Origin of the sequence: Streptomyces parvus (assembly GCF_032121415.1) — a bacterium.
Lineage (GTDB): Bacteria > Actinomycetota > Actinomycetes > Streptomycetales > Streptomycetaceae > Streptomyces > Streptomyces globisporus_A.
In genome coordinates, this window is the sequence record NZ_CP135079.1 from 2,784,672 (window position 1) to 2,899,267 (window position 114,596).

The window sequence follows — 114,596 nt, forward strand, 5'->3', positions numbered from 1 at the left end:
GACCGTGGGGGTCGGTTCCGGCTCCGCGTGGTGCGCTTCGGAGTCGTCGTCCGGCTCGGCGGAATCGGAGGCCGCGGGCTGGTTCCGGCGCGGGCGGTTCTCCCGCAGCCGCTGCGCCGCGTCCTCGGCCCGGCGGCGGTCCATCGTGAAGGCGAACCGTCGGCGTTCCTGGGCCCGCAGATGCACGATGTACGTGCTCAGCAGCACGGCCGGCACCGCGGGCGCCCAGAGGAAGCCGAGGCCGCCGACCGCCGCGACGATCGCGCCGAGGGTGAAGGCCAGGAAGAGGACGACGGTGGTCCGCCTGCGCCGCGCCAGGACCTGGGAGCGCTGGGCGCGCCGGGCCCGCTCGGCGTCGGCCGCACCGGAGCGCGGGCGCCGGGCGGGGGGCACGTGCTCCCCGGGCCGGCGTTCGTGCGCCGGGCGGGCCGGGTGCTGACGGTCCGGGGGCTGGTGCCCCGCAAGCCGGTCGTGCGCCGGGCGGTCGGATGCCTGGTGGCCCGGGGCGCGCTCGGGCGCGTGGGCCGGGTCGCTCAGCCGGGCTTCCGTGTGCGCCGGAGGCGCGGCAAAGGCCCGGACGTCCACGGACTCCATACGGTCCGTTTCCCGGTCCGGGTCGACCTCGGGCCCCGCCTCCTCGGCAGTGCGCTCCCGCAGCTCCTTGGCGTAACGGCGCTCCATCGCCGCCCGGCCGGACAGCAGCCGGATGGCGGTGCTGAAGCGTTCCGTCGGACGCGCTTCGTTCAGCTCGTCCTGCCTGCGGAGCCACATCGGCACCAAGTAGGCGGCCCAGGCCCCGACGATGACTGCGTAGATGAGGCCGCTGCTGCTCACGCTCACACCGTAGAGGGGTTTGCGCGGAAGGATCCGCCAATTGGCCCGGTGTGTCGCACGATCCGGCTGATATCAGGGACTTTTTTTGTGATGGTTCGGATCAACGGACGCCGATAGCCCTATCCAATGTGGTCACCCGGCGATCAAATTCGAACACATATTTTATTTCTTCGGTCGCCCCGGGCGATCCGGCGCCCCCGGCCGCGACCGGCGCCACCGGCGGAGCATCCCCTCGGGCACTTCCTCGGCGGTGAGCGCGAAGATCAGGTGGTCGCGCCAGGCGCCGTCGATGTGGAGATAGCGCGGGCGCACGCCCTCCGAACGGAATCCGAGTTTCTCCACCACCCTGCGGCTGGGCGCGTTCTCCGGGCGAATGCAGACCTCGATCCGGTGCAGGCCCACCGTGCGGAAGCAGTGGTCCACCGCGAGCGCCACCGCCGTCGGCATGACTCCGCGTCCGGCGACGCCGCGGTCGACCCAGTAGCCGATATGGCCGGAGCACATCGAGCCCCAGGTGATCCCCGCGACCGTGAGCTGGCCGACCAGCCGGCCCTCGTACTCGATGGCGAACGGCAGCATCCGCCCCGCGTTCGCCTCGGCGCGCAGGTGGCGCACCATCTGCCGGTACGTGGGACGCTGCGCCGTCGGGCCGCCGGGGGCGGGCGGCGGGACGGTGGCCTCCCAGGGGCGCAGCCAGTCGCGGTTGCGCCGGTTGACCTCACGCCAGACCCGCTGGTCACGCATCCTTATCGGACGCAGGACGATCTCGCCGTCGGTCAGCGTCACCGGCCAGGTCGCGATGTTCAGCTCGGGCTCCCCGGTCGGGGGTGGTCGCCGCCGCGGAGCTGGTCGACGGCGTGCACCAGGATCCGGCCGAGGACGGCGAGCCCGTCCTTCACCCCGCCGGTGGAGCCGGGGAGGTTGACGATCAGCGTGCGGGAGGCGACGCCCGCGAGGCCCCGGGAGAGGGCGGCGGTCGGGACCTTGGCGAGGCCCTCGGCCCGGATCGCCTCCGGGATGCCGGGGATCTCGTGGTCGAGGACGCGGCGGGTGGCCTCGGGGGTGGCGTCGGTGGGCGAGACGCCCGTACCTCCGGTGGTGACGATCACGTCGTACCCGGCGGCGACGCCCGCGCGCAGGGCCGCCTCGACCGGATCGCCGTCGGGGACGACCTGCGGCCCTTCGACCGTGAAGCCGAGGCCGGTCAGCGCCTGGACGATCAACGGGCCGCCCTTGTCCGCGTACACGCCGGCGGAGGCCCGGTTGGAGGCGGTGACGACGAGGGCGCGGTACGGGGCCCCGCCGTCCGGCACGGCTCCGGTGGGCCCGGGCTCCCGCGCCGGCTGCACGTGGCCGGCGGCTCCGATGGGCTCGGGCGGCGTCACGCGTCCGGTCCCGCCGGTCCCGCCGGCGTGGTGCGCCGGTAGTCGCCGGACTTGCCGCCCGACTTCGCCTCGACCCGTACGTCGGTGATGACCGCGCTCTTGTCGACCGCCTTGATCATGTCGACGACGGTCAGGGCGGCCACCGACACCGCTGTCAGGGCCTCCATCTCGACGCCCGTGCGGTCCGTCGTCTTCACGGTGGCCGTGATCTCCACCGCGTGGTCGGCCACGCTCAGGTCGACCTTCACACCGGAGACGGCCAGCGGGTGGCAGAGCGGGATCAGGTCCGGGGTGCGCTTGGCCCCCATGATCCCGGCGATCCGGGCGGTGGCGAGGGCGTCGCCCTTGGGGACTCCTTCGCCGCGCAGCAGCTCGATCACGCGCGGCGCGACGAGCACCCGGCCGGATGCGCGGGCGACGCGGGTGGTGACGTCCTTCGCCGACACGTCGACCATGCGGGCCGCACCCGCCTCGTCGATGTGCGTCAGCCTGTTCTGCGTACTCAACTCACTCCGCCTAGCGGTAGGGGCACCGATGGGCCTCGGACCCGGAGGGGGTCCCCCGGAAGGCACGGCGGCAGATACCGTACCGCCACCGGGCGGCGGTCAGCGGAGCAGGACCACGTCCGTCTCCGTGCCGGGCTCGACCGATGTGACGTCGTCGGGGATCACGATCAGCGCGTCGGCCTGGGCCAGCGCGGCGATCAGATGCGAACCGGAACCGCCGACCGGGGTGACCGTGCCCGCCTCCGCGTCGTAACGGCCGCGCAGGAACTGACGGCGGCCGGACGGTGAGGTGAGCGCCTTTTCGGCGCGCAGCTCGGCGCGGGCCGTGGGGCGGTGCACGTCGGACAGGCCCATCAGGGCCCGGATGGCGGGGCGGACGAACAGCTCGAAGGAGACGTAGGCGGAGACCGGATTGCCCGGCAGGGCCAGCAGCGGGGTGTGGTCCGGGCCGATCGAGCCGAAGCCCTGGGGCTTGCCCGGCTGCATGGCGAGCTTGCGGAACTCGACGCCGCCGCCCGGCTCGTCCGCGTCGCCGACGGAGGACAGCGCCTCCTTGACGACGTCGTACGCGCCGACGCTGACGCCGCCCGTGGTGACGACGATGTCCGCACGGATCAGCTGGTCCTCGATGGTGGCGCGCAGCGTCTCGGCGTCGTCGGCCACCGCGCCGACCCGGTAGGCGATGGCTCCGGCGTCCCGGGCGGCGGCGGTCAGCGCGAAGCTGTTGGAGTCGTAGATCTGGCCGCCCGTCAGCCCCTCGCCGGGCTGGACCAGTTCGCTGCCGGTGGACAGGACGACCACGCGGGGGCGGGGCCGTACGACCACGGTGGAGCAGCCGATCGCCGCGAGCAGCCCGATCTGCGGCGGGCCGACGACCGATCCGGCGGCCAGGGCCAGCTCGCCCGGCTCGACATCGCTGCCGCGCTCGCGCACATGGGCGCCCGCCGTGACCGGACGGTGGACGCGGACCTCGCCGGTGGCGCCCTCCGGCGCGTCGGCGTGGGCGCGCATCCCCTCGGCCGGGCCCTCGCCCGTGCCGCCGTCCGTCCACTCGACCGGGACCACGGCCTCCGCACCGGCGGGCAGCGGGGCGCCCGTCATGATGCGGGCCGCCTGTCCCGGTCCCACGACCTGGTCGTCGGCGAGCCCCGCGCTGCCCGCGGCGACGTCCCCGATGACGGTGAGGACCGCGGGGAACTCCTCGCTCGCGCCCTCGACATCGGCGATGCGGACCGCGTAACCGTCCATGGAGCTGTTGTCGAAGGGCGGCAGGGCCACCTCCACGACGACGTCCTTGACGAGGACGCAGCCCTGGGCGTCGGGCAGCTGCAGCTCGATGGGCTCCAACGGCCTCACCGAGGCGAGGATGTCGTCCAGATGCTCGTCGACCGACCAGATCGTGCTGCTCACGGGGTTACATCTCCTCAGCGACGTACTTGCGCAGCCAGGTCCGGAAGTCCGGCCCCAGGTCTTCACGTTCGCACGCCAGTCTGACAATGGCGCGCAGATAGTCGCTGCGGTCGCCGGTGTCATAGCGGCGGCCCTTGAAGACGACGCCGTGCACGGGGCCGCCGATCTTCTCGTCCGCGGCGAGCAGCTGGAGCGCGTCGGTGAGCTGGATCTCGCCGCCGCGGCCCGGCTCGGTGTGTCGCAGTATGTCGAAGACCGCGGGGTCCAGGACGTACCGGCCGATGATGGCGAGGTTGCTGGGGGCGTCGGCCGCGTCGGGCTTCTCGACCAGGTCGGTGACGCGGACGACGTCGCTGTCGACGGTGGCGTCCGCGGCGGCGCAGCCGTACAGGTGGATCTGCGAGGGGTCGACCTCCATCAGCGCGATGACGCTGCCGCCCTCACGCTCCTGGACCTCGACCATCCGGGCCAGCAGCGTGTCGCGCGGGTCGATCAGGTCGTCGCCGAGCAGCACCGCGAAGGGCTGGTCGCCCACGTGCGGGGCGGCGCACAGCACGGCGTGTCCGAGGCCGCGGGGGTCCCCCTGGCGCACGTAGTGCATGGTGGCCAGGTCGCTGGACTCCTGGACCTTGGCCAGGCGTTCGGCGTCGCCCTTGCGGGTGAGCGCGGACTCCAGCTCGTAGTTGCGGTCGAAGTGGTCCTCCAGGGGGCGCTTGTTGCGACCCGTGATCATCAGTACGTCGGAGAGGCCCGCCGCCACGGCTTCTTCGACGACATACTGGATGGCCGGCTTGTCGACGACAGGCAGCATCTCTTTCGGAGTGGCCTTCGTGGCGGGCAGGAACCGGGTACCGAGACCTGCTGCCGGGATGACGGCCTTGCTGATCCTGGAGGGCGACTGAGTCATGTGCCGACCTTAACGGGTGCACACGGCCGGAAGCTGATATTCCGGTTAACTTCATCCGTAAATATGCCCATACGAGAACCGTGCGAGTCACCCATGAACACCGACAAGTCCGGAAAGGCGTCCGCGAAAGGCTCTCTGCGGCGCGAACTGCTCGCCGCACGGGCCCTCCTGACGAAGGAGGACGCGCTCCGGGCCGCCGCGGTTCTCGCCGAGACGGCGCTGCACCTCCCCGAACTGGCCGACGCCCGTACGGTCGCCGCGTATGTCTCGGTGGGCCGGGAACCGGGCACCCGCGCCCTGCTGGAGGCGCTGCGCGGCCGCGGCGTACGGCTGCTGCTGCCGGTCCTCCTGGCCGACAACGACCTGGACTGGGCGGCCTACGAGGGTCCGGCGCACCTGCTCCCGGCCGGGCGGGGCCTCCTGGAGCCGGACGGACCGCGCCTGGGCCCCGACGCCGTCCTCACCGCCGACGCGGTGCTGCTGCCCGGCCTGGCGGTGGACGGTGCCGGGATGCGGCTGGGGCGGGGCGGCGGCAGCTACGACCGGGTGCTGGCCCGGCTGTCCGCCGCCGGGGCGCACCCGTCACTCGTCGTGCTCCTGTACGAGGACGAGGTGGTCGCGCGGGTTCCGTCGGAACCGCACGACCACCCCGTGGACGCCGTGGTCACACCGGCCGGAGCGCGGCGCTTCGCCTCATGATCCGCTGGCGCGGAGGCTCTACGGTTCCAGCGTCAGCGTGTCGACGGTGGACGCGTCGACCGCTTCGGTCCCGAAGGACCAGTCGAGCAGTTCGCCGTCGACCCACTTGTCGGTCTGGTCGGTGTAGTGCGCGTTGAACGCGTGCCCGGAGGCCCCGCTGAGGTTGATCCAGCGGGACTTGTCCCAGTCGCCCACGTTGACGACCATGCGCATCGACGGCACCCAGACGACCTCGTAGCCGCTCGCCGCGTTCCACCCGGTGGCGTTGACCGCCGCCTCGCCGCCGCCGAGGTTCCAGGGGCCGCGGTTGAGCGCCCGCTGGAGCAGGCCGGGGCCCTCGGTGCCGAGCGTCTGGTTCTTCAGCGTGAGCCGGTGCAGCCGGCCCCAGCTCCAGGTGGAGATGTTCTTGCCGAGCTTGGAGGTCAGCTCCCAGCGGGCGTCCTCCATCGCCCGGGCGAACAGGTCGTCCCGGTTCTCCAGGGCGTCCTCACGGCCCCGGGCGGGCGCCTTCCACCACGCGTTGTCCTGGTCGTCGACGATGTCGCCGACCACCTGGAACCAGCGGTCGCCGCCGTCCGGCTGCGCGGTGTCGCCGTCGCGCTGGCCGCACTCGCGGACGAGCTTCCTCTGCTCATCGGCCGGGCCGCTGTTCTTGGCCGGCGGCACATTGATGCAGTCGCCCTTGACCCGCATCTCCTTGGGCAGCTTGTTGCCGAACGCGAGCTTCAGGATGTTGCGCCAGACGCCGTTGAAGTACGCGGCGGCGGCCGAGTCGGGCTCCTGGGTGTAGTCCCAGCCCTCCAGCAGCTTCTGGGCCTCGCGCACGCTCGGGTCGGAGATGTTGATCTTCTTCAGCTCGGGCACCAGCAACGCGGCGATCTCGCTGAAGTTGTCCATCTGCATCTTCTGCATGTCATCGGTCGAGACCTTCTCGCCGCCCTTGATCTTCTGGGCGAGGAGGTCGTTGATCCGCTGGCTGCGGGCGCCGTAGCCCCAGTCCTTGGTCAGGAGGTGGGGGTACTTCTTCTCGTCGATGACGGCCTGGTTGGCGGTGACGATGTAGCCGCGGTCCGGGTTGTACTCGTAGGGCAGCTCGTCGAAGGGGATGTAGCTCTTCCACGCGTACTTCGGGTCCCAGCCCGGCGCCGGGACCGTACCGTCGAAGCCCGCCGAGCGGACCGGGATCCTGCCCGGGGCCTGGTAGCCGATGTTGCCCTCGGTGTCGGCGTAGATGAGGTTCTGCGAGGGGACCTCGAAGTTCTCGGCGGCCGCCCGGAAGGTCGTGAAGTCCTTGGCCCGGTTGAGCGCGAAGACGGCGTCCATGGACTTGCCCGGCTGGAGCGCGGTCCACTTCAGCGCCACCGCGTACCCGTCGGCCCGGTCGGGGGCCGCGTTGCTGACGGGGGCCTTCTGGCCGACCTTGTCCAGTTCCCTGCTGCGGTCGGAGACCAGGGGGCCGTTGTTCGTCTCGCGGACGGTGATCGTCCGGTCCCGGCCGCCCGCGACCTTGATGGTCTCCTCGCGGGTCTTGAAGGGCTTGGTCTCGCCGTCGTACAGGTAGCCGTCGTCGGAGACCTTCTCCAGGAAGAGGTCGGTGACGTCGGCGCCGAGGTTGGTCAGGCCCCAGGCGATGTCCTGGTTGTGACCGATGATCACACCGGGCATGCCGGAGAAGGTGTAGCCGGCCGTGTCGTACTGGCAGGCCGCCGAGAGCTTCCGGCAGTGCAGACCCATCTGGTACCAGAGGGAGGGCAGCATCGGCGCGAGGTGCGGGTCGTTCGCGAGCAGCGCCTTGCCGGACGTGGTGTGCGCGCCGCCGACGACCCAGGAGTTGGAGCCGATGCCGTTGCCGTTCGGGCCGAGCAGCGCCGGGATCTCGTCGAGGGTGTCGGAGAGCGCGGAGAGCTGGGTGTTCAGACCTTCGCCGGCACCCTGAGGCGTCGCCGAGCCGACGGAGCCCGACGGGGCCGCCTCGGGGTCGAACTTCCCGGTGACCGGCGAGATCGCGCCCTGCTCGACGATCGGCTTGTGCTGCTTGTACGGGTAGCCGGGGTACAGGTCCTCGATCTGGTCCTGGTCGAGGCGGCTGGTCAGCAGCGAACGGTCGATCTCGTCCTGCATGTTGCCGCGCAGGTCCCAGGCCATCGCCTTGAGCCAGGCCACCGAGTCGACCGGGGTCCACTCACCCGGCTTGTAGTCGTTGGTCAGGCCCAGCGCCGCGTACTCGACCGAGATGTCCCGGCCTTCCTTGCCCTTCAGATAGGCGTTGACGCCCTCCGCGTACGCCTGGAGGTTCTTCTTGGTGCTCTCGTCGAGCACCTCGTCGTACTCCCTCTGCGCCACCTGCCGCCAGCCGAGCGTGCGGAGGAAGGAGTCGGTCTCCACCTGCCCGGAACCGAACATCTCCGAGAGCCGGCCGGACGTCATGTGCCGCCGGACGTCCATTTCCCAGAAGCGGTCCTGGGCCTGGACGAAGCCCTGGGCGCGGAAGAGGTCGGCGTCGGAGTCCGCGTAGATCTGCGGAATCCCGTAGGAGTCGCGTTTGACCTCGACGTCGCCGGAAAGGCCGTCGAGCGTCATCGATCCGGTGGTCTGCGGGTACGAGGCCCGCACGGTGGACACGGACCAGTACGCCCCGTACCCGACACCCGCGACGAGCGCCAGCACCAGGACGAGCACGAGCAGGCGGGCGCGTCGCCCCTTCTTCCTGCCGGGCTTCTTCGCGTCGGAAGGGCCGGAAGAGGCGGTTGTGTTGGCGGGCATCGCTGTCCTTCGAGGGGGCAGGGTGGTCCTGGGAGTGCAGGAGCAACCATAGGCGCAGCGGAGAAGCCACTCGGACGCGGTATAGGGATGCATCCATTTGCGTCTTCCTCGTACGAACCTCGAAGCCGTCAAGAAATCGTTAACGATTAGGTAAGGTAACGAAGTACCTGGCTGCCGGGGGCCGATCCGGCAGGCGCACGCAGGGAAGGAACGGACCCTGACTGTCCACGCGCTCAACGAACTCCTGCTCGTCTGCTCGCTCGTCCTGCTCGTCGCCGTGGCGGCGGTACGGATCTCCTCGCGCAGCGGGCTCCCCAGCCTGCTCCTGTATCTCGGCATCGGAATCGCCCTGGGACAGGACGGCATCTTCGACGTCAAGTTCGACAACGCCGAGCTGACGCAGGTGATCGGTTACGCCGCCCTGGTCGTCATCCTGGCCGAGGGCGGACTCGGGGCGAAGTGGAAAGAGGTCAGACCCGTCCTGCCCGCCGCCGCGGTGGTCTCCACCATCGGCGTCGCGATCAGCGTGGGAATCACCGCCTCCGCCGCGCACTATCTCGTCGGTCTGGACTGGCGCCAGGCGCTCATCATCGGCGCGGTCGTCTCCTCGACCGACGCCGCGGCCGTCTTCTCCGTGCTGCGCAGGGTGCCGCTGCCGCCCCGGATCACCGGTGTCCTGGAGGCCGAGTCCGGTTTCAACGACGCTCCCGTCGTCATTTTGGTCGTCGCGTTCTCCGCCGTCGGCCCGGTCGAGCACTGGTACGTCCTGGTCGCGGAGATCGCCCTGGAGCTGGCCATCGGCGCCGCGATCGGCATCGCGGTGGGCTGGCTGGGGTCCCTGGGGCTGCGGCACGTCGCGCTGCCCGCCTCCGGCCTCTACCCGATCGCCGTGATGGCCATCGCCGTCTCGGCGTACGCGGCGGGAGCCTTGGCCCACGGCAGCGGATTCCTCGCCGTCTACCTGGCCGCGATGATCCTCGGCAACTCCAAGCTGCCCCACTGGCCCGCCACGCGCGGTTTCGCCGACGGGCTCGGCTGGCTGGCCCAGATCGGCATGTTCGTGCTGCTCGGCCTGCTGGTCACCCCGCACGACCTGGTCGACGACTTCTGGCCGGCCGTTGTCGTGGGCCTGGTGCTGACCGCGGTGGCGCGGCCGCTGTCGGTCTTCCTCAGCCTCGCGCCGTTCCGGATTCCGGCCCGCGAGAAAATGCTCATGTCCTGGGCCGGGCTGCGCGGCGCGGTGCCCATCGTCCTGGCGACCATCCCGATGGTGTCCGGGGTGGAGGGCAGTACGCGCATCTTCAACATCGTCTTCGTCCTGGTCATCGTCTACACCCTGCTCCAGGGCCCGACGCTGCCCTGGGTCGCGAACAAGCTGAACATCGCCGAGGACCCGGCCGAGGCGGACGACCTGGGCATCGAGTCGGCCCCGCTGGAGCGGCTGCGCGGTCATCTGCTGTCTGTCGCCGTCCCCGCGAAGTCGAAGATGCACGGTGTCGAGGTCGGCGAGCTGCGGCTCCCGGCCGGCGCCGCCGTCACCCTGGTGGTCCGGGAGAACCAGAGCTTCGTGCCCTCCCCGGCGACGGTGCTCCGGCGCGGGGACGAGCTGCTGGTGGTGGCCACCGACCCGGTGCGCGACCGGGCGGAGGAACGCCTGCGCGCGGTCGCCGAGGGCGGCAAGCTGGCCGGCTGGCTGGGCACAGGCGGCTCCCCCGCTTCCGGAACCCCCGGCGCCACGGGCCCCCAGGGCGGGTCGGCCATCCCTCAGGCGATGAAACTGGCCAAGAAGCTCGGCGGCGCCGGTGCCGACACCCGTACCGGCGTCAACGGGAGCGGCAGCGGTACGAAGACCCGTCTCTGAGCCCTTCAGCCCCGTTCCTGAGCCGCTTCAGGGGGTGACACCGAAGGCGACCTGCGACGAACGCGTCGTAGATCACAGGCTGATACGGAAGCCCCGTGCGCATTCACAGGCGCACAGGGTTTCCTGCCTGTACCATGAAGGCAAACCTGATCGACCAACTCTGTCTGATGCAGAGCTGGCGCGACCGTATGGCGGTCGTGGTGTCTCTTCGCCCGGCGTTTCTTCGCCGATGGCAGCGAGCCGCCCGGCATCTACCGCAGTTCCGCGCGAAGAGGACAGCTCTCGGCCGCTTCCGTCCGGCCCGCCCCACAAGGGCGCCGGGAAGCAGGGCCACCAGGCGGCAGAAAGGCAAGGACCGTGGCGACCACGGTCTCCGACCGCCCCGGATACGGGCAACTGCTGCGCACCCCCGGTGCGTGGACCTTCCTCCTCCCCGGCTTCGCCGCACGGCAGCCCTTCGCGATGCTCACCATCGGCATCGTCCTCCTCGTGCAGCACACGACCGGCTCATACGGCAGCGCGGGTGCCGTGGCGGCGGTCTCCGGCGTCTCCATGGCGCTGTTCGCCCCGCAGAGCGGCAAACTCGCCGACCGGTTCGGCCAGCGTGCCGTCCTGGTGCCCGGGGTCCTGCTCCACGCCGTCTCCGTGAGCGCCCTGACCGTACTGGCGCTGGCGGACGCGCCCCTGTGGGCGCTGTACGCCGCCGCCGTGCCGACCGGCGCGTCGATCCCGCAGATCGGCCCCATGGTGCGGGCCCGCTGGGCGGCGATGCTGGGGGCGACCGCCGACCGGCCCGCCTCTCCGCTGATGTCCACCGCGGCGGCGTTCGAGTCGGTGACGGACGAGTTCACGTTCGTCCTGGGCCCGGTGATCGCCACCGCGCTGTGCACCGGTGTGCACCCGGCGGCCGGACTGATCACGGAAGCCGCCCTGACCCTGGTCGGCGGCCTCCTCTTCGCGGCGCAGCGTGCCACCCAGCCCGCCCCGCGTGCCAAGGCCACCGCGGCCGAGCCGCAGGCCTCGGCGCTCTCCATTCCTGGCGTGCGCGTCCTGGCCGTCACCTTCCTGGGTATCGGCGCGGTCTTCGGCGGGATGCAGGTCTCGCTGACCGCGTTCTCCGAGGAGATCGGCCACCCCGGGGTCAACGGGGTCCTCTACGGGATCTTCGCGGCGGGCAACATGCTGGCCGGCATCGCCTGCGGCGCCATCGCCTGGAAGAGCAGCCCGCGCCGCCGGCTGATCGTCGGGTACGTGGCGCTGACCCTGACCGCGTCCGGCCTGTGGGCCGTGCACTCGGTGCCCCTGCTGGCCGGTCTCGGCCTGCTGGTCGGCCTCTGCATCGCCCCCGCCCTGATCAGCGGCTACACCCTGGTCGAGGCGCTGGTACCCGCCACCGCCCGTACCGAGGCCTTCACCTGGCTGACGGGCGCGGTGGCGCTCGGACAGGCGGCGGCCGTGACCGTGGCGGGGCGACTCGCCGACGCCCACGGCGCGAGCACCGGATTCCTGGTCCCCCTGGCCGGAACCGCCCTGGCCCTGATGACCCTGCTCGCCCTGCGCTCCCGGCTGACTCCGAAGTCCCAGGGACGCACGGTGGCACGTGGGATCGGTCACCGCGAGCCGGTCACGGTGGACTGATCCGACGGAATACGTCAGTATGGAGCGTCGTTAGCACTCATTGAGTGAGAGTGCCAGGAGGAGCAAGTGCCGACCTATCAGTACCAGTGCACCGAGTGCGGCGAGGGCCTCGAGGCGGTGCAGAAGTTCACCGATGATGCCCTGACCGTGTGCCCGAGCTGCGACGGACGCCTCAAGAAGGTGTTCTCCGCGGTCGGCATCGTCTTCAAGGGTTCCGGTTTCTACCGGAACGACAGCCGCGGCTCCTCGTCGAGCAGCACGCCGGCGTCGACGGCCTCGAAGTCGTCCGACTCGGGTTCGTCCTCGTCGTCGACGGGCTCGGACACGAAGTCGAGCGCCTCGTCGTCCGCCTCCTCCTCGTCGTCGACCCCCGCGTCGGCCTCGTCGAGCGGTACGTCGGCCGCCTGAGCCCACGTACGCACGCACCACCCCGCCTTTCACCGGACCCCGCCGAGACCTCTCGGCGGGGTCCGTGCGTTTCCGCCGGGGCGGCACCCCGGCGGATACGGTGACCGCATGGTGAACGCACATACGGAAACGAACTCCGGTACGGGTACGGCGGGGGCCGAGGGGCCCGCGGAGATCGGTGTCATCGGCGGCTCGGGCTTCTACTCCTTCCTGGAGGACGTCACCGAGGTCGCCGTGGACACCCCCTACGGCAAGCCGAGCGACTCGGTCTTCCTCGGCGAGCTCGGCGGCCGCCGGGTTGCCTTCCTGCCCCGCCACGGACGCGGCCACCACCTGCCGCCGCACCGCATCAACTACCGGGCCAACCTGTGGGCGCTGCGCTCCGTCGGGGTCCGGCAGGTGCTCGGGCCGTGCGCGGTGGGCGGGCTGCGGCCGGAGTTCGGGCCGGGCACCCTGCTCGTACCCGACCAGCTGGTGGACCGCACGAAGGCCCGGGTGCAGACCTACTACGACGGTGAGACCCGGGCCGACGGGACCGTGCCCAACGTCGTCCACCTCGGCTTCGCCGACCCGTACTGCCCCGAGGGCCGCAAGGCCGCGCTCGCGGCTGCCCGCAGACGGGACTGGGAGCCTGTGGACGGCGGCACCCTGGTGGTGGTCGAGGGCCCCCGCTTCTCGACCCGCGCGGAGTCGCGCTGGCACGCGGCGATGGGCTGGTCCGTCGTGGGCATGACCGGGCACCCCGAGGCGGTCCTCGCCCGGGAGCTGGGGCTCTGCTACACCACGATGACCCTGGTGACCGACTTGGACGCGGGGGCCGAGGCGGGCGAGGGAGTCTCGCACGAGGAGGTGCTCCAGGTGTTCGCGGCCAATGTGGACCGGCTGCGCTCGGTGCTGTTCGACGCGGTGGCGGGGCTGCCGGAGAACGAGAGCCGCAACTGCACGTGCGCTCACGCCCTGGACGGGATCGACACGGGGATCACCCTGCCGTAGCGGGGGCGGACTGCCGCTCGGGCGGGGCGGAACTCACCGATCGGGTGACGGAGTTGTCCACAGTGCGAGGACTGTCCACAGGCCGCAGCGGGATCGGCTCGGACGGGGGAAAGTGAGGGGAGTTCGGCCGGGTCACACCGGACCGGGCTCCCCTTTCCCCTGCTCTTTCCTTCGCGGTCGTCCGCTCCCCATGCGCTCGTCCGCACTGATTCCAGGTGGTGCCATGTCCACTTCTTCCCCTCCCTCCTCCTGCCCCGCTCCGGTGCCCCTGCCGTGCGGCGTGGGCCCGTTCGGACCCCTGCGGGTGCGGGGCGGTGGCGCGGACCGGCTGCGGCGGATGGTGCGCCGCCAACGGCGTGCGGTGGCCGCGGGGCTCGCCCTGGCGGGCGCTGCGCTGGCCACCACGGGCCTGAGCAGCGCCGACGGAGGGGCCGGCCCGCCAAACGATCCGCCGGGGGCGGGCCTGCCACCGGTGCGGCTGGTCTCCGCGCCGGTCCGGATCGCGGATCCGGAGACCGTACGGCTGCTGCGGCCGGGAGACCGGGTCGATGTGATCGCGGTGGGCGATGCGGGCGGCGGCGACGCGCGCGTGGTGGCCCGGGGGGCGCGGGTGGCGGAGGTGCCGCCCGCCTCCACGGGGACCGGTGCGCTGGTGGTGTTGTCCGTGGAGCGGCCGACGGCCACGGCGCTGCTCGGTGCGGGCGCTTCGGGGCGGCTGGCCGTGGCGGTGGCCGATGCGCACTGACGTCCTGTCATCGCACGCGTCGGACGGGGCGGATTGGACAGTATCGCCTTCTCCCGCCTTGGGTGGTGGAGCAGTGTGCTCCCCTCACCGTCCATGCGAAAGAAGGCTCACCCGTGAGCGAGAAGAAGGTCAGTCTGCTGGAAGGATTCAAGGCCTTCCTGATGCGCGGCAATGTGATCGACCTCGCGGTGGCTGTCGTCATCGGTGCCGCTTTCACCAACATCGTGAACGCGGTCGTCAAGGGCGTCATCAACCCGCTGGTCGGCGCGTTCGGCACGCAGGACCTGGACCACTACAGCTCCTGCCTCCAGGGCCCGTGCATCACGGACCCCAAGACCGGGGAGATGGACGGGATCGAGATCCTGTGGGGCTCGGTGCTCAGCGCCACCTTCAGCTTCCTGATCACGGCCGCCGTCGTGTACTTCCTGATGGTGCTGCCGATGGCCAAGTACCTGGCCAGGCGGGCAGCGATGCAGGCCGCCAAGGAAAGTGTGCGGGAGACGATCGAGGTGAGCGAGCTGGAGGTACTGAAGGAGATCCGCGACGAACTGGTCTCCCAGCGCACCGGTGGCGCGCCCGGGCCGGGCTCGGGCGACGGCCTGGGCGGACCCGGCGGCGCCACTGCCGGCCCGCGCGAGGGCCGGTAGCCCTCCGGGCGACCGGTCAGATGTGGTGGGGCGGCTTCTCGTCCAGGAAGCGCGCGAGGTCCGCGGCGCTGCCGCCGGCCGGAGGCCGCTCGCCCCACCCCTGGTCCGTATCGTCCGCGGACTGCCGGTCCAGCGGATCGTCGAAGACCAGAACCGGTTTGGGCTTCGGTTCCCGGGGCGGCTGCTCCTGTGGCTGCTGCTTCTTCGCATCACGCGGGCTGGGGGCGGGGGCGGCGCTCATGTCTCCAGGGTACGGCGGCTCACCGCGGGGGGTGAGCCGCCGCGGGGCCGGGGGCGGGCGTCAGCGGTCCTTCGGGTCCACGAGCCACAGGCCGAGCACGACGAGGAACGACAGGCAGAGGAAACCGGCCCCCCACCAGGCCGTGCCGGTGCTGCCCTCCATCCACTCGTCGATCAGGACCGTCAGCCCCCAGAGCTGGCCGATGACGACGGACATGGCCAGGGCGAGGCGGGCGGTCAGCTTCGAGGAGCGCTCAGGATCCTGGTCGGTGCCCGCTCCGGGCCCTGGACCGGTGTGCCGGACGCGGGGGTCCCCGTATCCGCTGGTGGGGCGGATCTGCGGATACCGCTCGTGGACGGGCCGGTTCAGCTCGGGGTCGGCGCTGCCGGGGTGGTAGGTCGGGTAGTGGGTGCCCGGGGGCGGCAGCGGCTGCTCGGGGTGCGGGGCGTCGTTCATGCCCGCCCGCCCGGGCTCTCGGCGGTGACGGACGCCGCGCCGGCTCCGCGCCCGGGGCCGGTGACGCGGCTGCCACCCTCCCTTGCGCTGTCGGCCCGGGGGGCGGGCCGTTCACCGGCGGCCCGGTTCCGGGCGCGTGGCCCGGCGGCCCGGGGCGGGGACTCGGCTCCGCCGTCGATGCCCGGGCAGCCGATACGGGCGGCGAGGTCGGGGCGCTCGCCGCCGAGCCGGCGGCAGAGGCCCTCCTCGATGCTCTCGCCGGACCGGGTCGTCCCCACGGCCCAGACGCTTCCGTCGTCCTGCTCGATGACCACGACCTTGGGCAGCCCGCGCGGCGGCGGGCCCGCGGTGACCTCGCCGGACCTGGCGTCGAAGACTCCCTCGTGGCACGGGCAGTACAGCTCGCCCTCGGTGCCCCGGTCCTTGCGCCAGAGCACGGCGCAGGCGAGGTGGGTGCAGACCGCGGAGTAGCCGACCAGGGTGCCGTCGTCGAGGCGGACGGCGACGGCCCGGTCCTCCTCGCCCGGATAGCGGAAGGCGATCGATTCGCCGGGCGGGAGCGCGCCGGCGATGCGCTTCGGCTCGGGGGCCTTGCCCTCCTCGCCGTCGCCGTGGCGGTGGAGGATGCCCGCGGCCACCCCGATACCGCCGACGGCGAGTCCGCCGGAGACGGTGGTGACGATCCGGAGGTAGTCCCGCCGGGTGGTGAGTGAGTCGGCGGCGATCCGGTCCTGGAGCGCCTCGCGCGGGTCTCCCCCGGCGGGGTGCTCGCCGGCCGGCTGCCGGTCGGTGACGCTCATCGGCGGACGTCCTTCCCGTTGATCTCGACGACGGGAAGACCGCCGGGCACCGGCCACTGGACCCGTTCGGCCGGGACCACCACGGCCACGCCGGTGCGGACCTCGGTCTCGCCGAAGACGAAGCTGTCGGCGACCTGGACGCCGGGGCGCTCGGCCTGGAGCTCCTCGACGGTTCCGTAGAAGAGCGCTCCGGTCGGGCAGACGGTGGCGCACATGGGGGCGAGGCCGTAGGCGGTGCGGTCGTAGCAGAGGTTGCACTTCATCTGCAGCTTCGCCTCGAGGTCGATCTTCGGTACGCCGAAGGGACAGGCGTTGACGCAGTTGGAGCAACCGATGCAGCGGGTGGTGTCGGCCTGCTGCACCACACCGTCCGCGGTCACCAGGATCGCGTCGGCGGGACAGACCTCGGCGCACGGGGCGACCGGGTCCTCGCAGTGCATGCAGACAGTCGGGAGAGAGGCGACGGAGTGGCCCTCGTCGGTGTAGTCGAGGTGGATCATCGATGTGCCGCGGTGCGAGTCGCATTCGCGGCAGGCGGAGACACAGGCCTGGCAGCCGATGCAGCGCCCCGGGTCGATGAAGATCGTTCTGCCCATCATGGGCCTCAGCTCCTCTCCGAGGTGCCACGGCCCTGCGGGGCCGTGGGGGGCAGCGGCTCGGTACGGGAGACCTGGGTCTCCGGGTAGGCGACATGGCCGGGGGCGACCGGCGGGGCGGGGACCTCGTCGACCCGCTCGGCGTGCTCGATGCGGCAGGCGCACACCTTGTACTCGGGGATCTTGGAGCGGGGGTCGAGGGCGTCGATGGTGAGGGCGTTGGCCGCGGCGGGGACCGGCCAGTGGTACGGGACGAACACGGTGTCGGGGCGGATCGCCTCGGTGACCAGGGCGGGGAAGACCTCGCTGCCGCGCCGGGTGACGACGCGGACGGGTTCACCGTTGCGGAAGCCATGGGAGGGGTGGATCTCGGCCCAGGGGCGCGGAGTCTGTTCGACGAGGGCGCCGAGCCTGCGGGTCTGGTTGCCGGAGAGGAAGTGGGCGACGGTGCGGCCGGTGGTGAGGGACATGGGGTGCTCGTCGTCGTACGGGTCCATCGGCGGGTGCCATTCGACGGCCTGGAGGTGGATCCTGCCGTCGGGGTGGTAGGTCTTCCCGTCCTCGAAGAGCCGGGGGGTGCCGGGGTGGTCGGTGGTGGGGCAGGGCCAGGCGATGCCGCCGGTCTCCTCCAGCCGTTCGTAGGTGATGCCGTAGTAGTCGTTGACGGTTCCGGCGGAGGCGACGCGCAGCTCGTCGAAGACCGACCGGGAGTCGGGGAAGTCGAATTTGTCGCCCGCACCGAGGCGGCGGGCGAGTTCGCAGATCACCCAGGTGTCGGTCCGGACGCCTGGAGGCGGGTCCTGGGCCTTGTTGTGCTTGACCACGCGGGCTTCCGCGTTGGCCATCACGCCTTCGTCCTCGGCCCAGGTGGTGACGGGGAAGACGACATGGGCGTTGGCTGCGGTCTCGGAGAGGAAGAAGTCGAATTGCGCGTGGAACTCGGTGGTGTCGTACCCCTCCTTGACCACCCGGTAGTTGGGCAGGGAGACGAAGGGGTTGTTGCAGATGCCGATCAGGCCGCGGATCTCGCGGCGCTGCATCTGCCAGACCATTTCCATCATGGAGGTGCCGGCGGGCGGGAGTTCGGACTCCTCGATGCCCCAGATCTCGCAGATCTGGCGGCGGTGCTCCTCGTTCGAGATGGAGCGTCCGCCGGGGAGGAGGTCGGACTTCTGGCCGTGCTCGCGGCCACCCTGCCCGTTCCCCTGGCCGGTGATGGTGCCGTAGCCGGCGCCGGGTCTGCCGATGTGGCCGGTGGCGGTGCAGAGGTTGATCACGGAGAGGCAGTTCTCGACGCCCTGCGAGTGGTGTTCGATGCCTCGGGCGTGCCAGGCCATGGCCTTGGGGGCGCGGGCGAAGGCCCGGGCGACCTCGACGATCTGCTCGGCGGGAATGCCGCAGATCGCGGCGGCGCGGGAGGGCGGATATTCGGCGGCCTTGGCCCTGACCTCCTCCCAGCCGGTGGCGTGGCCGGCGAGGAAGTTCTCGTCGGTGAGCCCTTCCTCGATGACGACGTTCAGGACGGAGGTGAAGAAGGCGGAGTCGGTGCCGGGTTTGAGGGCGACGTGGATGTCGGCGGTCCGGGCGATGGCGGTCTCGCGCGGGTCGACCACGATGAGGGTCGCGCCGCGGTCCCGGGCTCCCCAGACGTACTGGGTCATCACGGGGAAGCACTCGCCGACGTTGGAGCCCGCGATGAGCAGGCAGTCGGTGAGCAGGATGTCGGAGAAGGGGTTGCCGGCCCGGTCGATGCCGAAGGCCAGCTTGTTGGCGCCCGCGGCGCTGACCATGCAGAGGCGGCCGTTGTAGTCGACGTGCCGGGACTTGAGCGCGACCCGGGCGAACTTGCCCACCAGATAGGTCTTCTCGGAGAACAGGCTGGCCCCGCCGAGGAGCCCGAAGGCGTCGTTGCCGTACGTCTGCTGGATGCGCTTGACCTCGGAGACGGTGAAGTCGAGGGCCTCCTCCCAGGAGACCTCACGGAACTCCTCGTCGCGGGAGCGGCGCATCAGCGGGGCGGTGAGCCGGTCGGGGTGGTTGACCTGCTGGTAGGCGTTGATGCCCTTGGGGCAGAGCCGCATCCGGTTGATGTCGTGGTTGCGGGGTTCGACGCCGAAGACCTTGCCGCCGTGGTCCACCCGCAGATACATCCCGCACTGGACACCGCAGAAGCAGCAGTGGGTGGGTACCAGCGTCTCGCCGTTCTGGTCGGCGTGCCACCGGTCGGCCGGGATGCCGCCCGCGTCCCGGAAGGCGCGGGTGCCGGGCGGGGCGAGGGAGGGGTCCAGGGGGACGATGGTGCGGCGGTCGGCGGCAGCTCGCGGATCCGCGGTCACTTGAAGCCCTTCTTCACATGGGAGAGGTAGGCGCTGCCGCGCAGCACCCGCTTGCAGCGCGGGCAGTATTCGGCCCAGGCGTCGAAGTCGAGGCTGAGGTCGCGCATGGTGCCGCGCAGGTTCTCGACGTAGGGCCCGGTGTCGATGGGTTCCTCGCAGCGGCGGCAGGCGAAGACCTCGTCGTCCTTGCGACCGGTGTACTTGAACAGCTGCATGCCGACCGCGGCCGGGCGCTGGACGATGTGGAAGAACTTGCCGAACGGGATGTAGATCAGGGTGAAGACGACGGACACCATGTGCAGGATCGCCAGGAACTGGTAGCCGCCGCCGTGCAGGAAGACCGAGGAGAAGGTGAGCAGCAGGCCGGTCACGGAGATGACGATGAGCGCGATCAGCGGCACCAGGTCGTAGGCGAAGCGCTGGCCGGTGACGGCGCCGCGGTCCTTCATCCGGCGCCACAGGAAGTAGGAGGCGCCGGGGATGACGAGGACGGCGGCGATGTCCAAGCCGTGGAACATCAGCCAGCCGAGAAGGTTCAGGGAGTCGAAGCCGAGGATCTTGAATCCCCAGATCCGCATCTCGTAACCGGGCCCTGAGCCGGTGCCGGAGGTGAAGGTGAACCAGCCCCAGGTGAGCGGGAAGGTGATCAGGGCGGCAAGGACGCAGCCCCAGAAGATGAGCTGGTGAGCGGCCCAGCGGGCGTGGGAGCGGGCACCGAGGAACTTCTGGAAGCCGAGGTAGGTGGCGATCATCCTGGGGAGGGCGGTGGGGGCGCTGCGGAAGTTCTCCATCGAGAAGAGGCTGCGCCGGCCCTGTCGGAAGAGGCGTCGGGCACCGGGGGCGGAGATCCAGACGGTGTAGCGGTAGGCGACGCCGAAGGCGAGGAAGACCGTGGCGACGGCGTACGGGAGGAGGGCCGAGTCGAAGGTGCGGAGCATGCGGCTGCCGAGCACGATCGCAAGGATCAGGAGGGCGGAGACAGCCACTCCGGCGAGCGTGGCCCGGGTGGTGACGGACCGGGGGCCGGCCGGCGCGGGAGGGGTGACCGCGGGGTCGCCGGGGGCGGGGGGCTCGGCTGCTGCGGTGGCTTCTGAGGGCTCGGTCACCCGGCCACCGTAGGGCTGTGTGGGTCGATTGAACCCGTTTTAGGGGGTGGGAGGGTGAGCGGGTCGCCCGGACAGTCGCAAAAGCCCTTGCCCGGGGGTCTTGTGCGGGCGGGGCCTTGAGCGCCGACCGTACGGAATCTCGCGCACCGCTTTCGGCCCGCCGGTACGTTCGAGGCGTAGCGGCCCGTGCTCTTCGGCGGGCCCCGATCCCGCCCGGAGGAGCCGCACGATGACGCGCGAGGACCAAGCCCCCGAACTGCCGCCCCTGCTGGACGCGCTGACCGATGTGGCCGGCATCCGCGTCGGCCACGCCGAGGTCGCCGGTGCGGGCGCGCTGAGCGGAACAACCGTCGTCCTGGCGCCCGAGGGCGGGGCCGTGGCAGCCGTGGATGTGCGGGGCGGCGGGCCGGGTACGCGGGAGACGGACGCCCTGGATCCGCGCAACCTGGTGCAGCGGGTCGACGCCGTCGTCCTCACGGGCGGGAGCGCCTTCGGGCTCGACGCGGCGTCCGGCGTGATGGCGTGGCTGGAGGAGCAGGGCCGGGGCGTCCGGGTCGGGCCCGGGCCCACCCAGGTGGTACCGGTCGTTCCGGCCGCCGCCCTCTTCGATCTCGGGCGGGGCGGCGACTGGCGGGCCCGCCCCGACGCGTCGACCGGCCGCGCCGCGGTGGAGGCCGCGGCCGCCACGGGCCCCGGGGAGCCCGTCGCCGAGGGCTCGGTGGGCGCGGGCACCGGTGCGGTGGCCGGGCAGCTCAAGGGCGGCATCGGCACGGCGAGCGTCCGCCTCGCCTCCGGGGTCACGGTGGCCGCCGTCGTCGCGGTGAACGCGGCGGGCTCGGTGGTGGATCCCCGGACCGGGGTGCTGTTCGGGGAGTACGGGGCCGGGGAGCCGCCGGCCCGCCCTCCGGCCGAGGTCCACGCGGCGGCAAAGCTGCGCCTCGCGCAGCAGCGGGAGGCGACGGAGACGGCCGGGAGCGCGGCCCCGCCGTTCAACACGACGATCGCGGTCGTCGCCACGGACGCGGACCTGACCCGGGCGCAGGCCCAGAAGCTGGCGGGCACCGCACACGACGGCCTGGCCCGCGCGGTGCGCCCGGTCCACCTGCTGACCGACGGGGACACCGTGTTCACCCTGGCCACCGGGCAGGTGCCGGTGGAGCCGGGGAGCCCGGTCGCCGTCAACGAGATCCTGGCGGCGGGTGCCGACGTCCTGGCGCGGGCCGTCGTGAAGGCGGTGCGCGCGGCCCGGAGCGCCGAGGGGCCGGGCGGCAGGCTCCTCTCGTACACGGAGCTGTACGGAGGCGGGATGCGCTGAGGCCGCGACGGAGGGGGCGCGCGGCGTGAGCCGGGGGCGCGTACGGGCGGCCGACTCACCGTCCACGCAAGGGAGTTCCTCCCAAGCGCCCGAAATGCACCGGGAACCGGCGGGGAACTTTCTGCGTGCGCCTTACGTTTTCAACCAACCCCGGTCACGATGTCAGACCCAGGGACTACGTTAAGCACGCATCGAGTAACACGCGGCGACGGCCTGGAGACACCACCTTGAGCGATCCGTGCGAGACAACCGAGCATCACCTCGACCGACTCCTGCGACGCGCCCTGAACTCCTTCGACCTTCCCGACAGCACGGTCGACCGCCTCGGCACGGCGCTCGCCCACAGCAGTTCGCTGCACTCGTCGCACCACAGCTCCGTGCTGCACCGCGAGACCTACCGTCACACGTATCTCCTCGCCGACGGCTCCGCCCTCACCCTGTGGGAGCTGGTGCACAGCGGCGGCCGTGACGTGCGGAGCCCGCGTCGGCACGAGCTGTACGACGACGAGGGCGACGCCCGGATCGCCGCGTCCCGGCTGGCCGGGAGCTTCTCCGACTCCCCGGCCTTCGGCTACGAGGGGACGCAGGAGGCGCCGGGGGACCTGGAGATGCTGACGGTCCTGATGTCCGCCCCGCCGGCCCCGCTCCCCCGGACGTACGCCCCCGACAATTCCGCGGACCACGCCCGCCGCGTGCTGCGCCGCGCGGAGAACGCCGACCGGCCGGGCGAGGAGAAGGCGCGGCTGCTCCGGGCCGCCTTCGCCCACCACATCACCCAGATCTTCGGGCGGCAGTGCGATGTCGACGGCCGGCCCGCCGGTTTCACGCTCTACGAGCACGCGTTCCTGCTGCTGGACGGCAGCGAGACGAGCCTGTGGGAGGTCGAACACACGGCGACGCCCGACGGCCGCCACATGTGCGAGGTGTACGAGGACGAGCACACCGCCCGCGCGGCGATGGAGAGCCGCACCCGGATCTGCTGACCCGGGCCACCAGCGCCCGGCGCCCCGGAACCGCCGCGAGGCCGGCGCGCCAGGGCCCGGGTCTGCTGACCCGGGCCCGATTTCCCTGCCTTACCGGTCAGTTCGGGCCGGACTCCCCGTGGTTGCGCGGCCGGGCGGGCAGCGCGAACATCACCAGGAAGATCACCGAGAGCACCCCGGCCACCCACCACAGCGACTGCTGGAACGCGTCGACGAACGCCGGGCCGACCGCTTCGGGAGCCAGCCGGTCGCCGATCGCGCCGAAGAAGACGACGGACACCAGACCGAGGCCGAGCGCCGTCCCCATCTGCTGCACGGTGTTGATCAAACCGGACGCCGAACCGGCGTGCTCCTGCGGCACTTGGGAGAGCACCGTGTCGGTCAGCGGAGCCACGATCAGCCCCATCCCCGCACCCATGACCACGAGCGGGACGGCCATCTGCCAAGAGCTGATGCCCATGCCGTACTGCTCGCTCTCCCAGAGGTAGATCAGCAGTCCGGCGATCATGAGGAGCGCGCCGGCCTGGAGGACCTTGCGGCCGAAGCGGGGCACGAGCTTCTGCACGGAGATACCGGCGGCCACCGAGACGGCGACGGAGAAGGGGATGCCCGTCACGCCGGCGCGCAGCACGCTCCAGCCGAGGCCCATCTGCATGTAGAGGGTCCAGACCAGGAAGAAGATGCCGAGGCCGACGCCGAAGGTCAGCTGCACGGCGATACCGGCGGCGAAGCTCTTCACCCGGAACAGGGACAGCTCGATCAGCGGCGACCCGTCGGTCAGGGCCCTGTGCCGCTGGTGGATCACCAGCGCCGCGAAGACGAACAGGCTGCCCACCATCGAGAGATGGCCCCAGAGCGGCCAGCCCAGCTCGTGTCCCCGGGTGAGCGGATAGATGAGCATCAGCATCGCCAGGGTGATCAGGGCGACGCCGGGCAGGTCGAGACGGACCGCCTTGGGGGCCTTGGACTCGCTGATGAACTTCGCGCCGAGGATCAGTCCGGCGATGCCGACGGGCAGGTTGATCAGGAAGATCGGCCGCCAGCCGAGCCCGAAGAGGTCCCACTCGGTGAGCAGGGCGCCCAGCAGCGGACCGGAAACCGCGCCGAGTCCGACGACCGCGCCGAAGAGACCGAAGACCTTGCCGCGCTCGTGGGCCGGGAAGGTGGCGTGCACGATCGAGAGGACCTGGGGCACCATCAGGGCCGCCGTCGCGCCCTGGAGGATGCGGGCGGCGACCAGTATCTCGGGGTTGGGCGCCACGCCGCACAGGGCCGAGGCGAGCGTGAAGCCGCCGATGCCGATGAGGAAGAGCCGCTTGCGCCCGTAGATGTCCCCGAGCCGGCCGCCCGTGATCAGCCCGGCCGCGAACGCGAGGGCGTAGCCGGCGGTGATCCACTGGATCGCGGAGACGGAGGCTCCGGTCTCCCGCGTGATGCTGGGGATCGCGATGTTGACGATCGTGACGTCGACCAGGTCCATGAAGGCCGCGGTCATCACGATGGCGAGCGCGAACCAGCGACGCCGGTCCGCCGGAGCGGCCACGGGTGCGGGGGCACCCGGCGTCTTGACCGGCGCGACCGGCGTCCTCACCGATGCGGACGACGTGGGCGGTACGAGGTGCGATGCCGCGGGCGGCGGCGGTGCGGAAGAAGGCATGGGTGAAACCTAGGGTCCCATTAGGCCAGATGATGACCTGATGGTCCGCCATGCTGAAGCCATGTCCGATACCCCGGCACGTCTGCTGAAGCTGCTCTCCCTCCTTCAGACCCCGCGCGAGTGGCCCGGCGGCGAACTGGCCGAACGGCTCGACGTCAGCCCGCGCACGATCCGCCGCGATATCGACCGGCTCCGCGACCTGGGCTACCCGGTCGAGGCCTCGCGCGGCTCGGTCGGCGGCTATCGCCTGGTCGCGGGCGCCGCCATGCCGCCCCTCCTGCTGGACGACGAGGAGGCGGTGGCCATCGCGGTGGGGCTGCGGGCCGGGGCGGGGCACGCGATCGAGGGCGTCGACGAGGCCTCCGTACGGGCGCTGGCGAAGCTGGAGCAGGTGCTGCCCTCCCGTCTGCGGCACCGGGTCTCCGCGCTCCAGAACGCCACGGTGCCGCTGACCCGGGGCGACGGCTCCACCATCGACCCGCGGACCCTGACGACGCTGGCATCGGCGGCCACCGGGCGGGAGCGGCTGAGGTTCGCGTACCGCAGCGGCGACGGCACCCGGACGAAGCGGCAGGTCGAGCCGTACCGGCTGGTGAGCACCGGGCAGCGCTGGTACCTGGTGGCGTACGACCTCGGCCGGGAAGACTGGCGGACGTTCCGGGTGGACCGGGTCGGCGAGCCGTACGCGACCGGGGCCCGGTTCGCTCCGAGGCCCCTGCCCGTCGAGGACTCGGCGAGCGATACGGGCGGCGGTACGGGGAGTGGCGCGGGGAGCGGGGACGCGGCGACGTTCCTGGCCCGGTCGATGCGGCGGATGCAGCCGGAGCTGCGGCTCGACGTGCGGTTCGACGCCCCGGCGGAGTTCGTGACGGCGCGGCTGCCCGCGCACCTGGGGACGCCGGAACCGGACGGGGAGGGCGGCTGCCGGCTGCGGGCCTCGTGCACCGACTCGCTGGAGTGGGCGACGCTGCGGCTGGCGCTGGTGGACTGCGAGTTCTCCGTGGAGGGGCCGCCGCAGCTGGTGGCGTACCTGGAGGGGCTGGGCGCCCGGCTGACCCGGGCTGCCGGCGGGGCCGCCGTCGAACCGCGTCAGGCAGCGGGCCCGGAACAGGGATGAGCCCCGACGCCGGGGGGGGTGGGCGCCGGGGCTCAGCTCGTGGACCGGTGGAAAACCGGTCGGGTGACCGGAATGACCCGGTCGGTCGGCCGGTGCGAACCGGCTTGATGGGGAGATTACGGGTTATTGGCTCACGCCGCAGCGTCAAAGCCCGTGTCGTGAGCCATTCGCTTCAATTCGAGCAGTGCGTGCTTCTCTATCTGCCGGATCCGCTCCCGCGTGAGGCCGTGCTGCTTGCCCACTTCGGTCAGGGTCCGCTCCCGCCCGTCCTCGATGCCGTACCGCATCTTGATGATCGAGGCGGTCCGGTTGTCGAGCTTGCCGATGAGGTCTTCCAGCTCCTCGCTGCGGAGCAGGGTCATCACCGACTGCTCGGGCGAGACGGCGGAGGTGTCCTCCAGCAGGTCGCCGAACTGGGTGTCGCCGTCGTCGTCCACGGACATGTTGAGGCTGACCGGGTCGCGGGCCCAGTCCAGGACGTTGCCGACGCGCTCGGCGTTGGAGTCGAGCTCGGCGGCGATCTCCGCGTGCTCCGGGTCGCGGCCGTGCTCGCGGTTGAACTCGCGCTGGACCCGGCGGATCCGGCCGAGCTCCTCCACCAGGTGGACGGGGAGCCGGATCGTGCGGGACTGGTCGGCGATGGACCGGGTGATGGCCTGGCGGATCCACCAGGTCGCATACGTGGAGAACTTGAAGCCCTTGGCGTAGTCGAACTTCTCGACGGCGCGCACCAGGCCGGCGTTGCCCTCCTGGATCAGGTCGAGCAGAGGGAGCCCCGCGCGCGGGTAGCGGCGGGCCACGGCGACGACGAGCCGGAGGTTGGAACGGATGAATATGTCCTTGGCGCGCTCGCCATCGGCGACCAGCGCCTCCAGCTCCTCACGCTTCGCGTCACCGGCATCGCTCTCGACCTCGCCGTCGAGGATCTGCTGGGCGTAGACGCCCGCCTCGATGGTCTGGGAGAGGTCGACTTCCTTGGCGGCGTCGAGCAGCGGTGTGCGGGCGATCTCGTCCAGGTACATGCCGACCAGGTCGCGATCGGCGATCTCCCCGCCCACGGCGCGAACACTGCGTGCCCGGTCGGTCTCACCGGAGGCGGCGGACGTACGACGGGCGACGGCACGGGTTGCCATGCGTGCTCCCTTGCTGAGTAGGTCGCGACACCCTTCCGGGTGCCCTGCATCCGATGGAAACAACGACTGGAATCCGGACAGAATTCCCATGCGACACATTCATTTTCGTGATCATGCAGTACCCTGTTCCGCTTCGACCGCCGGACACCGCTTCCGGATCCCATCGGACGCGCAGGTCAGAGCCGGTGCGGAGGGGTTCCGGCCCCGTGTCGGCCCCCTTGCCGACTCTCCGGCCGGGTACCCGGAATCGGCGCGTCCACCCGAAGCGCCCTGCTCCCGCCCGGAACTCCCTGCCCCTCCCCGAGAGACGGCTGCGGTGGCGTTCGGGTTGCTCAGGCGCGCCCGCGACGGGAATGGCCGGACAGGCCCCGGGCCCGTCGGCCGATCCGGCCGGTGACCGCCGCCCGGCGCGCGATTCGGGCCGACCCGCCGGTGTTCCAGGACGGTGGAGCCTTCGCCCCTCAGCCGAACTGCACCGAGCGCTTCGCCAGTCCCATCCAGAACCCGTCGATGACGCTCCGCCCCCGGTCCAGCTCGTCCTCGGCCGCGCCCAGCGTCACGAACAGCGGCGCGAAGTGCTCGGTGCGCGGGTGGGCGAGCCTTCCGGCCGGGGACGTGTGCTCGAAGTCGATCAACGCGTCGATGTCCTGGGCCCGCAGCGCCCGGTCGCCCCAGTCGTCGAACTCCGCCGACCAGCCGGGGACGCCGCCGCCCTGGTGGCGCAGGGCGGCCAGGTTGTGGGTGAAGAAGCCGCTGCCGACGATCAGCACGCCCTCGTCGCGCAGCGGGGCGAGCTTGCGCCCGACGTCCATGAGCTTCTGCGGGTCGAGGGTGGGCAGGGAGATCTGGAGTACGGGGATGTCGGCGTGCGGGAACATCTCCACCAGCGGGACGTACGCCCCGTGGTCGAGGCCCCGGTCCGGGATGTCCTGGACCGGCGTACCCGCCCCGCGCAGCAGCTTGCGGACGCTGTCGGCGAGCCGGGGAGCGCCGGGGGCCTCGTACCGCACCCCGTAGTAGTGCTCGGGGAAGCCCCAGAAGTCGTACACGAGCGGCACGGTCTCGGTCGCCCCCAGGGCGAGCGGGGCCTCCTCCCAGTGCGCGGAGACCATCAGGATCGCGCGGGGGCGGGGCAGGCCCGCGGACCAGGCGGCGAGTTCGCCGGGCCAGACGGGATCGTCGGCCAGGGGCGGCGCGCCGTGCGAGAGGTAGAGGGCGGGCATGCGCTCCGCGGTGGCTGTCATGGCACTCCCCATCCACTGGGCGCCGGATCCCGAGCGGCCGGGCGCCGCACTGGGCGTCCGGGCCACCGGATCCGGTCACGAGTTCGTCAGAGCAGTAGTTCCCCGAGGTCATCCGGGGGATCGTTGTGCAGGGGTCCTGCGGAATTCCGCCGGAGGTCCCCCGGAACCCCGCGAGTGGCCTCCCGGGGAAGTTCCTTGAAAGTTCAAGGTCCTACCTGTGGAGACCTTAGCTCTATCTAGTTCAACTTTCAAGAAAAGGTCGTACAGTGGAGTCCATGACCACGGCATCCACCAGCGCACCGCGTTGGCTCACCGACGAGGAGCAGCGCGTCTGGCGCGCCTATCTGCACGCCACCACGCTGCTGGAGGATCACTTCGACCGCCAGTTGCAGCGCGATGCCGGTATGCCGCACACCTACTACGGGCTGCTCGTCCAGCTCTCGCAGGCCCCCCGCCGCCGGATGCGGATGACGGAGCTGGCCCGGAACGCGAAGATCACCCGCTCCCGGCTCTCGCACGCCATCGCCCGGCTGGAGAAGAACGGCTGGGTCCGCCGTGAGGACTGCCCATCCGACAAGCGCGGCCAGAACGCGGTGCTCACCGACGACGGCCTCGACATGCTGCGCCGCTCGGCGCCGGGCCATGTCGAGGCCGTACGGCAGGCGATGTTCGACCGGCTCACGGACGAGCAGGTGAAGAGCCTCGGGGAGATCATGCGGGTGCTCGCCTCCGGTCTGGAACCGGAGGGCACGGACGCGGATCTGCCCTGGCTCCGCTGAGCGGGGCGATCACCGGTCGGAACCGGGCAGATCGATCGCGGAGCGGAGCCAGGGCAGATCAGGGGCGGGCCGTCGTCGAAGGAGGGCCGACGGCGGTCGTCGTCAGTGGGCGACCACCGGAATCCTGAACTCCTCCTCGGCGCCCGCCTCGGACGCGCTCTCCGTGCCGCCCGACCCGGTTCCGGGGCGGCCGGTGTTGATGAGGGCGATCGCGATGGCGGCCGCGGCGACGAGGATGCCGACCGCCCACCAGATCGCGGAGGCGAAACCGCTGACCATGGCCTGGAGCTCCAGGAGCTTCGGGTCCGTGGCGCTGGCCGCGTGATCGGCGACGTACGCGGTGGTGGCGCTCGCGGCGATGGTGTTCAGCAGGGCGGTGCCGATGGCGCCGCCGACCTGCTGCGAGGTGTTGACCATCGCGGACGCCACACCCGCGTCACGCGGCTCGATGCCGTGCGTGGCCAGGGACATCGCCGGCATGAACGCCGTACCCATACCGAGGCCGAGCAGCAGCATGCCGGGCAGGATGACGGCCGCGTAGCTGGTGTTCAGGTCCAGCTGGGTCAGGAGCAGCATGCCGACCGCGGCGACCAGGAATCCGGGGCCCATCAGCAGACGCGGCGGGACCCGGGTCATCAGCCGGGTGCCGATCTGGGTGGAGCCGGTGATCATGCCGACGATCATGGGCATGAACGCGAAGCCGGTCTTGACCGGGGAGTAGCCCTTGACGACCTGCAGGTAGTAGGTCAGGAAGAGGAACAGCCCGAACATCGCGATGATGGCGAGACCCAGCGAGAGGTAGACCCCGCCGCGGTTGCGCTCGGTGAGGACGCGCAGCGGCAGCAGCGGCGACTTCACGCGCGACTCGGTCACGACGAAGGACAGCAGCAGTACGGCGGCGGCGACGAACATCGAGACGGTCAGGGCGTCCGACCAGCCGGCCGACTCGGCGCGCGTGAAGCCGTAGACCAGGGTGACCAGGCCGAGGGTGGAGAGCACGACGCCGGGGATGTCCAGCGGTGCGCGGTTGCGGGTGCCGGAGGGCTCACGGATCACGAAGTACGCGCCCACGGCGGCGACCACGGCGAACGGGATGTTGACGAAGAACGTCCAGCGCCAGTTCAGGTACTCGGTGAGGAAGCCGCCGAGGATCAGCCCGACCGCGCCACCGCCACCGGCGATGGCCCCGTAGATGCCGAACGCCTTGGCGCGCTCCTTGGCGTCGGTGAACATCACGGCGAGCAGGGACAGCGCGGCCGGGGCGAGCAGGGCGCCGAAGACACCCTGGAGGGCCCGGGAGCCGAACATCATCGCCTCGTTCTGGGCGGCCCCGCCGAGCGCGGAGGCCAGCGCGAAGCCGGTCAGGCCGACGACGAAGGTGCGCTTACGGCCCCAGAGGTCGGCGATCCGGCCGCCGAAGAGGAGGAGACCGCCGAAGGCGAGGGCGTAGGCGGTGATGACCCACTGCTTGTTGCCGTCGGAGATGCCGAGGTCGGTCTGGGCGGAGGGCAGCGCGATGTTCACGATGGTCGCGTCGAGGACGACCATCAGCTGGGCGAGCGCGATGAAGGCGAGGGCTTTCCAGCGGCTCGGATCGGGAAGGGCGGTGTCGGCTGTTCGGGACAGGCCGGCCATTTTTGACATGGGTGTAGCCACCTAAGGACATGCGAGGGCGCCGAGGCGTCGCGAAGTGGGCGTCGGCGGTACGTGCTGTGGCGTACGCGCGACGGTTGCGTGGGCCGCCCGCGCGTGACAGGGACGTACGGGCCGGTGTTCGGGTGAGGCGGGACGGTGCGGCCGACGGAGTCGGCGGGTCCGGGAAGGTTCAGGTCGGTGCGGCCGTCAGGAGCGCCGCAGATCCTCCAAGGTCGCCGCCGATCCGGGCAGTTCGGAGCGGGCCGGGGTCTCCAGGCCGTCCAGGAACAACTGCAGATGACGGTGGGTGAACCGGTCGATGCCCTGGCAGGCGATGCCGGGGAGCGGCCGGGTGAGCTGGGAGAGGGCGACGAGTACGTCACCGACGGCGATGTCGGTGCGCAGCCGCCCCGCGGACTGGGCGCGCGAGACGAGCCCTGCGACGGCCTCTTCGAGGCGGTCGCGCTCGGCGAGCAGATCGGGATGGTCCTTGTCGAAGACGCCGGAGATCATCGGGCACAGGGCGCCGATCCGTTCGTCGGCGGCCGCGTGCACGAAGCGGCTGAGCGCGGCGAACGGGTCGGACTCCGCCGCGACGGCCTCCTCGACCCTCAGGGTGGTCCGGGAGGTGACCGCGAGGACGACCTCGTGGGTGAGGGCGGCGCGGTCGGGGAAGTTCCGGTAGAGCGTGGCGTTGCCGACGCCCGCGCGGCGGGCGACGTCGTCCAGCGGCACCTCGGGCCCGAACTCGACGAAGAGCTCGCGCGCGGCCGAGACGATCCGCTCACGGTTGCGCAGCGCGTCGGCCCGGGGGCGGGCGGCGCGGCACGACGCTGTCGGTGCGGTGCCCTTCCCGGCGACGGTCTCCGCGACGCGTCCGGTGCCGGTCCGCGTGGCGCTTGTGGCGCCGGGCCGCGCGGTGTTGCCGGTGACGGCGGCCTGCGCTGCACCCTTGGCGGCGGTCTTCACTGCGCCCCTCACCTGCCCTTCCCCCTGCGTAGCCGGTAGGCCCCCTTCCGTAACCGGGGACCGCTTCCCCGTTTATCGGGGACACGTATGCAAACGGGGAGAGCCTCCCCGGTTATTTCCCACCCACCGTGTGACCCGAGTCACATCTCTCCGGGACGGAAACCCACCGATCGGCGCACCCAGCGAGCGCCCCCGGACCACCCGGCAGAGGCTGATCGCCAGAGCGCAGCCAGGGGTCGGCCGGCTGCCGCGGACCCCGAAGGCGCCTCTATGCAGCAGCCCCGCCACCGGATACGCAGACACCGCCGCCCGATCGCCCTGGCCGGAGCGACCGCGCTGGTCATAGCGGCCATGGCCTCGGCCAGCACCACCCTCCCCTCCGTCGGCCGTGCCTCGGCGGGCCCGGCGGCCACCGTCCAGGACTCCGCGCTCGCCCCGTGCCGGATCTCCGCGGCCATGGGCGTACAGATGTCCGAGGGCCTGCCGACCCCGCCCGGCTACGCCCGTTCGACCGGCGAGGTCAGGGCGCTCAACCTGATGATCGACTTCCCGGACGCGGAGGGGACGGAACCCGCGACGGACCGGTTCGCGGAGTTCTTCCCGCAGACCTCCGAGTGGTTCCGGACCAGCTCCTACGGCCGGCTCGTCTACCGGCCCGAGGCCCCCCTCAAGGACTGGCTGCGGATGCCGATGGCGTTCACGGAGTACGGGATAGAGCGCGGCTCACCGTTCGAGCCGGGCTACCGCCAGCTGGTGAAGGACATCGTCGCGGCCGCCGACCCCCGGGTCGACTTCTCGGAGTACGACCTGGTCAACATCCTGGTCAGCCCGAACGCCGGCCCCTCCGCGCTGGACACCGTGCTCTCGGTGACCTTCTCCGGCAACGACGAGGCCCCGGAGGCGGACGGCGTGCCGCTCGCCAACACCTCGTTCGTCTACAGCCGCCAGGACGACGGGTCGGGGTCGTACGCCGAGACCGGCTACCGGGTCCTGCCGCACGAGAACGGCCATGTCTTCGGGCTGCCCGACCTCTACACGATGGAGGGCGGCGGCTCGGTCGGGCACTGGGACATCATGTCCGAGGACTGGGGCGCCAACAACGACCTTTTGGCCTGGCACAAGTGGAAGCTCGGCTGGCTCGACAACGAGCAGATCAGCTGCGCCTCGCAGCCCGGCGTCAGCGAGCACACGCTCGGCCCGCTGGCCGCCGAGGGCGGCACCAAGCTCGCCTTCGTCCCGCTGAGCGCCCAGTCCGGCTACGCCGTGGAGGTGCGCACGACGGCGGGCAACGACGAGGCGGTCTGCCGGCCCGGGGTGCTGATCTACAAGGTCAGCTCCGACGTGGACACCGGCCAGGGACCGGTCTCCGTCGCCGACGCCACCGAGGACAGCGGCGGCTGCACCCGGCGCCCCAACGTGCACGCGGAGCTGTCCGACGCCCCGTTCCGGCCCGGCCAGACCTTCACCGACCGGGCCAACGGCGTACGGATATCCGTGCTGGACGAGGACGACGACGGCAACTACCGGGTACGGGTCACGCGCCCGTGAGCCTGCCGACGATCGAGACCCACCCGTCGCGGCGTACGGCACGGTCCCCCGTACGGAACCAGCCGCCGTCACCGAAGGCGGCTCCGGTCGCCGCCGCGTCGCGCCAGTAGCCGCGGAACAGCGACTGGCCGCGCAGCCACAGCTCCCCCGGCTCCCCATCGGGCCGTCCCTCGCCCGACGGCCCGGTGATCAGCACCTCCGTGACCGGGGCGGGCCGGCCCGCGCAGCCGGGCTCGGCACGGCAGTCGTCGCCGAACGGCGCGAGAACGACGCCGCACGTCTCGGCGAGGCCGTAGCCGGAGGCGAGGCCGTAGCCGGAGGCGAGGCCGTAGCCGGAGGCGAGGCCGTGGCCCGGAAGCGGCGCGGGACCCTCCGGCCCGCCCCCGGCGGGATCGTCCATCAGGGCGAGGGCGCCGCCGGCCGCCATCGCACCGTAGAAGCCGGTGAACGCGGCGGCGTCGGAGAACGGGAACGTCATCGGCCGGACCGGGGCGGGCTCCAGCCCCGGGATGGCGCCGCCCGCCCGTGCGGAGGCCGCCGCGTGGTAGCGGGCACTGAGCGCGGCACCGGCCTGGGCGAGATGCGTGGCCACCGCGCCCCGGGGGCGGCCGGTGGCGCCGCGGGTGTAGAGGATCGTGGCGTCGTCCTCCGGCCGGGGGGCCACGTCGGGCGGCGCGGCCAGCGGGTCGGGGGCGGGGAAATCCTCGTACCGCTCGACAGGCAGACCGTCCGTCGCCTGCCCCCCGCCGGGGAACGCGGCACGCCGGCGGTCCGCCGCCCGCTCACCACCGGGGAAGAGGACGACGCGCGTCCCGGTCCGCCGGGCCCAGCCGGCGACCTGCCCCAGCCGCTCCCCGTCCACCAGCAGCACCCCGGGCTCGCAGTCCTCCAGCGCGTACGTGAACGCTTCCTCGGGCCACCCGGCGTCCAGGGGTACGGCGACGAGACCGGCCAACTGGGCGGCCCAGAAGGCGATCTGCCACTCGGGACGGTTCCCCGACGCGATCACGGCACGGTCGCCGGGGCGCAGCCCGTACCGCTCGCGCAGACGTACCGCGAGAGCCGAGGCGGCGGCGAAGAACTCCCCGTAGGAGCAGGTCCGTTCCCCCGCGATCAGGAACGGCGCGTCCCCGTAGGCCCAGGTGGTCTCCACGAACTCCCGGAGCGTACGGGGGCCGTCGGCGTACTCCCGCGTCCCCCGCTCGCCGAGCACCACGGCGAAGGGTGCGCCGGGCGCGGTGAGGGAGGCCTCGACGCGCGCGGCGCGCCGGGCGGGCTCAGCCGATGCGGCTGCTCCGGGGTCCGGGGACGGGACGGTGTGCGGCACGGACGGCCTCTCTCGCGCTGACTCTGACGCTGACTGACACACGAGACGCTATGCGGGCGGTGGCCCGCCGCCAAGGCCGTCGTCGGCGCCACAGGCAAGCTGACCCGGGCCTACCGGCCCCAGACCAACGGCAAGGTCGAACGCTGCAACCGCACCCTGCTCGACGAATGGACCTACGGCCCTACACGGCCAACAACCGTGTCAACAACCCTGCGGGTCAATACACCTAGGTGTATTGACCCGCAGGGTTGTTGACACGGGTGATGGGTGGGTGGCCGCCGAGTGCGGTGTGGCTGCGGTGGTGGTTGTAGGTGTGGAGGAAGTCTGCCAGGGCTTCGGCCCGCTCGGTGTTGGCGGTGTAGGGCCGGATGTAGGCCCATTCGTCGAGCAGGGTGCGGTTGAAGCGTTCGACCTTGCCGTTGGTCTGGGGCCGGTAGGCCCGGGTCAGCTTGCCTGTGGCGCCGAGGTCCGCGAGGGCGTTCCTCCAGGCCAGGCCCTTGCGGTAGGCCCAGGCGTTGTCCGTCAGGACCCGCTCGATGCGGGGGATGCCCTGGCGGTGGAAGAAGGCGGCTGCGCGGGTGAGGAAGCCCGCGCAGGTCGCGACCTTCTCGTCGGGGTGGATCTCGCTGTAGGCCAGGCGGGAATGGTCGTCGACGGCAGAGTGGATGTAGTCGAAGCCCATGTTGCTGCGGGTGGCGCGGCCGGCCTGGCGGCCCAGGGTCCTGTGACCGCCGCCGTCGGGGATCCGGCCGAGCTTCTTCACGTCGATGTGGATCAGCTCGCCGGGCCGGTCGCGTTCGTAGCGGCGGATCAGGGTGCCGGTCGGACGGTCGATCCAGGACAGCCGGTTCAGACTGTGGCGGGTCAGGATCCGGTGCACGGTCGAGGCGGGCAGGCCCAGGACCGGGCCGATGCGGGCGGGGCCGAGCTTGCGGGTCCTGCGGAGGTCGCAGACGCGAGCCTCGACGGCCCGTGGGGTGCGGTGCGGTGTGCGATGGGGCCTGCTGGAGCGGTCGGCCAGGCCCGAGTCACCCTCCGCGCGCCAACGGCGGATCCACTTGTGGGCGGTAGGCCTGGATATGCCCATTTCGGCCGCCACATGGGCAACTGGCCGCCCACCGAGGACGCGATCGACCAGGATTCGCCTGCCGTGAACGGTCAGCCGGGCATTACGGTGGGACACGAAGACCTCCGTGTGTGGTGTGGAGCCTAGACACCTCCACCACACCGGAGGTCTTCGCCATGATCAAGCCCGGTCGGCGTTAACAACGCTCGTGATCAATACACCTAGGGCGTGGCGCGGGCGGCGGCCAGCGTCTCGGCCAGCAGCCGCCAGATGTCGGCGGCGAGATCGATGCTGGAGGCCGCCTGGGCCTCCTCCGCCAGGGTCCGCATCCGCTCCAGCCCCTCCTGATCCCGGCCCTCGATGATCAGCAGCCGGCTGTCAAGGATCTCCAGGCGCACCCGGGTGCGGTACGTCATGCGCGGATCGGCCGCACGCACCCGGTCCAGCAGGACGCGCGCATCGGCGAACTGCCCCCGCTGGAAGGAGATCTCGGCCTTGATGAAGGTCACCTCTTGCTCCAGCGCGGGAATCCCGACGAAGACCATGCCCGTCTCGGCCTGCTCGATGTACCGCTCCGAAGCGCCCAGCTCCGGCGGGGACTTCTGCAGGTGCAGCCGTGCCGCCGCCACCCGCAGCCGGGTCCAGAGCGGCAGGTTCTCCGCCCCGGCGAAGCCGTCGAGCGCCTCCTCCAGCAGCTTCTGCGCGGCGTCGAGATCCCCCTGCCGTACCCGCACGGCGGCCGCCGTCCACAGGGCCTCCGCCCCCAGCGGTTCCGACCTCGGCACGTTCAGCGCCGTCAGTTCGTCGGCGTGGACCCGGGCCTCGGTCAGCCGCCCCGCCTCGGACTCGGCCGACACCAGGGCCAGCAGGCTGGCCGCCATGTCCGGCACCGGGAGATCGTAGTCCCGGGCCAGGCCGTGGGCCGTCGTGGCCGCCTCGACGGCGGGGACGATCTCCCCGCAGGCGCGCAGGCAGCGCGCCAGCTGGGTGAAGCCGCGGGCCCGCAGGGTCGGCAGACCGAGTTCGTCACCCAGCGCGACGAGCTCCTCCAGAACGACCCGCTCCCTGGCATGGTCACTGTGCTGCCGCCGCCCCTGCGCGACGAGCCAGAGGCCCTGCCAGCGCAGCAGGGGGTCCTGCCCATCACCCGGGTACAGCGCGCGTTCCAGCGCTTCGAGGGCCGCGTCGGACGTGGCCGAAGCGGCGATGGCCAGGGCCTGCGCCAGCGAGTCGGCGGGGCGGCCCTCCTCCTCGAAGGCCGCGACGCCGATGCCCAGCCGGGAGGCCAGGTGCTGCACGGCGCGTGCGGTCGGCTGCCGCGATCCGGACTCCAGCCGGGAGACATAGCCGGTGGACATGCCGTCGCCGGCGAGCGCGGCTTGGGACAGGCCCCGCTCGCTCCGCAGCTGCTTGAGTCGCCGCCCGAAGTAAGGCTGTTCCAACACGTGATCAACCCCATTGGTCGCACTGGGAGGTGGGGAGCGGGAGGAGGGCGCCCGCATGCGCGCCTTGGTTCGCCGATCGGGGACGAGGCTAGCCAGAGTCGGGGCGGCTGGACAAATTCTTGCCCGACTCGTAGCCAGATTTGGCGAGGAATGTGCACCCCTCCGCCCGAGGAACCTTGCCCAAACTTTGGCAATAACTTGCCAAGTCCTGAACTGGTTTACTCGGCCAGCGCCGCTGGCCACTGCGCTTCGCATCTGGTTCTTCCGCCTCTGCCCAGGACTTCTTGCGCAGCCGTTCCCGCGTGTCACCCGAATCCGTGTCGCCGCCGACGCCTTCGCGGATGCGGGGCCCGCGTCGGCCACCCGGTAGACCGCGCCCCGGAGCGCCTGGTCAGGATCACGGCGTCCGGGGTCGCCGCCGTACGCGAGGACGGCCCGATGGACGAGGTCCTGGCCCTGGCGCGGGCGGTGCACGCCCTGGAGCCGGCCCCGCTGGAGAGCACGGACCGCGAGGCGATCGGGTCCCACGTGGCGCGGGTGCTGGATGCCCTGGGGGTGGAGTTCGGTCCGACGCACGCCGAGATCGTGCTGACCGAGGAGGGCCCGAAGATCATCGAGACGCATCTGCGGGTGGACGGCGACGACATCTTCAGCCTGGTCAAGGACGCCGTCGGCGTGGACATGCTGGACTTCCAGACCCGTCAGACGTTCGGCGAGAAGGTGCTCCCGGACATCCGGGCCATCCTGGAGTCGGACCGCGAGCCGCGCTGCGAGGCGATCCGGTACACCGCCCCGAAGGCCCACGGCACGTTCGTCGGCCCTGCGGACGCCGAGGCGGTCACCCGCAACCCGGACATCGCGGTGCCCCTCACCCCCGGCTCGGAACTGACGGGCCACGGCTCCTTCGCCCGCATCGCCCGGGCCAGGGCCTCGGCTCCCACGGCCGCGGCCGCCCTGGAGAAGGCCCGCTCGACGGTGAACGCCCTCTCGTTCCTGTTCACCGTCCCGTCGGACGAGCCCGGAACGGTATGACGCCCCCGCCCCGGTGGCCGCGGCGGTGGAGGCCGCCGCGATCACCGACCCGAGGACCGGCTGCCACCCCACCCGCTACACTGTGGGCGGCGGCCCAGTCTTCACGGCGGGGCCTCCGACGTATCCCGGCCTTCGTAGCTCAGGGGATAGAGCACCGCTCTCCTAAAGCGGGTGTCGCAGGTTCGAATCCTGCCGGGGGCACTGACCCGACACCAGGTCAGAGGCATCACAGGGCCCTCCCGTCATTCGAACGGGAGGGCCCTTTCGGCATCGGCGGCCGGTTCCTCGAAGGCCCCGGCGCCGCCTACGCCCGCTTCGCGGTATCGGCCACGATCTCCTCGATCACGTGCGCCGCGATCCGTGCCATCACCGGGTTCGTCTCCCGGTAGTGGGTCAGCTCCAGCAGGGCTATGGACAGCGCCCAGCCTCTTCCCCTCGTCCATGTGGCGTCGTCGGCCGCGATCGCCGTGCGGAACGTCTGCCTGGCTCCGGGCGTCAGCAGATACCAGGCCGCGATCAGGTCGACCGCCGGGTCGGCCAGGCCCGTGCAGCCGAAGTCGATGACCGCGGTGAGGCGGCCGTCCGCGACCAGGACGTTGCCCGGCTGGAGGTCGCCGTGCACCCAGACGGGGGCGGCCGTGAAGGGTGGGGCGGCCAGGGACTCCTTCCAGGCCGCGGCGACGGCCTCCGCGTCCACGATTCCGGCCAGGGTCGCCAGCGCCTCGCTGGTCGCCCGGTCGCGGGAAGCCAAGGGCTCGCTGCGGTATGCGGGCGGGGCGTCCTCCGGGGCGATCCGGCGGAGTGCCAGTACGAACTCCGCCAGGTCCGCCGCCAGGAGGTCCGAGGACGAAGAGGCGTCGCCGGGACGCGGGTTCGTGCCCTCCAGCCAGGTGCAGACCGACCAGGGGCGGGGGAATGACTTGTCCGGGGCCCCCTGGGCGAGCGGGAGCGGTACCGGGAACGGCAGTTGCCCGGCAAGTCGCGGCAGCCAGCGGTGTTCCGTCGCCACATCCGCCGCACTGCCCTCGGTACGGGGCAGCCGCACGGCCTTGTCGGTGCCCAGGCGGTAGATCGCGTTCGCCGTCCCGCTCGCGTCGACCGCCTCCACGGGCAGGTCCGTCCAGTGCGGGAACTGGGCGGCGATCAGGCCGCGTACGAGCGACGGTTCAATGATCATGCCGCGATCGAACCAGGTGGCCCGGGGGTGCACAACGTTGCGGCCCCGCCTCTGTCCCGTCGCCGCCTCGCCGCCTCGCCGTGGGACGCCCCCGCCCGTCCGAAAATCGGTGCGGCGGCGCGTATCCGTACGAGAGGATCTGCGGCCATGACGTATCCATCGCGCACCCTCGTACTTCCGCCTCAACTCACCGCCTCCGCAAGGAGGTTACGCACCACCGCGCTGCGGCGCGGGCTGCGGGTCGTGGAGGCGACGGCCTCCGCCGTATCCGCGGGGGCGGGGAGACCAGAGTGGGCGGCGAGCACCGGGGGCGATGCGCACGCCGTGCATCTGCACGCCGGGCCCTCCTTCGCCGATGTCGTGGCCCCCGCGCTCGGGATCGCCCTCCTGGAAGCTCCCGCCGACTGGCTCGCCCGGCTCCCCCGAGCGCTCACCCAGCGGGAGATCCGGGCGATGCCCCTGGGCGAGGCGTACCGGTTGCGCCGTCCCGCCTTCGTCAAGTCGCCGAACGACAAAGGCATTCCGGCACTCGTGTACGCGGACGGGTCCCGGCTGCCCGGACCGGATGCGGTGGATCCGGCCACCGTGGTGCTGGTGAGCGACGTGATGGCCTTCACCGTCGAGTACCGGCTGTTCCTCCTCGACGGGGCCGTCCACACGGCCGGGCAGTACGCCGAGGCGGGCCGCCTCCGGCTCGGGCCGCCGGGACTTGCCGCGCTCGCCTTCGGGCGCGAGGTGCTCGCGGCCGCCGGGGACGGTCTGCCCTCGGCGGTCGTCATCGACATCGGCCGGGACGACCAGGGCCGATGGGCCGTGATCGAGGCCAACGCGGCTTGGGCCAGCGGGTGTTACGGCGTCGACCCGGGCCGTGCCCTCGACACCGTCCTCCGCGCCGCCGGACCCGCCACGGACCTGTCGCCGCCCGACCGTGCCTTCGTGCGGTAGCGCCCGCGCTTCGCGCAACCGCGTGCCCGCGGCGACCGCATGGACCATGCCCACGCGCACCCGTGCCCGCGCGCACCCGAGCAGTGGGCGTGTGCGCCCGTGCGGTGGTCCCACGCGGCCACCCGTGCGGTGGGCCCACGCGGCCACCCGTGCGGTGGGCCCACACGCCCGCATGCCCCTGTGCCCGCGTGCCCGAGCCCCGTGCCCGCGTGCCCACCCGCCCGCCGGCCCGCACGGCCGGCCGCGCTCGCGTGCCCGCCAGCCCGCACGGCCCGCACGGCCCGTACGGCCGAGCCCATGCCCGCGTGGCAACCGGCTCAGCGGCAGGACGCCCTCATCTGCGCCGCCGCGTGATGCGCGCCGACCCGTCGGGCATCACCCCAGTCCCGGCCCCGGTCGATGAGCTGGACCGCGAAGACGTCCCCCTTGACCGGGTAGCTGCGCACCGGCACCGCGCTCCCCCGGTGTTCCGTCTGGAGCACCGCGAAACCCGTGTACGCGGAGTCCGCGTCGTCCGGGTCCGAGAGCACCCGGTAGACGGTCGGCTCCCCCGCCGCGTCGCGCGGGCGGCCGGTGTCGGGGACGAAGACGGTCAGCGCGCACTCGCTGAAGCCCCGGCCCAGGTGCCAGGACCAGGTGGCCGTGGAGCCCCGGTCCTCGGTGGGGCTGCCCGACATCGGGATCGCGCTGAACCGGCCGTCGCACCCGCCGCCGTCGAAACCGCCGTTCTCGACCGTGTACCAGCCGGCGTCCCCGCTCTCGAAACGGCCGCGCTCCTCGTACGTACCCGCCGCACAGCCGGGGCCCGCCCACTGCGTGAAGCGGCCGTCGCCCTCCGGGGGCTTCGACGAGGGGGCCGAGGTGCCCGGGGCCTCCGTCCCCGGCCCGGGAACGATCCTCGTGGGGGCCGCGCCGCCGATCCGGTCGGGGACCGCGCCCGCCCGGCCCGCCGCGTCCGTACGGCTGCTGCCGCCGCCCACGCTCCCGCCGCCCGAGACCAGCAGCGAGGCGACGGTGACCAGGCCCCCGGCCGCCACCACGACGCCCGCCGCGAGCAGGGCCCTGCGTCGGCGCGGCAGCGTGGAGAGGCGGCCCGCCAGCGTCTCGCGTGCGACCCAGGAACCGTCCCCGCCCGCCGTGCGGGGCGCCCCCGCCCCGCAGCCGGGGCAGACCATTCCGGGGAGCGGTCCCCGGGGACCGCCGCCGCAGTATTGGCACCTCGTGGCCTTCATGGCAGAACACCTTGCCAGTGCGCCGCCCGCAGAGGGAGATCCCGCACCCGATGGCCCGTACACGGGACGGGCACAAACGGATGGACGAGGACCGGTCAGCTCAGTTCTTCGGGGCAGGGCGTGCCCGGCTGGAGTTGGTACGGGGCCGCCAGCCGGTACACGCCCGGTCGCGGCGCGAGCAGTTCGGTCCACTCGTCGCCGTACGGGCCCTCCTCGACCTTGTTCAGGCAGCCGTGGGTGTTGAGATACGTCTTCGGTGCGGTGTCGTCCAGCTGCGACCGCTCCTTCGACTCCTCGGTCTCCAGCGGGCGTTCCACGCTCTTGCCGTCCTCGTCGACGAGCGCGAGCCAGCGGGTGTACGGGATCCGGATCAGTACCCGGCCCGCCGACTTCACCGTGATCGTCAGCTCGTCCGCGCCCGCCCGCTCCACCGTCGCCGGCGGGTCGGCCAGCGGCACCGGGTCCAGTACCCGGAAGAGCTTCCAGTTCGCGTCGCCCCAGATCTGGCGCAGGTACGGCTGCCCCTGCTCGACCAGTTCCGCCTCCTGGACCGCCCCGTTGTCCGGCCGGTCCTTGGGCAGCACCACGTAGTGCACGGCCCAGCGGTCCAGCCACTCCCGGTAGTTCACCGGATCGAGCGTGTCGTCGTAGAAGAGCGGGTTGCGCTTCATGTCCGCCTGGCGGTTCCAGCCGCGTGCCAGATTGACGTACGGGGCGAGCGCCGATGATTCGCGGTGACTGCTCGCGGGCACCACCTCGACCCGGCCGCGCTCCGCCTCCACCTGCTGGAGCTGGTTGATCAGCGGGGCCAGTTCGCGGTTCCAGGACGCGGCGGGCGCGGTCCGGACGATGTCGTCGACGCCCTTGAAGCCGATCCAGAAGTTGAGGCCCACGAAGGCCAGGACCAGGGCGTACCACCGGCGGCTGCGCGGCGCGGTGTACGGCAGGGCGGCGAGCAGCGCCACCCCGGCGAACAGCATCGCCATGCGCGTGATGTTCGACCCGATCTGCGAGTCGACGACGTACGTGAGCAGCGTCCCGAGTCCGTACACCGCGGCGGCGGTGCGGACCGTGCTCCAGTCGCGGGGTACGAGGACGAAGATCAGCACCGCGAAGATGAACGGCAGCGACAGCGTCCCGAGCGACATCGGCTGCGTACCCGAGAACGGGAACAGCCAGGCGGACAGACCGACCACGGCGACGGGGGCGAGGCCGATGGCGTACGCGCCGGGGCGTCGTTTGTGCAGGAACAGCGCCGCCGCGACGACGCCGAGGAAGAGTCCGGCGACCGGGCTGGACGCGGTCGCGAGCCCGGCGAGCGGGGCGGCGACGGCGGCTTTGGCCCACCTCTTGTACCGCCACCGGTAGGGCCAGCAGAACACCGCGGCCACCGCGCCGACGGCGAACATCATGCCCAGCCCGAACGTCACCCGGCCCGACAGCGCGTTGCACAGGAACGCGAAGACCCCGGCGAGCGAGCAGGCCAGCGGATTGCGGACGGCGGGAACCCGCACCAGGATCAGCGCGGTCAGCCCGGAGGAGACCGTACCGACGATCATCATCGTCGTCCGGACGCCGAGCAGCGACATCAGGTAGGGCGAGACCACGCTGTACGAAACGGGGTGCATGCCCCCGTACCAGGCGAGGTTGTACGCGGTGCCCGGGTGCCGGCCGACGAACTCGGCCCAGGCGTCCTGCGCGGCGATGTCCCCGCCGGTGTTGGCGAAGAAGAAGAACCACAGGAGGTGGAGCACGGCGGCCGCCGCCGTCGCGATGGTGACGGGGTGGCGCAGCACCCGGTGTGCCCGGACGTGCGGACTCCCGGCGGCCTCGGCGGGGCCCTCGCCCTCGGACGACGCTGCGGCGGCACCCTCGGCGGAAGGCTCCGGAACGCGGGGCGACGGCACGCGCACGTGCAGGGCGTCGCCCCCGGTACCGGCGGTCCCGTCCGCCTCGCGGCCGGGCTTCGGCTCCGCGGTGGTCACTACGGCTCTCCCCGTCCTCCCCCGGCCCCGTGCCTCTGCGTACCTCTCGGTACGTCCTCAAGGACGCGTCCCGGCATCCTTGAGTTGTCCGGGGACGCTAACACGTACCTCCGGCACGCTTCCCTGTCATAAACGGACACCGCGGCGGTGGGGGGCGGGCCCCGCCCCCCACCACTGCGGTGTCCCGGCTCTCAGCCGATCCTGGTCATCTTGTCGCCGAAGGCCGCCTCGGGCAGATCGCTCTGCAGCACCACCGGCGCCGTGACCTTTCCGGTGCCGGTGCCCACGGTCACGGAGCCGACCTCGGTCCCGGCCTTCGCGGCCTGGTCGATGCCCTTGCCGTTGTCCGTGACCTCGAGCTCGACCTTCAGGCCGGACCAGCCGACCGCCTTGAGGTTCTTGGTGGCGACCACGGGAGCCTGTCCGCCGAAGCCGTTGTCCACGTACCCGACGACGTCGCCCTTCTTCACCACCGTCGCGGAGGTGGCCGCCTCCTGCGCGTCCTTGATCAGCTTCAGGCTGTTCTGGAGCGACAGCTCCAGGCTGTCGTAGACGCGGCCGGTGCCCGCCTGCTGGCCCATCACCGCTCCGTAGATCCACAGCATCTTGCCGTCGACCTTGGTGTTCGCGGACCAGAGCAGGTTGCCGCCCGCGGGGGTGGAGGACCCGGTCTTGATGCCGCTCACGCCCGGCTGGAGCAGAAGATTGTTGTTGTTGTAGATCTTGCCGTCTATGCCCTCGATCTCGACCTCGGGCGTGTCCACGATCTTCCGGAAGACGTCGTTGCGCATGACCGCCTGCGCCAGTTTCAGCTGGTCGGCGGCGGTGGAGACGGTGGTCTTCTCCAGCCCGCTCGGGTCCGTGTACGTCGACCCGGTCATGCCGAGGTCCTCGGCCGCGTCGTTCATCTTGTCGATGAACTTGTCCTCGGAACCGGCGTCCCAGCGGGCGAGCAGCCGCGCCGCGTTGTTCCCCGAGGGGATCATCAGCAGTTGGAGCATCTGGCGCTGGGTGAGCTCCTGTCCCTTGGTCAGCGGGGCCGTCGACTCGTCGGGCCGCTTGGACTCGTCCTCCGCCTTCTGGTCGACGGTGATCTTCTCGCCCTCCTCGTCACCCTTGAGGGGGTGCCCCTGAAGGATCACGTAGGCGGTCATGACCTTCGCGACGCTGGCGATCGGGGCCGGCTTCTGCGCGCCCTCGGAACCGAGCGACCCGACGCCGTCCACCATCACGGCCGACTGCCCCTGGCCGGGCCAGGACAGTTCCGTCCCGCCGCCCTCGAAGGTGTACGTCGGCTTCGCCGTGAGCTCCAGCGAGGGCTCCGGGAGCGGGCGCGTCACCTGCACGATCGCAAAGACGATCAGCAGGAGGAGCACCAGCGGGGTCCAGATCTTGACCCGGCGCACGGCGGTCCGGACCGGGGTCTCCGGCGGCGGCGGGGTGTTCGTCAGCTCGGCGAGCAGGTCGAGCGGCGGCTTCGGCGGCAGCGGCTGCTGCCGGGTCCGCTCGGCCGCCGCCCAGGACGGGGTCGCGGCCGCCGGAGAAGTCGGAGAGCCGGCTTCCGGGGTGCGCGCGGGCGCCTCGGGTCCGGCCGCGGGCCCGGGCTCCGGGTTGCGGGGCGCGGGGGCGGTCCGCACGTCGTCGGAGCGCAGCGGCACGAAGGTGCTGGTGCGCTCGGCCTCGCTCTCGGGCTTGGCGCCGCCCTCGCTCCCGCCTTCCGGCTTGCTCCCGGGCTTGTCCTCGGCCTCGCCCTCCCGGGGCGGGAGCTTCAGCGCGGTCGTCGCCTGGTCGACCCGGTCGGCCGGCCCCACCGCCTTGAAGACGGCGGTGGGCTGATCGATTCCCCGCAGGCCGGAGGCCTCATCGGGGGCCGAATCGGAGGCGGGGGCGTCGGCGTCGGACGCCTTGTCCGGCTCGGCGCCGGCATCGGGTGCCTTGTCCGGCTCCGCGCCGGCCTTCGGCTCGGCGTCCTGCTCGGCCTTCGTCCCCGCGTCAGGCGCCCCGTCCGGCTCCGCGCCGGCCTTCGGCTCGGCGTCCTCCTCGGCCTTCGTCCCCGCGTCAGGCGCCTCGTCCGGCTCGGCCTGTGCCTCCGGCTCCGCCTTCGCGGCGGGCTCGGGCTCGGCGTCCCCCGCCCTCTCCGCCTCCGGCTCCTCCTCTGGCGCGACATCGACCCAGGCGGCCACGGCAGCACGCAGCCGGCCGTCCCCGTCCTCTTCCTCGGCGGTCTCCGGCTTCCCGGCCTCCGGCTCGTCCGCCGCTCCTTCCGCAGGAGTCCCGGCCGACGCCTCGGCGTCCGCCTTCTCGGCCTCGGCCGCCTCCACGTCCGCGTCCGGGCCCGTGCGACCCTCAGCGGCGCCCACGCCCTCCGAAGGCGCGTCGGCGTCTCCAGGGGCCGCAGAGGCCACCACAGGAGCGCTCTCGGGCTCGGGCTCGGCGTCGCTCCCGGACTCGGGTCCGGCTTCGGGCTCACGCGGACCAGCGTCCTCCGGCAGCCGGGGACGGAACACCGCGGTCGCCGTGTCGGACATGGCTCCCGAGCCCGCACCCGTACGGGCATCCGTACCGGCGTCCGCATCCGCGTCCGTGTCCGCGCCGGGGTCACGGAACACGGCGAAGCGCGGGTCGCGTTCCTCCGCAGTCGTCCCCGACGACTTCCGCTGCTCCGTTTTGTCGGGGGACTCGCCCGCCACCGATGCCTCCTCATGCGCTGCGGGGCCACCCCGCGCTGTCCGAACCATCTACCAGTGTCCTGTGTGAACCCCTGGCCGAGCTGCTAGACGAGAACGACATACCTACTGGTTCCCGTACAAAGCGACCAGGCGCTCTCGACAGATGAATGTGAGAGGGGTCACCCTGTCAGACATCCACGCGGGGAGGCATGGATGGGCAGGAGCCGCAGAACAATCCCGGAGGAGCTTCTGTTGCTCGCTCTGGACCCGACCACGGGTACCACAGCGCAGCCGCAGTCGCTCGACCTCGGCCTGGCCGGGGCACAGCTAGTGGAGCTGGCTCTGGCAGGACGGATAGCCCCTGACGGGGATCGTATCGCCGTGGTGATGCCACGGCCGACAGGAGATCCGACTCTGGACTCCGCACTGGAGCTGCTGCGCCGTCGTGGCAGCCCGGTCCGGGCGGTCCACTGGATCGGCGGGCCCCGGCTGGGGCTGCGTCAGATCTATCTCGCTCATCTGGAGCGGTGCGGCATGGTTCATGCCGTGGCGGGCCAGATGTGCGGGGTGCTGCCGACGACTCGCTACCAGGCGACGGAGACGGCGATCAGCCGGGACATCAGGAACCGGCTGGACAGTGCGATCCGCACCGGCGTACCGCCGGACCCGCGGACCGCGGCGCTCGCCGCACTGGCCCACGCGGTCGGACTCGGCAAGCACCTGTACCCCGGGAACGAGGGGCGCTCGTCGCGCTCCCGGCTCCGGGACCTGATCAGGCACGACCCGATGGGCGGCCTCGTGGCGCACGCCGTGATGGACGTCCAGAACGGAGTGGCGGTCCAGCCACGCCGTTCGCAACAGGCAGCGGGCGTTCCGTTGCAGCCGCAAGCACAGGCCCGTCGCGGGAGCATGGCGCACACCGCCGCGAGCTGACCGCACGGACCTGGCGCACCAGCGCGCCGCGGGAGAACGCACCGCGGAAACAGCACACCGCCGTACCGTCGTCGGCCGTCACAGACCCGGTCCGGGAGCCGCACCACGCACGGGGCAGCCGGTAGTCACCATCACCGGCTGCCCCGTGCGCTTGCGCGCCGCCCCGCGCACCGGTGCGTACGCCCCCGTGCTCCGCGTGTGGCCGTTTCCCAGCGCGGCCGGGGCCGGGGGTGGCAATCTGCTGAGCAGTAGATACGCACAGCTACATAGCCGGAGGTGCCGTTTCCGTGCCGTCCAACGTCAATCCCACTGTCAGGCGACGCAGGTTGGGCCAGGAATTGCGCCGCCTGCGCGAACTCAAAGGCATGACGGCCGAGGAAGTGGCGGAGCGACTGCTGGTCTCGCAGTCGAAGATCAGCCGCCTGGAGAACGGCCGCCGCTCCATCAGCCAGCGCGATGTGCGCGACCTCTGCGGGGTGTACGAGGTCGAGGACCACCGCATCGTCGACTCCCTGATGCAGATGGCCAAGGACTCGCGCCAGCAGGGCTGGTGGCACGCCTTCGGCGACATCCCGTACAGCGTCTACATCGGTCTGGAGACCGACGCGGAGTCGCTGCGCGTGTACGAACCCCAGATGGTTCCGGGGCTGCTCCAGACCCGGGCGTACGCCGAGGCGCTGATCAGCGGTGCGCTGCCCGAGGCCCCGCCGTCGGACATCGAGAAGCGTGTCAACGTACGGTCGCGGCGGCAGGACCGGGTCAACGCGCCGGAGAATCCGCTGCGGCTGTGGGCCGTGATCGACGAGTCGGCGCTGCGCCGGGTGGTCGGTGACAAGCAGGTGATGATCGACCAGCTGGAACACCTCGTCGAGCAGTCGCACCTGCCGCATGTCACCGTGCAGGTCCTGCCGTTCGACATGGGCGCGCACCCGGGCATCAACGGCCAGTACGCGATCCTGGAGTTCCCGGACGCCGCGGACTCCAGCGTCGTCTACATCGAGGGTGTCACGAGCGATCTCTATCTGGAGAAGGCGAACGACGTCCAGCGCTACAGCGTGATGTACGAGCACCTGCGGGCGCAGGCGCTGAACGTGGAGCAGACCCGGGACTTCATCAGCAAGATCGCCAAGTCGTACACCAGCTGAATCCGGACAGTGGAGCGAGCGGCGGCGGGATGGTACACCGCCGCCCACTCACAGCAGAAGGCCTACCGAAGAAAGACCATCCGGTCGAGTGAACGGCCATCTCATGGACGGGGCTTGGCGAGTAGCGTCGATCACGCCAATCGGAATCAGGTTGGTGCGACTCACCCAACTCTCTGAACCGGAGTGAACATGGCAATTCTTCAGGGTGCTACGGACCAGTGGACCAAGTCGTCGTACTCCGGGGGCAACGGCGCATGCGTCGAGGTCAAGTCCCCGGTCGCGCTGTCCATCGCCGTCCGTGACTCGAAGGCCCCCGAGGGCCCCTCGCTCACCTTCGTCCCCGGTGCGTGGAACGCGTTCGTGCGCGATGTCGCCACGGGCTCGATCAACGCCTGACCAGCCGACACCGTCTGCATATCACTCGCCACTCCGCATCACCGCACCACCTGATGGAGCCCTCTCGACCGGTTCGCCGTCCTGGCCGAGGGGGCTCGGCACGATCCGGTGTCACCGCAGCCGGTCGACGTAACGGTCCGTCCCCGGCACGGTCGGCACGAACGGGGCGACCAGCTCGACCCGCCCGAGACCGGCCTCCGCGACCGCCGCGTCGAGGCCGGTGAAGCGCTCCGCCCGGCAGCTCCGGGGTCCTCCTGGAGGAACCACAGCAGTGTCAGCCGGGCGTCGACCCCCTCGACCTGCTTCACGTAGGTCATCCGGCCGCCGGGCAGAGGCGTCGGCCGGAACACCGTGACCATGGCCGCGGGCGATCCCTTCAGCCGCTTCGGGAGATGGCGCGAGATGGCGCGAACGCAGCCATCCCAGCAACTCCGCCCGCCGCTCGGGACCTTCGGCGTCGACGACCTGGAGGACGAGGCCCGCGTAGGGGTGGTCGAGGGCGTGGAAGTCCCGGGGGCCGGCGGCCCCGTCGCGTTAGACGGTGGCCTCGGACGGAGCCGTACAGGCGGCGCCCTCCCCCTCGGCCTCTCGGCCGCACGGGACCCGCATCCCGTGCGGCCTTCGCGCGTTGTCACGCGCTCCCCGACTTCTCCGGACTCCTCTGCACAGCCTGACGAAGTGCCCGCCCATCGTGTGGCCACGGTCACGTCGGCGACAACGCCCCACAAGGTCAAGAACGAGTAAAATCGTTCGCCTTGTTGACCTGCGTTCATATCCATGACCGACGCAGCCTTGACCGAGCCCTCTCGGAAGGGGTTCAATCCCCGAAGTTCCCGCTCCCGCACGGGGACACCGCTGAACGGCCGTACCGACGAAGTGCGTTCCCGTTCACAAGGCGGACCCCTGGAGGGGGACATGAACAGTCTCGACTGGGCTGTACTCATCGGGTACTTCGGCGTGATGGTCGCGATCGGACTCTGGTCGCACAAACGCGTGGACACCGTCAGCGACTTCTTCACGGCCGGCGGCAAGATGCCGTGGTGGCTGTCGGGCATCTCGCACCACATGTCCGGCTACAGCGCGGTGATGTTCACGGGTTACGCCGGCATCGCGTACCAGTACGGGGTCACGTCCTTCGTGACCTGGTCGCTGCCGATCGCCATCGGCATCTTCATCGGCGCGAAGCTCTTCGCGCCCCGGCTGAACCGGCTGCGCTCGCGGCTCCATGTCGCCTCGCCACTGGAGTACCTCAAGAACCGCTACAACCTGCAGACCCAGCAGGCGCTCGCCTGGTCGGGGCTGCTGCTGAAGATCGTGGACGTCGGCGCCAAGTGGGCGGCCATCGCCACCCTGTTGTCCGTGTTCACCGGTCTCTCGATCTCCCAGGGCATCCTGATCACCGGGGTGGTGACCGGGGTCTACTGCACCGTCGGCGGACTGTGGGCGGACGCGCTCACCGAACTGGGCCAGTTCGTCATCCAGTTGTTCGCCGGGCTGGCGATGCTCTTCGCGGTGATGGGCGAACTCGACGGCTTCTCCACCCTGTGGACGGTCTGGGACAAGCTCCCGGACGGGCACGCGGAGCCGACCGCCGGACCGTACACGGTGACCTTCCTGCTGGCGTTCCTGTTCATCAAGACCTTCGAGTACAACGGCGGCATGTGGAACCAGGCCCAGCGGTACATGGCGACCGACTCGGCCGCCTCCGCGACCCGTTCGGCGCGGCTCTCGGCGGTGCTGTGGTTCGTCTGGCCTCTCGTGCTGTTCTTCCCGATGTGGTGCGCGCCGCTGCTGGTCGAGGCGCAGAAGCCGGACGCCTCCGACAGCTACGCCCTGATGACCGAACAGCTGCTGCCGCACGGCCTGCTGGGCCTGGTCATCGTCGGCTTCTTCTCCCACACGATGGCCATGTGCTCATCGGACGCCAACGCCATCGCCGCCGTCTTCACCCGGGACATCGCCCCGACCCTGTCGAAGGCGGCACGCGGCTGGAGCGAGCGGGCCGGTCTGATCGCGGCCCGCTGGACCACGGTGGCCTTCCTGGCTCTCTCCATGGCCATCGCGACCCAGGTCAACTCACCCGCGTTCAAGGACATCATCACCGTCGTGATCAAGTGGGTCGCCGGGCTGATGGGCCCGATCGCGATCCCGTTCATGCTGGGCCTGCTGCGTCCGTTCCGGAAGTCCGGCCCGACGGCGGCGCTGGTCAGCTGGGCGGCGGGGCTGATCGCGTTCTGGCTGGTCAACTACCCGGTCGACTGGGCCGTCGAGGGCGGGGTGCCCCTCCAGTACCAGGTCTCCGTACCGCTGGCGGTCTCGCTCGTGCTGTACGTGCTGATCGGCTTCGTGAAGCCGGAGGACACTCCGGAGCGCGACGCGGTCCTGGCGCGGATCAACGAGGGCGACGGGGAGGGGCGTCACGGGGACGGTACGGGGACGGCCGCGGCCGTCCCCGCCCAGGACGGCGGCCCGACCCCCGCGCCTCAGCCGCGCGGGTAGCGGGCCAGCCAGCCCGGGGCGACGGCGGCCGGGCTGTGCAGGGCGGGGCCCTGGGTCATCTCCATCGCGAAGTCGTCGGCCAGTTCGAGGAGGGTGGCCCGACCCTCCAGCTCCGCGAGCCAGGCCGGCGGCAGCGCGGTCTCCCCGTGCAGGGCGCCCAGCAGCGCCCCGCAGACCGACCCCGTGGCGCGGGAGGGCCCGCTGTGGTTCACCGCGAGCCGCAGTCCGTGCCGGATGTCCTCGCTGACCAGCGCGCAGTACACGGCCACCGCGAGGACCTCCTCGGCGGCGTCGCTCGCACCCAGCGCCTCGATCAGGGCCGGGCCCGGGATGCCCTGGCGCACCGAGCCGAGGGCCTGGCGCAGGGCCTCGGTCACCGGCTCGTGGCCGGGGCGTTCGGCGAGGAGGGCCAGCGTGTTCTGCACGGCGCCGTCCAGGCTCTCGCCGCGCGCGAGACCGTGCACCAGGACGGCGAAGGCGCCGGCGGACAGCTGGGCGGCGGGGTGGCCGTGGGACTGGGCCGCGCACTCGACGGCCAGCTGGAGCACGAGCCCCGGCTCCCAGCCCACGAGGAGCCCGAAGGGCGCGGACCGGGTGAGCGCGCCCGCGTCCCGGGCGGCGGGGTTCTTCGGCCGGTCGAGGGTGCCCATGACGGTGTCACCGAAGCCGGCCAGGCATTCCCGGGCGGGATCGCGGCGGGCGTAGAGCCATTCCTCGGCGGCCAGCCAGCCGTTGTCCTCGCGCCGCTCGTCGGGCCCCCAGTCGTGCTGGGTGGCGGCCCAGCGCAGATGGGCCCGGTGCACATCGGTGGGCGGGTGCCAGGCTCCGGTGTCGCGGCGGACCTGGGCCCGGATCAGGCCGTCGACGGTGAACAGGGTGAGCTGGGTGAGCGCGGTGACGGCGCCGCGTCTGCCGTGCGCGGGGACGTAGTCGGTGACCCCTTCGACCCCGTGGGCGGCGCGGATCTCCTCCAGCACGAGCCCGCTGACCCCGGCCCCGAGCGCGTCCCCGACGGCCCCGCCGAGCAGGGCCCCGCGGACCCGGCTGCGGAAGTCCTGCTGCTCGGCCCGGCCCCAGACCGCCGTGGTCCCTGTGCTCACCCCGCCCCCTTCCCGCCAGCACGTGCGCACCTGCGCGCGGGCCCCTGCGGGCGACCGCGCAAGCACTGTAATCGAACGGGAACGGGCGGTAGAGAGGGCGACCGGGGTACGTACGGGTATGTCGACGGACGTCCTTGAGGTCGTTTTTGGGCGGTGGGCGCGGAGCCCGCGGAACGGCCGGGATCACTCCGCCGAGGGCACGCACGGCGAGGGCACACCGGCGGCGGGAGCGCCCGCAGCCCCCAGCCGTTCCCGCCGCTCCCGGGCCCACGCGTAGTCCGGGTCCAGTTCCAGCGCCCGGTCCAGGTCCGCTCGGGCCTCCGGGATGCGGCCGAGGGCCTCCAGGGCGGCGGCCCTGCTGCCGTGGGCCCAGGCGTAGTCGGGGTCCAGGGCGAGGGCCCGGCCGTAGCAGGCGACGGCCTCCTCGTACCGGCCCGTCGCCCGGTACACCTCGCCCCGCTCCCCCTCCGTCCCGGCCCGTCCGGGGTTCAGCTCCTCGGCCCGGTCCAGGTCGGCGAGGGCGCCCACCGGGTCGCCCAGGACCGTGCGGACCCGAGCCCGCCGCACCAGCGCCCAGGCGTACTCCGGCCACAGGGCGATGGCCCGGTCGAAGTCGTCGAGCGCCTCCTCGGGCCGGCCCAGCACATGGCGGACCAGGCCCCGGCTGCCCAGCGGTACGGCGTCGGAGGGGTCCAGGGCGTGCGCCCGGTCCAGGACGGTCAGGGCCTCCTCCAGGCGGCCCATCCGGCGGTACGTCTCGCCCCGCTCCCGCACCGCCCAGGCCCAGGCGGGGGCGATCTCCTCGGCGCGGTCCAGGTCGGCGAGGGCTTCCTCGTAGCGGCCGAGCGAGCGCAGGATCACCGCCCGGCCCTGGTGGGCGCGTTCGCTGCGCGGGTCCACGGCGACGGCCCGCCCGTGGTCGGACAGGGCGGCCTCCAGCTCTCCGGCCCGGAACCGGTCCCAGGCCCGCGCCACGAGGGCGGACGCCCGGTCCCGGTCGGTCAGTTCGGCCCGGGTCAGCAGGAGCCCGAGGGCGGCGGTGGGGCGGGGGCCGTGGTCGATTATGGCGGCGAGCAGGTCCCGGCCCCACTCCCGCAGGACGGCGTCGTCGGCGTCCTCACCCGCGTCCACGAGGGTCCGGGCCCAGTGCCGGGCGCGGGACGGCCGCTGGGCCAAGAGCTCGATCCCGGCGCGCAGGGCCTCGGGCAGCGCGGTGCGGGGGCGGGCGCACAACCGGTGGTAGAGCACGTCCAGGGCCGCCCGGCGCCAGGGCTGCTCGGCCCAGAGCCGTTCCGGATCGATGCCCTCGGCCGCCGCGTCCCGGCGGGCGGCGAAGGCCTCGGCCAGCCGGTCGTGCGCCGCCTTCCACCGCTGGGGAGAACCGGTGCGCTGGAGGCGGAGCATGGGGGCCCGGACGACGGCGTGATAGCGGGAGCGCCCGCTGTACGGCTCGGCGACGAAGGGCAGTTCGTGCAGCCAGTCGTAGAGCCCGGGCACGGCCTGCGGCCCGTCCTGCGGTACGGCGACGGCGACCAGGTCCTCGTCGAACCGGCGGGGCAGGGCGCAGGCGAGCGCGGCCGCACGGCGGGCCGGGTCGCTCTCCCCGGCCAGGAAGCGTTCGACGGCGGTCGCGTTGGCCTCACCGGCCGCGCCGGGGTTGGCGGCGAGTGTGGACACCAGGACCGGCAGCCCGCCGGAGAGCCGCAGCACTTCCCGTACGACGGGCTCGGCCACCACCCCGCGCTCGTGGAGGAGTTGGCGCGCCTCCTCCTCCGTGAACGGCCGCAGCGGCACGTCGGCGACCAGCCGGCCCCGGTCGCCCCAGTGCGCGGGGTCGAGGCGGCGCTGGCCGGCCAGGGTCAGGACCAGGTTGGCGGGCAGTTCGCCGTACCGCCCGGAGGCCAGCAGGTCGGCCAGCCACCGGTCCAGCTGGGGAGCGGTGCGCTCGTAGGTGTCCAGGAACAGGGCGACCCAGGGCACGGCGTCCGCGACCCGGTCGAGCTCCGCGACGAACACCGGGGTGAGGACCTGGACCGGTTCCGCCAGCAGCCGGGCCTCCTCCTGCTGGCGGGCCCGCCCGCCGAACACCGCCCGCAGCCCGCCCGCGCCGCGCGCCACGACCGCCGGGTCGATGCCCCCGGCCAGCGCCCCGACGACCGGTATCGCCCCGGCCGCGAGCAGCCCGGCCTGCGCCGCGGCGAGCGCCCCGGGCGAAGGGCCCCCGACCGGGGCCTCGTTGTCCGCCGCGAGCCGGCCCGCCGCCTCGTGCAGCGCGCGCCGGTAGATGGCGAGCAGCCGGTCGAACGCCTTGAGCGGACGCCCCTGCTCGGCGAACTGCTCGGCGAACGCGGCTAGTACGTCCGGCACGGAGTCGGCGCTCTCGTCGGCCGCTGCGGTCAACGCCCCGAACTCCTCTGCCGACTGCCCCCATTCACGCAGCAGCGAGGTCTTGCCGACCCCGGCGTTGCCTCGCACATGGAAGACGAACCGGTGCCGGGGGTCCTCGGGCGGCAGCGTGAAGTTGGCGCGGAAGAGACCGAGTTCGGCTTCCCTCCCGACGAAGGCGGCACGGCGCCGGCTTTCGACGATCTGCTGGAGGGAGAGACGGCGGGGGTTGGACGGAGGCATGGGGCCAGTCTGTCAGCGGGAATCAGGCAGCCGCAGCCCCTGGCTGTGCGCGACGGGTGGCGACCGCCCTTCGCGGCCCCGTCGTCACACTCGCCGCCGGAGCCTCGACAGAGGCGCCCCCTCTCCGGGCGGGCCGCAGGCCGACGCGGTCGCCCGCCACCTGCCCGGCCCGCGTGACGGGCCCCGGCGGCCTTCAGGCCCAGGGGTCGAAGGGGATTCCGGCGGGCTTGGAGTTGTTGAGGAGGTTGCGGAAGCGGTTGTCCTTGTCGGTGACCTTGATGGTCGCGGACCCGAAGTCGGCGTTCATGAGCTTGTCGCGCAACTCCGTGCTGGGGAAGCCGTTCCAGTCGACGATCGGCGGGTAGCGCCAGTTGCCGTAGTGGTTCTCCGGCGGCTCGTCGTTGCTGTTGGCGAGGCGGAAGAAGTGCGTGCTCGGACCGTCCTTGTGATAGACGGCCTTGGGGTGCGAACCGTCGAACCGCACCTGGGAGCGCGGGTAGGTCCTGACGGTGCTGTGCTGGGTGGTCGAGACGTAATCCACCTGGTTGGAGGCCTGGTTGACCCAGGAGATCACATGCTCGAAGTCATGACGGTGCCCGCCGAGCCCACTGCCGTGGACGGCCTGGTCCTTCTCGAAGTAGCTCGCGTAGACGATGCCGCACCAGCCGTTGTTGCACAGGGACCGGGCGTACGTCTGGGAGTTGTCCAGGTCCCACCGGTCCCGGCAACTGCCGTTGACCGCCCCGGTCGTCCTGAGCCCGGGGGCGAGGGTGCCGTCCGGGCCGATGGCGGGGGTGGCGTAGCAGCCGTCGCCGTCGTAGTCGTAGGCGGGCGAGAAGGCCTGCTCGTAACCGCCGGCGTTCTGGGGGAGGCTGCCCGGCGGGTCGGCGTGGGCGGCGGACGCGGTGCCCACCACGAGAAGGCCTGCGGCGGCGAGGACGGTGGCGGCGCGGCCTGCTCTGCGGTTGCGCACGGGAAGGGGGCCGGCCACGGCCGAGGACGCCTTCCCGCGGTCCTTACGAGGGAAATCCGGCATCGGCGGGGTGCGCATCATTTGTCGCTCCTGACTCAGCAGCACGTCATGGCGGGGGGACTCCCGCAAGAGTTGCCCGGGCCATGACAGAAAGAAACGGAAGACCGCCTCCCGCCTGCCCGGCGTCCCCCTGGCCCGTTCAGGCCGGGCAGATCCCCTCCGGCAGACCCGACGGCAGGCCGCCGCGTTCGTCGGCCGTGAGGTCGCGGCCGACGACGGCGCAGAGGTGCCGCTTCCAGAGCTCGGGGTCGAGATGGATCAGGTCCAGACGGCCGCGGTCTCCGTTGCCTCCGCCGAAGGCGCCGCCGGAGAGCGTGCGCAGCAGGGTTCTGCCGTCCGGGGACGCGGCCAGGAAGTACTGGTCCGCCGCGAAGTCGTACGTCTGGAGGGCGTCGGAGTCCGAGAGCTGCTGGAAGCGCACCGAGCCGCCGTTCGCGACGAAGAACTCGCCGTCGGTCCCGGTGAAGCTGAAGACGAAGCCGTCGCCGGTGAAGCGCTCGTTGGAGCCCAGCGGCCCGAGCGGTCCGACGAGTCTGGCCGGACGTTCTCCGGTCGGCGTCGACCACAACTCCAGCATGCCGCCAGGCGATTTGGCGGCGGCATAGCGTCCACCGCTGTCCCGGATCGCCCGCTCGATCCTCGGGCCCAGGCGGACGCGCAGATCCTTGTTCTCCTTGCCGGTGCGCAGGTGGACGGCGTGCAGGACCGGTTCGCGGGCGACCGTGATCTGCACATAGCCCTTCTCGGCATGTCTGTTCACCGCGAAGCCCGAGTCAACGGCCGCCGGCCTGCCCGCGCCGAAGCGTGGCGGATCCTTCTTCGTGAGGCCCAGTGCGCGGGCGTCGATGACGGGTGACAGGCGGCGGCCCGTCCGGGCGTCCCAGTGTTCGATCCGGCTGCCCGAGCGGGTGAGGAGTTCGTCGCCGCCCCGCAGGAAGGTGAGCGTCAGCCCTTCCGGGGCGCCGCTCCGGTCGACCGGAGGCTCCTGGGTGGTCACCTCGGCCACCTCGCGCAGCGAGGGGATGTCCCGGATCAACACCCGGTCGCTGCCGACCACATCCGCGACGAGCGTCCCGGCGTCGTTCACCAGCAGGTCGTGCTCCACGTCCCGGTCGGCCACCGCGCCCGATGCGGGGCGCTTCACCTCGGTGACGGTGCGGCCGGATGCGGCGTCGACTAGGGCCAGCGTCTCGCCCTTGCCGGGCTCGTCCAACTCCCGGAGGTGGGCCACCAGGTACTTTCCGCCGCCGACCAGGCGTGGAGATCCGACGGCGATGTCCGAACCGTCGATGTCCCGCGGGATCAGCGGCAGCGCCGCCACGTGGTTATCGCCCTCGGCGACCACCGGAACGACCGGGCGGCTCGTCTCGCCGAGGAGACGGCCGACGACCAGGTCGGGCGAAGACGTCTCGCTGCGCGTCGTCCGGCTGCCGCGCCGCGTGCCGACGACCTCCCACCCCTCGTAGCGGTTCACCGCGAAGCGATCACCCGACTCGTCGACGGCGATGCTTCCGCAGTCGTCGTTGGGCCCGGTGTAGGTGTAGCTCTTCAGCGTCCGGCCGTCCCGTACGCGCAGAGCACGGTAGACGCCCACGGTGTCATCGCCCTTCTCCACCCGACGGCAGACCACCAGCACGCCGCCGTCGCCGGACAGAGGCGTGGGCGAGCCGTACATCGCGCCGCCGTGGACACCGTCCGCCAGCTCACGGGCTTTTCCCGTACGGACGTCCACCGCGTCCATCACGAGCTCGCTGACGCCCGTGCCGCTGCGGCTGACCACCAGAGTGTTCCCGTCGGGTCCGAACCACACGGATTCGCTCGTCACGGGCAGCCGGCCCGGCACGTCCTGGCGGCGTCCCGTCGCCAGGTCCCACAGCGTCAGCCGTCCTTCCACCAGCGTGACCAGCTGCCCGGCGTCCGGCGAGAGGGCCAGCATCCTGTCCTCCTCGCCCGCCCAGCCCATGGCGTCGGATATCTCCTCGAACTCCGCGCCCCTCAGGGGCTGCGGCGGGCCGAGCAGACCCCGCGCCGCGGTGGCGGCAACGTCGACGTCGTACCGGACGAGCGCACCCGCCCCCGACACCAGGGCGATCCGCCCGCCGTCCCGGCTGACCAGCGGGTGGAAGGCCATCTCGTCGAGGTCGAGCTGGAGCCGCTGAACGCGCCCTCGGGCCTGGCGTACGAAGAGCGTGGCGCGCCCGTTCTCGGTCGTCGCGAGCGTCACCGAGCCGTCGACGCTCATCGCCACGTCCCGGATGCTCCCCTCGGCCCCGGTCAGGACCCAGGCGGCGTTCTTGAACTGGTCGTACCGGCGGAGCACGGCGTTGCGGGCCTCGTCCGTGGGCGAGACGGCGTACGCGCCCAGGGCGATCAGGGCGGCCTGTCCCGGGTCCTGCTTGGCGGCCTCGGCGGAGTAGGTGGCCAGCAGCCGCGAACGGCCGTCCTCCCCGCGCTGCGTACTGACGCGCTGCTGGTAGACGAGGAAGGTGCCGAGGCCGACGATCAGCGCGAACACCACGGCCGCCGCGGTCCAGGCCGCACGGCCGCGGGCCCGGCGTAACCGGCGGCGCTGCCGCGCCCGTGCCAGGAAGTCCCGTTCCTCCGCGCCGAGCTCGTGCTCCCGGTCCCCCAACCATGACTGGATGTACATCAGTTGGGCGTCGGGCGGCAGCAGGTCCGCCGGTTCGCCCATGCTCGTCCAACGATCGCGGTCGTGGTTCAGCTCCGCGCGCCCCGCCAGGAACCTGTCGTCCTCCCGCACCTGCTCCCGCAGCGCGGGCCACACCTCGATCAGCGTCTCGTGGGCCAGCTCGGCGGTCTCCGGCTCCCCGTCGCCGCCGCGCAGCACGAGCAGCCGCCGGGCGGCGAACGCCCTGGCCAGCTCCCAGCCCTCCGGGCCCGCCTCCTGCCGCGAGAGCCTGCGGCGCAGCGGCGTCCCGCTGCCGGGCAGCACCCGGACCAGGCCCCTGAGCAGCCGGGCGGCGGCCGCCCGCTCGCTCTCGCCGACGTACCGCTCCCAGGCCTTCTCGCAGTGCTCCTCCAACGCGCCCTCGACCCCGTGCAGCGCCGTGTACGCCGACAGGCGCAGCCGGCCGGCGAACCGCTCGTCCCAGAGACGTTTCAGCAGGAACCCGAGGAGCGGCAGGTTCTCCGGCTCCCGGCACGCGTCGTCCAGGATGCGGTCGGCCAGGCCCGGTTCGTACACCACCGCCGGGGCCTTCTCCAGCGGTCTGGTGATCACGTCGCGGAGCTGGTCCCGGGACATCGGTGTCAGCGGGTGCAGTTCGCTGTCGCGCACCAGCGGGCCGAGCCGGGGGTGCCGGAGGGCCGCATCCATGAAGTCGGACCGGAGGGTGAGGAGCAGCCGCGATCCGGCCCCGAGCCCGCCGTCGGCCGGGAAGAGCAGCCGGGCGGCCTCCTCGATCTCCGGGTCGGCGAGGTCGAGGAGGGCCTCGGCCTGGTCGAGGACGACGAGGTACCGGCCGACGGAGGTGCCGCGCAGGAGGTTCAGGGTGGTCACGAGGCCCCTGTCCGCGAGCCACGTCTCCACCTGTTCGACACTGTCCGCGCGCGGATCCCCGTACTGCCCGGTGCGTGCGGCTTCGTAGAGGTCGACGGCCAGGCCGGTCAGCAAGGAGCCGTCGGCGCCCGCGTTCACCACGACCGCCTCGTAGCCCTCCCGGCCGTCGCCTTCCGTACGGCTCTCCCGCCGCATCCGGGGCACGACGCCGGCCAGCGCCAGCGACGACTTGCCGCAGCCCGACGGGCCGAAGAGTGTGACGGCCCGGTGGGCCGCCAGGGACCCGACCAGCGTCCCGATCTCGCGGTCACGGCCGAAGAAGACCTCCTCGTGGCTCTCCTGGAAGGTGACGAGGCCCCGGAAGGGGTCCGGCGTCAGGGCGCGTTCGAGACCGGGCAGCTGCCGCAGCGCCGCTCTCACGCTGATCGCGAAGGACTGCTGGGCGTTGTCACGTTTGCGCTGGGACGCGACGACGATGCCCACCACCGCACCGCGCCGCTCGTCCCAGACCGGGCTTCCGCTGTAGCCCGCCGTGATGTGAGCCGTCCGGCTGTCGGCGCGCGAGAGCTGGATCCAGTCCCCCGCCGACTTCCCGCTCAGCTCCCCCCGGTGCCAGATCACGCCCAGTTCGTCGTCCGGGAACCCCACGACACGCACCGGGCGGTGCGACACCTCGTCGGAGGCGGCGACGGGCAGCGGGCGTGTGCCGGGGACCGCCCCGCGCAGCCGCAGCACCGCCAGGTCCCCGCACTGCTGGGGCTCCTCCGGTATCCACTGCTCGACCTCGGCGACGACGCGCTCCCCGGCGCCGTCGGCGAGCGGGAAGTCGATCAGCACCTCGGCGCCGGCGGCGACCGGGAGGTCGCGCCCCCTCCCCAGGGCGTCGGACACGACATGCGCACAGGTCAGCACCCGGTCCACGGTGACGAGGAAGCCGCCTCCGACGACGGCACCGGTCACTCCCGCGACCCGGACGACCGCCGCGTTCAACACCTCGTCGGCGCTCAGCGCCTCTTCCCCCGACACCATGCCCCCCGCACCCCCGTCAGCCGGTCAGGTCAACGTACGTCCTGCGCCGGTTCGCTCGCATCAGCGGACTCGCTTCTGTGCCACGTCAGGCTCACCGAGAAGTTGGCCGCCGTCGCGGTGCTGGCGATGACCACGTCCGCCTCGGCCGACAGCGACACCCCGAACTCCAGCGTGACCTCGTCCGGGGCGTCGGCCATCCCCCGGAACCTGCCGACGAAGCTCTCCGCGACGGGCCGCACCGTGTCCAGCATCTGCCCGAACGACCGCCCCGCACGCGCTACGGAGCGGTCGCCGCGCCCGACCCGCACCAGGGATTCGTCCACCTCGCGGATCTGCACACGGATCGTCTCGTCGCTGCCGTCTCCCAACGGCACCTCCACCGTGCGGACAGGGCTTTCGCTCAACTCGACCTCCAGCATTCGGGAGGGCCGATCATAACGAAGCCAACAGTCCGCACGGCCGGGGTTGTTGAGGTTCGGCGCGGCTGCCGCGCCCCGCCCTCAGCCCGGCAGCACCGGCAGCAGGTCCGGCAGATGCCCGTCCGACGCCGTGGCCGCCGCGACGCGTTCGGCCGGGACCTCGCCGTAGAGCGTCGTACGGGGACGGGACGGGCGGCCCGCCAGGTCGGCGATGGCCTCCAGGTCCTGAATGGATCGGTACGAACCGTAACTCGACCCCGCCATGCGGGAGATGGTCTCCTCCATCAGCGTGCCGCCCAGGTCGTTGGCGCCCGAGCGGAGCATCTCCGCCGCACCCTCCGTGCCGAGCTTCACCCAGCTCGTCTGGATGTTGGGGATGTGCGGGTGCAGGAGGAGCCGCGCCATCGCCGTCACCGCCCGGTTGTCCCGGTCCGTGGGGCCCGGGCGGGCGATGCCGGCCAGGTAGACCGGGGCGTTGGTGTGGATGAAGGGGAGGGTGACGAACTCCGTCAGCCCTCCTGTCTCCTGCTGGAGCCGGGCCAGCGTACGGAGGTGGCCGAGCCAGTGGCGGGGCTGGTCCACATGTCCGTACATCATCGTGGAGGACGAGCGCAGACCCACCTCGTGCGCCGTCCTGATGACCTCCAGCCAGGTGGCCGTGGGCAGTTTGCCCTTGGTGAGCACCCAGCGGACCTCGTCGTCCAGGATCTCCGCCGCCGTACCGGGGATCGAGTCGAGCCCGGCCTCCTTCGCGGCGGTCAGCCAGTCGCGGATCGACATCCCGGTGCGGGTGGCCCCGTTGACGACCTCCATGGGGGAGAACGCGTGGACGTGCATCCCGGGGACGCGTTCCTTCACCGCCCTCGCGATGTCGAAGTACGCCGTGCCGGGCAGGTCCGGGTGGATGCCGCCCTGCATGCAGACCTCGACCGCGCCGACGTCCCACGCCTGCGCGGCCCGGTCCGCCACCTGGTCCAGCGAGAGGGTGTACGCGTCGGCGTCGGTGCGGCGCTGGGCGAAGGCGCAGAAGCGGCAGCCGGTGTAGCAGACGTTGGTGAAGTTGATGTTCCGCGTGACGATGTACGTGACGTCGTCGCCGACCACGTCCCGGCGCAGCGCGTCCGCGATCCGGCACAGCTCGTCCAGCGCCGGGCCGTCCGCGTGGAGCAGGGCGAGGGCCTGGTCGTCGGTGAGCTTCGTCGGGTCGTCGGCCGCCTGGCTCAGCGCCTGGCGCACGTCGGCGTCGATGCGGGACGGGACCATGCCGGGGGCCGCCGCCTCGCGGAGCGCCTCCCAGTCCCCGTACACCTCGTCGAAGTCGTTGCGGCGGTCGCCCGTGCGGCCCTCGGTGTCGATGGTGGCGTGCAGGTCGGTGCGGCCCGAGGAGGTGAACCCCTCGTCCGGCTCCTGCCAGGGCAGTCCGGCCGGGATCGCGCCCTCGCGGGCGAGGCCCGTCTCCGGGTCGGCCAGGGCGCGGACGTGCGGGAGGAGACGGGGGTCGAGCCAGGGCTCGCCGCGCTGGATGAACTCGGGGTAGATGGTGAGGCGTTCGCGGAGCGCGAAGCCGCAGTCCGCCGTCCTCCGCGCCAGCTCGTCGATGTGCGGCCAGGGGCGTTCGGGGTTCACATGGTCGGGGGTGAGCGGCGAGACCCCGCCCCAGTCGTCGATGCCCGCGCCGATGAGGAGCGCGTACTCGGCGTCCACCAGGTTCGGCGGGGCCTGGATCCGGGCCGAGGGGCCGAGGATGTGCCGGGCCACCGCGATGGCGGCGGCCAGCTCCTCCAGCTCCGCGTCGGGCATCCCGCGCATCGCCGTGTCCGGCTTGGCGCGGAAGTTCTGCACGATGACTTCCTGGATGCCGTGGTAGGCGCGGGCCGTCTTCCGCAACTCGAAGAGGGAGTCGGCGCGCTCCTCGTACGACTCGCCGATCCCGATCAGGATGCCGGTGGTGAAGGGTACGTTGGAGCGCCCCGCGTCCTCCAGGACCCGCAGCCGTACGGCCGGTTCCTTGTCCGGGGAGCCGTGGTGCGGGCCGCCCGGCTCGGACCACAGGCGGGTCGCCGTCGTCTCCAGCATCATCCCCATCGAGGGGGCCACCGGCTTGAGGCGCTGGAGGTCGGTCCAGGTCATGACGCCGGGGTTGAGGTGTGGCAGCAGGCCCGTCTCCTCCAGGACCCGGATCGCCATGGCGCGTACGTACGCGAGCGTGTCGTCGTACCCCTCCGCCTCCAGCCACTCCCGCGCCTCGGGCCACCGGTCCTCGGGTCGGTCGCCGAGGGTGAACAGCGCTTCCTTGCAGCCCATCGCCGCACCCTCGCGGGCGATCTTCAGCACCTCGTCGGGGGAGAGGAACATCCCGTGGCCCGCGCGGCGCAGCTTTCCGGGGACGGTGACGAAGGTGCAGTAGTGGCACCGGTCGCGGCAGAGGCGGGTGAGCGGGATGAAGACCTTGCGGGAGTACGTGATCACGCCCGGCCGGCCGGCCGCCTCCAGGCCCGCGTTCCGGACACGGGCGGCGGACGCGGCCAGATCCTTCAGATCGTCGCCGCGCGCCTGGAGCAGGACGGCGGCCTCGGTCACATCGAGGGCGACACCGTCGCGGGCACGTTTGAGCGCGCGCCGCATGGCGTTGGAGGTGGGACGTCCGCTCTGAGGATCGGGATCGGTCATGAACCGAGCATACGAGCGAGGCTCGCGTACCGGGCCAGGGCCTGGGACCTGTACGCGCAGGCCGCAGGGTGCTCCTGGTCACTCGTGCGGGCCGACTCACCCGGATGAGCGCCCGTGGACGGCGTCCTCACGCCTAAGGTCGGAACGGTGATGGAAACGATCGTCCTCGACATCGGCGAAACCCTCGTTCGCGACGACCGGCGCTGGGCGGCCTGGGCCGACTGGCTCGGCGTACCGCCGCACACGCTCAGCGCGCTGGTGGGCGCCGCCGTCGCCCAGGGCCGCGAGGCCACGGACGCGCTGCGGATCCTGCGGCCCGACATGGACGTCGAGGAGGCCTACCGCGCGCGGGCCGCCGCCGGGCGCGGGGAGCACCTCGACGAGTCGGACCTCTACCGGGACGTCCGGCCCGCGCTGGGCGAACTGCGGGCCGCGGGCGTGCGGATCGTGGTGGCGGGGGACGGCACGGTCCGGGCCGGCGAGCTGCTGCGGGCGCTGGACCTGCCCGCCGATCTGGTGGTCACCTCGGACGAGTGGGGCGTACGGAAGCCCGACCCGGAGTTCTACGCGCGGGTGGCCGAGGCGTCGGGCGCGGCCCCGGAGGCGACGCTGTACGTGGGCGACCACCCGGCGGACGATCTGTTCCCGGCCGCCGCGGCCGGGATGCGGACGGCCCATCTGCGGCGGGGCCCGTACGGGCACTGGTGGGCGGACCACCCGGACGTGGTGGAGACGGCGGACTTCCGCATCGACGCCTTGACGGAGCTGGTGGGGTTGGCGGGGGCGGAGGGGGCCGCTGCCCCGGAAGCGTCGCAGGCGTCGGATGCTTCGCCCGACGAGGGGACGAAGGTGGCGCGGAGCAGGGCGCTCAGGTCGGTGCGCTAGGTGTTCCGTCCCGGCGCCCGAAGGGCGGCCGGGCAGCGTTCGCGGCTCCGGGGCGCGGCGTTCGACACCTCATGACAGATCGAACAGCCGGATGCCCCACCACGCGGCGCGTGGTGGGGCATCCGGCTGCTGAGGCCGTCCCGTTCCGGGGCGGAGACGCCTCAGTCCCCCAGCACCGCCTGCATCACGCTCTTCGCGATCGGCGCGCCCAGCCGGCCGCCCGAGATGTCCGAGCGGGAGATGTCCATGTCCGTCGGGTCGATGAACACGGCGACCGCGACCGAGCGGCCGTCGTCCTTCTTGCCGTAGCTGACGAACCAGCCGTACGGGACCTCGTCGCGGACGTTCACACCGCGCTGGGCGGTGCCCGTCTTGCCGCCGACCGTCACACCGTCGATCAGGGCGCGCTGGGCGCTGCCCTCCTTCGCGGTGTGCTCCATCATCTCCTGGACCTTCTTCGCCGTCTCCGGCGAGACGGCCCGGCTCATCTCCGTCGGCTCGTTCTTCTCCAGCGTGGAGAGGTCCGGGCCGCGCAGCTCGTCGACGATGTAGGGCTGCATCAGCTTGCCGTCGTTGGCGAGGGCCGCCGTGACCATCGCCATCTGCATCGGGGTGCTGGTCAGGCTGCCCTGGCCCATACCGGTGAGGGCCGTGCCGGGCTTGTCGAGCTTCGGCGGGTAGAGGCTCTTCGTGGCGAGCATGTCGCCGAACTCCTCCGCGTAGACGTCCTCGTTGAAGCCGAACTTCTCCGCGGTCTCCCGCATCCGGTCCTCGCCCAGCTCGGCCGCCGCGTCGAGGAAGACGTTGTTGCAGGAGTACTGCATGGCGGTCTTCATCGACGCCTTGCTGCACACGGCGTCACCCGCCTCGCTGCCGATCTTGTTCGTGGAGAGCGGCAGCGGGTACGGCGAGACGGCGTCCGTCCGGGCGTCCACGTCGGTGACCACGCCGTGCTCCAGCGCCGCCGCGGCCGTGAGGATCTTGAAGGTGGAGCCGGGCGGGTAGGTCTCGCGCAGCGGGCGGTTGGCCAGCGGCTTGTCCTTCTTCTTCTCCAGCGCGGTGAAGCGGTCGCTCTCCTTGAACGAGATGCCGGCGAAGACCTCGGGGTCGTAGGAGGGCGTCGAGACCAGGGCCAGCACCTTGCCGGTGCTCGGGTCCAGGGCGACGACAGCACCCCGGGCGCCCAGGTCGGTCAGCCCCTTGTAGCCGGCCTTCTGCGCCTTGGCGTCGATCGTGGTGATCACATCGCCGCCGCGCCGGGGCTGGCCGGTCAGGACGTCCTTGGCGTGCCGGAAGGCGAAGCGGTCGTCCTGGCCGCTGAGGACGCTGTCGTAGGTCCGCTCCAGCAGCGAGGTGCCCCGGGACTGGGAGGCGTACCCCGTGACGGGCGCGTACATCGGACCGTCCTTGTTGGTCCGGCGGAACGCGTAGTCCCGGCTGTCGGTCTCCTGAGAGCCGGTGATCGCCTTGCCGCCGACGATGATGTCGCCGCGCGGGGTGGAGAACCGCTCGAACCGGACCCGGGCGTTGTGCTCGTTCTGGGCCAGCTCCTGGCGGTCGACGTGCTGGAGCCAGTTCGCCCGCAGCAGCAGGGCCAGCACCAGCAGCCCGCAGAAGATGGCTATGTGCCGCAACGGCCTGTTCATTCCACTCCCCACCCGGGCGGGCCTCCGGCCCGCGTATGCGATCCCCGGTGAACAAGGATGCCCTGTACGCGGGCGCGGTTGCACCGCCGGCCCCAAAGGGCCCTTGCTCAGAGGTACGCGGCGTACGCGTCGAGGGTCCGCAGAACCTCCGGTTCGTCCGCCGGGGGCAGCTGGAGCACGACCTCCTCGATGCCCAGCTCCGCGTAGTGGGCGAGCTTCCCGGGGCTCGGCCGGACCGCGTACGGGACCACCTGGAGTCCCTTCGGGTCGCGCCCGGCCTCCTCCCAGGCCGCCCGCAGCTTCGGCAGGGACTCCGTGAGACCCCCGCCGCCGATGGGCAGCCAGCCGTCCGCGTACTCCGCGATGTGCGCGAACAGCTTCGGGCCGGCCCCGCCGCCGATCAGCGTGCGCGGGCCGCTGACCGGGCCGCGGGGCCGCTGGAACGGCTTCGGGTGCGCCTCGCTCGCCTGCACCGATCCGAACGCGCCCTCGTACCCGGTCGGCCCGTCCGCCCACAGGGCCCGCATCAGCGCCATCCGGTCCCGGACCCGGTCCCGGCGCGTCGGCCACTCCACCCCGTGGTCGGCGGCCTCCTCGACGTTCCAGCCGTAGCCGACGCCGAGCGTGAACCGGCCGCCGGAGAGGTGGTCCAGGGTGGCCGCCTGCTTGGCCAGGTCGATGGGGTCGTGCTGGGCGACCAGCGTGATGCCGGTGCCCAGGGCCAGGCGCTCGGTGACGGCGGCGGCCTGGCCGAGGGCGACGAACGGGTCCAGCGTCCGGCCGTACTCGCGGGGCAGCTCACCGCCCATCGGGTACGGCGTGCGGCGGCTGACCGGAATGTGCGTGTGCTCGGGCAGATACAGCCCGCCGAACCCCCGCTGCTCCAGCTCGCGGGCGAGCCTGACCGGGGTCACCGTCTCGTCGGTGAGGAAGATCGTGGTGGAAATCCGCATCGAAGCCACCTCCGTGGTCGTCGTCGTTCCGTACGTCGTCTTGTCACGCCGTCTCGTCACGTCGTCTTGTCGACGCCGTCCTTCTGTACGTCGTCCTTCTGTACGTCGTCCTTCTGTACGTCGTCCGTGCGAAGCGCCAACGTAAGCCGTATGCCGGCGAAATCCGAGACCGTGACGGCGATGGCCACCGCCATGAACACCGCCGTGAACCCGGCGCGGCCTCCTCGCCGCGACCGCCGCCACCGGCCTGACGCCGGCCCCCGTGAACTTCGCCCGGGCCGATGACCGCCCCCGGCCCGGCCCCGACGGCCCCCAGCGCACCCGGACCGTGCGCGGGACCCTGCCCGTCGGATCGCCCGACCACGTGTACCTCCCGGTCGAAGTCCCGGACGCCGGGTCCCGCCGCCGACTGCGCGATGCGTCCGGTCACCGACCAGGGTGTCCTGCTGACCACCCCGCTGCCCGCCTCGGGCGCGGGCGTGGTGGAGTGGCGTACGCCCCCCGCCCACGCCGCGTACGTGCGCGCCGAGGTCCGGCACGCACCGGCCGTTCCCGGGCTGCCGGGCGCGTTCGCGGCGCTCACCGATCCGGTCTTCCTCGACGCGGCGGCCGGTACGGCGGGCTGAGAAGCGGGAAGGGACGAAGCACGCGCGGCGGAGAGGCCGGGCGGAGAGGAGCGGGCATGGGACCGGGGCTGGGGTACTTCCTGCTGCCGGCGGGCGGCGCGCTGAGCCTGACCGGGGTGGTCACCGGCAACGGCACGCTGATCAGCCTGAGCTGGATCATGTGGGTGCTCGGGATCCTGCTGATCCTGGGCAACCGGTACCGCCGCCCCGCCGACCCGCGCGCGTTGGCGGTCGCGGCCGCCGCCGGGGACGCGCGGGCGGTACGGCGGCTGCGTACGCTCGCCCTCACCGCGCGGGCCGAGGGGCGTCCCGAGACGGCCGAGCGGCTGCTGCGGCAGGCGGTGGGGGCCGGTGACGTGGAGTCGATGTGGGAGCTGGGCCGGCTGGTCGAGCACCGCGAGGGCCTGGCGGCGGCTGAACCGTGGTTCCGGATGGCGGCGGAGCGCGGGCACGCGGTGGCCAAGCGGCTGTTCCGCCCGGGCGGCGCACTGCACCCGGACGGGGCGGACCCGGCGCCGTAGCGCCGTACGGGCCGCCCCGTGCGAGCGGTTTCCGTCAGGCGAGCCCCAGCGCCGTCCTCGTCAGGAACGCGAGCCGCGCCGTCTTCTCCGGCTTCTGGATCTCCGGGCCCAGCTCGAACCCGATCCGGACCATCCGGGCGAGCGCCTTCTCGTTGCGGGCATCGGGCTCCACGATGACCCGCAGGTGGGCCGGGTCGCTGAAGACGTAGGCGATGAACGCGGTGAGCAGGGACTCCGTGTAGCCCCTCACCGCGCCTTCGCCCTCGGCGGGCGCGATCAGCAGGTGGACGCCGAAGTCCCCGGGCTGTACGTCGTAGCACTCGCCGACCGGGTCGGCGTCCGGCTCGTACGTCTGGAAGAGCGCGGCCGGGGCCCCGTCGCGCAGGGCGAGGTAGGCGTGGTGCGTGGGGAGCGAGTCGACGAACTCGTAGATCTCCCGGACCTGTTCACGGGTGTGGTCGGCCATGCCCCAGAAGCGGGCCCGCTCCTCGGTGACCCAGCCGTGCAGCAGCTCGGCGTCGGCCGCCGGGTCGACCGGGACGAGACGGACGGTGCCGAAGCCCTCGATCTTCTGCTCGTGGACGGCCGGGCGGAGGGCGGGGGCCGCGGAAACGGCGGGCTCGGCGGTGGCGGTCATGGCGGGGGCCTCCTCAAGGCGGTGCGACGTGCGGTGGGGCGTGGTGCGGTGCAGCAGGTTCCAGTCCGTGACGACCGGGGCGAGCGCGCCCCGTACCCACAGGGGCGTCTGGTCGCGGTGGTGGGCGGATCCGGGGACTCCGGAGGCACCGAAGGGGACGGCCCACCGGCTGTCCTCGCGGCGGGCCAGGTCCCAGACGTAGCGGGCGGCCGGGCCGCGGGCGAACAGGTCGGTGACGCCGGGGACGCTGGAGGTGGACAGCACGCAGTCGTGGTCGCCCGCGACCCCCGGCCGGATCGCCTCCGCGTCGGAGCCCTCGGGTGCGAGATCCGGCAGGGCCTGCCAGGGGGAGAGCCGGTGCAGCTCGCCCCACGGGGCGGGCGGGGTCTCCTCGGCCGCCGCCGCTACGGCCTCGGCCGAGGCCGCGACGAGTGCCAACCGGTCCTCGTACGGCAGGAGTCCCCCGGTGAGCAGGCTCTCCAGGGCGTAGCCGATCCGGGGGACGGCGGCGAGCCAGGGGCGGAAGAGGGCGGGGTAGGCGGCCGAGCGCCAGGGGTCGTCCTCGCCCGTGACGCCCCGCAGCGCGGGGTGGGCGGCCAGCCGGTGGACGACGTCGGTGCGCAGGCGGGCGTAGAGGGTGGCGTCGGTGCTGTCCGCGTCCATGTGGCGGTCCCAGCGCAGCAGCCGGTCCCGGAGGCGTTCGGCGGCGGGGCCGAGGCCGGGGGCCCCGGCGAGCAGGGACAGCAGTCGGCGGGAGGAGGCGAGGCGGGTGTCGGTGTGGACGGCGGCCTGGGCGTCGGAGGTCCAGTCGGTGTCCGCGCCGAGCAACTCCCGTATCCGGCGGGCCCGGTGCGGGGGTGCGAACTCGACGCCGAGCGGGGAGGCGAGGCCGCGTTCGTTGGCCATCACCGCGATCCCGCCGGGGCCGTCGACCTCGGTACGGGGCAGGGGGGCGCTCTCGCCCTCGCGCCAGGCGTACGCCGGGTCCTCGGCGGGAACGACCCGCAGCCGGTTGGCGTACGGGCGCACCGGGACGTGTCCGGCGACCCGGTGCAGGGTGTCCCCGGCGGTGTCGGCGGCCAGGACCAGATTGACGGGTTCGACCCAGCGGTCGAGGGCGGTGTCGACGTCGGCGACCGTCCGGGCCCGGAGCAGCGCGGGCAGCGCGTCGAAGCCGAGCTCGCCGGTGACGCGGGGCGGGTGGCGCAGGCTGATGAAGGTGGCGTCGGCGGCCTCGCCGGGCTCGGGGCGGGCGCCTTCGGCGGGCTCGCCGGGCCCGGGCCCGCTGCCCTCGGCCACGTCCCCGATGATCACCGGCCCCCGGTCCGTCTCGATCACCTCGACCCGCTCCGGGCCCGCCCCCGCCACCTCGATCGTCTCGGTGTGGGCGTGGGCCCGGTACCAGCCGTCCGGGCCGAGCGCCTCCACGCCGCCGTCCGGGGTGCGGCGCAGCCGCTCGCGGTAGAGGTCCTGGTAGTCGGCCATGGCGTTGGTGATCGCCCAGGCGACGTGGCCGGTGTGCCCGAAGTGGGCGATGCCGGGGATGCCGGGGACCGCGAGGCCGACGACGTCGAACTCGGGGCAGGCCAGCCGGATCTGCTGGTAGACGCCGGGGTCCTCGATGAAGCGGTGCGGGTCGCCCGCGACGATCGGCGCTCCGGTGGCGGTGCGGGCGCCGGTGAGCAGCCAGCCGTTGCTGCCCGCCGTGCCGGGGCCGTCGGTGGCGAAGAGGGTCATCCGGTCCTCGCCGAGCCGGCGGGCGACCTCCTCGCGCCAGAGTTTGGTCGGGAACCCCGCGAACAGGATGTGCGTGGAGAGCCAGACGCCGAGCGGGGTCCAGGGCTCCCAGCGGCCGGGCGCGAGGCCCACGGCGGCGAACTCGGGCGCCTGGGCGGCCCCTTCGGCGAGGCCCTCGTTGACGCCGTCGGCGTACGCCGTCACCCAGGCGGCGGTCTGCGGTGCGAGGCGGTCGAAGCAGCGGCGGGCGGTGTCGGCGATCCGGGCCCGCCGGACGAACCGGTCCCAGTCGACGGCTTCCGCGCCGAGGTGGGAGGCGCTGGTGCCGAGCACCCGGTGCCGTTCGGTCTCCAGCTGCCAGGCCCGGTCGAGGGCGGTGGCGTGGCCCTGGGCACGGGCCAGCGTGAGCGCGTCGGCGGCCCGCAGGTGGGGTATCCCCCAGTCGTCCCGGAAGACTTCGCAGTCCCCGGAACCCTCCGCCGCCACGCCGGGCCGTTCGCCCGGACCCTCGGCCGGTCTCGTGCCGGGTCTCTCGCTCGCGGCGTCAGCGGTCATCGCTCTGTCCATCCCCTGCTCCCGGTGGTTTTCAGCCACTCCCCAGCCCCCGAGATTTAGGTTAGCCTAACCTAAAGCGACCCTTTGGGCAGTGGGCCGGGGCGGCAGAAGAGGGTGGGGAGCACCGTGGGGCATGGCTGGGAAGGCGTCGTTCTCAAACTGTTCCGGGGACGGGATTTCACGTTCACCGTGACCGGCGCCGAGCAGGTCACGGACCGCTTCCGCCGGGTGCACCTGACCGACGGCGGGCTGCTCGCCGCGACCGGCGGGGCGCACCCCACGATGTGGGTGCGGCTCTGGTTCGAGCAGGCCGGCAAACCGCATCAGCGCGCCTACACCCTGGTCGACCCGGACCCCGAGGCCGGGACCTTCAGTCTGGAATTCGCCCTCCACGACGGTCCCGCCTGCGACTGGGCACGGGCGACGCAGGCCGGCGACACGATCGACGCGACGCTCCAGGGCACCGGTTTCACGCTGCCCGACCCGGCGCCGAAGCGGCTCTTCCTGATCGGTGACGCGGCGGCGCTGCCCGCGATCAACTCCCTGCTGGACGCGGTCCCCGGGACCCCGGCGACCATCTGGTTCGAGACCGCGCACGAGGAGGACCGGAAACTGCCGTTCCGCCTCGACGAGGCCCACCACACCCTGCACCACGTGGAGCGCCGCGAGGCGGGCGCGCACCTGGTCGCCGAGGTGAAGGCGGCCCTGCCGGAGCTGCTGGGCGCGGACCGCTCGGACGCGTACGTCTGGGTCGCCTGCGACACGTCGACGACCCGGACCCTGTCGGCGTACCTCCGCAAGGAGCTGGGCCTGCCCAAGGACCGGGTGAACGCGCTGGGTTACTGGAGGCCGTAGCCCTGCGCGTCCACCCGTACGGAGACCTCAGTCCTGGACCACCAGGGCCGGGGTCTCCTTCGTGAGCACCTCGCCCCGGAAGAACGCCGGGCTGCGGCGCTCCATCGCGACCATCAGCACCACGCCGAGGAGCAGCAGCCCCACCCCGATGACGAAGACCGAGCCGACGCCGAACACCGAGGAGCCGGAGCCGTACGCCGGGTCCCACATGTCGTAGAGGGTCTTGGCGAAGACGGCGGCGAGCAGGATGCCGCCGAGCAGCGGGAAGAGGCCCTTGAAGGCCAGGTCCCGGGCGGAGCGGGTCAGTTCGGCCCGGAAGTACCAGGCGCAGGCGAAGGCGGTCAGCGCGTAGTAGAAGCAGATCATGAGGCCGAGCGCGTAGATGGTGTCGACCAGGACGTGCTCGCTGACCAGGGTCATCACGGTGTAGAAGACGCCGGTGCCGATGCCCGCCGTGACCGTCGCCCGGCCGGGCGTCTTGAAGCGGGGGTGGACCTTGGCGTACGCGGCCGGCATCGCCTCGTACGCGGACATCGCGAGCACCGTGCGGGCGACCGGGATGAACGTGGTCTGAAGGCTGGCGGCGGCCGAGGCGAGGACCGCGAGGAAGAGCAGGACGCCGAGTCCGGGGCCCATCACGGGCCCGGCGAGGGCGGCGAAGACGTTGTCGGAGGTGTCCGGGTCGGCGAGGCCGAGCCCGGACCCACCGGAGCCGACGGCCATCTGCGCGGCGATGCCGGTGGCGAGGTAGGAGCCGACCAGGACGACCATCGCGATGAGGGCCGCGCGGCCGGGGGTCTTCTCGCTGCCGGTGGTCTCCTCGTTCGCGGTCAGACAGGCGTCCCAGCCCCAGAACATGAAGATGGAGAGGGAGAGGCCCGCCGTGAAGGCGGCGAAGGACTGGACGGCGAAGGGGTTCAGCCAGGACCAGGAGAAGTCGAGCGAGGACGCGAAGTCCGGGCCGCCGCCGCCCGCCTTGCCGAGGGCCATCGTCACGAACAGGGCGAGGACCGCCAACTGGAGCCCGACCAGGGCGTACTGGATGCCCTTGGTGGCGGTCATGCCCCGGTAGCTGATCGCGGTGGCGACGGCGATGAGGGCGAGGCAGGTGATGATGTGGACGGGCTTGCTGTCGTCCAGGGCGGCGACCGAGCCGCTGCCGGTGATCTCGCCCGCAAGCAGCCAGAAGTACGAGGTGGCGACGCCCGCCAGGTTGGACAGCACGATGATCGTCGCGATGACGAGACCCCAGCCGCACATCCAGCCGACGCGGGGGCCGAACGCCTTCACCGTCCAGGTGAAGGAGGTGCCGCAGTCGGGCATCGCCTTGTTCAGCTCGCGGTAGGCGAACGCCACGAGCAGCATCGGCAGGAACCCGGCCAGGAAGACGGCGGGCATCTGCACGCCGACCTCTCCGGCGGTGGAGCCGAGGGTGGAGGTCAGGCAGTAGACGGGCGCGACGGTGGAGACACCGATGACCGCACTGCCCATGAGGCCGACGGAGTTCCCGCCGAGCCCTTTGCCGCGTACGCCGCCACTGCCACCGTCGGCCGGGGCGCTTCCCCGCACCGTGTCTCCGGCCCGTGGCCGCGCGTCCAGCTGAGTCATGAGGAGGACGCTATGCGCTGCGATATCCACATCCGGAGCGTGAGACTTCAACGTCTCACCCTTGGATGCAGCAGCCAGCACCCCCCGAACACTTCATCAATTCAAGGTTGCATACATGTGAAGCCTTGCAATACATGGCGCTTCGCCGAGCGCGACGACGTACGGTAACCGTAGGCCTGTCCGTTTTGCGTAGGTTCAAAATTTTCCCGCGCCGCTCCGCACCCGCTCCCCCGCAGCTCTGTCCGGGCCAGACGATCGCCTGTGTCCCGCTGTAGGCGTGCAGGGCGTACGAGCCCACGTCCCGCCCCACCCCGCTCTTCCTGAACCCGTCGAACGGGGCCCCATGTTCCGCCCGACCGCGTTGACGCCGACCCCGCCCGCCCGTAGCCGCCGGGCGACGCGGAAAGCGCGGGCGACAACGCCGGACCAGACGTGGTCGATGAGGCCGTAGCCGCTGTCGTTGGCCGGCGCGACGCCCTCCTCCCCGTCGTCGAAGGGGACGACCACGACGACCGGCCCGAAGATCTCCTCACGGACGACCCGCATGTCGGGGGTGCAGTCGGCCAGCAGGGTGGGGGCCACGTAGAAGCCCCGGTCCAGATGGGCGGGGCGGGCGCCGCCCGTGACGACCCGCGCCCCTTCCTTCCGGCCCAGCTCCACGTACGCCTCGACGCGGTCGCGGTGGGCGGCGGAGATGACCGGGCCGACCACGCTGGCCCGGTCGGCGGGATCACCGACGGGAGCGCGTCCGCGTACGCGGCCAGCCGGGCGATCAGCTCGTCGCACCGAAAGCGGTGGACCAGGACGCGGGTCAAAGCCGCCACCACTCCACCGACTTCACCGGCCGATCGCCGCCGACACCCCCTTTCACCAGGCGTTTTCGGGATCGCCAAGCCGCCGCGCGGCACGAGAACACAACCGCCGCACGCCCCTTGCCCGAGCCGTGAACCCCCCTCTATGTTCGCTGGACAGGAACCGAGAAAGCGCTTTCTCAATCGCCGCGGAGAACCTCCCGAAGAAGGGGTCGACGAGGGCGGGCACGAGGGCGCAGTACTTGACATGCACCTGACATAGAAGGCATCACGGATCACCCGAAGACACAGGGAGACGAACATGAGGCAACCCGTCACACGGCGGCTGCAGGCGGCAGTGGCCACCCTGGCCCTCGCCGCCGCGGCCGGCGGCATCGTCCTGACCGCGCCCGAGGCATCGGCGGCGGCCGGCAGCGCCACGGGCTACGCCACCCAGAACGGCGGAACCACCGGCGGCGCCGGCGGACAGACCGTGCGGGCCACCACCGGCACCGCGATCCACGCGGCCCTGTGCGGCCGCGCCGCCGCCGGCACACCGATCGTCATCGAGGTCGAGGGCACCATCAACCACGGCAACACCAGCAAGGTGTCCGGCGGCAGTTGCAACACGGCCGACGGCGTGATCGAACTGAAGCAGATCAGCAACGTCACGATCGTGGGCGTCGGCGGCGGAGCCGTCTTCGATCAGATCGGCATCCACATCCGCGAGTCCAGCAACGTCATCATCCAGAACGTGACCGTGCGGAACGTCAAGAAGTCCGGGTCCCCGACCTCCAACGGCGGTGACGCCATCGGCATGGAGTCCGGTGTCCGCAACGTCTGGGTCGATCACACGACGCTGGAGGCGTCGGGCGGCGAGTCCGAGGGGTACGACGGCCTCTTCGACATGAAGGCCGACACCCGGTACGTGACCCTCTCCTACAGCATCCTGCGCAACTCGGGCCGGGGCGGACTGGTGGGGTCCAGCGAGAGCGACGTCTCCAACGGGTTCGTCACGTACCACCACAACCTGTACGAGAACATCGACTCCCGCGCGCCCCTGCTCAGGGGCGGTATCGGCCACATGTTCAACAACCACTACGTGCGGATCAACTCGTCCGGCATCAACTCCCGCGCCGGCGCCCGCGCCAAGGTGGAGAACAACTACTTCGAGGACTCCAAGGACGTCCTCGGCACCTTCTACACCGACGCCGCCGGGTACTGGCAGACCGCCGGCAACACGCTGGACAACGTGACCTGGTCGAGCCCCGGCGAGGACAACAACCCGGCCGGTCCCGACATGAAGTCCACCACCACCGTCAGCATCCCCTACGCCTACACCGCCGACGCGGCCGGCTGCGTTCCGGACGTCGTGAGCCGTACGGCGGGCGCCGGCAAGGGCCTGAAGGTCTCGGACGGGAACTGCGCGACCCAGCCGCCGACCGAGCCCACTCCCGGCCCCACCGACCCGACCCCCGGCCCCACCGACCCCACGCCGCCCGGCGGGACCAACCTCAGCATCGGCGCCGGGTCCGACGGATCCAGCAAGGCCTCCGGGACCAGCTTCGGTCATCTGCGGGACGGTGACCTGAACACCTACTGGTCGCCCGCAGGTTCGACCGGCCACGCCTCGATCAAGTGGGACTCCGCCACCGCCGTGTCCTCGGTCGTCATCCGGGAGGCGGCGGGATCCGCCATCGGGGCCTGGCGGCTCCTCGACGCCGACGCCGGCACCGTCCTGGCCTCCGGCGACGGAGCGGGGACCATCTCCTTCCCCCGCACGACCCTGCGCAAGATCACTTTCGAGATCGTCAGCTCGAACGGCACCCCGAAGATCGCCGAGTACGAGACGTACGCCGGCTGACGGGTGTCGCCGCCCGGGGACCGGCCGTGCGACGGCCGGCTCCGGCGGCCTGTCCACCGCGCACCGGCAAAGGCCCGCACTCCCCGCTCGGCGGGGGGTGCGGGCCCTGCTCGGTGCGGAACGCATGGCAGTGGCGCGCCGGATCATCCGACCGGCCGCCAGTCGCCGTCCACGTCGCCCTCCATGTAGCAGTCGCGGTAGTACTGCCGGGCGAGGACCGCGAGGGAGGGCGAGTCGGCGTACAGCGTGTCCTGGTGGCCGAGGAACCGGCAGCGGTGGAAAGCCGACCGGTCGCCCTGGACCTTGACCGCCACCGCCTGGGTGCCGGTGTACTGGGGGTTGTCGGAGCGCAGCCAGTCGGTGCCGGAACCGTCCGGTCGGGGTGTGCCCGCCGCGTTGCCGCACACCAGGACCGTGTCACGGGCGTCGGGGCTCGCGCCGATCAGTGTGAGGTCGCGGTGGGCGGCGTCGACGACGACCGTGGCCCGGTGGACGCCGGCGGCGATGACGATGGTGCCGCCGGTTCCGGTGGCCGCGTCGACGGCGGACTGGACGTCGGGGTGGTCGCCCCGCCCGTGCGCGTCGACGTACAGCGTGCGGGGGTCGAGGCGGCGGGCCGGTGAGCCGTAGCGGCCGAAGGGGCGGGGGCCGGGCCGGGCGGGGGCGGCCGGTGCGCCGAGGGCGAGCGAGGCGCCCGCGCCGGCGATCAGCGACAGAGCGGTGCGTCGAGTGGGCATGGCGGTCCTCCTTGGGACGGACGGCGACGGGTGGCAGGCGGCGGGCGAGGGGCTGACGGCGAAGGGCCGGAGCGGCGCTCTCCGGGGTGGTGGAAAGCATGCGGTGCCGCTCCGGCCGGTCCTTCGGGGTTACGCGCCGGTCATCCGCGGCCGGACAGCCTGCCCGCCCCGGCCTTGAGGCCGACCAGCACGGGGACGGCCCGGGGGTGGTGGACCGTCGTGCGCAGTTCGGGGGTCCAGCCCGCGCCCTCGGCGAGCTGCTCGCCGGGAACGCCGGCGTTGTGCACGGCGATCAGATCGGTCCTGCGTCCGTTGACGTAGTTGTCCTCCGCGGTGAGCGGGGCCTCCGACCACTTCTTCAGGACGGTGGCCCGGTCCACGTCGCCGGCGAGGGTGAACGCGTTGTGCTCGGCGACCAGGCGGGACTCGGTGCCGATGCCGTAGGTGTAGCCGTAGGAACCGCCGCGCGTGGCGACGAAGTGGTTGTTGTACGAGTCGACCTGGCCGAAGCGGACGCGGGGCGCACGCTCCTTGACGTCCTTGAACAGGTTGTGGTGGAGCGTCACGCGGAGCTTGCCGCGGTCGGTCGCGCCGGCGCCGTCGCTGTTGCCGATGAGCATCGTCTTGTCGTGGTCCTTCAGGACGTTCCACGACACGGTGACCAGGTCGGCTCCGCGCACGATGTCGAAGAGACCGTCGTGCTGCTGGTACAGCTGGCCGAAATATCGCGGCTGTTCGGCGTCGGGGCGATCGCCGTCACTGAAGGTGTTGTGGTCGATCCAGACGTTCCGGGAGCCGTGGACGACGAGGTTGTCGTACTCCGAGTTCCAGGCGCCCTCACTGCCGTCCGTGGGGTCCCACTGCGGGAAGCAGTCGTAGGTGTCCTCGAAGGAGATGTTGCGGACGATGACGTTGGAGACGTCGCGGACCTGCAGGCTGGCGCCGATGATCTCGGGGTCCGCACCGACCCCGACCAGCGTGGTGTTGGACGGGACCCGGACGTTCACGGCGGCCTGCTGGAGCTTCGCGGAGGCCGCCCGGGCGTCCTCCAGCGGGCCCTCGGGAACCCGGTCGCCGCCCCAGACCTCCGGGTCGTAGGCGGCGAGGTACTTCTCCAGGGTGTAGCCGTCGGTCTCGTACTGCTCGCAGCCGATCGGGGTGCCGTCGACCGCGGAGTTGCCGTGGACGGTGCCGGCGACCCTGACGATCTTCGGTGCGTCGCCCGCCTCCTCGAAGGCGGCGACGAGCTCGGCCCGGTCGGTCACGGTGTAGACGTGCTCGGGTGCGGCGTCCGCGCCTCCCGTGGTGGAGCTGCCGGCGGAGGCCCAGCCGTCCCCGGCGGGCAGTACGGCGCGCTCGATCCCCGTGCCGTGGGGGGCCGGCCGGGCGGCGGCCTGGGCGGGGACGCTCAGCGCGAGGGCCAGCGAGGCGCAGCCCAGGGTGACGGCGACGGCCCGGGTGTGACGCGTGCGTGCGGGCATGGCGAAACCTTCTCTGTCGTCGGAGGGAGGGGAAGCGGCCGCCGCGGGTGTTTCCGGCAGGTGGCGGCGGCGGTGGCGCGGAAGGGGTCTTCGGTCTTCTCGTCGTCGTCTCCGAACGGGACGAGAAGGGCGGCGGCCGGGCTCGGTCCGGCCGCCGCCCGTCCGTCGTCAGGGGCCGGAGGGTGTGGGGGTCTCAGCCGTTGCCCAGCTCGGCCCACTCCTTGTTGGCGGTGTTCAGCTCCTCGGCCATCTTGTCCAGGAACTCCTTCGCCGTGATCTTGCCGAGGAGCAGCTTCTGGAACTCCGGCTCGTTGTCCGCCTTGCTGATGTTGTTCCAGTCGGGCAGGTAGTACGGCAGGTCGACGACCTCGGTGGATCCGTCCGTCAGCGCCTTCGCGGCCAGCGCGGTCGACTCGGTCTCCTTGATCCAGGGGTCCTTCGCCGCTTGGGCGTTGGCCGGGATGGCGCCGGCCGACTCGTTCCATTTGCTGTTGGACGCGTGGGAGGCGGCGAACTCGATGAACTTCCATGCCGCGGTCTTGTTGTCGCTCGACCGGAAGAGGCCGAGTCCGTCGACGGGGTTGGAGACCTGGACGCGGGTGCCGCTGTCCCCGATGGGGGCGGGGATGCCCGCGAACCTGTCGTCGCCCAGGGCCTTCGCGTGGTCCTGGTAGGAGCCGAGGTTGTGGCTCAGCATGCCGATGGTGCCCGTGTCCCACTGGGCGACCATCTTGGTGAAGTCGTTGTTGACGTCGGCGGCGGGCGTGGTCCTCTTGTAGAGGCCCGCGTACTTCTCCAGCGCGGCGACGTTCTTCGGGTCGTTGAGCGTCGTCTTCTCGCCGTCCCAGAACTCCGTGATGCCCGACTGCCCGTAGACGGCGTCCAGCGCCTGGGCGATGGAGCCCGCGCCACCGCGGATGGTGTAGCCGAACTTGTTGTTCCCGGTGTCGGTGAGCTTCTCGGCCGCGGTGTAGAAGTCGGCCCAGGTGCCGGGGGCCTTCAGCCCGGCCTGCTCGAACAGGTCCGTGCGGTACCAGAGCACGCCGTTGTTGGCGGAGGTCGGGACGGAGTAGATGTCGTCGCCCCGGCCGGCGGCCGCTCTGACGCTCTCGACCATGGAGTCGACGAGCTTGCCCTCCAGGGCGGACCCCTTCAGCCTCTTGTCGACCGGCTCCAGGGCTTCCTGCGAGACCATGTTGGCGAGGTAGGCGGTGCCGACCCCGCCCACGTCGGGCAGCCCGCCGCCGGCGATCGCGGTGTCGTACTTGGACTGGACGTCGGCGATGGGGATCGGGACGTACTTCACCTCGATGTCCGGGTGCTGCTTCTCGAAGTCCTTGATGATCTCGGTCCAGATGGCGGTGCGCGGCCCGCCGTTGTTGTCCCAGAAGGTGATCTCGCCCTTGCCGCTCCCTTCCGTACCGGCACCGCTGCCGTCGTCGCCGCACGCGGCGGCCGTCAGCGCGAGGGCTGCTACGAGGGAGACGGCGGATGCGGTGCGCCCCCGCCGGGTCTTCGAGATGGTCATGGTCGGCTCTTCCCTGTCGGATGTGTCGGGGTGGTTGGTCCCGTACGTCTGTGCTTCGTGCTTCTGCGCTTCTGCGGGGGGTCAGTGGGTGGCGCGGAAGGTGCTGAAGAGCGCCGTGCCGGCGGGGCCCGTCCCGGCCGGTGCGGTGGCGAAGAGGCCGAGGAGAGCGGCGACCCAGCGCCACGGGGTGGCGGCGAAGACCTGCCCCGAGCGCCGGAACCCGTCGCCCGTGTCGGCGAAGAAGCGGCATCGGGCCCCCGCCGTGACCTCGATCCGCAGCCTCGCCCGGCCCCCGGGCGAGGCGCGGGCCTCGGCCGCGTCGCGTTCGCGCTCCGCGACGCCCTCGGCGTACCGGTGCACGAGCCGGGGAGCTCCGTCCGCCCCGGCCTCCAGGCCGATCCAGCAGAAGGCGTCCCCGAGCACGGTCAGCCCCGCCTTGGCGCCCGGCTCGTCGCTGCGCAGTTCGAGGTCCACTTCGACGGTGAACTCCTCGGCGGGCAGGCGCTGGACCAGGACGTGGGGCAGCAGCCGCAGGTCATGGGCGTCCGGCGTGCGCACGCAGGTGAGCCGCAGCCCGTCGGCGGCGTGCTCGGAGGGCTCCGTCCACGCTGCGGGGCAGGGGTTGGCCGTCCACTGCCACTGCTTGCCGTGGGCGCCGCCGGGGAAGTCGTCGTCCACGGCGGGCGCCGCCACGGGCTGCTCGGGTGCGGCCGGTTTGCGGTGCGTGGAGACGGGTTCGCCCGCGTCGCCGATGACGGGCCAGCCCTCCGCGTCCCAGCGCATGGGCTGGAGGTGGACGACCCTCCCGTACGCGCCGCGTGCCTGGAAGTGCAGGAACCAGTCCTCGCCGGCGGCGGTCCGCACCCAGCCGCCCTGGTGCGGGCCGTTGACGCCGGTACGCCCCTGGGACAGCACGACGCGTTCCTCGTACGGGCCGAAGAAGTCCCGCGACCGGAAGGCGCCCTGCCAGCCGGTCTCCACCCCGCCGGCCGGGGCGAAGATCCAGAAGTGTCCGTCGTGGCGGTGGAGCTTGGGGCCCTCCAGGGTGAACCAGCCGGGTATCCGGTCGGCGTCGACGAGGGTCCGGCCCTCGTCGAGGAGGGTGCGTCCGTCGGCGCTCATGCGGTGCCCGGTGAGGCGGTTCTTGATCCCGGAGCGGGACTTGGCCCAGGCGTGGACGAGGTAGGCCTCGCCGGTCTCCTCGTCCCACAGGGGGCAGGCGTCGATGAAGCCGCGGCCGGGTTTGAGCAGGTGCGGGGCGCTCCACGGCCCCTCTGCGCGCTCGGCGTTGATCTGCTGGACGCCGTGGTCGGGGTCCCCCCAGAAGATCCAGAAGCGGCCCGCGTGGTGGCGCAGGGAGGGGGCCCACACGCCGGCGTCGTGGCGGGGACGGGCGAAGTCGGCGGCGGGCTCGACGCGGTCCAGGGCGTGGCCGACGAGCGTCCAGTTGACCAGGTCGCGGGAGTGCAGGAGCGGCAGCCCCGGGGCCCGGCCGAAGCTGGACGCGGTGAGGTAGTGGTCCGCGCCCACGCGGACGACGTCCGGGTCGGACCAGTCGGCGTTCAGCACGGGGTTGCGGTACGTGCCGTTCCCGAGGTCGGCGGTCCAGGGCCGGTTCACGAGGTCACCGCCCGGCGGACGTACGCGGCCGCGGTGTCCCGGTCCAGCCTGCCGTCCGCGACGACGGTGACGACCCGGCGTACGACGGTGGCCCCGGCGGGCACGGGCAGCCGTTCGTCCGCCGCGAGGGAGGAGCCGACGCCCGGGTACTCCGTCGTCCGCACGAACCACGGATCGCGTCGGGTCCCCTCGCTCGCCCCGGCGAGGACGAGGGTCCAGCCGTCCCCGGCGAGGGCGAGCCAGTCGGAGGTCCGGCCGTGCACCGCTTCCTCGCCCGCACGGTCGGCGCTGAACACGTCGGGCGGGGCGGCCTCCTTGGGGGCCCGCCAGAAGAAGCCGCCGTAACCGGCGCCGGGGCGGCCGTTGGTCGCGGGGCTGCCGAGGGAGAGGTCGTCGGCCGAGTGATTGGTGAGGGCGAAGGAGAGGTCCAACGCCCAAGCGACGGACGAGAGTTCGATGGCCTCGACGGTGCGCTGCTCCCGCAGCAGTTCGACGCCGTCCGCCTCCCAGCCGAGCGACTGCGTGAAGGCGCCGGGACCGTGCCGCTCCAGGCCGAGGCAGCGCTGGACACCGTGGTTGTCCAGCTCGGTGGGCCCCTGCCCCCGGACGTAGGTGCGCCCGCCCCAGAAGTTGCGGCCGGACACGTCGGGCACGGCGACGGAGACGCCCAGGTGGTGGCGGTGGTCGTCGGGACGGTCCTGGGTGACGGTGCGGCCGGCGAGCGTGGTGACGGGATGCAGGCGGGGGCGGCCGTCCGCGGCGGCGCCGTAGCCGTAGTGGGCGACCGTGCGTCCGCCGCAGTCGAGGGGTTCGGGGGGTGCGGGTGAGGCGGGATGTACGGGCTGGGCGGCGGACGGGGCCGCGGCGGGCCGGTTCATGAGGCCGCCACCTCGCTGCTCCGGGCCCAGGCGGCTCCCAGTTCGGAGAAGAGGGCGAGGGATTCGGCCCCGGCGGCGACCAGGCCGTCGATGCCGTGCACCGTGCGCCACGCCGCCCCGGCTGGGGCGTCGTACCGGGTCTCCCAGGCGTCGGCGGGCAGGGCGACGGGGGCGGGGGCGGTGCGTACGGCCTCGACGACCCGCATGAACGCCCCCGTGCGCTCCGGCGGTACCAGGAGCGGCGTGCCGTGCTCCAGGTGGTCGACCAGGTTCTCCAGGAGGTCGGTCCGGCCGTGGACGCTCTCCTCGGGGCCGTGTCCGGCACGTTGGAGCAGGACGCGGTCCTGCTTGTACCAGAAGGTGATCCGGCCCCGTTCGCCGTGGACGATCACGTACGGTTCCCCGGCCCGGTCCGCGCAGAGGGTGGCGGCGACCGTGACGGGCAGGCCGCCGGTGGTGGTGACGCGGACGCAGCTGGTGTCGTCCGCCTCGATGTCATGGGCCCGGAACAGCTCGGTCTCGACGGACAGGACGTCCTCGGCCCTGCCCCGGCCGGCCAGTTCGAGCGCGGTGGCCACGGCGTGCGCCAGTGGGTTGGTGAGCACGCCGTCGACCACGTCGGTGGAGCCCATCCTGCGCCGACCGGACCAGGGCGCCCGGCGGAAGTAGGCGTCGTGGCGGATCCAGGCCCCGGCGGCGCCGACCCCGGTGAGCTTCCCGATCGCCCCGGTGCGGACGAGGTGCTGGATGGCGGGCACGCTGTGCGAACCGAACGACTGGAACCCCACCTGACAGGCGGTGCCGGCCCGCCGGACGCCGTCGGCCATGCGCGCGTAGGCGGCCCAGCTCCCGGCGGGCGGCTTCTCCAGCAGGAGGTGGACGCCGCGGGACGCGGCGGTCAGGGCCAGGTCGGTGTGGGTCGGGATGGGCGTGCAGATCACGGCGGCACGGGCTCCGGTGGAGTCGAGGAGCGCCCCGAAGTCGGCGGACTGCTCCGGTCGCTCGTCGCCGAGGAAGCCGAAGGGGGCCAGTTCGTCGGTGGTGAGCGGCTCCAGTTCGCAGATCCCGGCCAGCCGCACCCGGCCCTGGTGCTGGAGCCGGCGGAGGTTGGCCAGGTGCCAGCGGCCGTGGCCCCGGGCGCCGGCCAGCACGACGGGGAGCGGCTGCGCGCCGGGCCCGGTGGGGGCGACCGGGGAGACGGGGACGGTCTCGGTCATCCCTTCACCGCCCCCGCGCTGAAGCCCGTGACGAGCCACTTCTGGATGAAGGCGAAGACGATCACGACGGGCACCGCGGCGATGACGCCGCCCGCCGCAAGCGCTCCGAGGTCGACGCTGTCCGCCCCGATCAGGGTGTTGAGGCCGACCGGGATCGTCTGCTTGTCCTGTTCGCTGAGGAACATCAGCGCGAACAGGAAGTGGTTCCAGCTGTGGACGAAGGCGAAGGAACCCACGGCGATCAGCCCGGGGCGCAGCAGCGGCAGGACGACCGCCCGGAAGGCGGTGAAGCGCGAACACCCGTCGACCCAGGCGGCCTCCTCCAGCGAGACCGGGACGTTCTTGATGAACCCGCTGATCAGGATGATCGACAGCGGAAGCTGGAAGACCGTCTCGGCGATGACGACGCTCCACAGGGAGTTGATCATCTGGAGGTTGCGGAAGATCTCGAAGAGCGGTACGAGCATCAGGGCGCCGGGGATGAACTGCGAGCAGAGCAGCGCCAGCATGAACGCGCCCTTGATCTTGAAGTCGAACCGGGCCAGGGCGTACCCGCCGGCCAGGGCGACCAGGGTGGTGGCGATCAGGGTGGCGATGCCGACGATCATGCTGTTCTGGAAGAAGACGGCGAAGCTGCGCTCGTTCCAGACCTTGGAGAAGTGCTCCCCGGTCATCGGCCAGGGCACCAGCGCGGTGGAGCCGGCGGGCCGCAGGGCGAACAGGAGCATCCAGTAGAACGGGATGAGGGTGAACAGCAGGTAGAGGCCGAGCGGCAGGTAGATCTGCCAGCGCGGTACGTCGTCGTAGGCGCGCTCCCGTCCGGTGCGGCGGCGCGAGGCGGGCGGCGGGCCGCCGGGGTGGACGGGCCGCCGCGCGGCGCCGTTCTTCTCGGTGAGCAGGGCGGTCACTTGTCGTCGCCTCCGAACTTGCTCAGGCGCAGATAGACGATCGAGCAGAAGAGGAGGATCACGAAGGCGACGGTGGTGAGCGCGGAGGCGTAGCCGAAGTCGTGCCCCTCGATGCCGGTGTTGGCGACGTAGAGCGGCAGTGTGGTGGTCTCGCCGGCCGGGCCGCCGCCGGTGAGGGTGTAGAGCAGGTCGACGTTGTTGAACTCCCAGACCCCGCGCAGCAGGGTGGCGAGGATGATCGCGTCGCGCAGGTGCGGCAGGGTGATGTGGAAGAACTGCCGGAGCCTGCCCGCGCCGTCGACCGACGCCGCCTCGTACAGCTCCTTGGAGACGGACTGGAGGTCGGCGAGGATGAGGATGGCGAAGAAAGGCACGCCGCGCCAGAGTTCGGTGACCGTGGCCGCCCAGAAGACGGTTCCGGTGTCCGAGAGCACCGAGGTGCCGTACTCCCCGATCCCGGCGTCTGCGAGGTAGCGGCTGAAGCCCGTCGAGGAGTTGTAGAGCAGAATCCAGATGGTGCTGGTCAGCACACCGGAGACGGCCCAGGGCGAGAAGACCATGGCCCGGGAGATGCCCCGGCCGATGAAGGTCTGGTTGACGATCAGGGCCAGCGCGAGGCCGAGCACGAGCTGCAGGGAGACCTGGGTGAAGACCCACTGGGCGCTGAAGGCGAGCGTCGACCGGAACTGGTCGTCCTCGGTGAAGATCCGCCGGAAGTTGTCGAGCCCGGCGAACCCGTTCCGCCACGGCTTGGTGACGTTGTAGTTCTGCAGGCTGTAGTAGAAGACGCTGAGCACCGGGTAGGCGATGAAGCCCAGCATCAGCAGGCCCGCGGGCGCGATCAGCAGATAGGGCAGGCGGCGGGGTGTCGCCGTGCCGCGCCGGGGCGCCTTGGGCGGCGGGGTGGCCACGGCGGCGGGTTGGGCCATGACACGTCTCCGATCTCGGTACGCGCTCGATGCGCTGGATGTACGGCTTGCTGCCACGGACGGCAGCAAGCGCTTTCACATGGCCGCTGGGTGACCTGGGCGCCCGTCGCGCGGAGCCCCCGCCGCCCTGCTCACCCCGCGTACGGGTCGGGCACTTCTCCTTGCCGGGCCAGGAACGCGAAGTCGCATCCGGTGTCGGCCTGGGTGATCTGGTCCTGGTAGAGAGCGCCGTAGCCGCGCCCGTAGCGTGCGGGCGGCCGGCTCCAGGCGGCCCGGCGGCGCTCCAGCTCGTCTTCGTCGACCCCGAGGTGCAACAGGCGGGCCTCGACGTCCAGGGTGATGAGGTCCCCGGTGCGGACCAGGGCGAGGGGCCCGCCGACGAACGACTCGGGCGCGATGTGCAGGACGCACGCCCCGTAACTGGTGCCGCTCATCCGGGCGTCGGAGATGCGCACCATGTCCCGGACACCCTGCTTCAGCAGGTAGTCCGGGATCGGCAGCATGCCGTACTCCGGCATGCCGGGGCCGCCCTGGGGTCCGGCGTTGCGCAGCACCAGGACATGGTCCGAAGTGAGCGCCAGCGCCGGGTCGTTGATGGTGCGTTGCAGCTCCCGGTAGTCGTCGAAGACGACGGCGGGCCCGGTGTGGCGCAGCAGGCGCGGCTCGGCGGCGATGTGCTTGATGACCGCACCATCAGGGCAGAGGTTGCCGCGCAGGACGGCCACCCCGCCCTCGTCGGCCAGTGGTTCGGCGCGTTCGCGGATGACGGCGCTGTTGTGGACGGTCGCGCCGCTGAGCTGTTCGCGCAGGGTGGCGTGCGCGACGGTGGGCCGCTCCAGGTGCAGCAGGTCGGTGATCCGGCTCAGGAAGCCGGGCAGCCCGCCCGCGAAATGGAAGTCCTCCATCAAGTACCGTCCGCCGGGGCGGAGATCGGCGAGGACGGGCACCGTGCGGGCGATCCGGTCGAAGTCGTCCAGGGTGAGCTTCACCCCGGACCGGCCCGCCATGGCGATCAGGTGGATCACGGCGTTGGTGGAGCCGCCGAGCGCGAGGACGGTGGTGACGGCGTCCGCGTAGGCGTCGGCGGTGAGGATGTGCGACAGCTTCGTCCGCTGCCGTACGAGTTCGACGATCCGCAGTCCGGAACCGGCGGCCATCCGCTCGTGCCCCGAGTCGACGGCCGGGACGGAGGAGGCGCCGGGCAGGGTCACGCCCAGCGCCTCGGCGGCGGCCGTCAGCGTGGAGGCGGTGCCCATCGTCATGCAGTGGCCGGCGGAGCGGGCGAGGCCGTTCTCCAGCTCCGCCATCTCGCAGTCGCCGATGAGTCCGGCCCGCCGGTCGTCCCAGTACTTCCACATGTCCGTGCCGGAGCCGAGGACCTCGTTGCGCCAGTGGCCCGGCAGCATCGGCCCGGCCGGCACGAAGACGGTCGGCAGGTCCGCGGACGCCGCGCCCATCAGCAGCGCGGGCGTCGTCTTGTCGCAGCCGCCCAGCAGCACGGCCCCGTCGACGGGGTACGAGCGGAGCAGTTCCTCGGCCTCCATGGCGAGCAGGTTGCGGTAGAGCATGGGGGTCGGCTTCTGGAAGGTCTCCGAGAGGGTGGAGACCGGGAACTCCAGCGGGAACCCGCCCGCCTGCCAGACGCCCCGCTTCACCGCCTGCGCGCGATCACGCAGGTGGGAGTGGCAGGGGTTGATGTCGGACCAGGTGTTGAGGACCGCGATCACGGGCTTGCCGAGGTGCTCCTCGGGGAGGTAGCCGAGCTGCCGGGTGCGCGCCCGGTGGCTGAAGGAGCGCAGCCCGTCGGTGCCGTACCACTGGTGGCTGCGCAGCTCCTCGGGCGCTACGGGGGCTGGTCGGCGGTCGTCCGTCACAGCGCCCACGCGGCTATCTGCTCGGCGACCTCGGCGCGCCGCTCCTCGGGCAGGACCCGGCTGGGGGCACGTACCTCGCGGCCGCAGAGCCCGAGCACGGCGAGGGCCTCCTTGATGACCGTGACGTTGTTGGCGGACTGCTCCTCGGCGCGGAGCTCCTCGAACCGGCGGATGCGCTCCCACACCTTCATGGCCGCCACGTAGTCCCCGGCGCGCAGCGCTTCCAGCATGTCGAGGGAGACGGCTGGGGCGACGTTGACGAGACCGGAGGTGAAGCCGGTGGCGCCGGTGGCGAAGTAGGAGGGGGCGTACAGCTCCGCGAGGCCGGCGACCCAGACGAACCGCTCCAGACCGGCGTCGCGGGCGAAGGCCCCGAAGTGCGCCGCGTCGGGCACCGCGTACTTCACGCCGATGACGTTGGGGCAGCTGTCGGCGAGCGCGGCGAGCCGGTCGCCGGCGAGCAGCGGGTTGCGGATGTACGGGACGACCCCGAGGTCCGGGACGGACTCGGCGATCGCCCGGTGGTAGTCGACCCAGCCCTCCTGGGCGACATAGGGGTGCGCGGGCTGGTGGACCATCACCATCGCCGCGCCGGCCTCTGCGGCGTGCCGGGCGGCGGCCACGGCGGTCGGTACGTCGTGACCGACGCCCGCCAGGACGGTGGCGCGTCCGGCGGCCTCCTCGACGGTCAGCTCGGCGACCAGGCGCCGCTCGTCGGGGGTGAGCGCGTAGAACTCCCCGGTGTTGCCGTTCGGGGTGAGGATGCGGACACCTCCGTCGAGCAGCCTGCGCGTCAGGGCGCGGTGGTTCGCGATGTCGATGCCGCCGTCCTCGGCGAACGGGGTCACCGGGATCGCCACGACGTCTGCGAGGGCCGCCTTCAGCGGAGAGAAGTCCATGCGGACCGGCCTTTCGTCGGGTTGCTGGTGGTCATGCGGTTCCAGCGGACGGTTCACGTGGCGCCGCCCCCGTCTTCGTCGTCGGGGAAGGCACGGCGTACGAACGACGCGATGTGGTGGTGCAGAGCCTCGGCGGCCGCCTCCGCGTCGTCGGCGACGGCGAGCCGCAGGATCTCCCGGTGCTCGGCCGCCTCGCGCTCCCAGGAGGGGACGGCCGACCAGGCCACCGTCGAGACGAGGGCCGCCTGATCGCGGACCTCGTCGAGCATCCGGGCGAGCAGGGGGTTGCCGCAGGGCAGGTACAGGGCGCGGTGGAAATCCCGGTTGGCCAGCGACCTGTCGGCCGTGTCGAGCGCCGAGTCCGCCCTCTCCAGAGCCTCTTGAGCCGCTTCCAGGGACGCCTTGCGGTTGACGGACCGGCGCAGCGCCTCCGGTTCCAGCAGGAGGCGTACGTCGTACACCTCCCGGGCCATGGTCGCGTCGACAAGCCGCACGGTGGCGCCCTTGTACTGGCTCATGACCACGAGCCCCGTGCCCGCGAGGGTCTTGAGCGCTTCGCGGACCGGGGTCTTGGACACTCCGAACTGAGCGGCGAGTTCCGTCTCCACCAGCGCCTGTCCCGGTCTCAGCCGCGCGGTGAGGATGGCGTGCTTGATGGCCTCCAGCACGTACTGGGTCCGGGACGGGATCGGGGCAGGGGCGAAGGTCATGGGTGACGGGCTCTCACATCTCGCGTATCGCGTCTCATATATGACGTACGAAGTACGACGCGATGAAGCTAGAGCCGCACGGAATGCTTCGTCAACGCTTCGGACGGAACAACTTCCGGGGCGGACAAGGCCCTTGACGTAACCTCTCGGACTTCCTAGCTTGTCCACGCATGTGAATGCCGACCAGGGTTGCGCACAGCGCGCCTCGCGTACGCACGCCCCGAGGAGACGCCCGTATGACCGCTCCGCGTACCGTCCTGCTCACCGGCGCCGCAGGCGGCCTCGGCACCCTGATGCGGGGGCTGCTGCCCGCGTACGGATACGACCTGCGCCTCTTCGACCTGGACCCGGTGGAGGGCGAGCCGGAGGCGATCACCGCCGATCTGAACGACCGCAAGGCGCTGCGCGAGGCCGTACGCGGCGTGGACGCGGTGCTCCATCTGGCGGGCATCTCCCTGGAGTCCACGTTCGACAAGATCCTCCGCGCCAACATCCAGGGCACGCACCACCTCTACGAGGCGGCCCGCGAGGAGGGCGTCCGGCGCATCGTGTCCGCCTCCTCCAACCACGTCATCGGCCACACCCCGCGCCCGGATCCCGGGGGCCTGCCCATCCCGGTCGACGCCCCGCACCGCCCCGACACCTTCTACGGCCTGTCCAAGTGTTTCGCGGAGGACCTGGCCCAGCTCTACTGGGACCGGCACGGCATCGAGACCGTCTCGGTACGGATCGGAAGCTGCTTCCCGGAACCCACCTCGGTACGCATGCTGTCCCTGTGGATGAGCCCGGCCGACGGCGCCCGGCTGTTCCACGCCGCCCTCACCGCCGAGGACGTCGGCCACACCATCGTCTACGGATCCTCCGCCAACACCCGCCTGTGGTGGGACCTGGCCCCGGCCCGAGCGCTGGGCTACCGGCCGCTGGACGACTCCGAGCCGTACGCGGCCGAACTCATCGCCGACCAGGGCGAACTGGACCCGGACAACCCGGCGCACGCCCGCGTGGGCGGCCACTTCGTCACCGACCCGCCGATCTGGCCGCACTGAGAGGTGCTTCGGCGGCCGGCACCGATGAGTTCCGGGCCCGGGGCGGGTCATGAGTGGTGGGACGCGCCGAGCGACCGGGGCGGCCGGCTCCCGACGCGACCGTCCGGCACACCGGCCCCGACAGAGCGAGGACCACCATGAATGCCTCCACCACCGAGAACGCCGACAACATCACCGGCCTGGGGGTCATCCTCGGCAGCACCGACTCCGACGCCCTGATCGCCTGGTACCGCGCCGCACTGGAGCCGCTGGGCGCCCGCTGGGCGGAGCACCTCCTGATCGTCGGCCCCGGAGCGATCATCGGCTTCGACGAGCGGGACGATGTCGCGGACAAGGCCGTCGAGCCGGGCCGGCAGATGATCAACATCACCGTGCGGGACGTGCGGGCGGCCGAGAGGCACCTCAACACCCTCGGGGTCACGTGGGTGCGGCCGGTGGAGGAGGCCGGGGGCGGCTGGTTCTTCTCCACGGCCGTGGACCCGGTGGGCAACTACCTCCAGATTCTCCAGGGCCCCGAGACGCCGTGAGGTCTGCGGCAACGCCCTGAGCCCTGCGGGAACGCTCCGGTCCCCCCTCACGACCGCGACTTCGACACCATCGCCCGTACGACGAGTCGGACGCCGAGCGTGACGTTCTGGAGGGCCGCATGCTCCGGCTCGCCCTGGAGGCGGTCAGGCTGGGACCCGACGTCGTGATGGACTACGGCTGCTGGTCCCGGGACGAACGGTCCGCGATCCGCCGGCCGGCGGAGGCGGAGGGTGCGCTTCCGCATGATCTGCCTGCCCGTCGACGCCGAGACCCAGCGCGCCCGGCACGCCCATCGCCGGGCGACCGCCGCCGGGGAGACGCGCACGATTTCCGAGGCCGACCACCTGCACGCGCGGGCGCAGTTCGAGGAGCCCGATTCGGCTGAACGGGAAGGCCGGACGGCCGTCGACGGTCCGCCCGCCGGGTGGAGCGACTGGCGGGAGTGGGCCGCGGACCGGTGGCCCATCGTTCGCCTGACCGCTGACCGCTGACCGCTGACCGCACACAGCACCGGGGTCCGCCGGCTGGTCGACTACGGCGGTGCGCCCGCCCCGGGTGACGGCCTCACATCTGGGATCGCAGCACGTCGACCTCGCAGCCCGGCGTGAACGGGTCGAAGCCGTGCTCGATCAGCCAGCGGACTGCCAGCAGGCGCCGCACCGCCCACCACGCGCGGATCGCTTCGCGATCGACGTCGCCGCCGTAGCCGGCGAGGACGTCGTCGAGGTGCTCCTCGTGTCCGAGCGTGAAGGTGGCGAGGTCGTACAGCGCATCGCCCCGGCCTGCCTCGGACCAGTCGATGATGCCCGTGACCTCGTCGCCCTCCACGAAGACGTGCGCGATCTGCAGGTCGCCGTGCGTGAACGCCGGAGCCCACGGCCTGAGCGCGGCCTCGGCGACCCGGCGGTTACGCGTGACCAGGTCGGCGGGCAGGAGCCCGTTCGCCACGAGCGACTCGCACTCGGCGTCGAGTTCCGCGGCCAGCGCGCCGATGCCCCGGCCTGCCCGCCCGGGCCGGGGCGGCGGCGGCGCGTCGTGCAGCTTCCGGACGGCGGCGCCCGCCGCGGCCCACGCCGCCGGTGACCCGGTCGAGGGCCCGCCGAGACGCCCGAGGGTCGTCCCCCGGACCGCCGCGATCGCGAGCACGGGCGGCTTGCGCCACAGGACCTCCGGGGTCGGGACGGGCGCGCGGGCCATCGCCTCGACCTCGCCGTCGATACGCGCCTGATCGGCGTCCACCTTGAGGAACACGTCACCGACGCGCAGAGTCGCGCGCTCGGAGTGGGCGACCACGACTCGAACCTCATCCATGGGCGACGAGTATCCCGGCGACGGTCGCGGAAGTCGCCGGGTTCACCGCGCGCGCTCACGCGGCTTCGATGTACCACGCGGTCGCGAAGGGCACCCGGTACTCCTGGGCGAACCGCCACTGGTGCACCGGCACGTTCGTCCGGTGGGGCGACACCACCTGCTCCCGCGCCAACGCCCCCGGCCCCACGTCCGGCAAGGGGTGGAGCCTGAAGTTCTTCGAGTGACGCCCCCCGGAGCGGCGCATGCCGTCAGGCCTCCGCCTCGCCCCACTCCTCGACCGCCACCTCGTCGCCCACCGACAGCTCCCCCGGCCGCACCACGGCGAACTTCGCGCCGAACACCACCCCGCCCGCCGAGAAGCGCCGGTAGTCCGCGAGCGTCCGCAACGGCTCCGGCCCGCCCCGGGCCCCGGTCTCCTGGTCGACCAGGGTGACCGCGCAGCGCACGGCGAGCTTGGTGTAGCCCAGCTCGGCCGCGCCGATGGTCGCGCGGCGGATCCGGTCCTCGGCGTGGGGTTCCGCCGCCCAGTCCGCCCCCTGGCGCCCCCCGGGGACGCTGTCGACGACGATGTTCGGGCGGAAGCGGTCCATGGCCAGGGGCGGGGCGCCGCGCTCGGCCAGCCGCGTGTGCAGGCGGGCGAGGGAGGCGCGGGAGAGCACGTGGACGGCCCCGCTGTCGGCGTAGCCCGTCGTGCCGGGGGTCAGGCCGTCGGTCTTCCGGACGTGCTCCGGCGGTACGCGGACCAGACGGCTCGGGGCGCCGAGGAAGTCCGTGAGCCAGGCGGCGGCTTCGTCGCCCTGGTCGATGCCCTGGTACGTCGCGCCGAACAGGTCGACGTCGCGCCGGGGCGCGGAGGTGGTGACGTCGAGGTGCAGCGCGCCGCGACCGCCCTCCGGCTCCGCCGACGCGAGCGTGAGCCCGGTGCCGTCGGCGCTGACGGTGGGCCGGACGAGGGCGAGGCGGGGGTCGCGGCGCTGGGTGCGGTAGACGCCGTCGACACCGACGACCATGAAACTGCGGTCATGCGCGAGACCCGCCGGAGTGAGGTGCGTCCTGTCCAGGGACGTTCCCGCACAGCCCTTGACGGGGTAGGTGATCAGCTCGACGACCGTGGCCATGCGGCCTCTCCTTCGCAACGCCCTGCCCGCGGGTCTGCTGCCGTCGGGCCCTCAAGGCCAGGGTGCCAGGTCGCGCGAAACATGATCGACGGTTTTCGCGTCCCACCGCGGAAGGGCCGCTGCGCCGGGCCCCGCGCCGCCCTGCCCCGAGCCGCCCCGGGGCAGGGACCACGCGTCAGCAGTTCGGGATGACCGTCCCGCTGTTGTCGCGGGCCTCGTCGTTGCCCCAGCGGGAGAGGTAATAGGCGGAGACGTACGCGTTGCGCCCGTTCTTGCCCGCGTAGACGACGTCGAGGTCGGTGCGCAGCCACCAGTGGTTGAACTGGCTCGCCGTGCCGACCCGCGCCCCCCACACCTTGCAGTACACGTAGTTGGTACCGGCGTTGAGGACGCCCTGCGCGTCCGCGGTGTCGGCGGCGGCGTAACCGGTGGCGTTGGCGAAGGTGTCGACCCAGTACTTTCCGCCTCCGCCGCCACCGCAACCGTTGTCGCTGGTCAGGTACTTGCTGTAGTACGAGCCGGGATACGGCGCGAGGGACTGGCCGTTGATCACGATGGTCTGGCCGACGCCGTTGTAGAGCTGCTCGTAGTGGATGTGCGCGCCGGAGCTGTTGCCGGTGGAGCCGGTGGTGCCGATCTGCTGGCCCTGGGCGACCTGGGCCCCGTGGGCGACGGAGAACGCGGCGAGGTGGAAGTAGTACGTCTTCCAGCCGCCGCCGTGCTCGACGGCGATGTAGTTGCCCGCACCGCTCGGCTGGGAGTAGCGGTACGCGGTCCCGGCGGCCGAGGCGAGGACCGGGGAGCCGGCCGTCCCCCCGCCGTCGGTGCGGACGAAGTCGAGAGCCTGTCTGACCTCGGCGGAGTGATGGCTGTAGGTCCACTGCTGGCCGCAGGCGTAGGGCGCCTTGAAGTTCGGGGCAGCCGCGGCGGGGGACGCGGTGGCGGTGACGGTGAGCAGCCCTCCGAGGAGGGCGAGGAGTGCCAGGAGGCAGGTGCGGGGCGAGCGTCGCATGGGCGGGGAAGTCCTTCGGGTCGGCAACCGGGCGGTGGAGCGCGAGGTGCGAGTACGAAGTGCCTTGGGTGCGTGACGCCCTGGCGCGAGGCGGCCAGGAATCTACGCGAGTTGAACGGCACCAGAGTGCCGCAACTTCGGTGGCGGGAACAGGGGCCGGGCCCGGCCCTCCGCCGGGCCCCGCCCCCCATCGGCAGCTACTTCCGGTACAACTCCTCGATCTCCCCCGCGAAGTCGCGTGCGATCGCGTCCCGTTTCAGCTTCAGCGACGGCGTCAGGTGGCCGCTCTCCTCCGTGAAGTCCACCGGCAGGACCGTGAACTTGCGGATCGACTCGGCGCGCGAGACCAGGCGGTTGGCCTCGTCCACCGCCTTCTGGAGCGTGGTGCGCAGGTCCTCCTCGTGGACCAGGTCGCGCATCGGGATGTCCTGCTTCTTGGTCATCCGCCGCCAGTGCTGGAGGCCGTCCGGTTCCAGGGTGATCAGGGCGGTGACGAACGAGCGGTTGTCGCCGACCACCATGCACTGGCTGACCAGGGGGTGGGCGCGCAGCCAGTCCTCCAGTGGGGCGGGGGTGACGTTCTTGCCGCCCGACGTGATGATGATGTCCTTCTTGCGGCCCGTGATCGTCAGGTAGCCGTCCTCGTCCAGCGCGCCCAGGTCGCCCGTCGGGAACCAGTCGTCCGCCAGCAGCGCCGGGGCCACCTCCGCCCGCTCCCCGTCCCAGTAGCCCCGGAACACCTGGCCGCCCTTCAGCAGCACCTCGCCGTCGTCCGCGATGCGCACCGAGGTCCCGGGCAGCGGCCAACCGACCGTGCCCAGGCGGGGCCTGAGGGGCGGGGTCACCGTGTGGGCGGCCGTGGTCTCGGTGAGTCCGTAGCCCTCGAAGATGCCGATGCCCGCGCCCTCGTAGAACGACGCGAGGCGCCGGCCCAGCGGGGAGCCGCCGCAGATCACGTACCGGACCTTGCCGCCCAGCGCCGCCCGGATGCGGCGGTAGACCAGCGGGTCGTACAGGGCGCGGGCCGCGCGCAGGCCGAGGCCCGGGCCCGGGCCCGTGCCGTGTTCGGCGGCCTCCACCGCCTTGCCGTAGCGCTGGGCGATCTTCGCCGCGCGGTCGAACGACGAGGCGCGGCCCATCTTCTCCGCCGTCGCCCGGCCCGTGTTGTAGACCTTCTCCAGGACGTACGGGATGGCCAGGAGGAACGTGGGGCGGAAGCCCGCCAGGTCGGCCAGGAGGTCTTCCGTCCGGATCGACGGGGCGTGGCCCAGGCGGACTCTCGCCCGCATGCAGCCGATGGCCACCATGCGGCCGAAGACGTGGGAGAGGGGGAGGAAGAGGAGGGTCGAAGCCGGTTCCTTCGACACCGACTTGAAGACCGGGTGCAGCAGTTCGATGGCGTTGTCGACCTCGGCGAAGAAGTTGCCGTGGGTCAGGACACAGCCCTTAGGGCGGCCCGTCGTGCCCGAGGTGTAGATGAGGGTCGCCGGGCTGTGCGGTTCCAGGGTGGCCCGGCGCGCCGCGACCGCCGCGTCCGGGATGTCCTTGCCGAGGGACTTCAGGTGGCCGATCGCCCCCGTGTCGAACTGCCACAGGTGCGCCAGGTCGCCGAGTTGCTTGCGCTCCTGGCTGATCAGGCGGCCCTGCTCCTTCGTCTCCACCGCGCACGCCACCGCGCCCGAGTTCTGGAGGATCCAGCGGGCCTGGAACGCGGACGAGGTCGGGTAGATCGGGACCGTCACCAGGCCCGCCGCCCACGCCGCGAAGTCCAGCAGCGTCCACTCGTACGTCGTCGGGGCCATGATCGCGACCCGGTCCCCCGCCCGCAGCCCCTCCGCCACCAGGCCCTTGGCCACCGCAAGCACCTCGGCGGCGAACGCGGCGGAGCTCACGTCCTGCCACGCGCCCTGGGCGTCCTTACGGCTGAGGACCAGGTCCCCCGGCGCCTCCCGGGCGTTGTCGAACGGGATCTCGGCCAGCGAGCCGCGCTCCACGATCGGCGCGAACCTGGGTACGGAGACCTCCTGGACCCGGCCGTCCGGGCCGCGCTTCTTCGTCGGCTCGACCAGGACGGGCTGCGGAACTGCGGAGGCGGATACGGCGGAAGGTGGCGTTGACACGTGCGGCTCCTCGGTTCGGGGGGTCGGGCGGGTCGGTTCGCCGGGTCATCCGTCCGGCAGGGTTGGGGACAAGGGGGAAAGGGGGAGCAACGGGGCTACGGGCGTTCCAGGATCGCCGTCACCCCCTGCCCACCCGCCGCGCAGATCGAGATCAGGCCCCTGCCCGGGCCCTCCCGCTCCGCCAGCAGCTTCGCCAGCGTCGCCACGATCCGGGCGCCCGTCGCGGCGAACGGGTGGCCGGTGGCCAGGGAGGAGCCGGCCACGTTCAGGCGGGTGCGGTCCACCGGGGCGAGGCCCTGCTCCTCCCAGGCGGCGAGGGTGGCCAGCACCTGGGAGGCGAAGGCCTCGTGGATCTCGTACAGGTCGAAGTCCTCGATGCCCAGGCCGGCCCGCTCCAGCAGGCGCGGCACCGCGTACGCCGGGGCCATGAGGAGGCCGTCGTCGCCGTCCACGTGGTCGACCGCGCCCGTCTCGTGGAGGGAGAGGTAGGCCAGCGGTTCCAGGCCCCGGTCCCGCGCCCACTCCTCGCTCGCCAGCAGGACCGTGGCCGCGCCGTCCGTCAGCGGGGTCGAATTGCCCGCCGTCATCGTCGGGTCGGGGTCAAGAGTGCCGAACACCGGTTTCAGGCGCGCCAGTTTCCCGGCCGTCGAGTCCGGGCGCAGGTTCTGGTCTCGGTCCAGGCCCCGGTACGGGACCACCAGGTCGTCCAGGAAGCCCCGCTCGTACGCGGCGGCCAGGCGCTGGTGGCTCGTGGCGGCCAGCAGGTCCTGGTCCTCGCGGGTGACCGCCCAGCGGCGGGCGGTGACGGCGGCGTGCTCGCCCATCGACAGGCCGGTGCGGGGTTCGGCGTTGCGCGGGATGTCGGGGACGAGGTGGCGGGGGCGTACGGCGGCCAGGGCCGCGAGGCGGGCGCCCGTCGTCTTCGCGCGGCGGGCGGCGAGCAGGATGCGGCGCAGGTCGTCGTTGACGCCGAGCGGGGCGTCGCTGGTGGTGTCGGAGCCGCCCGCGATCGCCGAGTCGACGGACCCGAGCGCGATCTGGTTCGCGGCGGCGATGACCGCCTGGAGGCCGGTGCCGCAGGCCTGTTGGATGTCGTACGCCGGGGTACGAGGATCGAGGGCGGAGCCGAGGACGGTCTCGCGGGCCAGGTTGAAGTCACGGCTGTGCTTGAGGACCGCGCCGGCGACGAACGCCCCGACCCGGTCCCCGGCCAGGCCGTACCGCTCGACCAGGCCGTTCAGCGCGGCCGTCAGCAGGTCCTGGTTGGAGGCGGTCGCGTAGGGGCCGTCGGAGCGGGCGAAGGGGGTGCGGCTGCCGCCGAGCACCGCGACGCGGCGCGGCTGGGGCGGGGAGAGCGGCACGAACGGGTCCTGGCGCGTCATCGTGACCATCTCGTCTCGGTCGGTCCGGAATTGTTCATCTCGACCAGCTCCTGACTCTTCAGTAACCTTACTCCAGAGTAAATCTACGACCGAGCAGGGAGTCAGGACAATGGCCGATCGCTATCTGCACCTCACCGGCACAGCACCCGGCCGCTTCCTCACCCGCCGGCTCGGCCTGCCGCAGCCCGCCCCGCTGCGCCGCTGGACCCTTCGGACGCAGCGCCTGGACGGGCCGCTGCTGCATCTGACCGCCGGGGACTCCGCGATCACGGACGAGCTGGCGAAAGCGCTCGCCACGACCGGGCTGACGGTCGACGCCCACGCCGCACGACCCGCCGGGATCGTGCTGGACGCCACGGGGGTCACCTCCGCCCGGGGTCTCGCCGAGGTGCACGCGGCCCTGCATCCTGTTGTACGGTCGCAGACTCCCGGTGGCCGGATCGTCGTCATCGGCACGCCCCCGTCCTCCGATGACCACCATCAGGCCGCTGCCCAGCAGGCGTTGGAGGGTTTCGTCCGGTCCCTGGGGAAGGAGATCGGGCGCGGCTCCACCGCCCAGCTCGTGCGGATTCCGGCCGGGGCCGCGCCGGGGGCCGCCGAGTCCACCCTCCGCTTCCTCCTCTCCCCCCGGTCCGCCTACGTCAGCGGCCAGGTGATCGAGCTGACCACCGCGGCCCCGGACCCCGTGGCCGACCGGGACGCCCCGCTCACCGGCCGCACCGCCCTGGTCACCGGCGCGGCGCGGGGCATCGGCGCGTCCGTCGCCTCGGTGCTGGCCCGCGACGGGGCGCACGTGATCGTGCTGGACGTCCCCCAGGCCCAGGACGACCTGGTGCGCACCGCCGACCGGCTCGGGGCCACCGCGCTGCCGCTGGACATCACCGCGCCGGACGCCGCCGCCCGCATCGCCGCCGCCGCACCGGACGGGCTCGACGTCCTCGTCCACAACGCGGGCATCACCCGCGACCGCCGCCTCGCCAACATGCCGGCCGACCGCTGGGCCCAGGTCATCGACGTCAACCTCGACAGCGTGCTCCGCACCACCGACGAACTCCTCACCTCGGGCACCCTGAACCGGGGCGGCCGGGTCGTCGCCACCGCCTCCATCGCGGGCATCGCGGGCAACAACGGCCAGACCAACTACGCGGCCAGCAAGGCCGGAGTCATCGGCCTCGTCCGCTCGCTCGGGCCGCGCGCCGCCGCCGACCACGGCGTCACCGTCAACGCGGTGGCCCCCGGGTTCATCGAGACGAAGATGACCGCCGCCGTCCCGCTGTTCATCCGCGAGGCGGGACGCCGCATGAACTCCCTCTCCCAGGGCGGGCTTCCGGTGGACGTCGCCGAGGCCGTCGCCTGGTTCGCGCAGCCCGGTTCCACCGCCGTCAACGGCCAGGTGCTGCGCGTCTGCGGCCAGAGCCTGCTGGGGGCGTGAGACCGATGACCTCACTCAGCGCCTCGCTCGTGCGCGGGGCCCTCACCTCACCGTTCAAGCGCGCCGGGCAGCCGGACGCCACCGTGCCGCGGGGCCGCCTGACCCGCCCGGCCGCGCCCGTCGCGCCCGGGCCGCTCGCGGCGTACGGAAAGATCTGCGGGTTCGCCGAGTCCGGCCCGTTGCCGCTGACGTATCCGCATGTACTGGCCTTCCCGCTCACCATGCGGCTGATGACGGAGCGCGCCTTCCCACTGCCGGTCCTCGGGCTCGTCCACACCTGGATCGAGATCACCCCGCACCGCACCGCGCAGCCCACCGAACCACTCGAACTGACCGTGTATGCGGAGGGATTGGCCCCGCACCGGCGAGGCACCGAGGTCACGATGGCGACCGAGGCGCGGGTGGGCGGGGAGCTGGTGTGGGAGTCCCGCAGCGGCTATCTGTCCCGGCACGCGACGGCACCTGCGGACCCCCCGTCCCGCACGGCCCCGGACGCCGCCGGCGAGCTGCCCGCCGTCACCGAGTGGCGGCTGCCCGGCGACCTCGGACGGCGCTACGGGGCCGTCTCCGGGGACCGCAACCCGATCCACCTCCACCCGCTGACCGCCCGGCTGTTCGGCTTCCCCCGGGCCATCGCGCACGGTATGTGGACGGTCGCCCGCTGCCTGGCCGAGGCCGGGGACGCCGCCGCGGTCCGTTCCGTACGGGCCGAGTTCAGGGCCCCCGTCCTGCTGCCCGCCACCGTGACGTACGCCGCCGACGCCGCCGGGAACGCCTTCGCGCTGCGCGGGACGAAGGGGCGCGTCCACCTCGTGGGGACGGTGACCCGGAAGGCGTAGGCGTCACTGCTTCCCGAGCTCCGCTTCCCGGGGCGCGCATGTGACACTCCCCTGTGGGCTCCCGCCCGCTCCGGCTGGCCGTCACCGACGCCGACCGGGGGACACATGCACGAGAAAGCAGGGCCGGTAACGGTGGAGAGACCCAGCGCGGTCGAGCGCGCACTGCGTGAGGCCGCGCCCCACGAGATCTTCGACGTGGTCCGCTCGGTGATCGAGAGCCGCCACCGGGCCCGTACGGTGGACCTGCTGCTCGCCGACTACGCGATGACCCGGCTGCAGCCCGTCGGCGTCCTTCCGGACACCCGCACCCCCGTCCCGGTGCACGACAGCGCGCCCGGTCGCGCCTTCGGCGCGCAGGCTCCGCACTGCGTACCGGACCCCTCGGCCTCCACGGTGACGGCCCACCTCCCGGTCAGCGTCCGGGGAGACCGGCTGGGCGTTCTCAGCGTCACGCTGGCGGCGCACGAGGGCGGCGGACCGACAGCCGAGGTCCTCGCGGATCTCCAGGAGTGCGCCGACGCCCTGGCGCACGAGGTGGTCGTGGCGGAGCGGGACACCGACCTCTTCCTGCAGGCCCGGCGGGCGGAACGGCTCACCCTGGCCGCCGAGATGCAGTGGCAGCTCCTGCCCGGCCGCTCGTGCGCGCGTCCGGAGTACAGCCTGGGCGCGCAGCTGGAGCCCGCCTACGCCATCTTCGGCGACAGCTTCGACTGGTCGGCCTCGGCCGACGACCTGTACGTGACCGTCAGCAACGGCATGGGGGAGGGCATCCACGCCGCGCTGCTGACGAACCTCTGCGTCAACGCGCTGCGCAACGCCCGCCGCGCCGGCCTCAGCCTGAGCGACCAGGCGTACCTGGCCGACCAGGCGGTGTACGGGCAGCACGGCGGGGACCAGTACCTGTCCACCCTGCTCTTCCGCTTCCACCTCCCGACCGGGGAGGTGGAAGTGGTCGACGCCGGATCACCCCGGGTGTGGCGGGTGCGCGACGGGGTCGTGGAGCAGATCGCGTTCGAGGCGCAGATGCCCCTGGGCATGTTCGAGGACACCGACTACGTCGCGCAGCGCTTCCAGGTCGAGCCCGGTGACCGGCTGCTTTTCATCAGCGACGGCGTCTACGACGCGCTGTCCCCGGCCGGCGAGAGGTACAGCCTCCGAGCGCTGGCCGCCTCGATCAACAGCACACGGCTGCTGCCCGCGCCGCAGGTGCCGAGGGTGATGCTCCAGGAGCTCCTGGGCCACCGGGGATCGGGACCGGCCGCGGACGACTCGCTCGTGATGTGCCTGGACTGGCACGGCCGCGAGGCGCCGGGTCCGGCGGGGCCGTGACGGCGGGCGTCTGATCCGGCCGGGCCGCTGAACCGCCGAGCCCCGGGGCCGACCGTCGACCGCGCCCGGTCAATATGTGGCCGCCGGGTGAAGACTCTGCGACCTTCTGCCCGGGGAAACCCGTGCGGGAGGGGGGCCGGGTTGTCAGGCGAGCACGACGTGCGCGAAGGTTGCCTCAAGGCAATCGTCTAGTTGATGAGGTGAGGGGTTCGCCCAGCGGGCCCTCGGCATGTGGCTTTTCCCCAAGCGCGAACCCGCCCGGACACGCGTCCCGACACGCGTCCCGACACGCGTCCGGACTTCCCGTGGGGCCGGGCGCCGTACCCGGTGCTGATCGCCGACGTCCAGGGCGTCGTGGCACGGTGCAACGACGCGGCCCAGGCCCTGCTGCCCGCCGCGGCCCCCGGGGCGCCCCTGGCGGACGTGGTGCCGGACTGGCTCCGCGACGCACACGCCGGGCTGAACTCCCCGGGCCCGTACTGCGCGCCGGAGACCGGGCGGGTTGCCGCCGGCGACATCGACGGCCGGTACTTCGAGGCGCACCCCACGGTCCGGGACGACGGCTCCGTCGCCTGGTGGCTGGTGGACGACACCGACCACCGGCTCGTCCGTGAGGCGCTGCGCGTGGAGAGGGAGCTCAGCGCGTTCCTCGCGAAGGCGTCCAGCGTTCTGCTGTCCTCCCTCAACCTGGAGCGCTGCATGGACGTCACCGCGCAGATGGCCACCGAGAGCCTCGCCGACGCGGCTCTCGTGATCGCGCCGGCGCGCGGCCGTCGGCTGCCCGTGGTGACCTGCCTGCGCGGAGGGGCTCCCGAGACGACCACCGTGACGGTGAACCCCGACGCGGTGCCGGGACTGGGAGAGGCGCTGCGGGGGTTCCCACCGGTTCCCTCCCGGTGGATGGACCCCGGCGCGGCCCCCGCGTGGATGAAACCCGAGGGCATGGGGCCCATCGGCTCGATCGTGATCACCCCGCTGCCCGGGCACGGAGTCCCGGCCGGAGTGCTCGTCCTGCTGCGCAGGGCGGAGACCGCCGCCTTCAGCGAGGAGGAGGAGGTCTTCGCCCGGCTGTTCGCCGCCCGCGCGGGTGCCGGGATGTCGGCAGCCCGGCTGTACGCGGAGCAGAGCTCGATCAGCGAGCTGCTGATGCGGGAACTCCTGCCCCCCGCCCTGCACCAGATCTCCGGAGTGGATTTCGCCGGCGGCTACCGGCCCTCGGCCGACCACGAACGGATCGGGGGCGACTTCTACGACGTCCACCCCGCGACCGTGGAGGGCGATGCGTCCCTGGTGCTGCTCGGGGACGTGTGCGGCAAGGGGCTGGAAGCCGCCGTGCTGACCGGCCGGATCCGCAACACCCTGCACGCGCTGCTTCCTTTCGCCGACGACCACCAGCGGATGCTCGACCTGCTGAACACCTCGATGCTCAGCTCCCACCACACCCGCTTCGCGACCATGGTCCTGGCCTCCGCCGTACGGCGCGGCAGCATGGTGGACCTCAAGCTCACCAGCGGCGGTCACCCCCGCCCGCTGATCGTCCGCGCCGACGGCACGGTCGAGGAGGCCGACACCCGCGGCACCCTGATCGGGGCCATCCCCGCCATCGCCTCCACCACCACCACCGCGTCCCTGGCTCCCGGGGAGTCGTGCGTCCTGTACACCGACGGCATCACCGAGGCCAAGGGCGGGCCGATGGGCGGCGACCTGTTCGGGGAGGAGCGGCTCAAGCGCGCCCTCTCCGGCTGTGCGGGCATGCCCGCCGAGGGGATCGTGGAGCACGTGCAGATGCTGGCCTCCCAGTGGCTGAGCGACGGTTCGCACGATGACATGGCCGTCGTCGTGATCTCCGCGCCCCGCACCCACCACCTGAGCGCGGTGAACGGGCACACGCGGGGCAGGTACACCGCATGAGCACGAGCACCACGCACCGCCCTTGCGACGCCGAACGCGCCGAGCGGCCGGTGGAGCTGCTGTGGAACGCCGTCTCGGCCGGGGACGAGTGCGCGGCCGCCGACCTCCTCCTGCGCCTGCTCGACGAGGGGGCCGATCCGGAGAGCGTCCTGCTGGACGTGATCGCCCGTGTGCAGGGCCGTGTCGGTGAGGAATGGGCGGCCAATCGGATGAGCGTCGCCCAGGAGCACGCGGCGACCGCCATCAACGAACGGGCCGTCGCCGCCCTCAGCACGCACCCCGCCGCCCGCACCGCCACCACCCGGGGCCGGATCACCGTGGCCTGTGTGGACGGCGAGTGGCACGGGCTGCCCGCCCGCCTGCTGGCCGAGGTCCTCAAACTGCGCGGCTGGCGGGTCGACTACCTCGGCTCGCAGGTCCCGACCCCGCACCTGATCGTGCACCTGCACCGCACCCGGGCCGACGCGGTGGCGCTCTCCAGCTCCATCCCCACCCGGCTGCCCACCGCGCACGCGGCGATCACCGCCTGCCAGGCGATCGGCGTCCCCGTCCTCGTCGGCGGGGCCGCCTTCGGACCCGAGGGCCGGTACGCGAAGCCGCTGGGCGCCGACGCCTGGGCCCCCGACGCCCGCGCCGCCGCCGACCTCCTCGCCCGCAATCCGCTGCCCCGGCCGCAGCCGGACCACCAGCAGCTCGACGACCTGCCCCACCTGGCCGACCAGGAGTACACCCTGGTCTCCCGCAGCAGCGCCTCCCTCGTGCGCGAGGTCTACACAGCGCTGGAGGGCGCCTTCCCCGCGATGCGCTCCTACGGCGCCGTGCAGCGCGAGCGCACCGCCGAGGACCTCGCGCACATCGTCGACTACCTGGCCACCGCCCTCTACCTCGACGACGAGGAGCTCTTCACCCGGTTCATCACCTGGACCGCCCGGATCCTCGTCGCCCGGGGCGTACCCGCTTCGAGCCTGCCGCCGGCCCTGGAGCTGTTGGCCGGGGAGCTCAAGGACTTCTCCCGGGCCGTCCGCATCCTCGGGGCGGGAACCCGGGCTCTCGTCACCGACCAACCAACCGCCGCCGGGATCACCGCATGACCACGCACCCCCACCACCTCCGGCTGACCACGGTCGACGAGCAGGACAGCGTCCGTATAGAGCTTCACGGAGACCTCGACCACGACAACGCCGACCTGCTGGTGCAGGAGGCCACCGGCCGGCTGGACGCACGCCCCGCGCTGACCGATCTGCATCTGCGCTGCGCGGAGCTCGGCGCGGTCGACTCCATGGGCCTGTGCGCCCTGCTGATGATCGCCCGCCGCGCCACGGAGGCCGGAGTGCGGCTGCATCTGGACGACCGGCCCGCACGGCTGGAGCGGCTCCTGAGCCTCACCGGTACGCTGGGCCACCTGACGGCCCCGCCTCCGACCCGGCCCCCGGCGCCGTCGGCCACCGAGGCGGGTACCGGGGCGGCGCCCCCCACCGGGCCGATCAGCACCACCTGAGTCACTGCCCGGCGCTCACCGGGGAGAAGCACCCACCGACGGGCAACCATGACCGCATCAGAGGCCGCCACCCCCGGGATCGGGCAGGAGCCGACGAACGCCGCGAGTTCGATCGTCGAGCTCCTCGACGTGATGTGGGACCACGCCAGGAACGCCACCACGGGAATGAGTGCGCCCGGCTCCACGTCCCAGCTCCGCCTGATGTACGTCGTGGACCGCGAGGAGCCCGTGCGCATGCGCACCGTGTGCCGGCGACTCGCCTCCGCGCCGCCGACCGTGACCCGCATGTGCGACCGCCTGCAGGCCATCGGTTTCCTCGAACGCCTGCCGTGTACGGACAACGGCCGTGAGATCGCGCTCCGGCTCACCGCCACCGGCAGGGAGCACCTGCAACGCATCCGCGCGCAGCGCGACACCATGCTCCACCGGGCCATCGAGGACATGGCCCCCGGCGAACGCGACGCCCTCGCCCAGGGCCTCGCGGGACTCCGGACACAGCTCGACAACGCGTACGGAGCGGAGCACCGCGCTCCCGGCAGCCACTCCGCGGCCTGAGCCCCGGGGGGGGCGTCCGCGGCGGGGGCTATCCGGCCGGGGGCGTCCAGGGCCGGGCGTGCATCAGGTTCTCCAGGCCCGCCCAGGCGAAGTTCATCAACGTCGCCGCGGCCTCCCTCGCCGAGACGTCCGGAGTGTCGTTGGCCCAGCCCGCCAGCGACTCCGCGGCCCCCACGAGGGCCTGGGCGAGGCCCGCCACATCGCGGTCCGCGAGGGCGGGATCGCTGTGGGCCTCCCGGGCGGCTGCTCCGATCAGGCCCGTCACGAACGCGACGATCTCGTCCCGCAGGAAGCCGACCTCGCTGACGAACGGCTCCCCGTGCGAGCGCGCCTGACGGTGCAGCACCGACCAGGCGTCCGGGTTCTCGGCGGTGTGGACGAAGAACGCCCGCAGCCCCGCCCACAGTTGGGCGTCGGCGGGCAGCTCCGGGTCCACCCCGGCCCGCACCGCCTCCAGCAGGGCCAGTGCCTCGCGGCGGATGCAGGCCGAGAACAGGTCCTCCTTGGAATTCAGGTACAGGTAGACCAACGGCTTGGAGACGCCCGCCAGCTCCGCGATCTCGTCCATCGAGGCGGCCCGGTAGCCGCGCTGCCCGAAGGTCCGCACGGCGGCGTCCATCATCTGCTGCTCGCGCACGGCGCGCGGCATCCGCTTGCTCTTCACAGCACCCACGTCCGGCTTCCTCCCCGCCCCCACTGCCCTGCTCCCCTTCCACCCTACGGCGGCGGGCGGCCCGGCGTCGCAGGGAGCGAGCAGCGAGTGATCAGACAGACCGCCGGACGATCCGGGGCCGAGGAGCGTCATACCTCGGGCCTACACGGTTCCGACCGACGTCCGACGCGGGCCGTCCGGGCCGCCGCCTAGCGTGGCGGGCATGACGATCTCCCTTCGCAACCGACGGGCCGGGGCCGCCGCGACCGCCGCGGCGCTGGCCCTGGCCTCCCTGGCCGCGCTCGCCGGGACGGCCACGCCCGCCTCGGCGTCCGGCCGGGCAACGACGGCGACGGCCTTACCGCCTGCGTCGGCCGCCGTCCCGCCCGCCTCCGGCGCCCCTGCCGCCCCCTCGGCGCTCACGCTCCCCCGCCCCACCGGCCCCTACGCAACCGGCCGCGACACCCTGTTCCTCACCGACCACGAGCGGACCGACCCCTGGGTGCCGGCCGCCGGTCCGCGCCGGTTGATGGTGTCGCTGCACTACCCGGCCCGCCCGGGCAGCGGCGACGGCCCGGCCCCGTACATGCCGGAGACGGAGGCGCGGCTGATGCTCGCGCAGCGCGGGCTCGACGACCCGAAGTGGCCCGGCCGGGTCGCCGCCACCCGGACCTTCTCCCGTACGGACGCCCGGCCGGCCCCGGGGCGCTTCCCTCTCGTCCTGCTCTCCCCCGGCTTCGGCACGCCCCGGGCGACGCTGACCGGGCTCGCGGAGGAGCTGGCGAGCCGGGGGTATGTCGTGGCGACGGCGGACCATCCCTACGAGTCGACCGGTACGGAACTGCCCGACGGGCGGGTCCTCACCTGTGCCGCCTGCGACGAGGTGGACGCGCAGCCCGACGAAGCCGGGCGGCGCACGGTGCTGGCCGCCGTCTCCACCGGGCGGGCCGCCGACTTCTCGTTCCTGCTGGACCGGCTGACCGGGCCGCGCCCGGCCTGGCGGCACGCCCGGGCGATCGACGCGCGGCGGGTGGGCATGGCGGGCCACTCCATCGGGGGAAACGCGGCCGCCTCCACGATGGCCGCCGACCGCCGGGTCGACGCGGGCGTCACCATGGACGGCACGTTCTTCGACCCGGTCGCCGCCCGCGGGCTGGGCGGGCGCCCGTTCCTGATGCTGGGGACCGACCCCGGGCACGGTCCCGGCGGTGACACGACCTGGGACGAGGGCTGGGCCCGGCTGGACGGCTTCAAGCGGTGGCTGACGGTCCGGGACTCCGGGCACTTCACCTTCACGGACACCCCGGCGATCGGGGAGCAGCTCGGCCTCGTGGACCCGCACGCGCCGCTCTCCGCGGCCCGTTCGACCACGATCACCCGCGCCTATGTGACCGCGTTCTTCGACCGCAGCCTGCGCGGCCGGCCGGCCCGGCTGCTGGACGGCCCGACGCCCGCCCACCCCGAGGTGCTCTTCCAGCGCCCCTGACCGTACGGGGGTCGGCCAGGGCGGGAACGCGAGAGCGCCCCCGGTCCACGTCGCAGGACGTGGACCGGGGGCGCTCTCGCGTCTGCCGGGGCGCTACGCGGTGGCGGGCACCGCGGTCTTCGGCTCCGCGTCGCGGACCCCGTCCCGGTCGGCGTCGTCGCCGAAGGAGTCGATCGGGGAGGGCGAGGCGGAGTTGTACGCGTCGTGGTCGAGGACCTTCTCGCGGGCCGCGACGATCACCGGAACCAGCGCCTGGCCGGCCACGTTGGTGGCGGTGCGCATCATGTCCAGGATCGGGTCGATGGCCATGAGCAGGCCGACACCCTCCAGCGGGAGGCCCAGCGTGGACAGGGTGAGGGTCAGCATGACCGTCGCGCCGGTGAGACCGGCCGTGGCCGCCGAGCCGATCACCGAGACGAAGGCGATGAGGAGGTAGTCGCCGATGCCCAGCTGCACGTCGAAGATCTGCGCGATGAAGATCGCCGCCAGCGCCGGGTAGATCGCGGCGCAGCCGTCCATCTTCGTGGTGGCGCCGAACGGCACGGCGAAGGAGGCGTACTCCTTCGGAACGCCGAGGCGCTCGGTGACCCGCTGGGTGACCGGCATGGTGCCGACCGAGGAGCGGGAGACGAAGGCGAGCTGGATCGCGGGCCAGGCGCCCTTGAAGAACTGGAGCGGGCTGACCTTGGCGACGGTGGCCAGGAGCAGCGGGTAGACGCCGAACATCACCAGGGCGCAGCCGATGTAGACGTCGGCGGTGAACGTGGCGTACTTGCCGATGAGGTCCCAGCCGTAGTCGGCGATGGCGTAGCCGATGAGGCCGACGGTGCCGATCGGGGCGAGGCGGATGACCCACCACAGGGCCTTCTGGAGCAGCTCCAGGATCGACTGGCTGAGCGTGAGGATCGGCTTGGCCTTCTCGCCGAGCTTGAGGGCGGCGATACCGGCGACGGCGGCCATGAAGACGATCTGGAGCACGTTCAGCTCGGTGAACGGCGTGATCACGTCACTGGGGACGATGCCGGTCAGGAAGTCGATCCAGCTGCCCTTGGTCTCGGAGAGCGCGCCGTCCTTCGGCGTGAGGCCCGTGCCGGAGCCCGGGTTGGTGATCAGACCGATCGCGAGGCCGATGCCGACCGCGATCAGCGAGGTGATCATGAACCAGAGCAGCGTGCGGGTGGCCAGCCGGGCGGCGTTGTTGACCTGCCGCAGGTTGGTGATCGACACGAGGATCGCGAAGAAGACCAGCGGGGCGACGGCCAGCTTCAGCAGCTGGACGAAGAGCGAGCCGATCTCGTCGAGGGTGGTGACGAGCCAGCCCAGGTCCTGGCTGCGGGCCAGCCAGCCGAGCAGCACACCGAGGACCAGACCGGTGACGATCTGGGCCCAGAACGGGACCTTGGGTATACGGGGACGGGACCCGGAGCCGGAGCCTGTGGGCTGCTCGGCCTCGGGGGCGGTGGACGCGGGGTTCGCGGACACGGACACACTCCAGTGAGGACGCATCGGGACACACGGAAGCCATCCGTGCGGTCGTGCGGTGGAACGGGGACGGGGTCGCGGCGCCCGCGTCGAGGGGCGGCGCCGCCGCATGATGCCGTATCAGACCTCGCGGCAACAGACCGCGGACATACAGCGGCAGAGATCGACATGCAGGCGCGCCACGAGCGGGGGGCTCGCGGCATGACGGAGTCGCACTGCTGTCTTCACGTCGAATACGTTAACACTTGAACTTTGAGAAGCTCAAAGCCTTTCTTTGGCTCGGAGGCGACGCTCCGGCCCCGCACCTGTCCGGGAAACGCCACCGGACCCTGTACCGGAGCGGCTCGCTCCGGTACAGGGTCCGGTGGAAAGAAGCAGAAAGGGAGAGGTCGCGCGCGGCGCGCGTGTGAGGAACGTTACTGAACGACGTCCTCGCGGGTGCGGTTGGCATCCAGGCGCGCCTTGGTGCGGTCGACGCCGGCGACGATCTGCTCGGACATCTCGTCGCGCTGCTTGCGCAGCAGCACATAGCTGAGCGGCGCGGAGAGGACGAGGCCGAGGAGGATCACCCAGATCATGTTGGAGCCGCCGAGCCCCGAGGGGATCAGCCCGAAGTGGACGGCGACACCCGCGACGAAGAAACAGCCGACGAAGATCAGCAGGCGCAAAGCCGTGTAACGGATCATCGCGCTCGGCTTGGCAGCGGACACGGCTGGCCCTCTCTTCCCATGAACGGTCGGCACACTCTGCCCGTCCAGTGAAGCATGGCCCGAATTCTCTCGGTTCAGGGGGTTGCCGGGTCTCCGAGCGGCAGCAGCATGATGATGTCGTCGCGGTCGTCGCCGGGGGCGACGCGGATCGCGTCCGGGACCCGGCCGACCTCCTTGTAGCCGCAAGCGGTGTAGAAGCGGTCGTTGCCGGTGCCGCCCCGGCAGGTGAGCCGGATGGCCTCGATTCCCCCGATGGAGCGCGCGGCGCCGGCGGCGGCCGCCATGAGGTCGCGGCCGTACCCCTTGCCCTGGAGGCGGGGGTGGACCATGACCGTGTAGAGCATGAGCCAGTGCTGGAGCAGCCGGTGGTCGTTGAGCGTGAGGAACGCGGTGGCGACGACCGCGCCGCCCTCGTCCCGGCCGACCAGCAGCCTGACCTTCCCCTTCTCGATGGCGGCCAGGTGCTTGAGCAGATCGGGCCGGATCTGCTCGGGGGTGACGGGCGGAACGAAGCCGACGGCCCCGCCCGCGTTGGTCACATCGGCCCACAGGGCGGTGATGCCGTCGCGGAGCTCGGGGGTGAACGAGGGATCCAGCTCAAAAGTAAGGGTCATTGAGCAATGTTAGCCATTACCGCCAGGGCGGCTCAACCCTGTCCGGAACATGAGAAAGCCCCGGCCGGTAACGACGGCCGGGGCATTCTTCGAACCAGGGGTCGGACGTACGCGTCAGACGCGCATCGGCTGCGGCGACTCGCGCAGATCGGCGTCCGCGCCCGGGTACTCGCGCAGGATCTCGTACCGGGTGTTCCGCTCGACCGGCCGGAAACCGGCGTCGCGGATCAGGTCCAGCAGGTCGTCACGGCCGAGCTTGTTCGGCGTACCGAAGTCGTCCGCGTCGTGTGTGATCTTGTACTCCACGACCGAGCCGTCCATGTCGTCCGCGCCGTGCTGCAGCGCGAGCTGGGCGGTCTGCACGCCGTGCATCACCCAGAACACCTTCACGTGCGGCACGTTGTCGAAGAGGAGACGGGAGACCGCGAAGGTCTTCAGGGCCTCCGCGCCGGTCGCCATCGTCGTGCGCGCCTGGAGCTTGTTGCGGATCTTGCCGTCCTTCATGTCCACGAAGTCGTGCTGGTAGCGCAGCGGGATGAAAACCTGGAAGCCGCCGGTCTCGTCCTGCATCTCCCGCAGCCGCAGCACGTGGTCGACGCGGTGACGGTGCTCCTCGATGTGCCCGTACAGCATCGTCGCGGGGGTCTTGAGCCCCTTCTCGTGCGCCAGGCGGTGGATGCGCGACCAGTCCTCCCAGTGGGTGCGGTGGTCGACGATGTGCTGGCGGACCTCCCAGTCGAAGATCTCCGCGCCGCCGCCGGTCAGCGATTCGAGGCCGGCCTCGATCAGCTCGTCGAGGATCTCGGAGGCCGAGAGCCCGGAGATCGTCTCGAAGTGGTGGATCTCCGTCGCCGTGAACGCCTTCAGCGCGACGTTCGGCAGGGCTTCCTTCAGCGCGCTGAGCGAGCGCGGGTAGTAGCGCCACGGGAGGGTCGGGTGGAGCCCGTTGACGATGTGGAGCTCGGTGAGGTTCTCGTTCTCCATCGCTTTGGCGAGGCGGACGGCCTCCTCGATGCGCATCGTGTACGCGTCCTTCTCGCCCGGCTTGCGCTGGAACGAGCAGTACGCGCACGAGGCGGTGCACACGTTCGTCATGTTGAGGTGCCGGTTGACGTTGAAGTGCACCACGTCACCGTTCTTGCGCGTGCGCACCTCGTGCGCGAGGCCGCCCAGCCACGCCAGGTCGTCGGACGCGTAGAGGGCGATCCCGTCCTCGCGGGTCAGCCGCTCGCCGGCCCGGACCTTCTCCTCCAGCTCGCGCTTGAGTCCCGCGTCCACCCGTCCGCCTCCCAAATTCTCCGTGTATCAGGCTCCGACCAACCGTACTCCCCCACCTTTCGGGCGGGAGGGGCCCCCTTGCGGCGCTCCGCGCCTACGGCTCCTCGGGAAGTTCCCCGACCCGGTTCTCCCACTTGGTGGAGAGCACGATCGTCGTACGCGTCCGCGAGACGCCCTTCGTACCGCTGAGGCGGCGGATCGTCTTCTCCAGGCCGTCCACATCGCCGACGCGGACCTTGAGCATGTACGAGTCGTCGCCCGCGATGAACCAGCAGTCCTCGATCTCCGCCAGGTCCTTCAGGCGGCGCGCCACGTCCTCGTGGTCGGCCGCGTCCGAGAGCGAGATCCCGATCAGCGCGGTGACGCCGAGGCCGAGCGACGCGGAGTCGACGGTGGCGCGGTAGCCGGTGATGACACCGGCGGTTTCCAGCCGGTTGATGCGGTCGGTGACGCTGGGCCCGGAGAGCCCCACGAGCCGTCCCAGCTCGGCGTACGAGGCCCTGCCGTTCTCCCTGAGGGCCTGGATGAGCTGCCTGTCCACCGCGTCCATATGACTGAAACCTTCCATTGTTCAGCAGTACCGCGAGTCTACGTGTAGAATCTAAGGCATGTAGGGCCGACGCCCTGCAAATCTTCTAGAACTTCCAAGAAACGCTTTCGAATCTTCAGGAGTGAACTTCACCGTGTACACGATCGAGATGGCCTACGCCCGGATGCGCGAGCTGCAGGACCTGGCCAACCGCTCGCGTGCCCACCAGCCCGCGGCCGCGCACCGCGTCGACAAGACCCGCTCCCCGCGCTCGCCGAAGAAGCGCTGACCCGGACCCTCTCAGTCCTCCGGACTGCGGGAGCCGCCACCGAGCTCTCCCTCCCAGCGGCGGTACAGCCGGTGCGGCACGGCTGCCGCGTCCAGCACCCGCCCCGCGACGAAATCCACCAGGTCCTGGATGTGCGTCGCCCCCGCGTAGAACGCCGGAGAGGCGGGCAGCACGATCGCGCCCGCCTCGTCCAGGGCCACCATCTGCTTCAGCGTCTGGCCGCTCAGCGGGGTCTCGCGCACCGCGACGACGAGCGGACGGCGCTCCTTGAGCGTCACGCTCGCGACCCGCTGGAGCAGATCCTTCGACAGACCGAGCGCCACGCCGGCCACACAGGCCGTCGAGGCCGGCACGATGAGCATCCCCTTCGCCGGGTACGACCCGGAGGACGGCCCGGCGGCCAGATCACCGGCCGGCCAGTGGCGTACGCGCTCCAGCTCCGCGTCCCCCACCGCGAAGGCGTCAGGCCTGCCGTCGGCGCCACGATCCAGCCAGGCCCGCAGGTCCTCGCGCCAGTGCCCGTCCCGGAACGCGATGCCGGTCTCGTCCAGCAGCGTGAGGCGCGAGGCCCGGCTCACCACCAGGTCCACGCTCTCGCCGGCCGCCAGGAGTCCGCGCAGAACGGCGGCCGCGAACGGGGTACCCGAAGCACCGGACACCCCGACAATCCAAGGCCGCCGCTGCTGCTGAGTCACTGAAGTCCTGGATTCCACACCCGCGAGCCTATCCGGCGCGCCTCCGCGCACAGCACCCGGAACCGGGCGGGGGCCACAGACGTTCTCCGGGTGACGGGCAACCCGGGGGCAGGGGCAGACCATGGGCGACTACTGGACCACCGACCGCACCACGGACCACGGCACCACCGGCAGCGCGCGGGCCCTGACCGCCGGGCTCCTGATGACGGGCTGGGTGGCCCTGCTGTGGGTCCTCGAAGGGATCGACGGGGCCACGGGCCACGCCCTCGACACATACGGCATCAGCCCGCGTGAGATGTCCGAGCTGCGGGACGTGGTGCCCGCCGCGTTCCTGCACAGCGGCTGGGAACATGTGGCCTCCAACAGCGTCCCGCTGCTGGTCCTCGGCTTCATAGCCGCCCTCGCGGGGCTCCGCCGGTTCGCCGCCGTCGTCCTGACGATCATCGTGGCCAGCGGCCTCGGCGTGTGGCTGACCGCGCCGGGGAACACGATCACGCTCGGCGCGTCCGGCGTGGTCTTCGGGCTGCTGGGCTATCTGCTGGTCCGCGGCTTCGTGGACCGCCGCCCCTGGGACATCCTCATCGGCGTCGGCGTCGCCGTGGCCTACGGCTCGCTGCTGTGGGGCGTCCTGCCGACCCAGTCGGGCGTCAGCTGGCAGGGGCATCTGTTCGGGCTGATCGGCGGTGTGGCGGCGGCATTCCTCTTCCGTCGCCCGTCCGCGCGCCGAGGACCGGACAGTCTGGTCACGGTCTGAGGCGCCCGACGGCTCCGCGGCGGGCTACGGGGTCAGGCCCCGCACCAGCAGGTCCAGCAGGGCGCAGGCGAACAGCGCGATGCCGATGAAGCCGTTCACCGAGAAGAACGCCCGGTTCAGCCGGGACAGGTCGTGCGGCCGCACGACCCGGTGCTCGTAGACGAACGCCACGGCGACGATCGCCATACCGATCCAGTAGAAGACCTCGGCGTCCGTCGCCAGACCGAACCACACCAGCAGCCCGGTCGTGATCGCGTGGCACACCCGCGCGCCCCACAGCGCGGCCGGGATCCCGAAGCGCGCCGGGAAGGAGAGCACCCCGTGGGCTCGGTCGGCAGCCACGTCCTGGCAGGCGAAGATCAGGTCGAAGCCGCCGATCCAGATCCCCACCGCGAGCCCGAGGATCACCGCGTCCCACGACCAGCTGCCGGTCACCGCGAGCCACGCGCCGACCGGCCCGATGGCCTGCGCGAGCCCCAGGATGGCGTGCGGGAAGTTCGTGAACCGCTTGCCGTACGGGTAGACGACCATCGGCACGACGGCCACCGGCGCGAGCACCAGGCAGAGCGGGTTGAGCAGGGCGGCGGCGCCCAGGAAGACGGCCAGCGCGACGACGGCGCCGGTCCACGCCGACTTCACCGACACCGCGCCGATCACCAGCTCCCGGCCCGCGGTGCGCGGGTTCCGGGCGTCGATCTCCCGGTCGATGATCCGGTTGGCGGCCATCGCGAACGTCCGCAGCCCCACCATCGCCAGCGTGACCAGCAGCAGGACACCCCAGTGGATCGTGCCGTCCAGCTGGAACATCGCGGTCAGCGCGGCGATGTAGGCGAAGGGCAGCGCGAAGACCGAGTGCTCGATCATCACGAGCCGCAGGAAGGCCTTCACCTTGCTGCTGGAGGGGGCGGGGCCCTGGACGGACGCCGCTTCTGCCGCACTGCTCACAGCCCGTATTCCTTCCAGCGGCGGTCGACCTTCGCCGCCGTCTCCGGGTCGGAGACGACCATCTCCGGCCAGCCGCCGTCCCGGGTGTAGCCCTCGGTGGGCAGCTTCTTCGTGGCGTCGATACCCGCCTTGCCGCCCCAGAACTGCTGGTAGGAGGCGTGGTCGAGGTGGTCGACCGGACCTTCGGCGACCGTGAGGTCGCGGGCGTAGTCGGTGTTGCCGAGCGCCCGCCAGGCCACCTCGTGCAGATCGTGGACGTCGCAGTCGGAGTCGACCACCACGATCAGCTTGGTCAGCGACATCATGTGCGCGCCCCAGATCGCGCTCATCACCTTCTGGGCGTGCTTCGGGTACTTCTTGTCGATCGAGACGATCGCGCAGTTGTGGAAGCCGCCCGCCTCGGGGAGGTGGTAGTCCACGATGTCCGGCACGATGATCTTCAGCAGCGGCAGGAAGAACCGCTCCGTGGCCCGGCCCAGCGGCCCGTCCTCGGTCGGCGGGCGGCCCACCACGATGGACTGGAGCAGCGGCCGCTTGCGCATGGTGACGCAGTCGATGGTCAGTGCGGGGAACGGTTCCTGCGGGGTGTAGAAGCCGGTGTGGTCCCCGAACGGGCCCTCGGGCAGCATCTCGCCCGGCTCCAGCCAGCCCTCGATGACGA

Annotated in this window: 94 protein-coding genes, 1 tRNA gene and 7 pseudogenes (2 of these 102 cut by a window edge); 39 read left to right on the top strand and 63 right to left on the bottom strand. The window is 72.1% G+C overall.

The window, feature by feature from the left end:
- The 6 genes from sepX to galU form a co-directional block, all read right to left on the bottom strand.
- Positions 1-834, bottom strand: the 5' portion of a protein-coding gene (sepX, locus tag RNL97_RS13365; protein WP_030588863.1) for a divisome protein SepX/GlpR. Its footprint begins 378 nt before the window's first position; the window shows 834 of its 1,212 coding nt (coding positions 1-834); its start codon is at positions 832-834; its stop codon lies off the left edge, out of view.
- A 162-nt stretch (positions 835-996) separates the two neighbouring features.
- The gene (locus RNL97_RS13370; protein ID WP_030588860.1) at positions 997-1,620 is read right to left on the bottom strand and encodes a GNAT family N-acetyltransferase; all 624 of its coding nucleotides are present in this window, start codon (positions 1,618-1,620) and stop codon (positions 997-999) included.
- Positions 1,621-1,637: 17 nt separating this feature from the next.
- Positions 1,638-2,183, bottom strand: coding sequence for a MogA/MoaB family molybdenum cofactor biosynthesis protein (locus tag RNL97_RS13375; RefSeq protein WP_199814241.1), 546 nt, complete (start codon positions 2,181-2,183; stop codon positions 1,638-1,640).
- 32 nt (positions 2,184-2,215) lie between these two features.
- Entirely contained in the window at positions 2,216-2,725 is a 510-nt protein-coding gene (gene moaC / locus RNL97_RS13380; RefSeq protein WP_313750721.1) for a cyclic pyranopterin monophosphate synthase MoaC, read from the bottom strand.
- Between the two features lie 99 nt (positions 2,726-2,824).
- A complete protein-coding gene (gene glp, locus RNL97_RS13385) occupies positions 2,825-4,135 on the bottom strand; it encodes a molybdotransferase-like divisome protein Glp (RefSeq protein WP_030588848.1) in 1,311 nt (436 codons plus the stop codon).
- A gap of 4 nt (positions 4,136-4,139) precedes the next feature.
- Complete coding sequence (galU, locus tag RNL97_RS13390) at positions 4,140-5,042, bottom strand: UTP--glucose-1-phosphate uridylyltransferase GalU (RefSeq protein ID WP_030588845.1); 903 nt, start codon at positions 5,040-5,042, stop codon at positions 4,140-4,142.
- A 93-nt stretch (positions 5,043-5,135) separates the two neighbouring features.
- Here galU and RNL97_RS13395 point away from each other — a divergent pair, with 93 nt between their 5' ends.
- Positions 5,136-5,741, top strand: coding sequence for a 5-formyltetrahydrofolate cyclo-ligase (locus RNL97_RS13395; protein ID WP_030588842.1), 606 nt, complete (start codon positions 5,136-5,138; stop codon positions 5,739-5,741).
- 18 nt (positions 5,742-5,759) lie between these two features.
- Here the strand turns inward: RNL97_RS13395 and RNL97_RS13400 are convergent, their stop codons facing one another.
- Complete coding sequence (locus RNL97_RS13400) at positions 5,760-8,504, bottom strand: penicillin acylase family protein (protein ID WP_030588839.1); 2,745 nt, start codon at positions 8,502-8,504, stop codon at positions 5,760-5,762.
- A gap of 217 nt (positions 8,505-8,721) precedes the next feature.
- Here RNL97_RS13400 and RNL97_RS13405 point away from each other — a divergent pair, with 217 nt between their 5' ends.
- The 6 genes from RNL97_RS13405 (at position 8,722) to mscL (ending at position 14,796) form a co-directional block, all read left to right on the top strand.
- Positions 8,722-10,365: a potassium/proton antiporter gene (locus RNL97_RS13405; protein ID WP_078652120.1), complete on the top strand. Its 1,644-nt coding sequence runs from the start codon at positions 8,722-8,724 to the stop codon at positions 10,363-10,365.
- A 357-nt stretch (positions 10,366-10,722) separates the two neighbouring features.
- On the top strand, positions 10,723-12,003 hold the full coding sequence (locus tag RNL97_RS13410) for an MFS transporter (RefSeq protein WP_030588833.1): 1,281 nt from the start codon (positions 10,723-10,725) through the stop codon (positions 12,001-12,003).
- A 66-nt stretch (positions 12,004-12,069) separates the two neighbouring features.
- Positions 12,070-12,411, top strand: coding sequence for an FmdB family zinc ribbon protein (locus RNL97_RS13415; RefSeq protein WP_030588831.1), 342 nt, complete (start codon positions 12,070-12,072; stop codon positions 12,409-12,411).
- Between the two features lie 108 nt (positions 12,412-12,519).
- A complete protein-coding gene (locus tag RNL97_RS13420) occupies positions 12,520-13,404 on the top strand; it encodes an S-methyl-5'-thioadenosine phosphorylase (protein ID WP_313750722.1) in 885 nt (294 codons plus the stop codon).
- Between the two features lie 223 nt (positions 13,405-13,627).
- Positions 13,628-14,149 carry a hypothetical protein gene (locus RNL97_RS13425; protein WP_030588824.1) on the top strand — a complete coding sequence of 174 codons (522 nt, stop codon included), beginning with the start codon at positions 13,628-13,630 and terminating at the stop codon, positions 14,147-14,149.
- A gap of 113 nt (positions 14,150-14,262) precedes the next feature.
- Positions 14,263-14,796: a large conductance mechanosensitive channel protein MscL gene (gene mscL, locus RNL97_RS13430; protein ID WP_313750723.1), complete on the top strand. Its 534-nt coding sequence runs from the start codon at positions 14,263-14,265 to the stop codon at positions 14,794-14,796.
- A gap of 16 nt (positions 14,797-14,812) precedes the next feature.
- Here the strand turns inward: mscL and RNL97_RS13435 are convergent, their stop codons facing one another.
- From RNL97_RS13435 to RNL97_RS13460, 6 genes are read right to left on the bottom strand one after another with little or no spacing between them, the layout of a single operon-like run.
- On the bottom strand, positions 14,813-15,037 hold the full coding sequence (locus RNL97_RS13435) for a hypothetical protein (RefSeq protein ID WP_030588817.1): 225 nt from the start codon (positions 15,035-15,037) through the stop codon (positions 14,813-14,815).
- Between the two features lie 60 nt (positions 15,038-15,097).
- Entirely contained in the window at positions 15,098-15,493 is a 396-nt protein-coding gene (locus tag RNL97_RS13440; RefSeq protein ID WP_030588815.1) for a hypothetical protein, read from the bottom strand.
- Positions 15,490-16,293 carry a QcrA and Rieske domain-containing protein gene (locus RNL97_RS13445; protein WP_313750724.1) on the bottom strand — a complete coding sequence of 268 codons (804 nt, stop codon included), beginning with the start codon at positions 16,291-16,293 and terminating at the stop codon, positions 15,490-15,492. Before RNL97_RS13445 ends, RNL97_RS13440 begins: the two co-directional genes overlap by 4 nt.
- The gene (locus tag RNL97_RS13450; RefSeq protein WP_313750725.1) at positions 16,290-16,892 is read right to left on the bottom strand and encodes a 4Fe-4S dicluster domain-containing protein; all 603 of its coding nucleotides are present in this window, start codon (positions 16,890-16,892) and stop codon (positions 16,290-16,292) included. Before RNL97_RS13450 ends, RNL97_RS13445 begins: the two co-directional genes overlap by 4 nt.
- 5 nt (positions 16,893-16,897) lie before the next feature.
- The gene (locus tag RNL97_RS13455) at positions 16,898-19,225 is read right to left on the bottom strand and encodes a molybdopterin oxidoreductase family protein (RefSeq protein ID WP_313750726.1); all 2,328 of its coding nucleotides are present in this window, start codon (positions 19,223-19,225) and stop codon (positions 16,898-16,900) included.
- Positions 19,222-20,331, bottom strand: coding sequence for an MFS transporter (locus RNL97_RS13460; protein ID WP_313750727.1), 1,110 nt, complete (start codon positions 20,329-20,331; stop codon positions 19,222-19,224). Before RNL97_RS13460 ends, RNL97_RS13455 begins: the two co-directional genes overlap by 4 nt.
- 229 nt (positions 20,332-20,560) lie before the next feature.
- Here RNL97_RS13460 and RNL97_RS13465 point away from each other — a divergent pair, with 229 nt between their 5' ends.
- Complete coding sequence (locus RNL97_RS13465; protein WP_313750728.1) at positions 20,561-21,646, top strand: P1 family peptidase; 1,086 nt, start codon at positions 20,561-20,563, stop codon at positions 21,644-21,646.
- Positions 21,647-21,873: 227 nt separating this feature from the next.
- Complete coding sequence (locus tag RNL97_RS13470) at positions 21,874-22,629, top strand: DUF6227 family protein (RefSeq protein ID WP_030588798.1); 756 nt, start codon at positions 21,874-21,876, stop codon at positions 22,627-22,629.
- Positions 22,630-22,726: 97 nt separating this feature from the next.
- On the opposite strand, the gene RNL97_RS13475 is transcribed toward RNL97_RS13470, so the two are convergent.
- Positions 22,727-24,124, bottom strand: a complete 1,398-nt coding sequence (locus tag RNL97_RS13475; RefSeq protein ID WP_243316317.1) for an MFS transporter — start codon at positions 24,122-24,124, stop codon at positions 22,727-22,729.
- 223 nt (positions 24,125-24,347) lie between these two features.
- Here RNL97_RS13475 and RNL97_RS13480 point away from each other — a divergent pair, with 223 nt between their 5' ends.
- A complete protein-coding gene (locus RNL97_RS13480; protein WP_313750729.1) occupies positions 24,348-25,403 on the top strand; it encodes a helix-turn-helix transcriptional regulator in 1,056 nt (351 codons plus the stop codon).
- Between the two features lie 131 nt (positions 25,404-25,534).
- Here the strand turns inward: RNL97_RS13480 and RNL97_RS13485 are convergent, their stop codons facing one another.
- Entirely contained in the window at positions 25,535-26,536 is a 1,002-nt protein-coding gene (locus RNL97_RS13485; protein ID WP_030588788.1) for a sigma-70 family RNA polymerase sigma factor, read from the bottom strand.
- A 461-nt stretch (positions 26,537-26,997) separates the two neighbouring features.
- Entirely contained in the window at positions 26,998-27,780 is a 783-nt protein-coding gene (locus RNL97_RS13490; protein ID WP_030588785.1) for a dioxygenase family protein, read from the bottom strand.
- 266 nt (positions 27,781-28,046) lie between these two features.
- On the opposite strand from RNL97_RS13490, the gene RNL97_RS13495 reads away from it, so the two are divergent.
- The gene (locus tag RNL97_RS13495) at positions 28,047-28,559 is read left to right on the top strand and encodes a MarR family winged helix-turn-helix transcriptional regulator (protein WP_030588782.1); all 513 of its coding nucleotides are present in this window, start codon (positions 28,047-28,049) and stop codon (positions 28,557-28,559) included.
- Positions 28,560-28,661: 102 nt separating this feature from the next.
- Here the strand turns inward: RNL97_RS13495 and RNL97_RS13500 are convergent, their stop codons facing one another.
- Complete coding sequence (locus RNL97_RS13500; RefSeq protein WP_030588779.1) at positions 28,662-30,203, bottom strand: MFS transporter; 1,542 nt, start codon at positions 30,201-30,203, stop codon at positions 28,662-28,664.
- Positions 30,204-30,401: 198 nt separating this feature from the next.
- A complete protein-coding gene (locus RNL97_RS13505; RefSeq protein ID WP_243314235.1) occupies positions 30,402-31,175 on the bottom strand; it encodes a TetR/AcrR family transcriptional regulator in 774 nt (257 codons plus the stop codon).
- A gap of 258 nt (positions 31,176-31,433) precedes the next feature.
- Between RNL97_RS13505 and RNL97_RS13510 the strand changes: the two genes are divergently transcribed.
- Positions 31,434-32,711 carry a M6 family metalloprotease domain-containing protein gene (locus RNL97_RS13510; protein WP_313750730.1) on the top strand — a complete coding sequence of 426 codons (1,278 nt, stop codon included), beginning with the start codon at positions 31,434-31,436 and terminating at the stop codon, positions 32,709-32,711.
- Here the strand turns inward: RNL97_RS13510 and RNL97_RS13515 are convergent.
- Positions 32,698-34,038, bottom strand: a complete 1,341-nt coding sequence (locus RNL97_RS13515) for an AMP-binding protein (RefSeq protein ID WP_398866597.1) — start codon at positions 34,036-34,038, stop codon at positions 32,698-32,700. The two genes, RNL97_RS13510 and RNL97_RS13515, sit on opposite strands and share 14 nt — an antisense overlap.
- Before the next feature lie 102 nt (positions 34,039-34,140).
- On the opposite strand from RNL97_RS13515, the pseudogene RNL97_RS13520 reads away from it, so the two are divergent.
- Positions 34,141-34,215 (top strand): annotated as a pseudogene (locus RNL97_RS13520) (hypothetical protein); the annotation flags it as partial.
- Between the two features lie 49 nt (positions 34,216-34,264).
- Here RNL97_RS13520 and RNL97_RS13525 read toward each other — a convergent pair.
- Positions 34,265-35,221: an IS481 family transposase gene (locus tag RNL97_RS13525; RefSeq protein WP_313750281.1), complete on the bottom strand. Its 957-nt coding sequence runs from the start codon at positions 35,219-35,221 to the stop codon at positions 34,265-34,267.
- A gap of 104 nt (positions 35,222-35,325) precedes the next feature.
- Complete coding sequence (locus RNL97_RS13530; RefSeq protein ID WP_030588771.1) at positions 35,326-36,549, bottom strand: helix-turn-helix domain-containing protein; 1,224 nt, start codon at positions 36,547-36,549, stop codon at positions 35,326-35,328.
- 438 nt (positions 36,550-36,987) lie between these two features.
- On the opposite strand from RNL97_RS13530, the gene RNL97_RS13535 reads away from it, so the two are divergent.
- Both RNL97_RS13535 and RNL97_RS13540 read left to right on the top strand, forming a co-directional pair.
- Positions 36,988-37,581, top strand: a complete 594-nt coding sequence (locus RNL97_RS13535) for a hypothetical protein (protein WP_313750731.1) — start codon at positions 36,988-36,990, stop codon at positions 37,579-37,581.
- A 128-nt stretch (positions 37,582-37,709) separates the two neighbouring features.
- A tRNA-Arg gene (locus RNL97_RS13540) sits at positions 37,710-37,782 on the top strand.
- A 103-nt stretch (positions 37,783-37,885) separates the two neighbouring features.
- On the opposite strand, the gene RNL97_RS13545 is transcribed toward RNL97_RS13540, so the two are convergent.
- On the bottom strand, positions 37,886-38,758 hold the full coding sequence (locus tag RNL97_RS13545; RefSeq protein ID WP_030588767.1) for an aminoglycoside phosphotransferase family protein: 873 nt from the start codon (positions 38,756-38,758) through the stop codon (positions 37,886-37,888).
- A gap of 147 nt (positions 38,759-38,905) precedes the next feature.
- Between RNL97_RS13545 and RNL97_RS13550 the strand changes: the two genes are divergently transcribed.
- Entirely contained in the window at positions 38,906-39,703 is a 798-nt protein-coding gene (locus tag RNL97_RS13550; RefSeq protein WP_313750732.1) for an ATP-grasp domain-containing protein, read from the top strand.
- A 317-nt stretch (positions 39,704-40,020) separates the two neighbouring features.
- Here RNL97_RS13550 and RNL97_RS13555 read toward each other — a convergent pair whose 3' ends face one another.
- From RNL97_RS13555 to RNL97_RS13565, 3 genes are all read right to left on the bottom strand, one after another.
- Positions 40,021-40,878: an adhesin gene (locus RNL97_RS13555; protein ID WP_313751623.1), complete on the bottom strand. Its 858-nt coding sequence runs from the start codon at positions 40,876-40,878 to the stop codon at positions 40,021-40,023.
- A gap of 152 nt (positions 40,879-41,030) precedes the next feature.
- Complete coding sequence (locus RNL97_RS13560; protein ID WP_313750733.1) at positions 41,031-42,920, bottom strand: MFS transporter; 1,890 nt, start codon at positions 42,918-42,920, stop codon at positions 41,031-41,033.
- Positions 42,921-43,111: 191 nt separating this feature from the next.
- A complete protein-coding gene (locus RNL97_RS13565; protein ID WP_313750734.1) occupies positions 43,112-45,610 on the bottom strand; it encodes a serine hydrolase in 2,499 nt (832 codons plus the stop codon).
- Between the two features lie 192 nt (positions 45,611-45,802).
- On the opposite strand from RNL97_RS13565, the gene RNL97_RS13570 reads away from it, so the two are divergent.
- The 3 genes from RNL97_RS13570 to RNL97_RS13580 all read left to right on the top strand — a co-directional run bounded on the left by RNL97_RS13570 (position 45,803) and on the right by RNL97_RS13580 (position 48,063).
- A complete protein-coding gene (locus RNL97_RS13570) occupies positions 45,803-46,522 on the top strand; it encodes a GOLPH3/VPS74 family protein (RefSeq protein WP_006125323.1) in 720 nt (239 codons plus the stop codon).
- Positions 46,523-46,809: 287 nt separating this feature from the next.
- The gene (locus RNL97_RS13575; RefSeq protein WP_030588756.1) at positions 46,810-47,667 is read left to right on the top strand and encodes a helix-turn-helix domain-containing protein; all 858 of its coding nucleotides are present in this window, start codon (positions 46,810-46,812) and stop codon (positions 47,665-47,667) included.
- A 189-nt stretch (positions 47,668-47,856) separates the two neighbouring features.
- Entirely contained in the window at positions 47,857-48,063 is a 207-nt protein-coding gene (locus RNL97_RS13580) for a DUF397 domain-containing protein (protein ID WP_006125325.1), read from the top strand.
- A 111-nt stretch (positions 48,064-48,174) separates the two neighbouring features.
- On the opposite strand, the pseudogene RNL97_RS13585 reads toward RNL97_RS13580, so the two are convergent.
- Positions 48,175-48,597, bottom strand: a pseudogene (locus RNL97_RS13585) (hypothetical protein); the annotation flags it as partial.
- Positions 48,598-48,978: 381 nt separating this feature from the next.
- Here RNL97_RS13585 and RNL97_RS13590 point away from each other — a divergent pair.
- Complete coding sequence (locus RNL97_RS13590; protein WP_313750735.1) at positions 48,979-50,562, top strand: sodium:solute symporter family protein; 1,584 nt, start codon at positions 48,979-48,981, stop codon at positions 50,560-50,562.
- Here RNL97_RS13590 and RNL97_RS13595 read toward each other — a convergent pair.
- The 6 genes from RNL97_RS13595 to RNL97_RS13620 form a co-directional block, all read right to left on the bottom strand.
- Positions 50,547-51,662 (bottom strand): ADP-ribosylglycohydrolase family protein, encoded by a 1,116-nt coding sequence (locus RNL97_RS13595; RefSeq protein ID WP_243314241.1) that lies wholly within the window; start codon positions 51,660-51,662, stop codon positions 50,547-50,549. The genes RNL97_RS13590 and RNL97_RS13595 overlap by 16 nt on opposite strands.
- Positions 51,663-51,845: 183 nt before the next feature.
- Complete coding sequence (locus RNL97_RS13600) at positions 51,846-54,290, bottom strand: tetratricopeptide repeat protein (protein WP_313750737.1); 2,445 nt, start codon at positions 54,288-54,290, stop codon at positions 51,846-51,848.
- A gap of 193 nt (positions 54,291-54,483) precedes the next feature.
- Positions 54,484-55,341: an NPP1 family protein gene (locus RNL97_RS13605; RefSeq protein ID WP_030588743.1), complete on the bottom strand. Its 858-nt coding sequence runs from the start codon at positions 55,339-55,341 to the stop codon at positions 54,484-54,486.
- A gap of 121 nt (positions 55,342-55,462) precedes the next feature.
- Complete coding sequence (locus RNL97_RS13610; RefSeq protein WP_243314242.1) at positions 55,463-59,872, bottom strand: S1 family peptidase; 4,410 nt, start codon at positions 59,870-59,872, stop codon at positions 55,463-55,465.
- Between the two features lie 29 nt (positions 59,873-59,901).
- Positions 59,902-60,276, bottom strand: coding sequence for a CU044_2847 family protein (locus RNL97_RS13615; protein WP_032766294.1), 375 nt, complete (start codon positions 60,274-60,276; stop codon positions 59,902-59,904).
- A 96-nt stretch (positions 60,277-60,372) separates the two neighbouring features.
- Positions 60,373-62,961: a bifunctional FO biosynthesis protein CofGH gene (locus RNL97_RS13620; RefSeq protein WP_030588734.1), complete on the bottom strand. Its 2,589-nt coding sequence runs from the start codon at positions 62,959-62,961 to the stop codon at positions 60,373-60,375.
- A gap of 150 nt (positions 62,962-63,111) precedes the next feature.
- Here RNL97_RS13620 and RNL97_RS13625 point away from each other — a divergent pair, with 150 nt between their 5' ends.
- Positions 63,112-63,846: an HAD family hydrolase gene (locus RNL97_RS13625; protein WP_032766292.1), complete on the top strand. Its 735-nt coding sequence runs from the start codon at positions 63,112-63,114 to the stop codon at positions 63,844-63,846.
- Between the two features lie 161 nt (positions 63,847-64,007).
- Here the strand turns inward: RNL97_RS13625 and RNL97_RS13630 are convergent, their stop codons facing one another.
- The 3 genes from RNL97_RS13630 to RNL97_RS13640 all read right to left on the bottom strand — a co-directional run bounded on the left by RNL97_RS13630 (position 64,008) and on the right by RNL97_RS13640 (position 66,639).
- Complete coding sequence (locus RNL97_RS13630; protein ID WP_030588728.1) at positions 64,008-65,492, bottom strand: peptidoglycan D,D-transpeptidase FtsI family protein; 1,485 nt, start codon at positions 65,490-65,492, stop codon at positions 64,008-64,010.
- A gap of 107 nt (positions 65,493-65,599) precedes the next feature.
- Positions 65,600-66,445, bottom strand: coding sequence for an LLM class F420-dependent oxidoreductase (locus tag RNL97_RS13635; protein ID WP_243314243.1), 846 nt, complete (start codon positions 66,443-66,445; stop codon positions 65,600-65,602).
- 56 nt (positions 66,446-66,501) lie between these two features.
- The gene (locus RNL97_RS13640) at positions 66,502-66,639 is read right to left on the bottom strand and encodes a hypothetical protein (RefSeq protein ID WP_313750738.1); all 138 of its coding nucleotides are present in this window, start codon (positions 66,637-66,639) and stop codon (positions 66,502-66,504) included.
- 207 nt (positions 66,640-66,846) lie between these two features.
- Here RNL97_RS13640 and RNL97_RS13645 point away from each other — a divergent pair.
- Together RNL97_RS13645 and RNL97_RS13650 are read left to right on the top strand one after the other, a co-directional pair.
- Positions 66,847-67,071, top strand: a pseudogene (locus RNL97_RS13645) (CehA/McbA family metallohydrolase); the annotation flags it as partial.
- 56 nt (positions 67,072-67,127) lie between these two features.
- Positions 67,128-67,592, top strand: a complete 465-nt coding sequence (locus RNL97_RS13650) for an SEL1-like repeat protein (protein ID WP_030588718.1) — start codon at positions 67,128-67,130, stop codon at positions 67,590-67,592.
- A gap of 34 nt (positions 67,593-67,626) precedes the next feature.
- Here RNL97_RS13650 and RNL97_RS13655 read toward each other — a convergent pair whose 3' ends face one another.
- The gene (locus RNL97_RS13655) at positions 67,627-70,521 is read right to left on the bottom strand and encodes a GNAT family N-acetyltransferase (RefSeq protein ID WP_313750739.1); all 2,895 of its coding nucleotides are present in this window, start codon (positions 70,519-70,521) and stop codon (positions 67,627-67,629) included.
- 126 nt (positions 70,522-70,647) lie between these two features.
- Between RNL97_RS13655 and RNL97_RS13660 the strand changes: the two genes are divergently transcribed.
- Complete coding sequence (locus RNL97_RS13660) at positions 70,648-71,376, top strand: siderophore-interacting protein (protein WP_030588713.1); 729 nt, start codon at positions 70,648-70,650, stop codon at positions 71,374-71,376.
- Between the two features lie 27 nt (positions 71,377-71,403).
- Here RNL97_RS13660 and RNL97_RS13665 read toward each other — a convergent pair whose 3' ends face one another.
- Both RNL97_RS13665 and RNL97_RS13670 read right to left on the bottom strand, forming a co-directional pair.
- Entirely contained in the window at positions 71,404-72,984 is a 1,581-nt protein-coding gene (locus RNL97_RS13665) for an APC family permease (RefSeq protein WP_243314245.1), read from the bottom strand.
- A 241-nt stretch (positions 72,985-73,225) separates the two neighbouring features.
- Positions 73,226-73,802 (bottom strand): annotated as a pseudogene (locus RNL97_RS13670) (aldehyde dehydrogenase family protein); the annotation flags it as partial.
- Between the two features lie 295 nt (positions 73,803-74,097).
- Here RNL97_RS13670 and RNL97_RS13675 point away from each other — a divergent pair.
- Entirely contained in the window at positions 74,098-75,639 is a 1,542-nt protein-coding gene (locus RNL97_RS13675) for a pectate lyase family protein (protein ID WP_030588708.1), read from the top strand.
- A 167-nt stretch (positions 75,640-75,806) separates the two neighbouring features.
- On the opposite strand, the pseudogene RNL97_RS13680 reads toward RNL97_RS13675, so the two are convergent.
- From RNL97_RS13680 to RNL97_RS13730, 11 genes and pseudogenes are all read right to left on the bottom strand, one after another.
- Positions 75,807-76,376 (bottom strand): annotated as a pseudogene (locus RNL97_RS13680) (pectinesterase family protein); the annotation flags it as partial.
- 140 nt (positions 76,377-76,516) lie between these two features.
- Positions 76,517-77,857, bottom strand: a complete 1,341-nt coding sequence (locus RNL97_RS13685) for a pectate lyase family protein (RefSeq protein ID WP_243314246.1) — start codon at positions 77,855-77,857, stop codon at positions 76,517-76,519.
- A gap of 193 nt (positions 77,858-78,050) precedes the next feature.
- Entirely contained in the window at positions 78,051-79,385 is a 1,335-nt protein-coding gene (locus RNL97_RS13690; RefSeq protein ID WP_313750740.1) for an ABC transporter substrate-binding protein, read from the bottom strand.
- 81 nt (positions 79,386-79,466) lie between these two features.
- Complete coding sequence (locus RNL97_RS13695) at positions 79,467-81,005, bottom strand: glycoside hydrolase family 43 protein (RefSeq protein WP_030588696.1); 1,539 nt, start codon at positions 81,003-81,005, stop codon at positions 79,467-79,469.
- Positions 81,002-81,883, bottom strand: coding sequence for a DUF6807 domain-containing protein (locus tag RNL97_RS13700; protein ID WP_243314247.1), 882 nt, complete (start codon positions 81,881-81,883; stop codon positions 81,002-81,004). Before RNL97_RS13700 ends, RNL97_RS13695 begins: the two co-directional genes overlap by 4 nt.
- The gene (locus RNL97_RS13705) at positions 81,880-83,100 is read right to left on the bottom strand and encodes a Gfo/Idh/MocA family protein (RefSeq protein ID WP_030588689.1); all 1,221 of its coding nucleotides are present in this window, start codon (positions 83,098-83,100) and stop codon (positions 81,880-81,882) included. Before RNL97_RS13705 ends, RNL97_RS13700 begins: the two co-directional genes overlap by 4 nt.
- Positions 83,097-84,008, bottom strand: a complete 912-nt coding sequence (locus RNL97_RS13710; protein ID WP_030588686.1) for a carbohydrate ABC transporter permease — start codon at positions 84,006-84,008, stop codon at positions 83,097-83,099. The genes RNL97_RS13705 and RNL97_RS13710 overlap by 4 nt, the downstream gene beginning before the upstream one ends.
- The gene (locus tag RNL97_RS13715) at positions 84,005-84,937 is read right to left on the bottom strand and encodes a carbohydrate ABC transporter permease (RefSeq protein WP_030588683.1); all 933 of its coding nucleotides are present in this window, start codon (positions 84,935-84,937) and stop codon (positions 84,005-84,007) included. The genes RNL97_RS13710 and RNL97_RS13715 overlap by 4 nt, the downstream gene beginning before the upstream one ends.
- A gap of 131 nt (positions 84,938-85,068) precedes the next feature.
- On the bottom strand, positions 85,069-86,811 hold the full coding sequence (gene araD, locus RNL97_RS13720; protein ID WP_313751624.1) for an L-arabinonate dehydratase: 1,743 nt from the start codon (positions 86,809-86,811) through the stop codon (positions 85,069-85,071).
- On the bottom strand, positions 86,808-87,710 hold the full coding sequence (locus RNL97_RS13725) for a dihydrodipicolinate synthase family protein (RefSeq protein WP_030588677.1): 903 nt from the start codon (positions 87,708-87,710) through the stop codon (positions 86,808-86,810). Before RNL97_RS13725 ends, araD begins: the two co-directional genes overlap by 4 nt.
- Positions 87,711-87,763: 53 nt before the next feature.
- Complete coding sequence (locus tag RNL97_RS13730; RefSeq protein ID WP_030588675.1) at positions 87,764-88,420, bottom strand: GntR family transcriptional regulator; 657 nt, start codon at positions 88,418-88,420, stop codon at positions 87,764-87,766.
- 236 nt (positions 88,421-88,656) lie between these two features.
- Between RNL97_RS13730 and RNL97_RS13735 the strand changes: the two genes are divergently transcribed.
- From RNL97_RS13735 to RNL97_RS13745, 3 genes and pseudogenes are all read left to right on the top strand, one after another.
- Positions 88,657-89,466: an NAD-dependent epimerase/dehydratase family protein gene (locus RNL97_RS13735; protein WP_030588673.1), complete on the top strand. Its 810-nt coding sequence runs from the start codon at positions 88,657-88,659 to the stop codon at positions 89,464-89,466.
- A 137-nt stretch (positions 89,467-89,603) separates the two neighbouring features.
- Positions 89,604-89,993 (top strand): VOC family protein, encoded by a 390-nt coding sequence (locus RNL97_RS13740; protein ID WP_030588672.1) that lies wholly within the window; start codon positions 89,604-89,606, stop codon positions 89,991-89,993.
- 119 nt (positions 89,994-90,112) lie between these two features.
- Positions 90,113-90,485: pseudogene (locus tag RNL97_RS13745) on the top strand (AAA family ATPase).
- Between the two features lie 73 nt (positions 90,486-90,558).
- On the opposite strand, the gene RNL97_RS13750 reads toward RNL97_RS13745, so the two are convergent.
- Positions 90,559-91,305 carry a phosphotransferase family protein gene (locus RNL97_RS13750; RefSeq protein ID WP_313750741.1) on the bottom strand — a complete coding sequence of 249 codons (747 nt, stop codon included), beginning with the start codon at positions 91,303-91,305 and terminating at the stop codon, positions 90,559-90,561.
- A gap of 68 nt (positions 91,306-91,373) precedes the next feature.
- On the opposite strand from RNL97_RS13750, the pseudogene RNL97_RS13755 reads away from it, so the two are divergent.
- Positions 91,374-91,529: pseudogene (locus tag RNL97_RS13755) on the top strand (hydrolase); the annotation flags it as partial.
- Positions 91,530-91,553: 24 nt separating this feature from the next.
- Here the strand turns inward: RNL97_RS13755 and RNL97_RS13760 are convergent.
- The 4 genes from RNL97_RS13760 to RNL97_RS13775 form a co-directional block, all read right to left on the bottom strand.
- Positions 91,554-92,423 carry an MOSC domain-containing protein gene (locus RNL97_RS13760; protein ID WP_313750742.1) on the bottom strand — a complete coding sequence of 290 codons (870 nt, stop codon included), beginning with the start codon at positions 92,421-92,423 and terminating at the stop codon, positions 91,554-91,556.
- Between the two features lie 175 nt (positions 92,424-92,598).
- Positions 92,599-93,435, bottom strand: a complete 837-nt coding sequence (locus RNL97_RS13765; protein WP_030588666.1) for a M23 family metallopeptidase — start codon at positions 93,433-93,435, stop codon at positions 92,599-92,601.
- Between the two features lie 197 nt (positions 93,436-93,632).
- Positions 93,633-95,555, bottom strand: coding sequence for an AMP-dependent synthetase/ligase (locus tag RNL97_RS13770; RefSeq protein ID WP_313750743.1), 1,923 nt, complete (start codon positions 95,553-95,555; stop codon positions 93,633-93,635).
- Positions 95,556-95,650: 95 nt separating this feature from the next.
- Entirely contained in the window at positions 95,651-96,946 is a 1,296-nt protein-coding gene (locus RNL97_RS13775; protein ID WP_243314251.1) for an acetyl-CoA C-acetyltransferase, read from the bottom strand.
- A gap of 100 nt (positions 96,947-97,046) precedes the next feature.
- Here RNL97_RS13775 and RNL97_RS13780 point away from each other — a divergent pair, with 100 nt between their 5' ends.
- The 7 genes from RNL97_RS13780 (at position 97,047) to RNL97_RS13810 (ending at position 104,501) form a co-directional block, all read left to right on the top strand.
- Complete coding sequence (locus RNL97_RS13780) at positions 97,047-98,369, top strand: 3-oxoacyl-ACP reductase (protein ID WP_030588660.1); 1,323 nt, start codon at positions 97,047-97,049, stop codon at positions 98,367-98,369.
- Positions 98,370-98,374: 5 nt separating this feature from the next.
- Entirely contained in the window at positions 98,375-99,208 is an 834-nt protein-coding gene (locus RNL97_RS13785; protein ID WP_030588659.1) for a MaoC/PaaZ C-terminal domain-containing protein, read from the top strand.
- Positions 99,209-99,340: 132 nt separating this feature from the next.
- Complete coding sequence (locus RNL97_RS13790; protein ID WP_030588657.1) at positions 99,341-100,537, top strand: PP2C family protein-serine/threonine phosphatase; 1,197 nt, start codon at positions 99,341-99,343, stop codon at positions 100,535-100,537.
- Positions 100,538-100,864: 327 nt separating this feature from the next.
- Complete coding sequence (locus RNL97_RS13795; protein ID WP_030588655.1) at positions 100,865-102,448, top strand: PP2C family protein-serine/threonine phosphatase; 1,584 nt, start codon at positions 100,865-100,867, stop codon at positions 102,446-102,448.
- A complete protein-coding gene (locus RNL97_RS13800) occupies positions 102,445-103,539 on the top strand; it encodes a cobalamin B12-binding domain-containing protein (RefSeq protein ID WP_243314253.1) in 1,095 nt (364 codons plus the stop codon). The genes RNL97_RS13795 and RNL97_RS13800 overlap by 4 nt, the downstream gene beginning before the upstream one ends.
- Positions 103,536-103,946, top strand: coding sequence for an STAS domain-containing protein (locus RNL97_RS13805; protein ID WP_313750744.1), 411 nt, complete (start codon positions 103,536-103,538; stop codon positions 103,944-103,946). Before RNL97_RS13800 ends, RNL97_RS13805 begins: the two co-directional genes overlap by 4 nt.
- Positions 103,947-103,994: 48 nt before the next feature.
- Positions 103,995-104,501, top strand: coding sequence for a MarR family winged helix-turn-helix transcriptional regulator (locus RNL97_RS13810; protein ID WP_030588649.1), 507 nt, complete (start codon positions 103,995-103,997; stop codon positions 104,499-104,501).
- Between the two features lie 28 nt (positions 104,502-104,529).
- On the opposite strand, the gene RNL97_RS13815 is transcribed toward RNL97_RS13810, so the two are convergent.
- Positions 104,530-105,174: a TetR/AcrR family transcriptional regulator gene (locus RNL97_RS13815; protein WP_030588647.1), complete on the bottom strand. Its 645-nt coding sequence runs from the start codon at positions 105,172-105,174 to the stop codon at positions 104,530-104,532.
- Between the two features lie 202 nt (positions 105,175-105,376).
- Here RNL97_RS13815 and RNL97_RS13820 point away from each other — a divergent pair, with 202 nt between their 5' ends.
- A complete protein-coding gene (locus RNL97_RS13820) occupies positions 105,377-106,639 on the top strand; it encodes an alpha/beta hydrolase family protein (protein ID WP_313750745.1) in 1,263 nt (420 codons plus the stop codon).
- Between the two features lie 93 nt (positions 106,640-106,732).
- On the opposite strand, the gene RNL97_RS13825 is transcribed toward RNL97_RS13820, so the two are convergent.
- The 5 genes from RNL97_RS13825 to RNL97_RS13845 form a co-directional block, all read right to left on the bottom strand.
- Positions 106,733-108,121, bottom strand: coding sequence for a dicarboxylate/amino acid:cation symporter (locus RNL97_RS13825; RefSeq protein ID WP_030588641.1), 1,389 nt, complete (start codon positions 108,119-108,121; stop codon positions 106,733-106,735).
- A gap of 416 nt (positions 108,122-108,537) precedes the next feature.
- Positions 108,538-108,831, bottom strand: coding sequence for a DUF4229 domain-containing protein (locus RNL97_RS13830; RefSeq protein WP_032766239.1), 294 nt, complete (start codon positions 108,829-108,831; stop codon positions 108,538-108,540).
- A 74-nt stretch (positions 108,832-108,905) separates the two neighbouring features.
- Complete coding sequence (locus tag RNL97_RS13835; RefSeq protein ID WP_030588636.1) at positions 108,906-109,445, bottom strand: GNAT family N-acetyltransferase; 540 nt, start codon at positions 109,443-109,445, stop codon at positions 108,906-108,908.
- A 114-nt stretch (positions 109,446-109,559) separates the two neighbouring features.
- The gene (mqnE, locus tag RNL97_RS13840; RefSeq protein WP_313750746.1) at positions 109,560-110,723 is read right to left on the bottom strand and encodes an aminofutalosine synthase MqnE; all 1,164 of its coding nucleotides are present in this window, start codon (positions 110,721-110,723) and stop codon (positions 109,560-109,562) included.
- A gap of 94 nt (positions 110,724-110,817) precedes the next feature.
- Complete coding sequence (locus RNL97_RS13845; RefSeq protein ID WP_030588629.1) at positions 110,818-111,273, bottom strand: Lrp/AsnC family transcriptional regulator; 456 nt, start codon at positions 111,271-111,273, stop codon at positions 110,818-110,820.
- Positions 111,274-111,394: 121 nt separating this feature from the next.
- On the opposite strand from RNL97_RS13845, the gene RNL97_RS13850 reads away from it, so the two are divergent.
- The gene (locus RNL97_RS13850) at positions 111,395-111,541 is read left to right on the top strand and encodes a hypothetical protein (protein ID WP_010063936.1); all 147 of its coding nucleotides are present in this window, start codon (positions 111,395-111,397) and stop codon (positions 111,539-111,541) included.
- 11 nt (positions 111,542-111,552) lie between these two features.
- On the opposite strand, the gene RNL97_RS13855 is transcribed toward RNL97_RS13850, so the two are convergent.
- The gene (locus RNL97_RS13855; RefSeq protein WP_030588625.1) at positions 111,553-112,236 is read right to left on the bottom strand and encodes a UbiX family flavin prenyltransferase; all 684 of its coding nucleotides are present in this window, start codon (positions 112,234-112,236) and stop codon (positions 111,553-111,555) included.
- Positions 112,237-112,357: 121 nt separating this feature from the next.
- Between RNL97_RS13855 and RNL97_RS13860 the strand changes: the two genes are divergently transcribed.
- Positions 112,358-112,990 carry a rhomboid family intramembrane serine protease gene (locus tag RNL97_RS13860; RefSeq protein WP_243314254.1) on the top strand — a complete coding sequence of 211 codons (633 nt, stop codon included), beginning with the start codon at positions 112,358-112,360 and terminating at the stop codon, positions 112,988-112,990.
- Positions 112,991-113,014: 24 nt separating this feature from the next.
- Here the strand turns inward: RNL97_RS13860 and mqnP are convergent, their stop codons facing one another.
- Positions 113,015-113,935, bottom strand: a complete 921-nt coding sequence (mqnP, locus tag RNL97_RS13865) for a menaquinone biosynthesis prenyltransferase MqnP (protein WP_030588619.1) — start codon at positions 113,933-113,935, stop codon at positions 113,015-113,017.
- Positions 113,932-114,596, bottom strand: the 3' end of a protein-coding gene (locus RNL97_RS13870) for a menaquinone biosynthesis decarboxylase (protein ID WP_030588616.1). 793 nt of this gene lie beyond the right edge of the window; the window shows 665 of its 1,458 coding nt (coding positions 794-1,458); its start codon lies off the right edge, out of view; the stop codon is at positions 113,932-113,934. Before RNL97_RS13870 ends, mqnP begins: the two co-directional genes overlap by 4 nt.

Excerpts from the sequence above, each read along its gene's own strand:
- galU (WP_030588845.1), bottom strand. The coding sequence starts at position 5,042 with ATGACTCAGTCGCCCTCCAGGATCAGCAAGGCCGTCATCCCGGCAGCA.
- RNL97_RS13395 (WP_030588842.1), top strand. The coding sequence starts at position 5,136 with ATGAACACCGACAAGTCCGGAAAGGCGTCCGCGAAAGGCTCTCTGCGG.
- RNL97_RS13400 (WP_030588839.1), bottom strand. The coding sequence starts at position 8,504 with ATGCCCGCCAACACAACCGCCTCTTCCGGCCCTTCCGACGCGAAGAAG.
- RNL97_RS13420 (WP_313750722.1), top strand. The coding sequence starts at position 12,520 with ATGGTGAACGCACATACGGAAACGAACTCCGGTACGGGTACGGCGGGG.
- RNL97_RS13425 (WP_030588824.1), top strand. The coding sequence starts at position 13,628 with ATGTCCACTTCTTCCCCTCCCTCCTCCTGCCCCGCTCCGGTGCCCCTG.
- RNL97_RS13435 (WP_030588817.1), bottom strand. The coding sequence starts at position 15,037 with ATGAGCGCCGCCCCCGCCCCCAGCCCGCGTGATGCGAAGAAGCAGCAG.
- RNL97_RS13440 (WP_030588815.1), bottom strand. The coding sequence starts at position 15,493 with ATGAACGACGCCCCGCACCCCGAGCAGCCGCTGCCGCCCCCGGGCACC.
- RNL97_RS13445 (WP_313750724.1), bottom strand. The coding sequence starts at position 16,293 with ATGAGCGTCACCGACCGGCAGCCGGCCGGCGAGCACCCCGCCGGGGGA.
- RNL97_RS13450 (WP_313750725.1), bottom strand. The coding sequence starts at position 16,892 with ATGATGGGCAGAACGATCTTCATCGACCCGGGGCGCTGCATCGGCTGC.
- RNL97_RS13465 (WP_313750728.1), top strand. The coding sequence starts at position 20,561 with ATGACGCGCGAGGACCAAGCCCCCGAACTGCCGCCCCTGCTGGACGCG.
- RNL97_RS13475 (WP_243316317.1), bottom strand. The coding sequence starts at position 24,124 with ATGACCGCGGCCTTCATGGACCTGGTCGACGTCACGATCGTCAACATC.
- RNL97_RS13480 (WP_313750729.1), top strand. The coding sequence starts at position 24,348 with ATGTCCGATACCCCGGCACGTCTGCTGAAGCTGCTCTCCCTCCTTCAG.
- RNL97_RS13485 (WP_030588788.1), bottom strand. The coding sequence starts at position 26,536 with ATGGCAACCCGTGCCGTCGCCCGTCGTACGTCCGCCGCCTCCGGTGAG.
- RNL97_RS13490 (WP_030588785.1), bottom strand. The coding sequence starts at position 27,780 with ATGACAGCCACCGCGGAGCGCATGCCCGCCCTCTACCTCTCGCACGGC.
- RNL97_RS13500 (WP_030588779.1), bottom strand. The coding sequence starts at position 30,203 with ATGTCAAAAATGGCCGGCCTGTCCCGAACAGCCGACACCGCCCTTCCC.
- RNL97_RS13510 (WP_313750730.1), top strand. The coding sequence starts at position 31,434 with ATGCAGCAGCCCCGCCACCGGATACGCAGACACCGCCGCCCGATCGCC.
- RNL97_RS13535 (WP_313750731.1), top strand. The coding sequence starts at position 36,988 with ATGGACGAGGTCCTGGCCCTGGCGCGGGCGGTGCACGCCCTGGAGCCG.
- RNL97_RS13545 (WP_030588767.1), bottom strand. The coding sequence starts at position 38,758 with ATGATCATTGAACCGTCGCTCGTACGCGGCCTGATCGCCGCCCAGTTC.
- RNL97_RS13550 (WP_313750732.1), top strand. The coding sequence starts at position 38,906 with ATGACGTATCCATCGCGCACCCTCGTACTTCCGCCTCAACTCACCGCC.
- RNL97_RS13555 (WP_313751623.1), bottom strand. The coding sequence starts at position 40,878 with ATGGTCTGCCCCGGCTGCGGGGCGGGGGCGCCCCGCACGGCGGGCGGG.
- RNL97_RS13570 (WP_006125323.1), top strand. The coding sequence starts at position 45,803 with ATGGGCAGGAGCCGCAGAACAATCCCGGAGGAGCTTCTGTTGCTCGCT.
- RNL97_RS13580 (WP_006125325.1), top strand. The coding sequence starts at position 47,857 with ATGGCAATTCTTCAGGGTGCTACGGACCAGTGGACCAAGTCGTCGTAC.
- RNL97_RS13590 (WP_313750735.1), top strand. The coding sequence starts at position 48,979 with ATGAACAGTCTCGACTGGGCTGTACTCATCGGGTACTTCGGCGTGATG.
- RNL97_RS13600 (WP_313750737.1), bottom strand. The coding sequence starts at position 54,290 with ATGCCTCCGTCCAACCCCCGCCGTCTCTCCCTCCAGCAGATCGTCGAA.
- RNL97_RS13605 (WP_030588743.1), bottom strand. The coding sequence starts at position 55,341 with ATGCGCACCCCGCCGATGCCGGATTTCCCTCGTAAGGACCGCGGGAAG.
- RNL97_RS13610 (WP_243314242.1), bottom strand. The coding sequence starts at position 59,872 with ATGGTGTCGGGGGAAGAGGCGCTGAGCGCCGACGAGGTGTTGAACGCG.
- RNL97_RS13620 (WP_030588734.1), bottom strand. The coding sequence starts at position 62,961 with ATGACCGATCCCGATCCTCAGAGCGGACGTCCCACCTCCAACGCCATG.
- RNL97_RS13625 (WP_032766292.1), top strand. The coding sequence starts at position 63,112 with ATGGAAACGATCGTCCTCGACATCGGCGAAACCCTCGTTCGCGACGAC.
- RNL97_RS13630 (WP_030588728.1), bottom strand. The coding sequence starts at position 65,492 with ATGAACAGGCCGTTGCGGCACATAGCCATCTTCTGCGGGCTGCTGGTG.
- RNL97_RS13635 (WP_243314243.1), bottom strand. The coding sequence starts at position 66,445 with ATGCGGATTTCCACCACGATCTTCCTCACCGACGAGACGGTGACCCCG.
- RNL97_RS13640 (WP_313750738.1), bottom strand. The coding sequence starts at position 66,639 with ATGGCGGTGGCCATCGCCGTCACGGTCTCGGATTTCGCCGGCATACGG.
- RNL97_RS13650 (WP_030588718.1), top strand. The coding sequence starts at position 67,128 with ATGGGACCGGGGCTGGGGTACTTCCTGCTGCCGGCGGGCGGCGCGCTG.
- RNL97_RS13655 (WP_313750739.1), bottom strand. The coding sequence starts at position 70,521 with ATGACCGCTGACGCCGCGAGCGAGAGACCCGGCACGAGACCGGCCGAG.
- RNL97_RS13665 (WP_243314245.1), bottom strand. The coding sequence starts at position 72,984 with ATGACTCAGCTGGACGCGCGGCCACGGGCCGGAGACACGGTGCGGGGA.
- RNL97_RS13675 (WP_030588708.1), top strand. The coding sequence starts at position 74,098 with ATGAGGCAACCCGTCACACGGCGGCTGCAGGCGGCAGTGGCCACCCTG.
- RNL97_RS13685 (WP_243314246.1), bottom strand. The coding sequence starts at position 77,857 with ATGCCCGCACGCACGCGTCACACCCGGGCCGTCGCCGTCACCCTGGGC.
- RNL97_RS13690 (WP_313750740.1), bottom strand. The coding sequence starts at position 79,385 with ATGACCATCTCGAAGACCCGGCGGGGGCGCACCGCATCCGCCGTCTCC.
- RNL97_RS13700 (WP_243314247.1), bottom strand. The coding sequence starts at position 81,883 with ATGAACCGGCCCGCCGCGGCCCCGTCCGCCGCCCAGCCCGTACATCCC.
- RNL97_RS13705 (WP_030588689.1), bottom strand. The coding sequence starts at position 83,100 with ATGACCGAGACCGTCCCCGTCTCCCCGGTCGCCCCCACCGGGCCCGGC.
- RNL97_RS13715 (WP_030588683.1), bottom strand. The coding sequence starts at position 84,937 with ATGGCCCAACCCGCCGCCGTGGCCACCCCGCCGCCCAAGGCGCCCCGG.
- RNL97_RS13725 (WP_030588677.1), bottom strand. The coding sequence starts at position 87,710 with ATGGACTTCTCTCCGCTGAAGGCGGCCCTCGCAGACGTCGTGGCGATC.
- RNL97_RS13730 (WP_030588675.1), bottom strand. The coding sequence starts at position 88,420 with ATGACCTTCGCCCCTGCCCCGATCCCGTCCCGGACCCAGTACGTGCTG.
- RNL97_RS13735 (WP_030588673.1), top strand. The coding sequence starts at position 88,657 with ATGACCGCTCCGCGTACCGTCCTGCTCACCGGCGCCGCAGGCGGCCTC.
- RNL97_RS13740 (WP_030588672.1), top strand. The coding sequence starts at position 89,604 with ATGAATGCCTCCACCACCGAGAACGCCGACAACATCACCGGCCTGGGG.
- RNL97_RS13750 (WP_313750741.1), bottom strand. The coding sequence starts at position 91,305 with ATGGATGAGGTTCGAGTCGTGGTCGCCCACTCCGAGCGCGCGACTCTG.
- RNL97_RS13760 (WP_313750742.1), bottom strand. The coding sequence starts at position 92,423 with ATGGCCACGGTCGTCGAGCTGATCACCTACCCCGTCAAGGGCTGTGCG.
- RNL97_RS13765 (WP_030588666.1), bottom strand. The coding sequence starts at position 93,435 with ATGCGACGCTCGCCCCGCACCTGCCTCCTGGCACTCCTCGCCCTCCTC.
- RNL97_RS13775 (WP_243314251.1), bottom strand. The coding sequence starts at position 96,946 with ATGGTCACGATGACGCGCCAGGACCCGTTCGTGCCGCTCTCCCCGCCC.
- RNL97_RS13780 (WP_030588660.1), top strand. The coding sequence starts at position 97,047 with ATGGCCGATCGCTATCTGCACCTCACCGGCACAGCACCCGGCCGCTTC.
- RNL97_RS13785 (WP_030588659.1), top strand. The coding sequence starts at position 98,375 with ATGACCTCACTCAGCGCCTCGCTCGTGCGCGGGGCCCTCACCTCACCG.
- RNL97_RS13800 (WP_243314253.1), top strand. The coding sequence starts at position 102,445 with ATGAGCACGAGCACCACGCACCGCCCTTGCGACGCCGAACGCGCCGAG.
- RNL97_RS13805 (WP_313750744.1), top strand. The coding sequence starts at position 103,536 with ATGACCACGCACCCCCACCACCTCCGGCTGACCACGGTCGACGAGCAG.
- RNL97_RS13810 (WP_030588649.1), top strand. The coding sequence starts at position 103,995 with ATGACCGCATCAGAGGCCGCCACCCCCGGGATCGGGCAGGAGCCGACG.
- RNL97_RS13820 (WP_313750745.1), top strand. The coding sequence starts at position 105,377 with ATGACGATCTCCCTTCGCAACCGACGGGCCGGGGCCGCCGCGACCGCC.
- RNL97_RS13835 (WP_030588636.1), bottom strand. The coding sequence starts at position 109,445 with ATGACCCTTACTTTTGAGCTGGATCCCTCGTTCACCCCCGAGCTCCGC.
- RNL97_RS13845 (WP_030588629.1), bottom strand. The coding sequence starts at position 111,273 with ATGGACGCGGTGGACAGGCAGCTCATCCAGGCCCTCAGGGAGAACGGC.
- RNL97_RS13860 (WP_243314254.1), top strand. The coding sequence starts at position 112,358 with ATGGGCGACTACTGGACCACCGACCGCACCACGGACCACGGCACCACC.